The sequence below is a fragment of the Streptomyces sp. NPDC007164 genome (assembly GCF_040634135.1).
GTDB lineage: Bacteria > Actinomycetota > Actinomycetes > Streptomycetales > Streptomycetaceae > Streptomyces > Streptomyces sanglieri.
In genome coordinates this window covers 1-113867 of record NZ_JBEYFB010000007.1, presented here as the reverse complement: position 1 = coordinate 113867, position 113867 = coordinate 1, and the positions used below count along the sequence as shown (strand labels likewise).

At 71.6% G+C, this 113867-nt stretch carries 100 protein-coding genes, 2 tRNA genes and 2 pseudogenes (1 of these 104 running past the window's edge); 40 read left to right on the top strand and 64 right to left on the bottom strand.

Features of this window, described 5'->3' with window-relative positions; translation table 11 throughout:
* From ABZ622_RS13105 to ABZ622_RS13065, 9 genes are all read right to left on the bottom strand, one after another.
* Positions 1-508: the 5' portion of a lantibiotic dehydratase C-terminal domain-containing protein gene (locus tag ABZ622_RS13105; RefSeq protein WP_360542437.1), read on the bottom strand. 566 nt of this gene lie to the left of the window's left edge; only the first 508 of its 1074 coding nucleotides appear in the window; its start codon is at positions 506-508; its stop codon lies beyond the left edge, outside the window.
* Positions 505-3237, bottom strand: coding sequence for a lantibiotic dehydratase (locus ABZ622_RS13100; RefSeq protein WP_360542435.1), 2733 nt, complete (start codon positions 3235-3237; stop codon positions 505-507). Before ABZ622_RS13100 ends, ABZ622_RS13105 begins: the two co-directional genes overlap by 4 nt.
* A gap of 54 nt (positions 3238-3291) precedes the next feature.
* On the bottom strand, positions 3292-4869 hold the full coding sequence (locus ABZ622_RS13095) for a nitroreductase family protein (RefSeq protein ID WP_360542433.1): 1578 nt from the start codon (positions 4867-4869) through the stop codon (positions 3292-3294).
* Positions 4870-4883: 14 nt separating this feature from the next.
* Positions 4884-6857, bottom strand: coding sequence for a TOMM precursor leader peptide-binding protein (locus ABZ622_RS13090; protein ID WP_360542431.1), 1974 nt, complete (start codon positions 6855-6857; stop codon positions 4884-4886).
* A complete protein-coding gene (locus tag ABZ622_RS13085) occupies positions 6847-9336 on the bottom strand; it encodes a TOMM precursor leader peptide-binding protein (protein ID WP_360542429.1) in 2490 nt (829 codons plus the stop codon). Before ABZ622_RS13085 ends, ABZ622_RS13090 begins: the two co-directional genes overlap by 11 nt.
* 5 nt (positions 9337-9341) lie before the next feature.
* Positions 9342-11318 (bottom strand): BTAD domain-containing putative transcriptional regulator, encoded by a 1977-nt coding sequence (locus ABZ622_RS13080; protein WP_360542427.1) that lies wholly within the window; start codon positions 11316-11318, stop codon positions 9342-9344.
* Positions 11319-11330: 12 nt separating this feature from the next.
* Positions 11331-11543, bottom strand: a complete 213-nt coding sequence (locus tag ABZ622_RS13075; RefSeq protein ID WP_360542425.1) for a hypothetical protein — start codon at positions 11541-11543, stop codon at positions 11331-11333.
* Positions 11544-11849: 306 nt separating this feature from the next.
* Entirely contained in the window at positions 11850-14438 is a 2589-nt protein-coding gene (locus ABZ622_RS13070; protein ID WP_360542423.1) for an FtsX-like permease family protein, read from the bottom strand.
* Positions 14435-15223, bottom strand: a complete 789-nt coding sequence (locus ABZ622_RS13065; RefSeq protein WP_360542421.1) for an ABC transporter ATP-binding protein — start codon at positions 15221-15223, stop codon at positions 14435-14437. The genes ABZ622_RS13070 and ABZ622_RS13065 overlap by 4 nt, the downstream gene beginning before the upstream one ends.
* Before the next feature lie 525 nt (positions 15224-15748).
* On the opposite strand from ABZ622_RS13065, the gene ABZ622_RS13060 reads away from it, so the two are divergent.
* Together ABZ622_RS13060 and ABZ622_RS13055 are read left to right on the top strand one after the other, a co-directional pair.
* A complete protein-coding gene (locus tag ABZ622_RS13060) occupies positions 15749-16210 on the top strand; it encodes a DUF485 domain-containing protein (protein ID WP_360542419.1) in 462 nt (153 codons plus the stop codon).
* Positions 16207-17829, top strand: coding sequence for a cation acetate symporter (locus ABZ622_RS13055; protein ID WP_360542417.1), 1623 nt, complete (start codon positions 16207-16209; stop codon positions 17827-17829). Before ABZ622_RS13060 ends, ABZ622_RS13055 begins: the two co-directional genes overlap by 4 nt.
* 95 nt (positions 17830-17924) lie before the next feature.
* Here the strand turns inward: ABZ622_RS13055 and ABZ622_RS13050 are convergent, their stop codons facing one another.
* Positions 17925-18134, bottom strand: coding sequence for a DUF397 domain-containing protein (locus ABZ622_RS13050; RefSeq protein WP_360542415.1), 210 nt, complete (start codon positions 18132-18134; stop codon positions 17925-17927).
* A gap of 80 nt (positions 18135-18214) precedes the next feature.
* Positions 18215-19231 carry a MarR family transcriptional regulator gene (locus ABZ622_RS13045; RefSeq protein ID WP_360542413.1) on the bottom strand — a complete coding sequence of 339 codons (1017 nt, stop codon included), beginning with the start codon at positions 19229-19231 and terminating at the stop codon, positions 18215-18217.
* Between the two features lie 410 nt (positions 19232-19641).
* Here ABZ622_RS13045 and ABZ622_RS13040 point away from each other — a divergent pair, with 410 nt between their 5' ends.
* Positions 19642-20028 carry a hypothetical protein gene (locus ABZ622_RS13040; RefSeq protein WP_360542411.1) on the top strand — a complete coding sequence of 129 codons (387 nt, stop codon included), beginning with the start codon at positions 19642-19644 and terminating at the stop codon, positions 20026-20028.
* A gap of 63 nt (positions 20029-20091) precedes the next feature.
* Here ABZ622_RS13040 and ABZ622_RS13035 read toward each other — a convergent pair whose 3' ends face one another.
* From ABZ622_RS13035 to ABZ622_RS13025, 3 genes are all read right to left on the bottom strand, one after another.
* The gene (locus ABZ622_RS13035) at positions 20092-20985 is read right to left on the bottom strand and encodes a cellulose-binding protein (RefSeq protein ID WP_360542409.1); all 894 of its coding nucleotides are present in this window, start codon (positions 20983-20985) and stop codon (positions 20092-20094) included.
* Positions 20986-21181: 196 nt separating this feature from the next.
* Positions 21182-23950 carry an SUKH-4 family immunity protein gene (locus ABZ622_RS13030; protein ID WP_360542407.1) on the bottom strand — a complete coding sequence of 923 codons (2769 nt, stop codon included), beginning with the start codon at positions 23948-23950 and terminating at the stop codon, positions 21182-21184.
* A 5-nt stretch (positions 23951-23955) separates the two neighbouring features.
* Positions 23956-24933, bottom strand: a complete 978-nt coding sequence (locus tag ABZ622_RS13025; protein ID WP_360542405.1) for an SMI1/KNR4 family protein — start codon at positions 24931-24933, stop codon at positions 23956-23958.
* 318 nt (positions 24934-25251) lie between these two features.
* On the opposite strand from ABZ622_RS13025, the gene ABZ622_RS13020 reads away from it, so the two are divergent.
* Both ABZ622_RS13020 and ABZ622_RS13015 read left to right on the top strand, forming a co-directional pair.
* Positions 25252-25776, top strand: coding sequence for a YwqJ-related putative deaminase (locus tag ABZ622_RS13020; protein WP_360542403.1), 525 nt, complete (start codon positions 25252-25254; stop codon positions 25774-25776).
* 10 nt (positions 25777-25786) lie between these two features.
* The gene (locus tag ABZ622_RS13015) at positions 25787-26320 is read left to right on the top strand and encodes an SUKH-3 domain-containing protein (RefSeq protein ID WP_360542401.1); all 534 of its coding nucleotides are present in this window, start codon (positions 25787-25789) and stop codon (positions 26318-26320) included.
* A 219-nt stretch (positions 26321-26539) separates the two neighbouring features.
* Here the strand turns inward: ABZ622_RS13015 and ABZ622_RS13010 are convergent, their stop codons facing one another.
* The gene (locus tag ABZ622_RS13010) at positions 26540-27856 is read right to left on the bottom strand and encodes a histidine kinase (protein ID WP_360542399.1); all 1317 of its coding nucleotides are present in this window, start codon (positions 27854-27856) and stop codon (positions 26540-26542) included.
* 155 nt (positions 27857-28011) lie between these two features.
* On the opposite strand from ABZ622_RS13010, the gene ABZ622_RS13005 reads away from it, so the two are divergent.
* The 7 genes from ABZ622_RS13005 (at position 28012) to ABZ622_RS12975 (ending at position 33685) form a co-directional block, all read left to right on the top strand.
* Positions 28012-28875: a hypothetical protein gene (locus ABZ622_RS13005; RefSeq protein WP_360542397.1), complete on the top strand. Its 864-nt coding sequence runs from the start codon at positions 28012-28014 to the stop codon at positions 28873-28875.
* Positions 28876-28890: 15 nt separating this feature from the next.
* Positions 28891-28962 (top strand) — tRNA-Gln (locus tag ABZ622_RS13000).
* A 108-nt stretch (positions 28963-29070) separates the two neighbouring features.
* Positions 29071-30519: a bifunctional UDP-N-acetylglucosamine diphosphorylase/glucosamine-1-phosphate N-acetyltransferase GlmU gene (glmU, locus tag ABZ622_RS12995; protein WP_360542395.1), complete on the top strand. Its 1449-nt coding sequence runs from the start codon at positions 29071-29073 to the stop codon at positions 30517-30519.
* 120 nt (positions 30520-30639) lie between these two features.
* Entirely contained in the window at positions 30640-31614 is a 975-nt protein-coding gene (locus tag ABZ622_RS12990; protein ID WP_030926792.1) for a ribose-phosphate diphosphokinase, read from the top strand.
* 191 nt (positions 31615-31805) lie between these two features.
* Entirely contained in the window at positions 31806-32390 is a 585-nt protein-coding gene (locus tag ABZ622_RS12985) for a 50S ribosomal protein L25/general stress protein Ctc (RefSeq protein WP_360542393.1), read from the top strand.
* Positions 32391-32510: 120 nt separating this feature from the next.
* The gene (gene pth, locus ABZ622_RS12980; protein WP_360542391.1) at positions 32511-33104 is read left to right on the top strand and encodes an aminoacyl-tRNA hydrolase; all 594 of its coding nucleotides are present in this window, start codon (positions 32511-32513) and stop codon (positions 33102-33104) included.
* Positions 33105-33214: 110 nt separating this feature from the next.
* Positions 33215-33685: a hypothetical protein gene (locus ABZ622_RS12975; protein WP_360542389.1), complete on the top strand. Its 471-nt coding sequence runs from the start codon at positions 33215-33217 to the stop codon at positions 33683-33685.
* 27 nt (positions 33686-33712) lie between these two features.
* Here the strand turns inward: ABZ622_RS12975 and ppc are convergent, their stop codons facing one another.
* Positions 33713-36442 (bottom strand): phosphoenolpyruvate carboxylase, encoded by a 2730-nt coding sequence (gene ppc / locus ABZ622_RS12970; RefSeq protein WP_360542387.1) that lies wholly within the window; start codon positions 36440-36442, stop codon positions 33713-33715.
* Positions 36443-36766: 324 nt separating this feature from the next.
* Between ppc and ABZ622_RS12965 the strand changes: the two genes are divergently transcribed.
* The 3 genes from ABZ622_RS12965 (at position 36767) to ABZ622_RS12955 (ending at position 39150) form a co-directional block, all read left to right on the top strand.
* Positions 36767-37768, top strand: a complete 1002-nt coding sequence (locus tag ABZ622_RS12965) for a fatty acid desaturase (protein ID WP_360542385.1) — start codon at positions 36767-36769, stop codon at positions 37766-37768.
* Entirely contained in the window at positions 37765-38454 is a 690-nt protein-coding gene (locus ABZ622_RS12960; protein ID WP_266915374.1) for a TetR/AcrR family transcriptional regulator, read from the top strand. The genes ABZ622_RS12965 and ABZ622_RS12960 overlap by 4 nt, the downstream gene beginning before the upstream one ends.
* Before the next feature lie 93 nt (positions 38455-38547).
* A complete protein-coding gene (locus ABZ622_RS12955) occupies positions 38548-39150 on the top strand; it encodes a Uma2 family endonuclease (RefSeq protein ID WP_360542628.1) in 603 nt (200 codons plus the stop codon).
* A gap of 3 nt (positions 39151-39153) precedes the next feature.
* Here the strand turns inward: ABZ622_RS12955 and ABZ622_RS12950 are convergent.
* Positions 39154-39255 (bottom strand): annotated as a pseudogene (locus tag ABZ622_RS12950) (glyoxalase); the annotation flags it as partial.
* Between the two features lie 18 nt (positions 39256-39273).
* Between ABZ622_RS12950 and ABZ622_RS12945 the strand changes: the two are divergent.
* From ABZ622_RS12945 to ABZ622_RS12935, 3 genes are read left to right on the top strand one after another with little or no spacing between them, the layout of a single operon-like run.
* Entirely contained in the window at positions 39274-39783 is a 510-nt protein-coding gene (locus ABZ622_RS12945; RefSeq protein ID WP_360542626.1) for an ATP-binding protein, read from the top strand.
* Positions 39780-40130: a DUF6247 family protein gene (locus tag ABZ622_RS12940; protein WP_360542383.1), complete on the top strand. Its 351-nt coding sequence runs from the start codon at positions 39780-39782 to the stop codon at positions 40128-40130. The genes ABZ622_RS12945 and ABZ622_RS12940 overlap by 4 nt, the downstream gene beginning before the upstream one ends.
* Entirely contained in the window at positions 40127-40387 is a 261-nt protein-coding gene (locus ABZ622_RS12935; protein ID WP_329818400.1) for a hypothetical protein, read from the top strand. Before ABZ622_RS12940 ends, ABZ622_RS12935 begins: the two co-directional genes overlap by 4 nt.
* A gap of 13 nt (positions 40388-40400) precedes the next feature.
* Here ABZ622_RS12935 and ABZ622_RS12930 read toward each other — a convergent pair whose 3' ends face one another.
* Together ABZ622_RS12930 and ABZ622_RS12925 are read right to left on the bottom strand one after the other, a co-directional pair.
* Complete coding sequence (locus ABZ622_RS12930) at positions 40401-40763, bottom strand: VOC family protein (protein ID WP_360542382.1); 363 nt, start codon at positions 40761-40763, stop codon at positions 40401-40403.
* A complete protein-coding gene (locus tag ABZ622_RS12925; protein ID WP_360542381.1) occupies positions 40760-41560 on the bottom strand; it encodes a trans-aconitate 2-methyltransferase in 801 nt (266 codons plus the stop codon). The genes ABZ622_RS12930 and ABZ622_RS12925 overlap by 4 nt, the downstream gene beginning before the upstream one ends.
* A gap of 88 nt (positions 41561-41648) precedes the next feature.
* Here ABZ622_RS12925 and ABZ622_RS12920 point away from each other — a divergent pair, with 88 nt between their 5' ends.
* Positions 41649-42146 (top strand): MarR family transcriptional regulator, encoded by a 498-nt coding sequence (locus tag ABZ622_RS12920; protein ID WP_360542380.1) that lies wholly within the window; start codon positions 41649-41651, stop codon positions 42144-42146.
* Here ABZ622_RS12920 and ABZ622_RS12915 read toward each other — a convergent pair.
* From ABZ622_RS12915 to rsmI, 15 genes are all read right to left on the bottom strand, one after another.
* Complete coding sequence (locus ABZ622_RS12915; protein ID WP_360542379.1) at positions 42105-42911, bottom strand: response regulator transcription factor; 807 nt, start codon at positions 42909-42911, stop codon at positions 42105-42107. The two genes, ABZ622_RS12920 and ABZ622_RS12915, sit on opposite strands and share 42 nt — an antisense overlap.
* Before the next feature lie 373 nt (positions 42912-43284).
* Positions 43285-44472 (bottom strand): galactokinase, encoded by a 1188-nt coding sequence (gene galK, locus ABZ622_RS12910; RefSeq protein WP_360542378.1) that lies wholly within the window; start codon positions 44470-44472, stop codon positions 43285-43287.
* Positions 44469-45449 (bottom strand): UDP-glucose 4-epimerase GalE, encoded by a 981-nt coding sequence (galE, locus tag ABZ622_RS12905; RefSeq protein ID WP_360542377.1) that lies wholly within the window; start codon positions 45447-45449, stop codon positions 44469-44471. Before galE ends, galK begins: the two co-directional genes overlap by 4 nt.
* On the bottom strand, positions 45446-46489 hold the full coding sequence (gene galT, locus ABZ622_RS12900) for a galactose-1-phosphate uridylyltransferase (RefSeq protein WP_360542624.1): 1044 nt from the start codon (positions 46487-46489) through the stop codon (positions 45446-45448). The genes galE and galT overlap by 4 nt, the downstream gene beginning before the upstream one ends.
* 139 nt (positions 46490-46628) lie before the next feature.
* A complete protein-coding gene (locus tag ABZ622_RS12895) occupies positions 46629-47321 on the bottom strand; it encodes a LuxR C-terminal-related transcriptional regulator (RefSeq protein WP_360542376.1) in 693 nt (230 codons plus the stop codon).
* A 296-nt stretch (positions 47322-47617) separates the two neighbouring features.
* Entirely contained in the window at positions 47618-49555 is a 1938-nt protein-coding gene (locus ABZ622_RS12890) for a PQQ-binding-like beta-propeller repeat protein (protein ID WP_360542375.1), read from the bottom strand.
* 136 nt (positions 49556-49691) lie between these two features.
* Entirely contained in the window at positions 49692-51521 is a 1830-nt protein-coding gene (locus ABZ622_RS12885) for a PQQ-binding-like beta-propeller repeat protein (protein ID WP_360542374.1), read from the bottom strand.
* Between the two features lie 246 nt (positions 51522-51767).
* Positions 51768-53606 carry a PQQ-binding-like beta-propeller repeat protein gene (locus tag ABZ622_RS12880; protein ID WP_360542373.1) on the bottom strand — a complete coding sequence of 613 codons (1839 nt, stop codon included), beginning with the start codon at positions 53604-53606 and terminating at the stop codon, positions 51768-51770.
* 183 nt (positions 53607-53789) lie between these two features.
* On the bottom strand, positions 53790-54329 hold the full coding sequence (locus ABZ622_RS12875; protein WP_360542372.1) for a hypothetical protein: 540 nt from the start codon (positions 54327-54329) through the stop codon (positions 53790-53792).
* A 33-nt stretch (positions 54330-54362) separates the two neighbouring features.
* A complete protein-coding gene (locus tag ABZ622_RS12870; protein ID WP_360542371.1) occupies positions 54363-56177 on the bottom strand; it encodes an ABC-F family ATP-binding cassette domain-containing protein in 1815 nt (604 codons plus the stop codon).
* A 119-nt stretch (positions 56178-56296) separates the two neighbouring features.
* Entirely contained in the window at positions 56297-57196 is a 900-nt protein-coding gene (locus tag ABZ622_RS12865) for a 4-(cytidine 5'-diphospho)-2-C-methyl-D-erythritol kinase (protein ID WP_360542370.1), read from the bottom strand.
* Positions 57193-58134 (bottom strand): 16S rRNA (adenine(1518)-N(6)/adenine(1519)-N(6))-dimethyltransferase RsmA, encoded by a 942-nt coding sequence (gene rsmA, locus ABZ622_RS12860; RefSeq protein WP_360542369.1) that lies wholly within the window; start codon positions 58132-58134, stop codon positions 57193-57195. The genes ABZ622_RS12865 and rsmA overlap by 4 nt, the downstream gene beginning before the upstream one ends.
* Positions 58135-58164: 30 nt before the next feature.
* The gene (locus ABZ622_RS12855; protein ID WP_360542368.1) at positions 58165-59031 is read right to left on the bottom strand and encodes a TatD family hydrolase; all 867 of its coding nucleotides are present in this window, start codon (positions 59029-59031) and stop codon (positions 58165-58167) included.
* 55 nt (positions 59032-59086) lie between these two features.
* Entirely contained in the window at positions 59087-59464 is a 378-nt protein-coding gene (locus tag ABZ622_RS12850; protein WP_360542367.1) for a hypothetical protein, read from the bottom strand.
* A gap of 170 nt (positions 59465-59634) precedes the next feature.
* Complete coding sequence (rsmI, locus tag ABZ622_RS12845; protein WP_360542366.1) at positions 59635-60531, bottom strand: 16S rRNA (cytidine(1402)-2'-O)-methyltransferase; 897 nt, start codon at positions 60529-60531, stop codon at positions 59635-59637.
* A 53-nt stretch (positions 60532-60584) separates the two neighbouring features.
* Between rsmI and ABZ622_RS12840 the strand changes: the two genes are divergently transcribed.
* The 4 genes from ABZ622_RS12840 to ABZ622_RS12825 all read left to right on the top strand — a co-directional run bounded on the left by ABZ622_RS12840 (position 60585) and on the right by ABZ622_RS12825 (position 65699).
* Positions 60585-62348, top strand: a complete 1764-nt coding sequence (locus ABZ622_RS12840; protein WP_360542365.1) for a phospholipid carrier-dependent glycosyltransferase — start codon at positions 60585-60587, stop codon at positions 62346-62348.
* A 208-nt stretch (positions 62349-62556) separates the two neighbouring features.
* Positions 62557-64194: a penicillin-binding transpeptidase domain-containing protein gene (locus ABZ622_RS12835; RefSeq protein ID WP_360542364.1), complete on the top strand. Its 1638-nt coding sequence runs from the start codon at positions 62557-62559 to the stop codon at positions 64192-64194.
* Positions 64195-64350: 156 nt separating this feature from the next.
* A complete protein-coding gene (locus ABZ622_RS12830) occupies positions 64351-64851 on the top strand; it encodes a YbaK/EbsC family protein (RefSeq protein WP_360542363.1) in 501 nt (166 codons plus the stop codon).
* The gene (locus ABZ622_RS12825; RefSeq protein WP_360542362.1) at positions 64848-65699 is read left to right on the top strand and encodes a DMT family transporter; all 852 of its coding nucleotides are present in this window, start codon (positions 64848-64850) and stop codon (positions 65697-65699) included. The genes ABZ622_RS12830 and ABZ622_RS12825 overlap by 4 nt, the downstream gene beginning before the upstream one ends.
* Positions 65700-65944: 245 nt before the next feature.
* Here ABZ622_RS12825 and ABZ622_RS12820 read toward each other — a convergent pair whose 3' ends face one another.
* Complete coding sequence (locus ABZ622_RS12820; protein ID WP_360542622.1) at positions 65945-67483, bottom strand: DHA2 family efflux MFS transporter permease subunit; 1539 nt, start codon at positions 67481-67483, stop codon at positions 65945-65947.
* Between the two features lie 291 nt (positions 67484-67774).
* On the opposite strand from ABZ622_RS12820, the gene ABZ622_RS12815 reads away from it, so the two are divergent.
* Positions 67775-68767 (top strand): AsnC family transcriptional regulator, encoded by a 993-nt coding sequence (locus ABZ622_RS12815; protein WP_360542361.1) that lies wholly within the window; start codon positions 67775-67777, stop codon positions 68765-68767.
* 32 nt (positions 68768-68799) lie between these two features.
* Here ABZ622_RS12815 and ABZ622_RS12810 read toward each other — a convergent pair whose 3' ends face one another.
* The 5 genes from ABZ622_RS12810 to ABZ622_RS12790 form a co-directional block, all read right to left on the bottom strand.
* Positions 68800-69600 carry an SDR family NAD(P)-dependent oxidoreductase gene (locus tag ABZ622_RS12810; protein WP_360542360.1) on the bottom strand — a complete coding sequence of 267 codons (801 nt, stop codon included), beginning with the start codon at positions 69598-69600 and terminating at the stop codon, positions 68800-68802.
* Positions 69597-70763: a serine hydrolase domain-containing protein gene (locus tag ABZ622_RS12805; protein ID WP_360542620.1), complete on the bottom strand. Its 1167-nt coding sequence runs from the start codon at positions 70761-70763 to the stop codon at positions 69597-69599. The genes ABZ622_RS12810 and ABZ622_RS12805 overlap by 4 nt, the downstream gene beginning before the upstream one ends.
* A 66-nt stretch (positions 70764-70829) precedes the next feature.
* Positions 70830-71615 (bottom strand): ABC transporter ATP-binding protein, encoded by a 786-nt coding sequence (locus ABZ622_RS12800; RefSeq protein WP_360542359.1) that lies wholly within the window; start codon positions 71613-71615, stop codon positions 70830-70832.
* Positions 71603-72442, bottom strand: a complete 840-nt coding sequence (gene cbiQ, locus ABZ622_RS12795) for a cobalt ECF transporter T component CbiQ (RefSeq protein WP_360542358.1) — start codon at positions 72440-72442, stop codon at positions 71603-71605. Before cbiQ ends, ABZ622_RS12800 begins: the two co-directional genes overlap by 13 nt.
* 1 nt (position 72443) lies before the next feature.
* Positions 72444-73508, bottom strand: coding sequence for an energy-coupling factor ABC transporter permease (locus ABZ622_RS12790; RefSeq protein ID WP_360542357.1), 1065 nt, complete (start codon positions 73506-73508; stop codon positions 72444-72446).
* A gap of 180 nt (positions 73509-73688) precedes the next feature.
* Here ABZ622_RS12790 and ABZ622_RS12785 point away from each other — a divergent pair, with 180 nt between their 5' ends.
* Complete coding sequence (locus ABZ622_RS12785) at positions 73689-74039, top strand: SsgA family sporulation/cell division regulator (RefSeq protein WP_360542356.1); 351 nt, start codon at positions 73689-73691, stop codon at positions 74037-74039.
* A gap of 179 nt (positions 74040-74218) precedes the next feature.
* Here ABZ622_RS12785 and ABZ622_RS12780 read toward each other — a convergent pair whose 3' ends face one another.
* Both ABZ622_RS12780 and ABZ622_RS12775 read right to left on the bottom strand, forming a co-directional pair.
* Positions 74219-76435, bottom strand: a complete 2217-nt coding sequence (locus tag ABZ622_RS12780) for an MMPL family transporter (RefSeq protein WP_360542355.1) — start codon at positions 76433-76435, stop codon at positions 74219-74221.
* A gap of 176 nt (positions 76436-76611) precedes the next feature.
* Positions 76612-77184 carry a TetR/AcrR family transcriptional regulator gene (locus tag ABZ622_RS12775; protein WP_360542354.1) on the bottom strand — a complete coding sequence of 191 codons (573 nt, stop codon included), beginning with the start codon at positions 77182-77184 and terminating at the stop codon, positions 76612-76614.
* Between the two features lie 188 nt (positions 77185-77372).
* Between ABZ622_RS12775 and ABZ622_RS12770 the strand changes: the two genes are divergently transcribed.
* Positions 77373-80663, top strand: a complete 3291-nt coding sequence (locus ABZ622_RS12770; RefSeq protein ID WP_360542353.1) for a S41 family peptidase — start codon at positions 77373-77375, stop codon at positions 80661-80663.
* Between the two features lie 105 nt (positions 80664-80768).
* On the opposite strand, the gene ABZ622_RS12765 is transcribed toward ABZ622_RS12770, so the two are convergent.
* Positions 80769-81173, bottom strand: a complete 405-nt coding sequence (locus ABZ622_RS12765; protein WP_360542352.1) for a hypothetical protein — start codon at positions 81171-81173, stop codon at positions 80769-80771.
* A gap of 241 nt (positions 81174-81414) precedes the next feature.
* On the opposite strand from ABZ622_RS12765, the gene ABZ622_RS12760 reads away from it, so the two are divergent.
* A complete protein-coding gene (locus tag ABZ622_RS12760; protein WP_360542351.1) occupies positions 81415-82572 on the top strand; it encodes an FAD-dependent oxidoreductase in 1158 nt (385 codons plus the stop codon).
* Between the two features lie 41 nt (positions 82573-82613).
* On the top strand, positions 82614-83516 hold the full coding sequence (locus ABZ622_RS12755; RefSeq protein WP_360542350.1) for an RNA polymerase sigma-70 factor: 903 nt from the start codon (positions 82614-82616) through the stop codon (positions 83514-83516).
* Here the strand turns inward: ABZ622_RS12755 and ABZ622_RS12750 are convergent.
* Positions 83453-83929, bottom strand: a complete 477-nt coding sequence (locus ABZ622_RS12750; RefSeq protein ID WP_360542349.1) for an ATP-binding protein — start codon at positions 83927-83929, stop codon at positions 83453-83455. The two genes, ABZ622_RS12755 and ABZ622_RS12750, sit on opposite strands and share 64 nt — an antisense overlap.
* Positions 83926-84147: a hypothetical protein gene (locus ABZ622_RS12745; RefSeq protein WP_360542348.1), complete on the bottom strand. Its 222-nt coding sequence runs from the start codon at positions 84145-84147 to the stop codon at positions 83926-83928. Before ABZ622_RS12745 ends, ABZ622_RS12750 begins: the two co-directional genes overlap by 4 nt.
* 118 nt (positions 84148-84265) lie before the next feature.
* Between ABZ622_RS12745 and ABZ622_RS12740 the strand changes: the two genes are divergently transcribed.
* From ABZ622_RS12740 to ABZ622_RS12730, 3 genes are read left to right on the top strand one after another with little or no spacing between them, the layout of a single operon-like run.
* Positions 84266-85117: a helix-turn-helix transcriptional regulator gene (locus tag ABZ622_RS12740; protein WP_266492938.1), complete on the top strand. Its 852-nt coding sequence runs from the start codon at positions 84266-84268 to the stop codon at positions 85115-85117.
* Positions 85098-85301, top strand: a complete 204-nt coding sequence (locus ABZ622_RS12735; protein WP_266492936.1) for a DUF397 domain-containing protein — start codon at positions 85098-85100, stop codon at positions 85299-85301. Before ABZ622_RS12740 ends, ABZ622_RS12735 begins: the two co-directional genes overlap by 20 nt.
* A 56-nt stretch (positions 85302-85357) precedes the next feature.
* The gene (locus tag ABZ622_RS12730; RefSeq protein WP_360542347.1) at positions 85358-86614 is read left to right on the top strand and encodes an NAD(P)/FAD-dependent oxidoreductase; all 1257 of its coding nucleotides are present in this window, start codon (positions 85358-85360) and stop codon (positions 86612-86614) included.
* A gap of 46 nt (positions 86615-86660) precedes the next feature.
* On the opposite strand, the gene ABZ622_RS12725 is transcribed toward ABZ622_RS12730, so the two are convergent.
* Together ABZ622_RS12725 and ABZ622_RS12720 are read right to left on the bottom strand one after the other, a co-directional pair.
* Complete coding sequence (locus ABZ622_RS12725) at positions 86661-87257, bottom strand: hypothetical protein (RefSeq protein ID WP_360542346.1); 597 nt, start codon at positions 87255-87257, stop codon at positions 86661-86663.
* A gap of 125 nt (positions 87258-87382) precedes the next feature.
* Complete coding sequence (locus ABZ622_RS12720; protein ID WP_360542345.1) at positions 87383-87718, bottom strand: DUF4333 domain-containing protein; 336 nt, start codon at positions 87716-87718, stop codon at positions 87383-87385.
* A 177-nt stretch (positions 87719-87895) separates the two neighbouring features.
* Here ABZ622_RS12720 and ABZ622_RS12715 point away from each other — a divergent pair, with 177 nt between their 5' ends.
* Entirely contained in the window at positions 87896-88723 is an 828-nt protein-coding gene (locus ABZ622_RS12715; protein WP_360542344.1) for a helix-turn-helix domain-containing protein, read from the top strand.
* Entirely contained in the window at positions 88720-89526 is an 807-nt protein-coding gene (locus ABZ622_RS12710) for a helix-turn-helix domain-containing protein (protein ID WP_360542343.1), read from the top strand. The genes ABZ622_RS12715 and ABZ622_RS12710 overlap by 4 nt, the downstream gene beginning before the upstream one ends.
* Positions 89527-89615: 89 nt before the next feature.
* On the opposite strand, the gene ABZ622_RS12705 is transcribed toward ABZ622_RS12710, so the two are convergent.
* Positions 89616-90056 carry a peptidoglycan-binding domain-containing protein gene (locus ABZ622_RS12705; RefSeq protein WP_360542342.1) on the bottom strand — a complete coding sequence of 147 codons (441 nt, stop codon included), beginning with the start codon at positions 90054-90056 and terminating at the stop codon, positions 89616-89618.
* A gap of 268 nt (positions 90057-90324) precedes the next feature.
* Between ABZ622_RS12705 and ABZ622_RS12700 the strand changes: the two genes are divergently transcribed.
* The gene (locus tag ABZ622_RS12700) at positions 90325-91338 is read left to right on the top strand and encodes a threonine/serine dehydratase (protein WP_360542341.1); all 1014 of its coding nucleotides are present in this window, start codon (positions 90325-90327) and stop codon (positions 91336-91338) included.
* A 498-nt stretch (positions 91339-91836) separates the two neighbouring features.
* Here ABZ622_RS12700 and ABZ622_RS12695 read toward each other — a convergent pair whose 3' ends face one another.
* The 4 genes from ABZ622_RS12695 to ABZ622_RS12680 all read right to left on the bottom strand — a co-directional run bounded on the left by ABZ622_RS12695 (position 91837) and on the right by ABZ622_RS12680 (position 95584).
* A complete protein-coding gene (locus ABZ622_RS12695; RefSeq protein WP_360542340.1) occupies positions 91837-92103 on the bottom strand; it encodes a hypothetical protein in 267 nt (88 codons plus the stop codon).
* 84 nt (positions 92104-92187) lie between these two features.
* Complete coding sequence (locus ABZ622_RS12690) at positions 92188-93081, bottom strand: SDR family oxidoreductase (protein ID WP_360542339.1); 894 nt, start codon at positions 93079-93081, stop codon at positions 92188-92190.
* A complete protein-coding gene (locus ABZ622_RS12685; protein WP_360542338.1) occupies positions 93078-94052 on the bottom strand; it encodes an alpha/beta fold hydrolase in 975 nt (324 codons plus the stop codon). Before ABZ622_RS12685 ends, ABZ622_RS12690 begins: the two co-directional genes overlap by 4 nt.
* Positions 94049-95584, bottom strand: coding sequence for an NAD(P)/FAD-dependent oxidoreductase (locus ABZ622_RS12680; RefSeq protein ID WP_360542337.1), 1536 nt, complete (start codon positions 95582-95584; stop codon positions 94049-94051). Before ABZ622_RS12680 ends, ABZ622_RS12685 begins: the two co-directional genes overlap by 4 nt.
* Before the next feature lie 168 nt (positions 95585-95752).
* Here ABZ622_RS12680 and ABZ622_RS12675 point away from each other — a divergent pair, with 168 nt between their 5' ends.
* Positions 95753-96406, top strand: coding sequence for a MerR family transcriptional regulator (locus ABZ622_RS12675; RefSeq protein ID WP_360542618.1), 654 nt, complete (start codon positions 95753-95755; stop codon positions 96404-96406).
* 106 nt (positions 96407-96512) lie between these two features.
* Here the strand turns inward: ABZ622_RS12675 and ABZ622_RS12670 are convergent, their stop codons facing one another.
* Positions 96513-97328 carry an exodeoxyribonuclease III gene (locus ABZ622_RS12670; protein WP_360542336.1) on the bottom strand — a complete coding sequence of 272 codons (816 nt, stop codon included), beginning with the start codon at positions 97326-97328 and terminating at the stop codon, positions 96513-96515.
* Positions 97329-97378: 50 nt separating this feature from the next.
* On the opposite strand from ABZ622_RS12670, the gene ABZ622_RS12665 reads away from it, so the two are divergent.
* A complete protein-coding gene (locus ABZ622_RS12665) occupies positions 97379-97858 on the top strand; it encodes a GNAT family N-acetyltransferase (protein ID WP_360542335.1) in 480 nt (159 codons plus the stop codon).
* Between the two features lie 77 nt (positions 97859-97935).
* Here the strand turns inward: ABZ622_RS12665 and ABZ622_RS12660 are convergent, their stop codons facing one another.
* From ABZ622_RS12660 to ABZ622_RS12650, 3 genes are all read right to left on the bottom strand, one after another.
* Positions 97936-99096, bottom strand: coding sequence for a serine hydrolase domain-containing protein (locus tag ABZ622_RS12660; protein ID WP_360542334.1), 1161 nt, complete (start codon positions 99094-99096; stop codon positions 97936-97938).
* 115 nt (positions 99097-99211) lie between these two features.
* A complete protein-coding gene (locus ABZ622_RS12655) occupies positions 99212-99997 on the bottom strand; it encodes an SAM-dependent methyltransferase (protein WP_360542333.1) in 786 nt (261 codons plus the stop codon).
* Positions 99998-100374: 377 nt separating this feature from the next.
* A complete protein-coding gene (locus tag ABZ622_RS12650; protein WP_360542332.1) occupies positions 100375-101304 on the bottom strand; it encodes an MFS transporter in 930 nt (309 codons plus the stop codon).
* Between the two features lie 331 nt (positions 101305-101635).
* Between ABZ622_RS12650 and ABZ622_RS12645 the strand changes: the two genes are divergently transcribed.
* From ABZ622_RS12645 to ABZ622_RS12635, 3 genes are read left to right on the top strand one after another with little or no spacing between them, the layout of a single operon-like run.
* Positions 101636-102898: a hypothetical protein gene (locus ABZ622_RS12645; RefSeq protein WP_360542331.1), complete on the top strand. Its 1263-nt coding sequence runs from the start codon at positions 101636-101638 to the stop codon at positions 102896-102898.
* Positions 102895-103992 (top strand): hypothetical protein, encoded by a 1098-nt coding sequence (locus tag ABZ622_RS12640; protein WP_360542330.1) that lies wholly within the window; start codon positions 102895-102897, stop codon positions 103990-103992. The genes ABZ622_RS12645 and ABZ622_RS12640 overlap by 4 nt, the downstream gene beginning before the upstream one ends.
* 1 nt (position 103993) lies before the next feature.
* Positions 103994-104395 (top strand): hypothetical protein, encoded by a 402-nt coding sequence (locus tag ABZ622_RS12635; protein ID WP_360542329.1) that lies wholly within the window; start codon positions 103994-103996, stop codon positions 104393-104395.
* Between the two features lie 64 nt (positions 104396-104459).
* Here the strand turns inward: ABZ622_RS12635 and ABZ622_RS12630 are convergent.
* The 7 genes and pseudogenes from ABZ622_RS12630 to galU form a co-directional block, all read right to left on the bottom strand.
* Positions 104460-104533: transfer RNA gene (locus ABZ622_RS12630), tRNA-Ala, on the bottom strand.
* Positions 104534-104630: 97 nt separating this feature from the next.
* Complete coding sequence (gene glpR, locus ABZ622_RS12625; RefSeq protein WP_360542328.1) at positions 104631-105749, bottom strand: gephyrin-like molybdotransferase receptor GlpR; 1119 nt, start codon at positions 105747-105749, stop codon at positions 104631-104633.
* A gap of 158 nt (positions 105750-105907) precedes the next feature.
* Positions 105908-106519 (bottom strand): GNAT family protein, encoded by a 612-nt coding sequence (locus tag ABZ622_RS12620; RefSeq protein ID WP_360542327.1) that lies wholly within the window; start codon positions 106517-106519, stop codon positions 105908-105910.
* 17 nt (positions 106520-106536) lie between these two features.
* Positions 106537-107037, bottom strand: a complete 501-nt coding sequence (locus ABZ622_RS12615) for a MogA/MoaB family molybdenum cofactor biosynthesis protein (protein ID WP_360542616.1) — start codon at positions 107035-107037, stop codon at positions 106537-106539.
* A 176-nt stretch (positions 107038-107213) separates the two neighbouring features.
* Positions 107214-107690 (bottom strand): annotated as a pseudogene (gene moaC, locus ABZ622_RS12610) (cyclic pyranopterin monophosphate synthase MoaC); the annotation flags it as partial.
* Between the two features lie 148 nt (positions 107691-107838).
* A complete protein-coding gene (glp, locus tag ABZ622_RS12605; RefSeq protein WP_360542326.1) occupies positions 107839-109149 on the bottom strand; it encodes a gephyrin-like molybdotransferase Glp in 1311 nt (436 codons plus the stop codon).
* A 4-nt stretch (positions 109150-109153) separates the two neighbouring features.
* Positions 109154-110056 (bottom strand): UTP--glucose-1-phosphate uridylyltransferase GalU, encoded by a 903-nt coding sequence (gene galU, locus ABZ622_RS12600; protein WP_124722841.1) that lies wholly within the window; start codon positions 110054-110056, stop codon positions 109154-109156.
* 106 nt (positions 110057-110162) lie between these two features.
* Here galU and ABZ622_RS12595 point away from each other — a divergent pair, with 106 nt between their 5' ends.
* On the top strand, positions 110163-110744 hold the full coding sequence (locus tag ABZ622_RS12595; protein ID WP_360542325.1) for a 5-formyltetrahydrofolate cyclo-ligase: 582 nt from the start codon (positions 110163-110165) through the stop codon (positions 110742-110744).
* A 43-nt stretch (positions 110745-110787) separates the two neighbouring features.
* Here ABZ622_RS12595 and ABZ622_RS12590 read toward each other — a convergent pair whose 3' ends face one another.
* Positions 110788-113547 (bottom strand): penicillin acylase family protein, encoded by a 2760-nt coding sequence (locus tag ABZ622_RS12590; RefSeq protein WP_360542324.1) that lies wholly within the window; start codon positions 113545-113547, stop codon positions 110788-110790.
* Positions 113548-113867: the final 320 nt, after the last annotated feature.

The window sequence follows — 113867 nt, the reverse complement described above, 5'->3', positions numbered from 1 at the left end:
AGTGCCATTCGGCGAGCTCGATCCCGGCCGGGCCGCCGTACTTGCCGTACTCCGGCTCGTACGGTTCGGCGCTGCGCGAGTTGTTGGGACGCAGCCGCATCCGGCCCTGGTCGTCGGTGTAGTGGCCGCGTTCGGCGCCGGGGAACTCGATGTCGAACAGGGTGTTGTAGAAGTCGTTGAGGAAGCCGGAGTCCACTTCGTACAGGGCGGGGCGTTCGGCCAGGAACGCGTCCACCGCCGCTGCCGTGCGGCGTCCGACCTCGGCCTCGGCGCCGGGGGCCGGTTTGATCCGCAGCCGGACGTGCGGGCCCTCCAGCCAGTAGTTGATGAAGAAGTAGCCGTCGATCAGGCCGTCCGCCTCCAGTTCCTCGACCAGTGGGCGGACGCACTGCGTCAGCATGGGGCGCGGGTTGGCGGCGTAGAAGATGTGCGTGGCCTGCCAGGCCCCCGCCCGGCCGGTGGCGGCAGGGGCGGCGGTGGCGGTCCGCGCGGGTGGCGCCGTGCTCATGATGGGTCGGTCCTTTCGACGGAGGTGGTGGTCTCCACCGCGAGTTCGGCGACGTGGTGGCCCCGGCCGGAGACGGTGTGCAGGCCGTTCTCGTCGGGGAGCATCTCCCGGAACACGACGCGCGCCCCGGCGGTCTTGATCAGGGCCTCGAACGCGCCCAGCGAGAGCGGGCTGTCGAAGTCGACGTAGGTGGGCTTGGCACCGGTCGCGCCACGCGCCCCGTTGTCGGCGATCGTCGCGAAGACCCGGTCCGGCAGCCCGTGGGTCCGGCGGAACGCCTGCCAGCCCAGGAACCAGGCGTCGTCCCCGGCGCCCGGGGCGCGCAGCGGCAGCACGGCGGCGGGCGCGCTCCAGCTGCGGCGGTCCAGCACCACGCTGCCGTGCCGGACCCGGGGCCGTCCGGTGACCCCGTCGGCGGCCGCGCCCTCGGGGACGCCGCCCCACACGTTCAGCGGGGACATCGAGGTCGGCGAGAGCAGGAGCAGGGTGCGGGGCAGTTCGGGCAGGGCGAGCGGGACGAGGTAGCCGAGGTAGACCGGCACGACTTCCTTGCCGAGCCGGGTGGAGCGCAGCACCAGCCGGTCCGCGCCGGGGTCGTGGACGAGGTGGAGGTCGTCCAGGTGGATGCGGTTCGCCTCGGGCAGGGTGCCGCGTTCGCCGGGGCAGACGATCTCGTACTCGGTGAGCCGGCCGTGCAGGTTGAGGTTGCTGGTGACGGGCCCGCCGGTGACCTCGGCGAGGACGGCTCCGGCGGGCAGCAGCTCCGCGGTGGCGGCGAGGAGCTGTTCGTCGAGGCCGTCGAAGAGGTGGGTGAACCTGCTGAACGGGAAGGACACCCCGCCGTAGGAGCGGTTGAGCACGACCAGCGGGTCGCCGGGCCGGTCGGCGATCTGCACATGGTGCGCGAGCGGGGCGAACCCGCCGCGCAGGGTGTCGAGCCGGGCGGCCACCTCGTCCAGCAGCTCGCCGTCGACCCGGATCTCGTCGCCGCTGCCCGGGTCGGCCTCCCAGTCCGCCCACAGGGCGCGCATCCGCTCGACGAAGGTCTGCCGGGCGGTGTCGAGGGCCTTGAGCTGCGGCAGCGCCAGCCAGTTCTCCTCGGGGACGTACGTGCCGTCCGCGTCGAACGTGGTGCGTTTGGCGGTGAACGACATGTACTGGTCGAAGAAGTCCTCGTGGAAGTCGTGGACCAGTTTCAGCAGGTCGTCGCAGCGGCCGCCCTGCCCGTACCGGGCGAGGAAGAAGCCCTTGAACGTGATGCGCTGCGGCAGGGTCAGGTCGAAGGCGGGCAGGACGCGCTCCACCGCCCCGAGCGGTGCGGCGGCCAGCCGTTCCCAGGCGGCGGCGGAGAGTTCGGTGTGCCGCCCGGCCGCCACGTCCTCGTAGAGCAGGGTCTGCGGGACGCGGGCCCCGTCCACACCCAGCTCCTCCTCCTGGAGCAGGCGCAGCGAGGTGCGCAACTCGCCCATGAGCGCCCGGCGTCCGGCCGGGTCCGCGCCGGCGAAGGCCTCGATGCCGGACGCCGGGTCGGCCAGGCGCCCGGCGAGCCGGTCGGCCCAGGGGCGGCCGAGGCCGTGCAGCGAGTCCTGGAGGGCGCTCAGCGGATCGGTGTCATGGACCTCGGTACGCAGGCACGGCACCTGCACCATGCCGATGTCCAGCAGCGCCCGGAGGTACTGGGCGCACTCCTGCGGGTCCGCGCCCCGGTCGTCGGCGAGCCAGTCGGCCAGCTCCCCGTACCGGAGGGTGGTGCGCTCCTCGAACAGGCCGAGGAGGCGTTCCAGGGTGCCACTGCGGCGCAGGAAGAACAGCCGGTCCTTCACCGCGTCGAAGGTGACGGCGGTGTCCTCCTCGCCCTGGGTGATCCAGCGGCGGACGTAGCGGACCCGGTCGTCGTCACGGCCCCAGCCGGAGGCCGGGGCGACCGGCAGGTCGGCCCGGCGCACCGGGTCGGCGACCACGGCCTCGGTGAGCCGCCCGATCGCGGCGACGTTCAGCCGCAGCCGCCCGTCCCAGGTGTCGTCGACCCGGGCCCGCAGGCCCTGGTCACCGTCCGAGAAGGTGCCGAGGGCGACCCCGGTGAAGGTGGAGAACGGGCTGGTCTTGCAGGCCGTGCGGTACAGGTACGAGAGCAGCGAGCGTTCGATCTTGCGCTGCCTCTTGTCCGGCGGGACGGCGGCGTCGGACCGTACGTACGTGTCCAGTCGGGCGTCCAGGTCCGGGGAGGCGAGCGGCAGCGCCCGGCGCAGCCGTTCCTCCCCCGCCAGGGTGCGCAGGTGGGCGCGGGCCCGGACGGTCTCCTCGGCGAGCAGGGCGGCACCCGCCGCACGCCGCTCCTCCAGACGGCGCCGGCCGGCGAGCCAGGAGGTCAGCGCCGCACCGGCCCCGGTACCGGCCGCCGTGCCGAGGCCGCGCACCAGGCTCAGGGCGTGGTCGGCGGCCCCGGGCCGGGGCAGCCGGTTGTTGAAGATGTCGCGGCGCAGCGCGAGCAGGGTGCGGCGCAGCGTCTCGTCCTCGCTGCCGCCGACCAGGTCGTGGAGCAGGTCGGCGAGCCGTTCGCCGTCGGCGCGCACCTGTTCGGTGGCGCGCAGGACGTCGTCGGCCCAGCGGCGGCTCTCCGGGCAGCGCAGGCCCCGCACACTGTCGAGCGGCAGCCCGGCGACCCGCAGCATGAAGCGGGGGCGGGTGACCGCCGCGGGGGCGGCGGTGGCCGGGTGGTCCGGCGTCATGGCGAGGTCTCCCCTTCTCGTTCCGGTCGTCGTGTCGTGGTACTCACCGGGCCCTCAGGCGATCTCGTACCGGAAGTCGGCCGGGGCGGGCCGCTCGTTGCCGATCATCATGATCAGCAGCGGGGCCTCGCCGGTGCCGTCCAGGCCGAGTTCCTCGATGTACGAGATGTTGTCGAAGCCGAGCGCGACGCCGCAGCCGACGCCGAGGGCGGACGCGGTGGTGTACGTGGTCTGGGCGATCGCCCCGACGACGGCGTTGACCAGGCGGTAGCCGCGGTCCCCGACGGCGTCGAGGACCGCTTCGGTGCGGACCGTCGGCACCAGGACGGCCGCCGCCTGCTCCAGGTTGTAGTTCGACAGGAAGTAGTTCTTCTGGAGGAAGCCGCCCGGGGCGCCCGCCTTCACCAGGCACAGGGTGTGCGCCGCGGGGTCGTACTCGTACGCCCCCGGCTCGATCCCGTCGACATGGCCGACGAACGCGTAGAGCTTCGCCAGCCGCTGCCCGCCGGTGTCCCCGCCGATCGTCGAACCGGCCGCCGAGGCCGCCAGGCAGGCCGCCAACTGCCCGGCGGTCATGGGGTGCCGGGCGTCGAAGCGGCCGAAGCTGCTGCGCCGGTCGCGCAGCGCGGTGCGCACGTCGGTGGTGAGCGGCGGGCAGGGCGGCAGCGCCGTCACGGGGCGGTCCGGCACGGCGGGGTGCGCGGCGGCCGGGTCGAGGGCTTCGGGGGCGGGGCGTTCGGTGGCCCCGGCGGCGGTCACGGCCTGCATCCGGCGCAGCGCGTCGAAGGTGAGGACGGTGCGCGAGCGCTCCTGGTCGCGGTGGCGCACGGTCACCGGGGCCGGGGCGGGGGTGCCGGCGGCTGGGGTGCCGGCCCATTTCAGCGGGACGACGGCGAAGACGCCCTCCTGTGCCGTGTCGACGCCGAGCAGCCGCCCGAGCCGTTCCTCGTCGAACCAGAGCGCGGGCTCGACGCGGAGCCCGCGCGCCCCGGCCCACATCCGCCAGGTCTGTACGCAGGCGCCGATGTCCATGGTCACGGCGTGGAAGGAGAAGTTGTTGTACTTGAAGGCGTTCTGCCAGTACTTGACGGACAGGACGAGGTACTGGTCGGTGTCCGGGCCCGGCGCCCCGTCGCCGAGCGCCGCCCGCACCTCGCCGGTCACGTCGCCGGTCAGCAGCCGCCGCATGGCGTGGTGCCGGGTGGAGTAGTAGTGCACCCCGGGCGGTACGGGGGCGCCGGGCCCGGAGACCCAGTGCACGGCGACCGGGTAGAGGCCGCCGCCGGAGGCGGTGCCCCGGGACCAGTTGGCGAGCGGGTAGAACGGCAGGGCGTTCAGGTCGGTGTTGGCCTGGACGCCGAGGCGGCGGCCGGTCAGCCCGTAGGAGTCGCGGAGCATCCCGGACAGCAGCGGCAGGTCGAACGCGCCGTCCCCGTCGGCGGGCCGGGCCAGTCCCCGGTCCAGGCCGGCGTCGGCCGGGTAGCCGCAGTCGGGCAGCGGCAGGCTGTCGGTGCCGGGGTAGAACTTGGTCTTGCGCGGCCCGTCCGACCAGTTCGGTACGAAGTCGGCGGGGTCCATCGGGATGCGGCCGCGATGCAGGATCGCGGTGGCGTATTCATGGGCGTACCCCATGGCGGGCTCCTCGGTCACGGGAAGGGGTGCGGGGCGGGGTTGAGGTCGGCGTCGGTCAGGTCGCGGTCGCGCAGTCCGGCGACGCGCAGCGCGGTGCGCAGCCGGTCCATGCCGAGGGCGCGCTGCCGGCTCCGGCCGAAGTCGATCGGCAGCAGCCCCGGCACCAGGACACTGACCGTGGTCAGGCCCAGTCCGCGCTGTTCCGGCATGGTCTGGTCGACGACGATCACGTCGAAGCCGGCGGCGGTGACGGCGTCCACGCACCGGGTCAGGTCCTCGCGCAGGTCGTCGGAGACCGGGAGCACCGGCCCGTTCCCGTACAGCTCGTCGAAGGAGTGCTTCGGCGGGCGGGGCGCGCCCGGTACGCCGGTCAGGAAGTGGGCGTGGTGGCCCATCTCGGGCAGCCCGTAGACCAGCGGGTGGTCGTGCAGCGCCTCGACCCGGTCGAAGTCGGCGGCCATGGCGCGCAGCCGTTCCCGGTCCCGCTCGGTGCGGTGGGCCAGGTTGACGGCGTCGGTGGCGATCTCGCAGAGCGCCCCGGCCAGCGCCGCCTCCGGGTCGAGCCCGGCCCCGGCGCCGAAGCACATCAGGCCGGTCCCGCCGTCGCGGCGCACCGCCACCCCGGTGACGACCGGGACGGGGAAGGTGATCCGGGTGTCGAAGAAGCGGGCCTCGTAGCCGTACATCTCCAGCCGGTCGATCATCTGCCGGGTGGCGGGACGGCGGCTGGTGGCCGGGTCGATCTCCGGCAGCGCGGCCCGCCCGTACCAGGTGAGCAGGAAGGCGTCGCGCTCGACGACCTCCATCAGCCCGAAGTAGACGGCCTCCTCCAGGCAGCCGCCGGAGGCGCAGCCGTTGGAGCTCTCCTGGACGAAGCGGTTCTCCAGGCCGGGGGCGTGGTAGTACGTGAGGACCTCGGGCACCAGGACCGTGCGCCGGTCGCGCAGCGACCAGCCCTGGACCCAGGGGATGTGCCGGTCCGGGGTGAAGGGGACGACCCGGGGGTTGGCCCGGTGGAAGGCGTCCGAGTACAGCCCGCAGGTCCGGGGGTCGAGGGCGTGCTCGCCGCGGGCCCGCAGGGCGTTCAGGGAGTCCGTCGTCCCGGACCGCTTGGCCCGGGACCGCATGCCCGCGTACCGCTCCAGCCCTTCGAGCACCCCGATCCGCATGCTCTCGGCGTACGTGTCGGCGTGGCCGCCCCAGAACGTCTCGCGCAGGTACTCGCCGGAGCGCATGGAGAAGCAGCCGATGGTCGCGGAGGTGGAGGTGGAGGAGACGTCCTGGACGACGGACGGGCCGAGCGAGCCGCACACCGGGTTGGCGTAGGGCTCGACCGGCAGGTCGTACGCCTCGATGTCCCGGACCCGGAAGCCGCCGGGGCGGCGCTTGGGCGCGGGGCGCAGCACCAGCTCCGCCGCCTCGGCGGTGTCCGGCTCGCTCGTCGCGCAGCGCGGGCACTCGGGGTCGGGGACGAACGGGTAGTGGCGGACCGTCAGCGTCTCCAGGTCCACCAGGTGGACGGCCGGGCGGGTCCCGGTCCGCGGTCCGGTCCCGGCCAGCCGGGCGGCGACGAGCGCGGCCAGGGCGTGCACGGCGAACGGTGTGGGGTACGGGGAATCCCCGGCCGCCCGGGTGCCGGAGCCGAGCTCCAGCGCCTCGCGCAGCGCGACGGAGCGGACCGCCTGCCAGCGGCGCTCCAGGCACCGTACGCAGCCCGGCGCCGTACCCGCGCCGGGCGCGAAGGGGCCGACGACGACGTGCCGCCCGTAGAACCGCACGGGCACGGCGGGCACGGCGGGCACGGCGTCGGGGCCGTACGCGTCCGTCGTCCCCGGTACCTCGGCGAAGGCGTCACGCACCCCGAGCGGGGCCACGTCCAGCGGGGGCGGGGTGCCGTGCCCGGCCAGCGCCTCCCGGAGCGCCGCGGCGAGGGCGTGCGCGGTCCTGGCCGGTGCGGAGGTCTCCCGGGCCGGGGCGTCAACGGGCATCGGAGCCGCCCTCCGCGTCCGCCGCACCGCCGCCCGCCGCACCGCCGTCCGAGGTCAGCAGCACCCGGGCGGTGCTGATGCCGCCCGCGGCGAGGTCGGCCGGGGTGGTCGGCACGTACAGGGCATCCCGGCCGGCCGCCCGCAGCGCGTACAGCACCGCTTCGAAGGTGGTGTCGGGCCCGTCCACCGCGACCGGCTCCCCGGCCACCGCGACGCTCGCCGCGGCCAGGTCCCGGACCAGCGGGTCGCCGGTGTCCACCGGGGTGCCCGGGTCCTCGGCGGCCAGCTGCGCCTGCCCGAGCAGGTCCCGCAGCGCCGCGCAGGCCGCCGCCCGGCGCGAGAGCCCCGCGCCGACCGCCCAGCGGCCCCGGGCGGCGCCGCCTTCGGCCTCGCGGGCCAGCACCACCTGGGCGGTGGTGCGCGCCTGCTCGCCCAGGTCCAGCAGCTCCACGGCGAGGTCCAGGTTGGCGGCGGACTTCAGCAGGAACACCAGCTCCGGGTCGTCGCCGTCGGCCGCGACCGGGCGGACCTCGGTGGTGGAGCGGACCGCCCGCAGCAGGGCGTCGTGCGCCAGCGCCGACATCAGCCCGGTGCCCGCCGCCTCCCGTGCGTCGGCCCCGGCGCCCGATCCGGCCGCCGTCGCGAGATGGACGCGGTCCCGGTTGTACGCGCCGAAGGGCCGCACGGCCGCGGCGGGCACCCGGACCGTCTCCCCGCCGGTCAGCGAGGTGGCGGTGGTCCAGGCGGCCGGGACCGCCCCGGTGCCGCCACCGGTGGTCAGCGCCTCCGGTCCGACCAGCCGGCCCGCTGCCCCGGCCTCCGGCGCCTGGGCGGCTGCTGACGCCTGGGCGACTTCCGGCGCGTGCCCGGCTTCCGGCGCGTGCCCGGCTTCCGGCGCCTGCGCAGCCACCGGCGCGTGCGCAGCCTCCGACACCTCCCCGGCCTCCGGCGCGTGCGCGGCTTCCGACACCTCCCCGGCCTCCGGCGCGTGCGCGGCTTCCGACACCTCCCCGGCCTCCGACACCCGCCCGGCCTCCGGCGCCGACGTGCCGAGCGGCACCACGTGCTCGACGTACGCGGTCGCCGCCGCGTACAGGGCCCGCGTCCGCGCCCCCGCCAGGTGGTGCACGTCGAAGGCGGCGATCCGGCGCCGCTCCCCGGCCCCGAGCGCCACCTCGACCCGGCTGATCTTCAACGGGGTCTGGGTCAGCGCCTCGTCGTCCCAGCTCCGGAAGATCCCGGTGTGCGGGCGGACCATCGCCGCGCCGCGCCGGTTCAGTTCGTCGACCAGTTCCTCGGCGTCGCGGGCGGTCTCCACGGTCGCGGTGACCGGCAGGGCCAGTCCGTCCGGCCGGGCCGCGGCGGACGCGGCGGCACCCGGGTCCGTGCAGCGCGCGCAGCGGGGGTGCGGGGCGACCGGTTCGGCCATGACGTCCAGCGAGGCGAGGTCCTGGATCAGGACCTGGCCGTCGGTCTCGGCGGGCAGGGCGCCCGTGGTGAGGCGGAAGATCTCGTACCCCAGGAGGTTGCCCACCATCGCGGCGACCGGCCCGGTCACGGTGTCCGTGGCGGCGGGCACCGCCCCCGCCGCCGCGCTCCACAGCTCGGCCGCCGCGCCCGCGTCCACGTTGCCGCCCAGCCGCAGCACGGCGCAGGACCAGCAGCCGGTGGAGGTGGCGGTGGACCGCGGGCCCACGACCAGGCGCTCGCCGAACAGCCAGGCGGGGATCAGGGTCCGGCCCTCGGGCACCCCGGCGGCCAGCAGCCGGTGGGTGCGCGCGCCGGCCCCGGCGCCGGTCACCACGACGATGTCGAAGCCGTCCAGCCCGGCCCAGTCCGCCCCGGCCCCGGCGGTGATCCGTTCGGTGTGCGCGGCCGCCCGGCCGGCCTCGGCGGCGACGTCGTCGAACGCCGCACTCGTACCGATGCGCGCGCAGCCGTTGCGCAGCAGGCTCAGCGCGCACCAGCGGGCGGTCTCGTCGTCGCCGAGCACGGCGACCCGGGTGGCGCGGAAGCGGGCGAAGCGTTCCGGTGCCTCGTCGGTGTAGTGGTCGATGTAGGCGATCTGCGCGGCGAAGCGCTCGGCGACGTCGTCGTCCACCGGGGCCGGTCCGGTGGCGGGCGGGGGCACGTCGCGGGCGAAGTCGCGGGCGTAGAGCGTCCTGACGAGCTCCGCGGCCATCGCGCGCTGGGCGGGTCCGAGGCCCGCGCAGAGGTCGGCGAGCCGGTGGTCGCCGGTCAGGTGGGGCACGACGAGCGAGGCGAAGCGGTAGGCGGTGCGGCCGGTCAGGTGGAAGCCGCCGTCGGCGTTGTGGAAGAGCACCCCGCCGCGGGTCTCGGTGAACAGCACGTCGCGGCGGATGCGCGGCCGGGTCCCGGCCAGGGTGTCGAAGGCCGATGCGGCGGGGGCGGGTCGGGCGGGGTCGGCCGTCGGCGCGGCGTCGGGGGCGCGCTCGGTGGTGGCGGCGGTCTCGGCCATGGGGGTCACACCTTCTCTGTGCGGCGGATGCGTTCCTGGTCGGTTCTTCGCGCGTGGGCGCGGAGCAGTTCATGGATCCGGTACGGGCCGGGCGGGCCGTCCTCCAGCAGCCCGGCGTCGGCGAGCCGTTCCAGCACCGCCTCGGTGGTGCCCGGGACGTCGTCGGCGGTGAAGGAGGACCCGGGGCCGGTCGCGGCCCGGCGGAACGCCTCGGACAGCCTCGGGTCGAGCCGGGCCAGCGCCCCGTCGAGGACGGCGGTCACGGACAGGCCCGGGGCGTCGGGGAGGGTGAGCCGGGCCAGCGGGTCGTCGCCGAACCAGTCGACGGCGTCGCCGAGCGACAGCGCGGGCCGGGTGAGCAGCCGGGCCGTCAGGATGCGCAGGGCGAGCGGCAGATGGCCGCACTGCCCGGCCAGCCGGCGGGCCGCCTCCGGGTCCGCCTCGACGCGTTCGGCTCCGAGGACGGAGACCAGCAGGGCGTACGACTCGGCCTCGGTGAACACGGAGAGCCGGTGCACCCAGCCGCCGTGCGTGGCGACGAGTCCGGCGAGACCCATCCGGCTCGTGACGATCACCGCGCCCCGGGCCTGTGCGACGGCGGGCAGCAGCGGGCGTACCTGGTCGGCGTCGACGACGTCGTCGAGGACGAGCAGGACCCGCGCCCCGCCCGTGCTTCCCGCACCGCCCGTACTTCCCGCGCCTCCCGTACCTCCCGCGCCCCCCGCGCCCCCCGCGCCGAGGGCCGCGTACGCCTCGGCGGCGAGTTCGGCGGCGGGGCGGGCCTCGCCGTCCGGACGGGTCGCCCGGACGACCGGCCGCCCGCCCGGGAAGGCGGCCCGCACCAGGTGGGCGACGTGGCGGGCGAGGGCCGACTTGCCGACGCCGGGGGCCCCCGACACCAGGATGGTGGGCGGGTACCGGTCGGCGTCGGCGTCGGGGTCGGCGGCGTACGCGGTGAGCCGGGCGGCCATCGCGGCGGTCTCGGCCGCCCGGCCGGCGAAGTTCGGCACCGGCCGGGCCGCGGCAGCCACGGGCGTACCGGCGGGTGCCACGGACACCACGGACCCCACGGACACATCACCGACCGTCTCCACCAACGGAGTTGGAGCCGAGGCCGGGGCCGGAACCAGAGCCGGAGCCGGTCGCAGCACCGGCACCGGCACCACCACCCCTTCCACCACCCCCGCCCCGGGAAGCGACGGCAGCGGCGCCCGGACGCCACCGCCGCCGCCCCCGGGCCCCAGGTCCTCGCCGCGCAGGATCGTGAGTTCCAGCTGCTGGAGGGCGGGCGACGGGTCGACCCCCAGCTCGTCCAGCAGGAACTCCTTGACCCTCCGGTACTCGGCGAGGGCCTGGGTCTGCCGACCGGTCCGGTAGAGCGCCTCGATCAGCTGCTCGTGGAGCCGCTCGTGCCCCGGGTATACGCGCGTAGCGGTCCAGAGTTCGACGAGCGCCTCACCATGGCGTCCGAGCCTCAGCAGCAGGTCGCAGACCCGTTCCACGCTCCGCAGCCGCTCCTCGGCCAGGCGCGGCACCTCGTCCCGGTGGAGCACGTCGGAGCGCACGTTGGCGAGCAGCGCGCCCTGCCACAGCGACAGCGCGTCCTTCAGTTCGCAGAGCTCCGTCTCCGGGTCGTGGGAGAGCAGTACGGCGCGGCGCACCTGGTCCCGGAAGCCGAGCAGGTCGAGGGTGTGGGGTTCGGCGGTGATCCGGTAGCCGCCGGGGACCGCCTCGATCGACGTCTCGGTCACACCGTGCTTGGTGAAGAGCCTGCGCAGCCGCAGCACACAGGTCTGGAGTGCGGCCTTGGCGGTGGCCGGCTGTTCCTCTCCCCATACGGCCCGCTGGAGGTAGTCGGCGGACACGACGGAGTTGGCGCGCAGGAGGAGCGCCGCCAGCAGGATCGTCGGCTTCGACGGCTGGAGCACCACGGCCTCGGAGCCGTCGGCGAGGGTCAGGGGACCGAGCAGCTGGAACCGCATCGGGGTCGGGCCCTAGTCCCAGCCGTTGACCAGCTTGCACACCGGGACCGGGGCGGACACCGGCAGCTGGGCGAGGATCGCCTCCAGGTCCGCGCAGACACGCGCGGCACCGTGCACGGGACGCGGTCCGTCCGCCGAGGGCCCCGGGGCTGCGGAGGCCGCGGGGGCGCCGAGCACGAGCGAGGCGAGGGCGATACCGGTGACGGCGGCGGCGGTTCGGATCACGATGGCCGGCCGACGTGAAAGCGAAGAACTGAACACGTGTGTCCCCTTCGACAGTGGCGTCCCGCCGGGGGTGTCCCGGCAGGACGACGATGCCAGCGGGGAAGGCGCGGCAGCAGAGGCGTCCGTGTCAGCTTGCTGCACAGGTCACGGCAGCATCGTGCAACCGGACGGCGCCCGTCCGCGCGCGGGCCCGGCGCGGCGTTCCGTACGGCCGGCGGCGTTGTACGGGCATACGAAATCCGGCCCCGGAGTGTTTGGAGGAACACCCCGGGGCCGGATCCGCTCAGTCTACGCGGGCCGCCCGCGTCACCCGTCGGTGGCGATCGCGTTCAGGACGTTCATCCTGCCCGCCCGGAACGCCGGGACCAGCGCGGCGAACAGTCCGACGAAGGCCGAGGCGACGAAGACCGTGAGGATCGTCGGCCACGGGATCTCCAGGACGCCGAGGCCCTCCAGGGCGAGCAGCTTCTGGGCCGCCGTGCCCCAGCCCATGCCGAGGCCGAGACCGAGCAGGGCCCCGAAGACCGCGATGACCACCGACTCCAGGCGGATCATCCGGCGCAGCTGGCGGCGGGAGAGCCCGATGGCCCGCATCAGGCCGATCTCCCGGGTCCGCTCGACCACCGACAGGGCCAGGGTGTTCACCACACCGAGCACGGCGACGATGATCGCGAGCGCCAGCAGGCCGTAGACGATGTTCAGCAGCTGGCCGATCTGGTCCTTGAGCTGCTGCTTGAAGTCGGCCTGATTCTTCACCTCGTACTGCGGGTACTTCGCGAGGGCGTCCTTGAGGGCGGCGTACGCCTCCTTCTCCTTGCCGTCCGCGGCCTTCGCGAACATGATCATGTTCTGCGGCAGGGTGTCGGCGGGGACGTAGCGCGCGGCGGTCGTGATGCTGGTGTACATCGCGCCCTTGTCGATGTTGACGTCGTCCGAGGTGATCGCGGCGACCTTCAGCTTCGCCCTCTCGCCGCCCTTGAACACGACGGTGATCCGGTCACCGACCTTGACGTGGTGCTCGGTGGCGTACGTGTCGCCGACCGACATGGCGTCCTTGCCGTACGCCTCGGAGAGGTCGCCGGAGACCGTCTCGCGGCGGACGTCGTCCTTGTACGTGGGGTCGGCGGCGACCAGGGCGTCGTTCGCGGTGGTGCCGTCGGGGGCGGTGATCGAGGCGCTGACGTACTTGTACGAGGTGACGTGCTCGATGTCCGCCGTCGCCTCGACGGCCTTGGCCGCCTGGTCGACGATCAGTCCGCCGCCGCCACCGGCCGGCTGGACGATGAAGTCCGCGCCGACGGACTTGTCGAGCTCCTCGGTGGCCGAGGCGACCATGGAGGAGCCGACGACCGAGAGGCAGGCGACCAGGGCGAGACCGACCATCAGGGCGGCGCCGGTGGCTCCGGTGCGGCGCGGGTTGCGCAGCGCGTTGCGTTCGGCGAGCCGTCCCACGGGGCCGAACATCCGCAGCATGACCGCGCTCAGCACCCGGACCACGAGGCCGGCCAGCAGCGGGCCGATCACGATGAAGCCGATGAGGGTGAGCAGCACGCCCACGCCGAGGAGCAGCGAGCCCTCGCTCGACTTGTCGGCCCTCGTCGCGGCGAGGAGCGCGGTGCCGCCGCCCAGGGTGAGGACCAGGCCGATCGCGGCCCGGACCCGGCCGGCCCGGCCGTCCGCCGGGGTGCCGGCCTCGCGCAGGGCGGCCATCGGGGAGATCTTCCCGGCGCGGCGGGCCGGGAAGTACGCGGCGACGACGGTGACGACGATGCCGAGCACCAGGCCGACCACCGGGGTCGTCCAGGCGACGGTGAGGTCGCCGGTGGACAGCTCCATGCCCATGGCGCCCATGAGCTTCATCAGGCCGACGGCGAGGCCCACGCCCGCGCCGACGCCCAGGAGCGAGCCGACGACACCGAGGAACAGCGCCTCGATCAGCACGGACCGGTTGACCTGCTTGCGGCTGGAGCCGATGGCCCGCATCAGGCCGATCTCGCGGGTGCGCTGGGCGACCAGCATCGAGAAGGTGTTGACGATCAGGAAGATGCCGACGAGGAGGGCGATCCCGGCGAAGCCGAGCATCGCGTACTTCATGACGTCGAGGAAGGAGCCCATCGAGTCCTTGTTGGCGGCCGCCGCCTGCTTCTGCGTCTGGAGCTTGTACGCGGAGGTGTCGCCGAGCGCGGTGGCGACGTTCTTCTTCAGCTGCTCGTCGGCCACGCCCGCTTCGGCGGTGACGGAGATCAGGCTGAAGACATCGGGCTTCCCGAGCAGCTTCGTCTGGGCGGTGGCGGTGTCGAAGTAGACGACCGCGGCGCCGGGGTTGGTGACCTTGAAGGTGGCGATGCCGCTGATCCGCGCCTTGATGTCGCCGTTGGCGGTGATGGTGCGCAGTTCGTCGCCGAGCTTCAGGTGGTGCTTCTCGGCGGTGTCGGCGTCGACCATCACCTCGGTCGGGCCGCGCGGTCCGTGGCCCGAGGAGATCTCCATCGAACGGAGGTCGTTCCTCGTCCAGTTGCCCGCGATCGTCGGGGCACCGGTGGTGGAGCCCATGTTCTTGTCGTGGCTGTCGACGACGGTGACGGACATGCTGGAGACCGCGCCCTCGGCCGACTTCGCGCCGGTGGCCTTCGCGGCCTTCCCGACGGCGGACGCGGGGATGGTGACGGGCCTGCCGTTCTCCGGGAGCCGGTTGTCGTCCCCGGAGGTCTTCGGGGAGACCGTGACATCGGCCGCGGTCACCGCGAAGAGCTTGTCGAAGGTGGTGTTCATGGTGTCGGTGAAGACGAGCGTGCCGCACACGAACGCCACCGACAGCAGGACGGCGACGGCGGAGAGCGCCATGCGTCCCTTGTGGGCGAAGAAGTTCCGCCTCGATGTCTTCCAGACGGTCATGACGTCCGCCCGCGCGAGTCGAAGTCCTTCATCCGGTCGAGGACCTGGTCGGCCGTCGGGCTGTGCATCTCGTCGACGATGCGCCCGTCGGCGAGGTAGAGGACCCGGTCCGCGTAGGAGGCGGCCACCGGGTCGTGGGTGACCATGACGATGGTCTGGCCCAGCTCGTCGACCGACCTGCGCAGGAAGCTCAGCACCTCGGCGCCGGCCCGGGAGTCCAGGTTCCCGGTGGGCTCGTCGCCGAAGATGATCTCCGGGCGGGCGGCGAGCGCCCTGGCCACCGCGACGCGCTGCTGCTGGCCGCCGGAGAGCTCGGTGGGACGGTGCTTCAGCCGCTCGGCGAGGCCGACGGTCTCCACGACCTGCCGCAGCCAGGCGGCGTCGGGCTTCCGGCCCGCGATGTCCATCGGCAGCGTGATGTTCTCCAGCGCGTTCAGCGTGGGGAGCAGGTTGAACGCCTGGAAGATGAAGCCGATCCGGTCCCGGCGGAGCTGGGTGAGCTTCTTGTCCTTGAGCCCGGTGATCTCGGTCTCGTCGAGGAAGATCTGCCCCGAGCTCACGGTGTCCAGGCCGGCCAGGCAGTGCATCAGGGTCGACTTGCCGGAGCCGGACGGGCCCATGATCGCCGTGAACCGCCCGCGGGCGATGTCCACGTCGACATGATCGAGCGCGACGACCCGGGTCTCCCCCACCCCGTACGCCTTGACGACCTGCCGCGCCCGCGCAGCGACGGCCGCATTCCTTCCAGTGCCCCCGTGCCTGGGAGTTGCTACAGCCGTTGTCACGGTTTATCTCCTATGTCGGTCATCGTGCGGCATGTGTCGGCGCACGTGCAGAGTCTGGTGTCCGATGCGGGTCCGGCGCACTGGTGCCCAGCGCAGTTCCCGGGTGGGGTTTCCCCCACCCCCACCCCCCGGTTCCCGCCCGCTCCGGCGGTCGGATTCAGCCGCTTTCCGCGGTGTAGGAACACGTTAAGGAACGGGCCCCCGCCATCACGTCCTCCGCCGGGAGGAACCACCCCTGCCCAGTTGTAAGGAGCTCCCCCTAAGGGTCTCGACCCGCGGGTGGAGACCGGTGTCAGGGGCTGCGATCAGCGACGCACGGGCGACCGCACCGGAAGGCCGCGTTCACGCCCGGCCGCCATCTCCGGTTCACCCGGCCTCACGCAACTGAGCCATTACCGCTGGTAATTCACGCCAGCCATTCCCCAACTGCCGTACTCACAAGTAATGTTCGCGCATCCGCACGCACCCGCACTCCTGCCTTGCCGCCCGCCCCAGGACCCGAGCCATGCAAGGAGCAGCACCCCGATGTCGCACGGAAACCCGCCCCCGACCCCCCACTCCTCCTGGCCCGGACCGCTGCCCAGTCCCGCCCCGCAGCATCGGCCGCCTCCGCACCACCCCGACTACCTGCTGCCCTGGCAGAGCTCGGAGACCGCACCGGCCCCCGGCTCGCCGAACGGGGCCGACACCGCCGCCTCCGCCCCCGGCAGCCACAGCGACCTGCGCCGGCTGCGCACCGCGTACCGGCTGCTGCGGCGCACCGCGGCACTGACCGCGCTCGGCTACTTCGTGGTCTTCCTGCTGCTCTCCGGGTACGCCAAGGAACTGCTGGACCGCCCCCTGTTCGGCGGCCTCAACCTCGGCCTGGCGCTGGGGCTCTGCCAGCTCCCCGTGACCCTCCTCGCCATCCACCTGTACGAGCGGACCGCCCGGCGCACGGTCGACCCGCTCGCCGCCCGGCTGCGAAGAGCAGGAGCGGCCCGGTGAACGGATTCGACAACTCCGCGCAGTCGATGTCCCTGGTGGCCTTCCTCGCCGTGGGCACCGTGGCGCTGCTGCTCTGCGTGATGACCGGCCCGGACCGCGACGACGTCGACGAGTTCTACACCGGCTCCCGCTCGCTCTCGCCCCTGCAGAGCGGGCTCGCCCTCGCGGGCGACTACCTCTCCGCGGCCACCGTGCTCGGCACCACCGGCATCATCGCCCTCACCGGCTACGACGGGATGATCCTCGCCCTGAGCATCACCCTCTCGCTCGTGCTGCTGATGTTCCTGCTGGCCGAACCGCTGCGCAACGCGGGCGGGTTCACCATGGGCGATGTACTGATCCGCCGCGCCCCCGGCCGTGCCGTCCGCATCACCGCCTGCGCGGCCACCCTCGCCGCGCTCATCCCGATGATGGTCGTCCAGCTCGCCAGCAGCGGCGATCTCCTCGCCTTCATCCTGGGGTTCGACACCTCCGGGTTCCGCACCGGCGCCATCATCGGGCTCGGCACCCTGATGATCGGCTACGCGGCGATCGGCGGCATGAAGGGCACCTCGCTGATCCAGATCGTGAAGACCGTGGTCCTCTTCGTGGCCGCGTTCACCATCGCCGTGATGATCATGAACCGGTTCGACTGGAACACCGACTCACTGATCTCGGCCGCCCGCCAGAGCAGCGGCGCGGGCGCCGACTATCTGCGCTCGGGGCTCCAGTTCGAGGGCAGCGGGCTCGACATGGTCAGCTCCGAGCTGACCGTGGTGCTCGGCGCCGCCTGCCTGCCGCACGTCACCATGCGCATGTCGAGCGCCCGCTCCACACAGGCCGTCCGGCGCTCGATGTCCTGGGCGGTCTCCGTGGTCGCCGCGATCTGCCTGCTGCTCGTCGTGATCGGCTTCGGCGCGGGCGCACTCGTCGGCCACGAGGGCATCACCGCCGCCGGGGCCTCCGGGAACAGCGCGATCCTCCAGATCAGCGGAGAGGTCGCCAACGGCACTCAGCTGGGGGCCCTGATCATCACGACGATGACGACGGCGATCTTCCTGACCCTGCTCGCCTCGGTCGCCGGAATGATCCTCTCCTGCGCCAACTCCCTCGCCCACGACCTGTTCGCGCACGGACTGCACGGGGTGCGCGACCCGGGCCGCAAGCCGCTGGCCGGCCTGTCCGAGATGCGTACGGCACAGGCCTCGGCGATCGTGATCGGACTGCTCGCCACCATTCTCGCGGTCGTGGCCAGGCACTGGAACGTACAGGCACTGGCGACGCTCTCGTTCTGCGTCGGCGCGTCCGCGCTCGCCCCGGCGCTCCTCTACAGCATGTTCTGGCGGCGCTTCACCCGTACCGGGCTGCTCTGCACCCTCATCGTCGGCACCCTCACCACCCTGGTGCTGATCACCGGCACCAACCTGGTCTCCGGCTCACCGAGTTCGGTCTTCCCCGACCACGACTTCAACTGGTTCCCGTACACCACCACCGGGCTCGTCTCCATCCCCGCCGGATTCCTGGCGGGCTGGCTCGGCACGGTGCTCCCCCGCCACACGGCTCCGGCGGCACGCCGCCTCTACCAGAGCGAGGAGCCCCGGATCCTGGCGGGCGTACAACCGACACCACCTCAACGCTGAACCCGGCCGCCGGGCAGCACGACGACAGCCCCGCACACTCCGGGTCGATCGGGGGTGCGGGGCTGTCGTCGTTGCAGTCGTTGCAGCGGGTGCGGTCAGACCGAGCCGAACTCTCCAGCCTTCACACCTGCCACGAAGGTGGCGAATGCGGCGGGGGAGGTGCTCAGAACGGGACCGCTCGCGCTCTTCGAGTCACGGACGGGGACGACACCGAGCGAGCCGACGAGATTGGCGGCGACCTCGACGCAGGCACCACCGTTGTCGCTGTAGGAGGACTTGAACCAGCGGGGGGATTCGGTCGTCACGGAGAACCCTTTCGTAACTGGCTGATCATGGCCACGGAGGCCGCTGGGGACAGAGCCCCGGCCGGGCAGAGGCCGCCGCCTCACGGAGCCGGTCGGACCACCGGCCCGGACTCCCGGCAGGGCCTGCACAGGCCGTCGCGGAACGCCTCGGGCCTCCCGGGTGCACCGCACTCGGTGCACTCCATCATCAGGCGGCGTACGGGAGTTGCCTGCGCGGCCGGGGTCGTGGCGGGCAGGCGGGGCGGGAGCTTGTCGCGGAGGCGGCGGCGGACGAAGCCGAAAGGTGAGTCGACGGACGCGGGGAGCCCGGCGGTGAGGGCGTGCGTCAGGTAGTCGGCGTCCACACCGCGCGCGAACCACTCGGCCGCCGCCTGCTCCAGCGCCGCACAGTCCGCTGCCGAGAGGGCCAGACGGGAGTCCGTACGGCCGAGGCGGGCCAGGGCGGCAAAGGCGGGAGAAGGCCCCGACGGAGACTGCGGATCCGACCGAGGCCCTGCCGTGCGCTGCTGCGGCACCACCGGGGCGGACGGCTGTACCGGTACGTGCATGGGCTCGGGCGCTGGAACAGGCACTGGAACAGCCGCAGGCGCAGGCGCAGGCACCTGGGCCGGGGCGCCCACCTCGGGCGCGGCAGGCACCGGGGGCTCCACCGCCTTCGCGGTCGGCATCGGCACGGACCGGCGCTCCTCGGCGGCGAGGAAGGTGTCCCACCACTCGTTGTCGTGAGCGACCCGCGACCAGAAGGTACGAGTGACCCAGCGGACCTGGTCGCCACTCTCGCCGCTCTCGCCGCCCAGGCACCGGACATGTCGCAGATGACCGGCCACCCCCAGGGCCCGCAGCGCACTGCCGACGGCCATCTGCCCGTACAGGGGCTGACTCTTCGCCAGCGACTTGATGTCCATCGCCGCGCCCTCGGGCAGGGCATCCACGTAACCGGCGATGTGCCGTTCGCGATCGGGCAGCAACGCGAAGTCGGCCTCGCGCGGCGGACGTTGCTCCGGTACGGATCGCTTTCCGTAACCGGGGCGGGCCTTCGGGTGCGGGCGCGAGGATGCGGGCGCGCACAGGGCAGGGCTAAGGTTTGAAACAGCCACGGGATCGCCACTCTCGATCTTGGGGTCAGACCCCGGCCGGTGCTGGTAACACCGCGTCGGGGTCGTTGCATTTGGCACCGTAAGCAGCCGAGACTGCGCGCCGCAAGTCGGTCACGACTAGTCATACTTGCTGGCCGTGACGGGTCGGGGAGGGCGGGGAGGTTTTCCCAACCCCCTTCTTTTCCCTACCGGTTGTACGACATCGCTCGAATCCCGACGTCCGGATCCCGGCCCCCGAAGCCCGAAGCTCAAGACCCGGCCCCTGCCCTCCGCCCCGCAACCCGAAAGAGTGCACAAGCCCATCCGAAGCTCGAAGCTCGAAACCCGGCTCTCGTAGCTCGTATCCCGTATCTCGATGCGAGGCGCGTACGCCCCTGGCACACGCGAACGCGGTCGGCGATTCTGTTCGCATGCTGCTCCCGACCATCCACAAGACGGCCGAACTGATCGAGGTCGTCCGCATCACCGATCCGAACAGGCATTTCGGCGCCGAGGACCTGACCGGCGACGAGGTCGCTCACTGGGAGGCGCCCCAGGTCGATCAGGTCCTGACCCTGGTCGGCGACCTGCCGGACGGCGAGATGCGCCGCTGCTTCATCCCGGGCTGGGGCATCCGGGTCCACGGTGCCACCGGCCTGCTCTTCCAGCTGGCCTTCTGCTTCCAATGCCACGACGTACGGCTGTGGGGACCGGCCGTCCCGGACGGGCAGGCGGGGATCCACAGTTTCGACGCGGACAGCGCGCCCGCCCAAGAACTCCTCGGACGATTCCGTACGGCTGCGGAGAAGCCCGCGTAGTCGGATGGGATCGGATCGCGACCCGCCCCGTACCGCCGGTACCGGGAATGCCGAGCAGCCGGCTCAGTCCTCCGCCGGTGTCACCCGTCCGGTGAGCGCCGCGAGCGAATTCCGTACGTGAGCCATGTGCGCCTGCACCTCGTCGCGGCCCTCCTCGTGCTCCCGCACGATCCGCTCCGTCTCCCGGACCACCCGCTCCTCACGGACCCTGGCCTCCGCGATCAGCTCCGCGGCCCGCGCCTCGGCGTCCTCCTGACCGTGCCGGGCGGCCTCCTCCGTCTCCGCGAGCGCCCGCCGCGCCTCCTCCAGCCGGGCCTCCGCCTGCTCGGTCAGCTCGTCGTGGTGCGCCGACTGCGCGGCCTCGGCCCCGGCCAGTTCGAACTCCGCCGCCTGCCACCGCTCGGAGTGCTCCTGCTCCTGGTGCGCGAGGACGCTCTCGGTGCGGTGGCTCGTCTCCGTCATCATGGCCTCGGACCGCTCCCGCACCTCCGCGGCCTCCGTACGGGCCTCGGCGACCGCCTCGTCGGCGGCGCTCTTCGCCGTGGCCAGCGCCTCGTCGGCGTGGGTCACGGCCGCCGCCCGCATGGCCTCGGCGTCCGCCCGCGCCGAGCCGCGAAGCGCCCGGCCCGCCTCGTCCGCCGCGTCCGTGAGCGCCTGCGCCTCCTCCTGGGCGGTGCCCCGTACGGTCTCCGCCTCGCTCCCGGCGAGGGCCAGGATCTGCTGGGCACGCTCGCCCAGCGACTCGTAGTTCTGCGGGGCGAGCGTGGCGACGACCTCGCTCAGCCGGACCGACTCCGCCGACAGCTCCTCCACCAGCGCCGTCAGCCGGGACACCTCGTCCAGCGCCGCGTCGCGCTCCGCCGACAGCCCGGCCACCATGCGGTCCACCTGCTCCGGACGGTAGCCACGCCCCCGTCCGCCGACGAAGCCATGCGCGGACACCGGTGCAGAACTCATCCTTGAAGCCTCTTTCCGACTCTCCGACCCACCAGCAATACGTCAAGGATGCGGCAATTGGCCAAGAAGTCGGAATCGATTGGCTGTATTCCGGACGGAAGCGACAGGCATCACAAGCAGCACGGACAACACGCGGCACACAGCACGGCGCCCGGCCCCCTCTCGGGAACCGGGCGCCGTCAGCGGGCCTGCCGGGTCAGATCAGCCCGTCCCACATCTGCTCCAGAAGCACCGACCACCAGCTCTCCGGCGACGCCAGCGCCGCCGCGTCCAGCGCCACCAGCTGAGCCTGGAAGTCGACCGTCCAGCGTCCCGCCTGCTCCGGGTCGAGCCCGAAGCGCAGCCGCCACATCCGGCCGAGCAGCGCCATCGAGCGCTGGAACTCCGGCAGCCCGGTGTTCACGAACTGCGGCGGCACCGACTGCCCGCCCGGCCCCGCCTCGACCGGCACGGCCACGATGTTCGCGGTCCCGTACTGGACACAGATCGCCCGCCCGAAGTCCGACCCCATGACGAGGTACGACCCCGCGTCGGGGGCGGGCTGCACCTGGCGCTGCGCGGCCAGCTCGGCCAGCGTCGGCACCACCGGCTGACCCGGCTGCGCCCAGAAGAACGGCCCGAAGTCGGCGGGCAGCCCCGCCCACACCAGCGTCCGCGCCACGGTCTCGGGCACGCCCTGGCGGGACACGGCGCGCTGATCGAAGCGGCAGATGCCCTGCGGCCCGAAGGTCTGCAGCAGCTCCTCCGCGATGACCTCCGGCGGCGCCGCCATCGCGGGCGGCATCTGCGGCAGCGGGGCCCGCATCGGCGCCGGACGGGCCGGCCCGTCCGCCACCTGATGCAGCTCGCCCTGGTGGGTGAGCAGATGCTGCATGCCCTGCTGACGGCTGGCGTGATCGGTGCCGTACGGCGCGACGCTGGTGATCCGCACCTGCGGCCAGGTCTCCCGGATCATCCGCGCGCAGTAGCCACCGGGCAGCTCGCAGGACTCCAGCTCGGTGTGCAGCTCGATGACCTGCTGCGGCGGCACATTCATCGCCCGCAGCTCGTGCAGCATCTGCCACTCGGGGTGCGGGGTGCCGGGCGCCGAACGCCGGATCAGCTGCTGCTCGCTGCCGTCGGGCCCGCGGTAGCGCAGCACGGCCTGGTAGCCGGGCCCGACGGTCGGCTGACCGCTCGGCGCCTGCGGATAGCCGTACGCCGCGGGCGGCGGGGTGTGCGAATTCGGCGGTACGGGGCCGGGGGTGCCGGGCGGACCGGGCGGCTGCGGTGCGCCGAGGCCGCCCATGCCGGGGCCACCCATGCTCGGGTCGGCCAGCATCGTCGCGGCATGATGCACCCCACCACCGGGCGGCGGAGGCGGCACAGGAGCACCGGGAACCCCGGGCGGACCCGGAGGCTGCGGCACACCAGGAGCACCAGGGGCACCAGGAGCACCGGGCGGACCGGGCGGGCCAGGAGGCGCGGGCGGCTGGAGCGGGCCCATGCCACCCATGCTCGGGTCGGCCAGCATCGTCGCGGCATGATGCACCCCACCGCCGGGCGGAGGCGTCGAACCGGGGGGCGGCGGAGGCGGCACAGGAGCACCAGGAACCCCGGGCGGCCCCGGAGGCTGCGGCACACCAGGAGCACCAGGAGCACCAGGGGCACCGGGCGGACCGGGCGGGCCAGGAGGCGCGGGCGGCTGGAGCGGGCCCATGCCACCCATGCTCGGGTCGGCCAGCATCGTCGCGGCATGATGCACCCCGCCACCGGGCGGAGGCGTCGAACCGGGGGGCGGCGGAGGCGGCACAGGAGCACCAGGGGCGCCAGGAGCCCCGGGCGGGCCGGGCGGGCCCGACTGAGGGGCGAGCTGCGTCGGCAGGTACCCGCCCGCCGGGGCGCCGGGCGCACCCGGCCCCGAGGGCGGCGGCACGGGCGCGCCCGGCCTGGCACCCGGGGTGCCCGGAACACCGGGCGGCGGCGGGGCCGACGGGCCTCCGCCACGCGCACCACGCGGCGGCACGACAGCCTTGCTGGTGGCCGCATCAGCTATGTCACCGGCACCACCCGCGCCCGGAGCACCCGGAGCACCCGGAGCACCCGGCGGAAAACCGGGGACGCCGCCCGGCGGAACACCGGGGACACCACCCTGCGGGCCGAGACCCGGCACGATCGCCGTCCGCGGCAACTGGCTCCCGCCCGACATCAGGGCCGTCGGCGCATCGGCCGGCACGACCGGCGGCGGGGTGCCGTCGTCGTCGGCACCCGAGAGCGGCGGCGCGAACACCGTGGCCGGCAGCGGCACCGCCCCGTCGTCGGTGTCCGCGTTCGTGTCCGTACCGGCCCACGGGGTGGCCCCGGCAGGCACGTTCGGCACGGCAGCCGGGACACCGTCGTTGGCGGTGGGCTCGTACGCGACCTGACCGCCGTGCGAACCCGGCCCCGCCTGACCGACCGGGGCGGCCGGAACAGCAGGCGGCGCGGAGAAGGCCGGAGCCGGCGAGACCGGCGCGGCCGGGGACGCCGGGGCGGGCAGGGGCGCCGGGGCGGACGGGGACGCCTGGGCGGCGGGAGGCGCCGCGTCCCCGCCCTGGCCCTCGCGGCGGTCCGGGATGCCCAGCTTGTCGGCCGCTTCCTGGAGCCACTCCGGAGGGCTCAACAGGAACGACGTCTGATTGAGATCGATGCGCTGCGGCGGCTCCGGAGCAGTCGCGGCAGCCGCACCGACGCCGTACTCCTCCTCGTACCGCCGGATCACCTCGCCCACCGGCAGCCCCGGCCACAACGTGGCCTCACCGCTGTCCCTGGCGATCACCAGCCGCTGCCGGCCACCGTCCGAGACCGGGCCCTCGGCACGGTCCTCGCCCCACACCACGAAACCCAGCTCGAACTCCCGCACCCGCACCTCACGGTGCTGGTACGCGGGCACATCGCCGTTGATCCACTCGTCCGCGCGCTCCTGCGCCTGCGCAAAGGTCACCATCGCGCTCACCCCTCCACCGGGACGGCCCGCGCGAAGCCGCCGTCCACCATCAGGTTCGCCACGGTCTCCAGCTCCGGCGGATTGCCCGCCAGACGCTGCAGGAAGGCGTCGAAGTCACTCCCGCACGGCAGCAGCAGCCGGTCCACCCGCTCCTGCACGTTCCAGCCGTCCTGGTCCCGGGCGTCGTCGTACGCACAGAACCAGACCGAGCCGACGCCGTTCCCCTTCACCTTCACCGCGACGATCCCGCCCTGGACGAAACCGACGCCCAGGAAATCCTTGGTGAGGTGGTCGCGCAAGCACTTGTTGACGTACACCAGGTCGTTCACCCCGGCCTGCTCACGCACCGTGAAGAACGGCTGGTCGACCAGCAGCCCCAGCTCCGCGTCGAGCGCCGCACCCACCGGCGCCGAACCGCCCGCCGCCTTGAGGAACGAACGATAGGCACCCGGCAGCCGGTAGCCGAGATCCTCCTCGACCCCCAGGACCTGCGACTCGCTCACCGCCACGGCCCCCTTCGGCAGCCGGAAGTGCGCGGGCCGGGTCTCCTGCAACGGACGGGTGCCCCGCTTGTTGTGGTCGACCGCCGTCGCGGCGAGGCCGCCGTGATGCCTCAGCAGCGCCTTCACCTCGACCGGGACCAGCTCCATGCGCCGGCCCCCGGGCACGTGGTGCCACGTCCAGCCGTGCGGAGTGGCGACCGCCGGAATCGTGTCCCACAGCTCATGACCACTCGCCGCCAGCGCCGCATTGGCCGAGACATAGTCGGTGAGCCGCAGCTCATCGACCCCGAAACCCTGCGGCGGCTCGGCGATCTCGGCGGCGGCACGCGCGTACGGCGCGAAGACCGGGCTCCCGTTCTCATCCATGCGCACACCGCCGGGATGGCGGGACGCCCGGACCGGGTCCGGGAAATGCACGAGCTGCCCGGCGTAGGCCGCGTTCGGTGGCGCGGATTGCTGCCCGAGCCGACCTGTCGTCATGGCGGTTGCCCCCTGCTGCGTCTGGCTGGTGAGGACCGGCCCCGCCCTGGGACAGGCCCGGTCCGGGCACAGCCTATGCGGTGGTGCAAGAGCTGGTCTCGCCCATGTGACCTGTCCTACGCCTCCCCCTCCGCATCCGTCACGAACCGTCACAACGACGTGACTGACGAGCGACGCTCCCACCACGGACGAGCGACACGGACACACGTTTCACCGCCCCAGCTTCCCCACCAGCCGGGACATTTGGCAGGCTGTCACCGCAACTCGGGGGCGTGCACATCGCGCAGCTACCGCTGCCGGCACGGGAGGGAAAGCACCATGCACACCGCACAATCAGTCACATCCGGGGATCCACGCCTCAGCTGGAGCAGCACCGAAACCGGCCGCGCACCACGCCTGCGACACCGCCGCGACGGCATCCTGCCCGCGATCGCCGCGGCACTGTCCGTCCGCGGTGAAACCCTGACCTGCACCGCGGGCAAGGGCGACCAACCCCCCGTACTGCACCCACTCGTCCAGGACTTCCTCGACACCCTCCCCAGCAGCCGGCGGGAACGCTTCACCGGCCGCTGCCCCGAAGCGATACTGCTCTCCCGGCAGCTCACCGCCGCGGAAACAACCCGCTCCAAGCGCGCCCAGCGCAAGCCGCTGACCAACGGCGAAGCCCGGCGCGCCCTGAAGCACTCGCGGCTCACCGCACGGCGCATCCGTGAGGACGGCGACCCGATGCACGGCAGCTACGCACCACCGTGCCGCTCCTGCACAGCGATGCTCGCCCACTTCGGCGTACGTCCCGTCGACCTCACGACCACCGGAGCGGCGACCACCGCCGAGAAGGGCTGACCGCACGCCGATGCACGACCGAACCGACGTACCCGAACAGACGGGCCCAGCGGACCGCGACCGCAACGCCACCACCCGCTTCCCCGTCTCCGTCGACGCCGCGCTGCGCGCCGCAGGCTGGCAACCCGGCCGCTGGGACATCCGGCAGGCCGAGGAGTGGGCCGACGCACTGCGCTCGCACGCCTCACCCGCCGGCCACCAGCACGCGGTCTTCCCCGCGGCCGTGGAGGCATGGGCCGAATTCGGCGGACTCCACATCACCGCCTCCGCACCGGGCCGCCAGATCGCACCCGCCCCGGTCCGCATCGACCCGCTGAGCGGCCTCCATCTCGCCCGCACCCTCGGCGACCTCGGCCGGGCCCTGAAGACCGAGGTCAGCCCGCTGGGCGAGGAAGGGGACGGACAGGCGGTCCTGGCCATCGACACCGAGGGCCGCGTCTACAGCATCGACCACACCGGCGACTGGTACCTCGGCCCGGACATCGACCAGGCACTGGCGACCCTGATCACAGGGATCCAGCCCGACCGCCTCGTCTCGGACTGAACCCGCGCCCCACCCCCGCAGACCCGAGGCCCGGCCCACCCCGTCCCGAACCCACCGCGTCGGCCCGGCCCACCGCTCGGCCCGGCCCACCTCGTCCCGATCCCACCACTCGGCCCGGCCCACAACACCGGCCCGCCGGAGCGGCTCAGGCAACCCCGCGGCGCCGGCCCGTCGGACCGGCTCAGGCAGCCCCACAACACCGGCCCACCGGGCACCGGCTCAGGCAGCCCCCCGGGCCGGCAGCACCGCCGACACCCGGAAACCACCCGCGTCCGTCGGACCCGAGACAAAGACCCCGCCGAGCCCCAGCACCCGCTCCCGCATCCCGACCAGACCGTTGCCCCCGCTCGGCAGCCCCGCGTCCGCCGTGGCCGCGTCCGAGGGACCGTTCTCCACCTGCATCGCGACCTCCGCGCCGCGGTGCGCCAGCCGCACCCAGGTCTTCGCACCCGCCGCGTGCTTGTGCACGTTCGTCAGGGCCTCCTGCACCACCCGGTACGCCGTCTGCTCGACCTCGGGCGGATACCCGCGGGCCTCGCCGTCCACCGACAGCTCCACCGTCATCCCCGCCGCCCTGGACTCCCCCACCAGGGTCTCCACCTCGTGCAGCCGGGGCCCGTCCTCCGTGGCTGCCGCCGCCGCGGCGGCAGCAGCGGCCTGACCGACCGAGGCGAGCGGCACCGAGGCCGCCCGGACCGTCCCCGACTCCCCCGCCCGCAACACCCCGAGCATCTCCCGCAACTCCGTCAACGCCTGCCGGCCCATGTCACCGACCAGCGCCGCGTTCCGCACCGCCTTCGCCGGATCCTTCGGCGCGACGGCCTGGAGCGCGGCAGCGTGCACCACCATCAGGCTGACCCGGTGGGCAACCACGTCATGCATCTCGCGGGCGATCCGGTGGCGCTCCTCCGTACGTGCCCACTCCGCCCGCTCCTCGGCCCGGTCGGCGAGCAGCGACAGTTCCCGCTCCAGCGAGTCCGCCCGCTCCCGCAGGCTCTCCATCAGCCGCCGCCGAGCCCCTATGTAGAGGCCGAACAGCACCGGGGGCGCGGTCAGCCCGAGCGACATGAAGAGGGAGATCAGCGGTACGTACCAGTCGCCGGGCCCGAAATCGGCCTGCTCATCGACGCTCTGCCGCAGCCGTACATAGGTGACGATGAACGTCCCCATGAAGGACATGCCCATGAGCACCGCGGTGATTCTTCGCGGCACTTCGGAGGCAGCCAGCGTGTAGAGGCCGACCAGGCCCATCAGGAAGCCCATCTCGGCGGGCGTCGTCGCGATCGCGACCAGCACCACGGCGATCGGCCACCGCCGCCGTACCACCAGCACGGCCCCCACCAACAGCCCGAACAACACCCCCGCCGGCACCGGCAGCCCGGTGTCGCCCGCGAACTCCACCCCCTCCAGTGCGCATTCCAGCGCCGACAGGAGCGCGAGCCCCACATCCAGGGCGACACTGCGCCGCCGTTCCCACCACCAGTAGCCGCGGGTGGTCGATCCCGCCGCTTCCAGGTCTGCCCCCGTTGCGGTCATGCCGTCCAGCCTACGGGCGGCCGCACCTCAATTTCGGGCGACCTGGACAGCACGTCCGCCCGCAGAGCGGAGACGAAACAGCTACTTATCGCTTGAAATGGCGAATCGAGCAGACTTTCGCACCGGACGTCCGTATTCCGGACGACGATCTTCACATGACGGAAATCACGAGCAAGTACACCAACTTCGAAGACCTGCGCGAGCAGGCGATCGCGTTACGCCGGGAGGGACTCAGCCGCCGCCGGATCCGCGACCGGCTGCTCGTGGACAACAACGACATCCTGAACCGCCTCCTGGAAGGCGAACCGGCCCCGGAATGGACGAAACGCCCGAACGCCAAGGACGACCTTCGCGAAAAGGCCCGCGAACTGCGCCTCCAGGGCATGACGTACGACCAGATCCAGGTCGAGCTGGGGTGCTCGAAAAGCTCCATCTCACTGTGGGTGCGGGATCTGCCGAAGCCTGAGCGAAGCCGCACCGCCGTCGAGCAGGCACGGCTCGCCGGACGGCTTCGCTGGGACCACGAGCTGGCCGTACGGGACGCCGAGCGGCAACGGACGAAGGCCGACGCGAAGAGCGAAGTCGGTGTCATGACAAACCGAGAGCTCTTCGTCACCGGAGTCGCTCTGTACTGGGCAGAGGGAACAAAGGACAAGACCTACGACCGACGAGAAACCGTCACGTTCATCAACAGCGATCCCGACGTGATCCAGGTCTACCTCGCCTGGCTTTCACTTCTCGGCATCGAGCCGGAGCGCCTGCGCTACAGGCTCATGATCCACGAAACGGCGGACGTGGAGGCAGCCAAGCAGTTCTGGGCCGATCTGGTTGGCGTCGATACCTCAGCCTTCCAGAAGACAACGCTCAAGAAGCACAACCCGAAGACCGTCCGCAAGAACGTGGGAGAGGCCTACCAGGGGTGCCTGGTCATCCGGGTCTCGCAAGGAGCTGAGTTGTATCGTCGAATTGAAGGGTGGTGGCGCGGCATCGCGCATCAGGCCCAACTCCGCCTCGGGTAAGGTCTGACCCAGTGATCCGCCGTGGGGTAGCGGCATCCCGCAGGCCTTTGGAGCCTTGAGACGCTGGTTCGAATCCAGCCGGCGGAGCTCACGTGACGGGCCCCGACCAGCAAGGTCGGGGCCCTCACCCATGTCCGCTCACCGGCCCCCCGGTATCCTTCGGATGTCCCCCACCCGAAGCCGAAGGACATACCCGTGAGCGTCAACCGCCCGGCAGCCGTCGTCGTCCTCGCAGCGGGTGAGGGCACCCGCATGAAGTCGAAGACCCCCAAGGTTCTGCACGAGATCTCCGGGCGGTCGCTCGTCGGACATGTCGTCACCGCCTCCCGCGAGCTGGACCCCGAGCACCTCGTCGTGGTCGTCGGCCACGGGAGCGAGCAGGTCACCGCGCATCTCACCGCCGTCGACGACCGGCTGCGCACCGCCCACCAGGCCGAGCAGAAGGGCACCGGCAACGCCGTGCGCGTCGGGCTCGACGAGCTCGGCGGCACCGTCGACGGCACCGTGATCGTCGTCTGCGGCGACACCCCGCTGCTCTCCGGCGAGACGCTCACCGCGCTCGCCGCCACCCACACGGCCGACTCCAACGCCGTCACCGTGCTCACCGCCGAGGTGCCGGACTCCACCGGCTACGGCCGCATCGTCCGCGACCCGGCCGACGGCACTGTCACCGCGATCGTCGAGCACAAGGACGCCACCGACGCCCAGCGCGCGATCCGGGAGATCAACTCCGGGGTCTTCGCCTTCGACGGCCGGCTGCTCGCCGACGCCCTCGGCAAGCTCCGCACCGACAACAGCCAGGGCGAGGAGTACCTCACCGACGTCCTCTCCATCCTGCGCGAGGCCGGGCACCGGGTCGGCGCCTCGGTCGCCCCGGACCACCGCGAGATCCTCGGCATCAACAACCGGGTCCAGCTCGCCGAGGCCCGGCGGCTGCTGAACCAGCGGCTGCTGGAGCGCGCCATGCTGGCCGGGGTGACCGTCGTGGACCCGGCGTCCACGCTGATCGACGCCACCGTCACCTACGAGCACGACGCGATCGTGCACCCGGGCACCCAGCTCCTCGGCACCACCCACCTGGGCGAGGACGCCGAGGTGGGCCCCAACTCCCGGCTCACCGACACCGTCGTCCGCGCGGGCGCCCGGGTGGACAACACGGTCGCGGACCGGGCCGAGGTCGGCGCGGGCGCGACGGTGGGTCCGTACGCCTATCTGCGGCCCGGCACCAGCCTCGGCGCGAAGGCCAAGGCCGGTACGTACGTGGAGATGAAGAACGCCACGATCGGCGAGGGCACCAAGGTCCCGCACCTGAGCTACGTCGGTGACGCGACGATCGGTGACCACACCAACATCGGTGCCGCCAGTGTCTTCGTGAACTACGACGGCGTGGCCAAGCACCACACCACGATCGGCTCCCACTGCCGTACCGGGTCGGACAATATGTTTGTGGCGCCCGTCACGGTCGGGGACGGTGCCTACACCGCGGCCGGCTCGGTCATCACCAAGGACGTGCCGCCCGGTTCGCTGGCCGTCGCCCGCGGCCAGCAAAGGAATATCGAGGGTTGGGTGGCCCGCAAGCGTCCGGGAAGCGGCGCCGCGCAGGCGGCTCAGGCCGCAGTGTCGGAGCACGACAGCGAAAGCTGACCGGAAACAGGTACGCCGTGCACGGCGTACCGTGATAGATGCTCACCCCATTTCGGCTGGCTCGTTGCACATCGGGACACATGCGTGCAGCGCCAGGAACACGTCTGAGGAGACTGTGCTGTGACCGGGATCAAGACGACCGGCGAGAAGAAACTGATGCTCTTCTCCGGCCGCGCCCACCCCGAGCTGGCCGAGGAGGTTGCGCACCAGCTGGGTGTCGGCCTCGTGCCGACGAAGGCCTTCGATTTCGCCAACGGTGAGATCTACGTCCGCTTCCAGGAGTCCGCCCGCGGCGCCGACTGCTTCCTGATCCAGAGCCACACCGCTCCGATCAACAAGTGGATCATGGAGCAGCTCATCATGCTGGACGCGCTCAAGCGCGCGTCGGCCCGTTCCATCACGGTGATCGTGCCGTTCTACGGTTACGCCCGCCAGGACAAGAAGCACCGCGGCCGCGAGCCGATCTCGGCCCGTCTGGTCGCGGATCTGATGAAGACGGCGGGTGCGGACCGCATCCTCACCGTCGACCTGCACACGGACCAGATCCAGGGCTTCTTCGACGGTCCGGTGGACCACCTCTTCGCGCTGCCGATCCTGGCCGACTATGTCGGTGCCAAGGTCGACCGTACGAAGCTGACGATCGTGTCGCCGGACGCCGGCCGGGTGCGGGTCGCCGACCGCTGGTGCGACCGTCTGGACGCCCCGCTGGCGATCGTGCACAAGCGCCGTGACAAGGACGTCGCCAACCAGGTGACCGTCCACGAGGTCGTCGGCAATGTGAAGGGCCGGGTCTGCGTCCTGGTCGACGACATGATCGACACCGGTGGCACGATCTGCGCCGCCGCCGACGCCCTGTTCGCGCACGGTGCCGAGGACGTCATAGTGACGGCGACACACGGTGTGCTCTCGGGTCCGGCCGCGGACCGGCTGAAGAACTCCAAGGTCAGCGAGTTCGTCTTCACGGACACCCTGCCGACCCCGGGCGAGCTGGAGCTGGACAAGATCACGGTGCTCTCGATCGCGCCGACGATCGCGCGTGCGGTGCGTGAGGTCTTCGAGGACGGTTCGGTCACGAGCCTCTTCGAGGAGCAGTAGGAACAGCGGGAACAGCGGTTCCGAAGATCCACTTTGGGGGCGGCCTCCCCGCCGGGTAGACTCAGCGAGTTGCTCGGCGAGGGAGGCCGTACTCATGTGTACGGCGGTCCGTTATCGACGCGCTCTTCGTAGCAGGCCTGTCGTGGGCCGGGTGACCGTCCAAGTTTCGTCACCTTACGAGGAGTGCAGTCATGGCTGAGGTCAAGCTCGCCGCCCAGGTCCGTTCCGAGTTCGGCAAGGGCGCCGCCCGTCGCACCCGCCGCGCCAACCTGGTCCCCGCCGTCATCTACGGTCACGGTGCCGAGCCGGTCCACGTCACCCTGCCGGGTCACGAGCTGATGATGGCGCTCAAGACCGCCAACGTCCTGATCGGTCTGGAGATCGACGGCAAGGACGCGCTGGTCATCCCGAAGGCCGTGCAGCGCAACCCGCTCAAGGGCGACATCGAGCACGTCGACCTGCTGACCGTCAAGCGCGGCGAGAAGGTCAACGTCGAGATCGCCGTGCACGTCGAGGGCGACCTGGCCCCGGGCGGCAACCTGCTGGAGTACGTGCAGAACACCCTGCTCGTCGAGGCCGAGGCCACCCACATCCCCGAGTCCGTCACGGTCTCCATCGCGGGCCTGGACGCCGGTGCGTCCGTTCTCGCCAAGGACATCCCGCTGCCCAAGGGCTCCGTGCTCGCCGGTGACGAGGACGCCGTGGTGCTCCAGGTCGTCGCCGCGCAGGCCGAGGAGCCGACCGCCGACGCCGAGGCCGAGGGCGCCGAGGCCTGAGCCTCGTCCGCACTGCTTGACTGACGGGGCGGCGGTTCCTTGTACGAGGATCCGCCGCCCCGTTTCCCTGTATTCCGACCCCCCTGCAATCAGCCGTCGCACGCGAGGAGACCGAGAGAGATGTCCGACGCCACCGACCCCTGGCTCATCGTGGGCCTCGGCAACCCCGGCCCCGAGTACGCGGCGAACCGGCACAACGTCGGCTTCATGGTGGCCGATCTCCTGGCCGAGCGGATCGGCGGGAAGTTCAAGCGGGCGCAGAAGGCGCAGGCGCAGGTGGTGGAGGGCCGGATGGGTCCTCCCGGGCCGGCGAGCCGGCGGGTGATTCTGGCCAGGCCGATGTCGTACATGAACCTCTCGGGCGGCCCGGTGACGGCGCTGCGCGATTTCTACAAGGTTCCGACGGATCACATCGTGGCGGTCCATGACGAGCTGGACATCGACTACGGGGCGCTGCGGCTGAAGCTGGGTGGTGGCGACAACGGGCACAACGGGCTGAAGTCGATGACCAGGGCGATGGGGGCGGACTATCACCGGGTCCGGTTCGGGATCGGGCGGCCGCCGGGGCGGATGCAGGTCGCGGACTTCGTGCTGAAGGACTTCTCGTCCGCCGAGCGCAAGGAGCTCGGGTATCTGGTGGACCGGGCGGCGGACTCGGTGGAGTGTCTGTTGGCGGAGGGTCTGGAGCGCGCGCAGAGCGCGTACAACTCGTAGACGTCCGGGGCTGGTGGCGGCTCGTACATCTCTGACATTCCCGCCGGTACCCCGGCGATTTTCGGCCATGAGTTGACCGGTGGTGCCGGTCTGCCCAAGGATCGCTCCCCATGAAGCGGAGCTCCTCCAACCGCGCCCTGGTCTACGTCCGCAACGCCGCCATGGGCTGTGTTGTCCTGTTGCTGCTGGTGGCGGGTGCGCTGTCGTCCTGGGACGAGGCTCACCACATTGTTCTGGCCAAGGGCCGTGAGCACGGCACGATGACCGTGACCGGTTGTGGTGCCGATGTCTGTACGGGTCCGTTCGTGCCGTCGGGGCAGGCTGCGGCGCGGAGCAGGGTGACGGTCGGCAAGTCCGTGGCGGCGCGGCGGGGTGACCGGTTCCCCGTGGTGATCAAGCCGGGTACGGATGATGTGGTGCGGACCGGGACGGCGGGGTTTCTGCATGCCTGGGTGCCGTTGGGCGGTGCGTTGTTGCTGGCGGGGCTGGTGATCGGTGGTGGTCTGCGGCTGTCGCGGATCGGCTGGGGTACCGGGATCGCGGGTGCGGCCCTGCTCGTGGCGACGTTCGTCGCGTTGTGAGCGGGGCCGCGCCCGCGTTCCGGTGGGTCAGCCGGTGTTGCGCAGGCCTGCGGCGACACCGTTGACGGTGAGCAGCAGGGCCCTGGCGAGCAGCGGGTCGGGGTCTTCGCCGCGTGCTGCGGCTTCGCGCTGGCGGGCCAGCAGCGAGACCTGGAGGTAGGAGATCGGGTCGAGGTAGGCGTCGCGGATGGCGAAGGTCTGCTGGAGCACGGGGCTGGTGCCGAGCAGTTCGGTGGAGCCGGTGACCTTGAGGACTTCGGACACGGTGAGTGCGTGCTCGGCCTCGATGGCGTCGAAGACGTGCTTGAGCTCGTCGGGGACGAGGGTGTCGACGTAGTGGCGGGCGATGCGCAGGTCGGTCTTGGCGAGGGTCATCTCGACGTTGGAGAGGAAGTTCCGGAAGAAGTGCCAGTGTTCGTGCATTTCGTCCAGGACGGTGTCGAGACCGGCCTCGCGCAGTGCCTTGAGTCCGGAGCCGACGCCGTACCAGCCGGGGACGATCTGGCGGGACTGGGTCCAGCCGAAGACCCACGGGATGGCCCGCAGTCCGTCGAGCGAGACGCCCGAGCCGGGGCGGCGGGAGGGCCGCGAGCCCAGGTGCAGGTCGGCGAGCTGGTCCACCGGTGTGGAGGCGAGGAAGTACGTCGGCAGGTCCGGGTCCTCGACGAGCTTGCGGTACGCGGCGTGGGCGGCGTCGGAGACGGTGTCCATCGCGGCGTCCCAGCGGGCCAGGGCCTCGTCGGACTGGCGGGGTGCGGTGTGCAGCGCGGAGGCCTGGAGGGTGGCCGCGACGGTCAGTTCCAGGTTCTCGCGGGCGAGGGCGGGGATGAGGTACTTGTCGGAGATGACCTCGCCCTGCTCGGTCACCTTGATCTCGCCCTCCAGGGTGCCCCAGGGCTGGGCGAGGATCGCGTCGTGCGAGGGGCCGCCGCCGCGGCCGACGGTGCCGCCGCGGCCGTGGAAGAGGCGCAGTCGTACGCCGTAGCGGTGGGCGACGTCGCGCAGTCGGCGCTGGGCGCGGTGGATCTCCCACTGGGAGGTGGTGATGCCGCCGAACTTGGAGGAGTCGGAGTAGCCGAGCATGACCTCCTGGACGTCGCCGCGCAGGGAGACGAGGCGTCGGTAGGAGGGGTCGGCGAGCATCTCGTCGAGGATGACGTCGGCGGCGCGCAGCTCGTCGGTGGTCTCCAGGAGCGGCACGATGCCGATCTTGGCCCAGCCGCCGTGCAGGTCGATGAGTCCGGCTTCGCGGGCGAGTACGGCGGCGGCGAAGACGTCGTCGGCGCCCTGGCACATCGAGATGATGTAGGACTCGATGACTTCGGGGCCGAAGCGTTCGAAGGCTTCCTTGACGGTGTGGAAGACGCCGAGGGTCTTCTCGCCGGCGGCGTCGAGCGGGGCCGGGGTGGGGGCGAGCGGGCGGCGGGAGCGGAGTTCCTTGGCGAGGAGCTTCTGCCGGTAGTCGCGGGGCATGTCGGCGTAGCGCCAGGATTCCTCGCCGAGCCGGTCGAAGAGCTGGCCCAGCACGTGGTGGTGGGCGTCGGCGTGTTCGCGGACGTCCATGGTGGCGAGCTGGAGGCCGAAGGCGGAGAGGGTGCGGATGGTGCGGTCCATCCGGCCGTCGGCGAAGAGTCCGCCGCGGTGCTCGCGCAGTGAGGTCTGGATGAGTGCCAGGTCGGCGATGAGTTCGGCGGTGCCGAGGTAGTCGCAGCCGGGGCGGTGGGGGGTGCCGGAGGCGAGGCGTTCGCGGGTGTTGACGAGCTTCTGCCGGATGCAGGTGGCCTTGAGCCGGTAGGGCTCCTCGGCGTTCAGCCGCTTGTAGCGCGGGCTGATCTCGGGGAGGCGTTCCAGGTCGGCTTCGAGCGAGGTGAGCAGTTCGTCGGTGGCACCGGTGTAGCGGATGGAGTTGGAGAGCAGTCCGCGCAGGTTGTCGATGAGTTCGAGGGCGTCGGTGATGCCGTGCTCGTGCTGGAGGATCAGTACTTCCCAGGTGACGGCGGGCGTCACGTTGGGGTTGCCGTCGCGGTCGCCGCCGATCCAGGTGCCGAAGGTGAGGGGGCGGGTGCCGGCGGGCAGTTCGACGCCGACGCGTCCGAGTTCGGCGGCGAGGTCTTCGAGTACGTCGCCGACGGCGTTGGCGTGGAGTTCGTCGAGGTAGTAGATGGCGTTGCGGGCCTCGTCGGCCGGCTCGGGGCGGACGACGCGGAGTTCGTCGGTCTGCCAGATGAGGTCGATGTTCTCGGCGAGGCGGAGGTCCTGGCGGCGCCGGTCGGCGTCGACGACGGGGGTCTCCAGGAGTGCGGCGATGCGGCGGAGCTTGTTGAGGACGGAGCGCCGGGCGGCCTCGGTCGGGTGTGCGGTGAAGACGGGCCGGACGTTGAGGTTCTTGACGGTCTCGCGCAGGTGGTCGGGGTCGGCGTCCTTGAGCCGGTCGGCCGTCCGGGCGAGGAGTCCGCCCTCGGCGGCGCGGCGGTCGCGCATCTCGTGGGCGCGGTGGACCTGCTCGGTGACGTTGGCGAGGTGGAAGTAGGTGGAGAAGGCGCGCACGAGCTGCGCGGCGGTCTCCAGGTCCGTGTCGCCGAGGAGCTGGGCCGCGGCCTCTCCGTCGGTGCGGGTCAGGGCGCGGACGCGCTCGACGAGGTCGAGTAGGTCCTGACCCTCCTGGCGTACGAGGGTTTCGCCGAGGAGGTCGCCGAGGCGGCGGATGTCGGCGCGCAGCTCGGGGCTGGCGGCAGGGGTCTGGTCGGCACTGCTCACAGTGTGCGGCTCCTTGCAGTGGTTGTGCACGGGGGTTCTCCCGGGGCCGCGGCAAGCAGCGGCCACAGGGGTCTCCGGGGCCGCGACAGGCAGCGGTGCTGACGCCACCCCGGGAAAGCAGAGTGCGGACCGCGCTGTCCGACCCCACCAGGATAGGTGTCCGCTCCGTCGGCGCCGATCTCGGCCCGATCGGGTTTCTGCTCGATGGGCGGCTCGCCGCGCTCTCGTGCGATGTGTGGTTCCGCTGCCATACTTACGTTGCCGTAGGTTACGGATGCGTAGCCAGAGCTGTCCGTCGCATTCCTCATCCCCAGGGGACCCCCCATGAACACCAGCCCCGCCGTGATCGACGACGCCCAGCCACCGGCGGCCGGCGATCACACTCTTCCCTCCGCCACGCTCGGCGGGGACAACAAACGGTCGATCGAGCAGTTCGCACTGCTGCTGTTCATCGTGGTGCCGTTCGTGGCGCTGGTCGCGGCGGTGCCGTTGGCCTGGGGCCGCGGTGTGAGCTGGCTCGATCTGGGTCTGCTCGTGGCGATGTATTTCATTGGCTGCCACGGCATCACGATCGGTTTCCACCGCTATTTCACGCATGGTTCCTTCAAGGCGAAGCGTCCGCTCCGTATCGCGCTGGCGGTGGCGGGTTCGCTGGCCGTGGAGGGTCCGCTGGTGCGGTGGGTGGCCGACCATCGCAAGCATCACCGTTTCTCGGACGCGGAGGGTGATCCGCATTCGCCGTGGCGTTTCGGTGAGAGCCTGCCTGCGCTGCTGAAGGGCCTGTGGTGGGCCCACATCGGGTGGATGTTCGACGAGGAGCAGACTCCGCAGCAGAAGTACGCCCCCGATCTGATCAAGGACCCGGCGCTGCGCGGCGTCTCCCGCCACTTCATGACGTTCACGGCCGTGTCGCTGGCGCTGCCGCCGCTGGTGGGGGGTCTGGTGACGATGTCGTGGTGGGGTGCGGCGACGGCCTTCTTCTGGGGCTCGCTGGTCCGGGTGGCTCTGCTGCACCACGTCACCTGGTCGATCAACTCGATCTGTCACGCGGTCGGCAAGCGCCCGTTCAAGTCGCGGGACCGGTCCGGCAATGTGTGGTGGCTGGCGGTCCTGTCGTGCGGCGAGTCCTGGCACAACCTGCACCACGCCGATCCGACGAGTGCCCGGCACGGCGTGATGCGCGGACAGATCGATTCGAGTGCCCGGCTGATCCGCTGGTTCGAGAAGCTGGGATGGGCGCACGACGTGCGCTGGCCGGACTCCGCCCGGATCGAGTCCCGGCGTATCGACGCCCGGCGCGACCCCGAGCGTGCCGACGCGGCATGATTGACGACGTGGCGACCGACTCCAGCACCAGCAGCGAGAAAAACCGTCCTTCCTCTTCCACCCGGCGTACCCGCCGGGTGCGGATGACCGGCAAGGAGCGCCGCGAGCAGTTGCTGGACATCGGTCGTACGCTCTTCGCCGACAAGGGCTTCGAGGGCACCTCGGTCGAGGAGATCGCCTCCCGTGCGGGGGTCTCCAAGCCGGTCGTGTACGAGCACTTCGGCGGCAAGGAGGGCCTGTACGCCGTTGTGGTCGACCGTGAGATGCGTCAGCTCCTGGACATGGTCACGAGCGCGCTGACCGCGGGCCACCCGCGCGAGCTCCTGGAGCAGGCGGCGTTCGCCCTGCTGGACTACATCGAGACGTACACGGACGGGTTCCGCATCCTGGTCCGCGACTCCCCGGTGGCGCAGTCGACGGGCACCTTCGCGTCCCTGATCAGCGATATCGCCACCCAGGTGGAGGACATCCTGGGCCTGGAGTTCAAGGCCCGCGGTTTCGACCCGAAGCTGGCCCCGCTGTACGCGCAGGCGCTGGTCGGCATGGTCGCCCTGACCGGCCAGTGGTGGGTGAACGCCCGTAAGCCGAAGAAGTCGGAGGTCGCCGCGCATCTGGTGAATCTGGCCTGGCACGGCCTGGAGAACCTGGAGTCGAAGCCGAGGCTGATAGGGCACCGCAAGAGCTGAGCGTGGGGGTCGGTCACCCGATGTGATGACGGCTCGGGGAATCGGCCCCTACTGTGGTCCGCAGGGCCAAGAATCCCGTCCATGGGAGGAATCATGACCGCCGAGCCGTTCACCGCGCACAGCTCCCGCTGGCCGGTGCCGCCCCAGGACGGATACACGGTGGACGATCTGTTCACCTTGCCCGATCTCCCGCCGCACACGGAGTTGCTCGACGGGAGCCTGGTTTTCGTGAGTCCACAGCGCTTTTTCCACAGCTGCATGATCGACCTGTTGGTAAGCGGCCTGCGGAGCTCCGCACCACGTGAGCTCAAGGCGGTTCGGGAGATGTCGGTCGTCCTGGACCGTCGCAACGTGCCCGAGCCCGACGTCTCCGTCGTCCGCTCCGACGCGGTCACCGGACCCGGCCTGACCCGTTTCCAGGCCTCCGATGTCCTGCTCGCCGTGGAGGTCGTATCGCCCGACTCCGAGGCCCGCGACCGCGACACCAAGCCGGGGAAGTACGCCTCGGCCGGCATCCCGAACTTCTGGCTGGTCGACATGGCCGGCACCGACAACCACCCGGTGGTGCGGGTGTACGAGCTGGACCCGGTGTCCAAGGCGTACGCCCTGACGGGAATCCACCACGACCGTCTCAAGACGGGCGTGCCGTTCCCGATCGACATCGACATCACCCGGGAGGCGCTGGACGAGCTGTGACGGTCAGCCGTCCGTCCGCTCCAGGAACTCCAGCCGGTTGCCCACCGGGTCGTGGCTGAAGAAGCGCCGGTGGCCCGGCAGGTCGTCGTCCCACCGCACCGGTGCGGTGGCCCGCCTTCTGGTGTGCGGAACTGGATCTTCGTCGACCTGTCCCGCCAGGGGACCGCACGTGCTTCCGGCACCAGGCCGGCCGCTGCGGCCCGCTGTTACGTAACGACGACGGCCCGGTCCTGGGGTCTGCCGCCGGACACAGTGGACGCTCTGGAACTGATCACCGGAGAACTCGCCGGCAACGCCCTGGAGCACAGTGCGAGCCGGTCCATCACCGTTGTGCTGTTCCGCGCCGCTCGGGCGGCCGTCGTCGGAGTGCTCGACGAGGGGCAGGGCCGTGCGACCGCGGCGGGCGCGCCATCGCTGGACCGGGAGGACGGACGCGGGCTGCTGATCGTCGACGTCCTGGCCACCGACTGGGCCCAGCGGCGCGTATGCGGCGGTCTGTTCGTCCGGGCCGAGGTCGGCACCGGACACGGACAGGCTCCGCCCGGTCGGCCGCACCAGGCGGACATCCCCTTGGTGCCGCTGCCGGTACCGTACGAACGAAGGCCGAATCACCCGCACCGGAGGTCACCGTGAGCGCACAGAGCGACAGCCCGTACGGACCGCTGATCCCCATGCCTGAGCTCACGCCCGACGCCTTGCGGGCAGCGGTCGCGCGGATCGCCCCCAGCCGCATTCCCGCGCTCACTCAGCATCTTTTCGAGGCCACGACGAACGCGCAGCAGACACAGAGCCTCGCTCCGCTGAGGGCGTTCATCCACTCCTGGGCCGTGTTCGTGGCGATCGAGCGGCATCCCGAGCAAGCCGCCCGGCTGCATGCGCTGGAGCGAATCGTGGACGGGGGCGAAGAAGACCCGGCCGAAGCGATCACCGAGATACGGCGTATCCATGAGGCAGCGGAAGCGGAGGCCGGACTGCGGTGAACGGCTGGACGTGGGACTACAACCCGAGCGCGGAATACATCACCGGTGGATTGCCACCCGGCGTCGTGGCGGAAGTCGAGCGACTCGCCACTGAGCTCGCCGCGCTCGGGCACGATGCGGTGAAGGTCGGCAGGCCGCTCGACAGAGAGGGAGGTCTCAGAGAATTCGACATCATGGGCGGACGCGGGTTCATCAGTTTTCTTGCCGTCCCGCGCCATGAGTGCGTCTATGTTTGCAACGTCACCTGGTACGGCTGAGACCGGCTGCTCGTCAGGTGGCCGGTTCCAGGAACTCCAGCCGGTTGCCCACCGGGTCGTGGCTGTAGAAGCGCCGGTGGCCCGGCAGGTCGTCGTCCCAGCGCACTTCGGCGCCCCGCTCCTCCAGCCGGGCCGCGTACGCCTCGATGTCCGTGACGCGCAGCCCGGGGTGGGCCTTCTTCGCCGGGCGGAAGTCCTGTTCGATGCCCAGGTGGAGCTGGACCGGGCCCGCCCGGAACCAGCAGCCGCCGCGGGCCGCGAGGGCCGGGGGCTTGGGGATCTCGGTCATGCCGAGGGTGTCGGCGTAGTAGGTGCGCAGGGTGTCCTCGGAACCCTCCGGGGCGGCGAGCTGTACGTGGTCGACGGCGGCGATCATCGCTTCTCCTTGTGGGCGACGGCGAAGACGCGGCGGAACGGGAAGACCGTGCCGTGCGGGCCCTGGGGGTAGGCGGTGCGCAGCAGGTCGCGGTATTCGGTGAGGAAGGCGTCGCGGGCCTCGGGGTCGTCGGCGAGGGCGGTCAGGACGGGGCGCAGGCCGGTGCCCTTCACCCAGTCGAGGACCGGGTCCTGACCGTGGAGGAGATGGAGGTACGTGGTCTCCCAGACGTCCGCCGTGATGCCGGGGGCGGTCAGCGTGTCGAGGTAGGCGGTGGGGGTGAGTACGGCGTCGGCGTGGCGCAGTTCGCCGGCGAGGCGGGTGCGCCAGCGTGGGGAGGCGGCGAGTTCGCGCATCAGTACGTGGCTGGGCTGGTCGAAGTTGCCGGGGACCTGGAAGGCGAAGGTGCCGCCGGGGGTGATCGCGTCCAGCCAGGCGGGGAAGCGGGCGGTGTGGCCGGGGACCCACTGGAGGAGGGCGTTGGAGACGATGAGGTCGTGGGGCTGGGCGGGGGTCCAGGTGGTGGCGTCGGCCTCGGCGAAGTCCAGGTGGGGGCCGGCGTGGGCGCGGGCCCGTTCGAGCATCTGCGGGGAGTTGTCGTAGCCGGTGATGCGGGCTGCCGGCCAGCGGTCGGCGAGCAGGACGGTGACGTTGCCGGCGCCGCAGCCGAGGTCGGCGATCCGAGGTGCGGGGGTGACCGGGAGGTCGGGGATGCGGGCGAGGATGTCGAGGAAGGGGCGGGTGCGGTGGTCTGCGTGGCGCAGGTACTGCTGCGGGTCCCAGGTGGGTGCGGTCATGGGTCCAGGATCACGTCGAAAATATCTTGATGTCAAGACACTTGAATTCAAGAGACTTCATGTCGACAGACCATCTACACTGATCCACATGGAGGACGAGGTCGACCGACTGGTCGCTGCATGGCGCCGAGAGCGCCCCGACCTCGACGTGGAACCACTCGAGGTGCTCAGCCGCGTCTCCCGCCTGGCCCGCCATCTGGACCGGGCCCGCCGGATCGCCTTCTCCGAGCACAATCTGGAGCCCTGGGAGTTCGACGTACTGACGTCGCTGCGTCGCGCGGGCGCCCCCTATCAGCTCTCCCCCGGCCAGCTCCTCACCCAGACACTGGTCACCTCCGGCACGATGACCAACCGCATCGACCGGCTGACCAAGAAGAACCTCGTCGAGCGTCTCCCCGACCCCAGCGACCGCCGCGGCGTGCTCGTCCGGCTCACCGCCGAGGGCCGCGACAAGGCCGACCAGTCGCTGGCCGGACTGCTGGCCCAGGAGCGCACCATCCTGAGCGAGCTCTCCACCCAGCAGCGGGGCGAACTGGCCGGACTGCTACGCCAGTTGACCGCCCCGTTCGACAACATCCCCGGTTAGCGCCGGGCTCGCCGGGCCCGGCTCGGCCGGCCCGACGCCCGCGCGCCGGGCCAGGGCGACCGCGGCCAGGGTGGAGTGCACACCCAGCTTCCCCAGCACGTTCTGCATATGGGTACGGACCGTGTGCGGGGAGAGGAAGAGCCGCTCGGCCACCGCCTTGCGGCCCAGACCCGCCACCATGCAGCGCAGCACCTCGCGTTCGCGCGGGGTCAGCGACTCGACCAGCTGCTCACTCTCGGTGCGGTGCTTGCGCGCCGCCGTCAGCTCCCGCAGCACTCCGGTGAGCAGCGCCGGGGGCAGATGCGTCTCGTCCCGCAGCACGCCCCGGATGACGGTGAGCAGCCGTTGCAGCGAGCAGTCCTTGGCGACCCAGCCCGACGCCCCGGCCTGAAGCGCCTGCGCGGCCCGGACCGGATCGTCCTTCTCGGCCAGCACCACCGTGCGCACGGCCGGCCGGCCCGAACGGACCCCGGCCACCAGGGAGATGCCGTCCACCTGGGCGCTCTCCCCGTCGGCGGGAACCGGTACGGGTGCCCGCCGGCCCCCCGCCGCGCCCAGGATGCCCAGCTCGGCGTCGATCAGCATCACGTCGTAGCCGCGCCCCTCGGCGGCGGCCCGCTCCAGGCACCGTAACGCGGCGGGGCCGCTGCCCGCCGCCGCCACATCCACGTCCGGCTCGGCCGCGAGCGCCGCTGCGAGCGACTCGGCGAAAATACGGTGGTCGTCCACCACGAGAACCCGGATACGAACCACAGGCACCCCCATGCCGCGTCTGTTCCTGGGCCACCCCCGGGCCCACCGAAGGGACCGGCCAGCGCGGGGACGGCACCCGGATCGGTGAATGGACCGCAGTCCCACGGCCGCCGCCGTGTGTCGACTGCTGCCCGCCCCAGGTGCCGTACCCGGCTGTCTCGTACCCCTGAATCAGCACCGGCCCCCACCGGTGCTGTGCATCAGGGTACGACCGGCGGGCCCCGGCGCAAGGTGATTCACAGAACTGACCGGTGTCGGGCGGGTGTTCGGGTGTGACTCGTGTGGTGTGCCGGGGTGGGAGGGGCTCAGCCGGGCGCCCTCGGACAAGGCTGCGGACGCCCTCGGACAGGGCGGCGGACGTCCTCGGACAAGGCGGCGGACGTCCTCAGACGATCCGGCGGGCGCCCGCCGAGGGTACCGCCGGGAAGATCCGCGGGGCCGTGTGGCCCGCCGCGGCGAACGCCTCCAGCACCGACTTGGCGACCGTGTCCGCCTGTTCCTCCGCCACCAGCACGATCGCCGAGCCGCCGAAGCCGCCACCGGTCATCCGCGCGCCGAGCGCCCCGGCCTCGTTCGCCGCCGACACCACCAGGTCCAGCTCCGGGCAGGAGACCCGCAGATCGTCGCGGAGCGAGACGTGCCCGGCGTTCAGGACCGGGCCCGCGGCCCGCACATCGCCCGCGTCGAGCAGCGCGATGACCTGCTCCACCCGCGCGTTGTCGCTGACCACATGGCGTACGTAGCGCACCACGGACTCGTCGACGCCGGCCCCGGTCAGGGTGTCCAGGGCCGCGCCGAGGCCGTCGTAGGGCACCTCGCGCAGCGTCCGTACGCCGAGCGCCGCCGCGCCCGCCTCGCAGCCGGCCCGCCGTTCGGCGTAGGCGCCGTCGCCGAGCGCGTGCTTGACCTGGGTGTCGACCACGAGCAGCCGCAGTCCGTGGGCGGCCAGGTCGAAGGGGATCTGGCGCCGGGTGAGATCGCGGGTGTCGAGGTGGAGGGCGTTGCCCTCGGTGCAGCAGGCGGACGCCATCTGGTCCATGACCCCGCAGGGCACGCCCACGAAGTCGTTCTCGGCGCGCTGGCCGAGAACCGCCAACTCGGGGGCGGAGAGCCCGAGTTCGAAGAGGTCGTTCAGGGCGAGCGCGGTGACGACCTCCAGCGCGGCGGAGGAGGACAGGCCGGCGCCGGTGGGGACCGTGGAGGTGAGCTGGATGTCCGCCCCGGTGACCGGGTGGCCGGCCTCGCGCAGCGCCCAGACGACTCCGGCGGGGTACGCGGCCCAGCCGTGCCCCTGGCGCGGGGCCAGTTCGTCGAGCCGGAGCTGGACGACGCCGCCGGGTACGTCGGTGGAGTGCAGCCGCAGTTCGCCGTCGGTGCGGCGGGCGACGGCCGCGAGTGCGGTGTGCGGCAGCGCGAGCGGCATCACGAAGCCGTCGTTGAAGTCGGTGTACTCGCCGATCAGGTTGACCCGGCCGGGGGCCGCCCAGATCCCTTCGGGCGCGCGGCCGTACAGCTCGGCGAAGGAGGCGGTCAGCTCGGTGCGGGCGGCGGTCGGCCCGGTGTTCTCGGTCATGGGGCGGTGGGCTCCTCTCGGCGGGCGAACGTCCAGGCGTCGGTGACGATTCCGGTCAGGTCGGCGCGGGACGGCGTCCAGCCGAGCCGCTCCCTGGCGGTGGCGGCGGAGGCGACCAGCACGGCGGGGTCACCGGCGCGGCGGGGGGCCGCGGTCTCCGGGACGGGGTGGCCGGTGACCTCGCGGACGGTCTCGATGACCTCGCGCACCGAGAAGCCGTTGCCGTTGCCGAGGTTGCAGATGAGATGCTCGCCCGCGGTGGCCGCGTCCAGCGCCAGCAGGTGGGCCTCGGCCAGGTCGGCGACATGGATGTAGTCGCGGACGCAGGTGCCGTCGGGGGTCGGGTAGTCGTCGCCGTACACGGAGATCGACTCGCGCCGGCCGAGCGCGACCTGGAGGACCAGCGGGATGAGGTGCGACTCGGGGTCGTGCCGCTCCCCGCAACTGCCGTACGCCCCGGCCACGTTGAAGTAGCGCAGCGAGACCGCGGCCAGGCCGTGCGCGGCCGCCTCGCCGGTGATCATGTGGTCGACGGCGAGTTTGGTGGCGCCGTAGGGGTTGGTGGGCGCGGTCGCGTCGGACTCGGTGATGGGGGTGGTGGCCGGTTCGCCGTAGGTGGCGGCGGTGGAGGAGAAGACCAGGGTGCGCACCCCGGCGTCGCGCATCGCGGCGAGCAGTGCGAGGGAGCCGCCGACGTTGTTCACCCAGTACTTCTCCGGGTCCACGACGGACTCGCCGACCTGGGAGTACGCGGCGAAGTGCAGCACCCCGTCGTAGGAGGCGTCCAGCCACTTCGCGGCGTCCTGGATGCGGCCCTCGATGAACTCGGCACCGGCCGGGACGCCCTCCCGGAACCCGGTCGACAGGTCGTCGAGAACGGTGACCGCGTGCCCGGCCTCCAGCAGATGCTGGGCGACCACGCTGCCGACGTATCCCGCGCCGCCCGTGACCAGGTACTTCTTCTGGGGCTTGCTCACTCGCTCGCTACCTCTCGCAGTCGCTGGGCCGCGGCCTCCGGCGGCACATCGTTGATGAACACGTTCATGCCGGATTCGGAACCCGCGAGGAACTTCAGCTTGCCGGAGGTACGTCGAATGGTGAAAAGCTCCAGATGGAGCCCGAAGTCCTCCCGTCCGGGGACCCCGAACGGGGCCTGGTGCCAGGCCGAGATGTACGGGGTCGGCGGCTCGCCGGGGCCGAAGATCCGGTCGAATCGCCTCAAGAGTTCCAGATAGATCTGTGGGAACTCCGTGCGCGCGGCCTCGTCGAGCTCTCGCAGGTCGGGGACGCGGCGGCGGGGGTGGAGATGGACCTCGTACGGCCAGTGCGCGGCGTACGGCACGAAGGCGACCCAGTGCTCGCCGTCGATGACGATCCGGGAGCCGTCCTTCTCCTCGCGGGCCACCACGTCGTCGAAGAGGTTGCCGCCGGTCTCGGCGCGGTGGGCCGCCATCGAGCGGAACATCAGCTCGGTGCGCGGGGTGACGAAGGGGTACGCGTAGATCTGCCCGTGCGGGTGGCCGAGCGTGACGCCGATCTCGGCGCCCCGGTTCTCGAAGCAGAACACCTGCTTGACCTGCGGGAGTCCGGCCAGTTCGGCGGTGCGGTCGGTCCAGGCCGACAGGACCAGGGCGGCCTGCTCCTCGGTGAGGTCGGCGAACGACGCGTCGTGGTCGGAGGTGAAGCAGACGACCTCGCAGCGGCCGGAGTCACCGGCGAGCGAGGGGAAGCGGTTCTCGAAGACGGCGACGTCGTAGTCGGCCTCGGGAATCTCGCTCCGCCGGCCGTCCCGCGAGGGGCAGAGCGGGCACTCGTCGGCCGGCGGGTGGTAGATGCGGCCCTGGCGGTGCGAGGCGATGGCGACGCTGTCGCCGAGGAACGGGTCCCGACGGATCTCGGACGAGGTCGAGACCGGGTCGAGGGGGCGTCGGTCGACGGCGTCGCGGACGATGTCGTCGCGGCTGTCGTAGTAGAGCAGCTCCCGGCCGTCGGCGAGCGTCGTAACCGTCTTCTTCACCAGGTTCCTCTTCACCAGGTTCCTCCAAACATAAACAAACACAATGAACCACAACTCAACAATGACGTCAATGAGTGGCCCACGCAGAGCGCGTGGCCCGTGCGTGGTGTTCGTTATGTCCGGGGGAACGAGCGGCGGCTCAGCTCTTCGGCTGCCCCGGCGGCTCGGTCGGTGCCGCGCGGTCCAGCAGCCCGGTACGGGCCGCGAGCGCCGCGGCCTCCAGCCGGGAGCCGACGCCCAGCTTCATCAGCACCCGCTGCACATGCGTGCGCGCGGTGCTGGGCGCGATCAGCATCCCGGCCGCGATCAGCCGGGTGTCCTCGCCCTCGGCGACCCGCACCAGGACCTCGACCTCGCGCGGGGTGAGCATCTGGAGCAGCCGCTGCCCCTCGTCGTCCGGCGCGGCGGCGGGATTGAGCAGTTCGGCGAAGGCGCCCTGAAGGAGCTGCGGCGCCACCGCCGTCTCTCCGGCGCGCGCCTTGACCATCGCCCGCTCGACGCCTTCCATGCGCTCGTCGTGGCGGACGTATCCCGCGGCCCCCGCCGCGAAGGCGGCCGCGATCCCGCGCGGGCTGGGCACCGGTCCGAGCACCACGACGGCCACCTGCGGGCGCTCGCGCCGGATCCGTACGATCGGGTCGAAGGCGCCGGGTTCGGCCGGCGCCGCGGTGCCGAACAGGCAGACGTCCGGGGCCCTGCTGACCACCAGATCCGCCGCCCCCGACGTCGGTGCGGCGGCCGCGAGGACCCGGTGGCCCCGCAGTTTCAGCGCCGAGGCGAGTGCCTCGGCGAGCAGTCTGTGATCATCGACCACCATGAGCCGCACGCCCATCGAGCACACCCCCGTTGCACCGGCACACCGGGCCCCCCGGCCTTCCTGACCCGGCAAGCTACACGCTTGTTCGACGCCGCGGGCGTCTTACCGGCCAAAAGGAGCCGCAACGACGGATCGGCGCGTGTTCGGGACCGGTTGATGGTGCGCCGTGTCCGACTGGTCGCCGTTGTGATCGGCCTGCCGACCGTTACGGATCACTTCCGGAGGGCCCGTGCGGCCGGCCCGGAACGTGCGCGGGGGTGGTGCCCGTCGCCGGACACCACCCCCGCATGCGTGCGGCCTGCTGTTACGGCTTACGGCCTGCTGAAGCTGACCGCCAGTCGGCGGCTCGCGTCCAGCGAACCGCTCGGCTTGCTGACCATCATGCTGGACAGGAACAGGTGCCCGTCGCTGTAGCGGAACTCGGTGTAGTCCGGCGTGAAGCTGGTCTCCGCGTCCCGGATCGACTCGTCGCTCGGGTTCTCCATCAGCACCGTCTGCTTGAACGTGGCGCCGTCGATGGAGACGACCTGGCCGCCCTTGTCGTACGGGGGAACCCGGTAGGCGATGATGTTGCCGCCGTCCATGCGGATCGGGAACATCGTGTAGCGGTCGCCCGCGTCGGCCCTGTCACTGGTCGGCTTGCCGGTGGTGAGGTCGAAGGAGACGATCTCGTTGGTGTCGCCGTACTCGCCGGTGCCCTCGTGGTCCTCGGTCGGCACGTAGATGCGGTTGTTGCCGACGGCCAGCTGGCTGCAGCTCTCGACCTCGGTGGAGGCGCAGCGCGCGGCGTACTTCTCGCCGTCCGCCGCGATCCGGGTGAGCAGCTTGCCGGTGGAGGAGTCGATCGAGAAGAAGTCCGAGATGCCGCTGCCGTCACCGGCGGTGTCGCCGACATCGGCCGCGACGACCAGCGGCTTGGTGGAGACGATGCTCGCGTACTCGACACCGGGCGGCATCTTGAACGAGGAGATCGGGGACCCGGTGGTGGGGTCCAGTGCCTGGATGACGAGCTGCGGGTCGTCGTACGTACCGCACTTGCGGACCACCGCGAGCGCTTCGCCGCCGCCGTACCCCTTGTCGTAGCAGCCGTCGGTGGTGGCCTTGGGCTTCCAGCGCTCGGCGCCGGTGTTGAGGTCGAAGGCGGCGCCGCCCTCGGTTCCGCCCGCGGCGACCGTGGTGCCGCTGAGCGTGACCTCGTCGAACCTGACCTCCGCGTCACCGCTGGTGGCGGCGGTCACCGACTTGCTCCACAGCAGTTTGCCGGTGGCGAGGTCGAGCCCGCCGACCTGGTTGCACGGCTGGTACTTGGTCGCCTTGGTCGGCTTGCTCTGCTCGAAGGCGATCGCGGTCTTGAAGTCCTTGGACATGTGCCGGGACGCGGCGCAGACCTGGCCCGCCAGCGGGATCGACCAGAGCTTGGTGCCCTTGGCCGGGTCGTAGGCGACGATCTCGTTCAGACCGGTCTTCACGTACGCCTTGTCGGTCAGCCAGGAGCCGTCGACCTTGGTGACGTCGGTGACCTTGGGCAGCGGCAGCTGGAAGGCGACCTTGGACTTGGGGTCCGCGGGGGCCTTCTCCTTGCCGGCGCCGTCGACGGCGTTGCCGCCGCCCTGGCCGCCCTTGCCCTCGGTGGTGGTGCCGCCGGACCGGGACGCCTCGTCCTTCTTGCCGTCGTCACCGCCGGAGGAGTACCAGATGCCGCCGGCCACGATCAGCACCACGGCCACCGAGGCGGCGACGATGATCTGCATCTGGGTGCTGAACTTCTTGCCGCCGTTCCCGTCCTGCTGGGGCAGCTGCGGCTGCTGCATCGGGGTGGTCTGGTAGCCGTACCCCTGCTGCGGCGGCTGGCCGGGCGGCATGCCCTGCGGGAATCCGTAGCCCTGCTGCGGCTGTCCGGGCACCGGCGCCTGCGGGTAGCCGTAGCCGGGCTGCGGCGGCTGGCCCTGCGGGTAGCCGTAACCGGGCTGCGGCGGCTGGGCCTGCGGGTAGCCGTAGCCGGGGCCCGGCTGCTGCGGAGCGCCGGTGGGCGGCTGGCTGTCCGCGGGCGGCGGGGTCGGGGCGCCGAACCCGCCCGCGGGCGGGGTGGCCGGCTGCTTGCCGAACGGGTCGGCGGGCGGCGGCGTCGGGGCACCGAACCCACCGGGCTGGGGGTCCTGCGGAGCGCCGAACCCGCCCTGTGGGGGGTCCTGCGGGGCACCGAATCCGCCCTGGGGCGGATCGTTGGGCGGCTGGGGCGGCTGCGTCATGGCGTACGTACCTCTGGGGAAAGGGAGTCGGTGGGACGGGTCCGGCAGCGGTCGGTCGTGCGCCGACCGCTGCCGGTCATGAGCCGTGGGGCTCCGGCGACGGCCGGTTTCTGCCGTCGAGGGGCCTCGTGAGCCGTCAGTTGCCGAAGGCCATCATGGTCTTCGTCTCCAGCTCTTCCTTGTCGTTCCTGGCGCTGACCCGGCCGCTCGCGATGAACGAACGGCCGCCCGCGTAGAGGACCTTCGAGTTGTAGAAGCCGCGCTCGATCTCGGACGTCGACGCGGGGTGCTGCAGCAGCATCCGCGGGGTGCCGCCGGTCGGTGCGAGGGTGGCGATGCCGCCGCCCTTCTCGTAGGCGGTCTCCACGTAGAGCAGCACATTGCCGCCCTCCATGCGCAGCGGCTTGACCGTGCGGTCGGCCGGGGCGGCGGCCTTCCACCTGGTCTTCCCGGTGTTCAGGCTGAACGCCACGACCTTGTTCGTACGGGCGGTGCCGCTGGAGTCCGGCGCGGTCGCCATGTAGAAGGTGTTGGCGTCGGCGGCGACTCCGGTGCAGCCGTCGAGGGACTTGCCGAAGATGGCGAAGGCGCTGCCGCAGTCCGGTGCGAACTTGTCGCCCTTGTCGCTGGTGATGCCGGTGCGGAGCGTGCCGTTGTTCTTCAGCGCGAGGATGCTCCACTCCTTGTCCTTCTTCAGGGAGACCACCAGCGGGCTGACCGAATAGACCTTGTCGATCTCCCAGCCACGCTTGGGCCGGTACGTCCACCTGGCCCTCCCCGTGTCCGGGTCGAGCTCCTGGATCTGGTGCTGCGGGTTCTTGACGTCGTCGGTGCGGCAGCTGGAGGCGGCGATCAGCTTGGCCCCGCCGGCGAAGGCGAACGGCTGGCAGGTGCCCGACGGCTTGCCGAACAGCTCCTTGCCGTCACTGACCCGGTAGGCGTTGGAGTTTCCGGTACGCCCGACCGTCACGGTGTCGCCGCTGATGGCCAGCGAGATGTCCGACAGAAAGTCCCAGGTGCCGTTCTTCTTGACCGACTTCTTCCACCCGGCCTTGCCGGTGGCGAGGTCGATCATCTGGAGGTCGGCACAGTTCGCCTTGTCGGTGGTGCCGTCCTTGACCCCGATGACGATCTTGCCGTTGGCCGTGGGCTGCGAGGGCGCCGCGCACAGGTCGGCGGGCAGGTCGAGCGTCCACTTCTGCTTGCCGTCGGCCACCGAGTAGCCGGAGACCGAGCGGTACATGCCCCTGACGATGGTGTCGCCGGACACCCAGGGGCCGTACACGTCGGAGCCGTTGCGCGGCAGGTCGATGTCGTTCTTCTGGAGCCAGAGGACCTTCGCCTCGCCGGACTTGCGTCCGGCGTTGAGGTCGTCGTCGCCCTCGCGGCCGTCGCCGTCGCCGTTCCCGTTGCCCTCGTTGATGGAGGGCGAACTGCTCGGCTTCGCGTCCCCGCTCTCCTTCGCGACGGGCTTCTTGTCGTCGTCGCCCCCGCTCGTGGCGACGAAGATGCCGCCGCCGATCACCAGGAGCGCGGCAGCCGCGGCACCGATGATGATCGCGGGCTTGCGCTTGGAGGGGCCGCCGCCGGGACCGCTCGGGGCGGGTGCGCCGGGGTACTGCTGCTGCGGGTAGCCGTAGCCGGGCTGCTGCTGCCCGTACGGCCCCGGCTGCTGGGTGTAGGGGCCCGGCTGCTGGGTGTACGGGCCGGGCTGCTGGGCGTACGGACCCGGCTGCTGGGCGTAGGGGCCCGGCTGCTGGCCCGGCTGCTGGCCCGGCTGCTGCGGGTAGCCGTAGCCGGGGGCCTGGCCCGGCGGCTGGCCGGGGGCCTGCGGATAGCCGTAGCCCGGCTGGGCGGGCGGCGGGGTCTGCGGCGGGCCCTGGGGCGGCTGAGGACTTCCCGGCGGCGGCTCCTGCGGCGCGCCGAAGCCTCCCTGCGGCGGTTGCTGGCTGGGCGGCTGGGTCATCAGCACGTCCCCCTTCGTGCGGTCCGGTGCCCGGTCCGTTCTCCCCCGCGATTCCGTGGAACGCCACGGGGTCGAAACCCCCCGAACTTCCCGGAAAGGAGCGAATCAGGCATGGATCCCGCAGTGTTACGTCAGTCGAGCGGGGCTTCTTTGTACCACCCGCGAGACCCCGGGCACCGGGGCGGTCCACCCCCTGTTCCCAAGGGAGAACCGCCCCGTGATGCCTCCGTTACGCCTGGGTGTCCGTCAGTTGCCGAACATCTCCATCGACTTGGCCCGCTGCTCGTCCCCGTCCTCGACCCCGCTGATGCTCGTACTCATCAGGAGAGAACGGCCGTTTACGTAGGTGACCCGGGGCTCGAAGAGAGAGCGCTCGGTCCGTGCGCCCGCGTCCGGGTGCCGGAGCAGCATCCGCGGGGTGCCACCGGCCGGCGGCAGCGACGCGATGGCGCCGGCCCTGCTCGTCGACGACTCCACGAACACCAGCAGCCGGCCGTCCTCCACCCGCATCGGCATCATGGTCTGCCCGGCCGGGGCGTCGGCCTTCCATTTGACCTGACCGGTGCTCACGTCGAAGGCGACGACCTTGTTGGGGGTGGTGGTGTCGGACTCGCCGAGCTTGGTCGCCAGGTAGACCGTCCGGTCGTCGGTCGCCACTCCGAGGCAGTTGTCGAGGTTCCCGCCGCCGGTGATGAGATCGGTGTCGCACTCCACCCGGTAGTTCTCGGTGCCGCCGACCAGCTGGGAGCGGTAGGTGCCGTCCGCGTTGAGCATGACGATGGCCCAGTCCTGTCCCTTCTTCAGGGAGACGACCAGCGGGCTGACCGAGTAGAACTGCGAGACCTCCCAGCCCTTCTTGACCTTGTACGTCCACCGGACCTTCCCGGTGGCCGGGTCGATCCGCTCCACCAGCTGTTCCTTGTGGTCGTCGGCCGCCGTCTGGCAGCTGGCCGCGGCGATCCCCAGCGGTCCGCTCGCGAAGCCGAACGGCTGGCAGTTTCCCGGCAGTTTCCCGAAGAGCACCTTGCCGTCGCTGACCCGGAAGGCGTCCGTCCTGGTCTTGCGCCCGACGGTCACGGTGTCGCCGTTGATCGCCATCGCGGTGTCGGAGAGCAGGTCCCAGGCGCCCTGCCGCTCGAAGGTCTTGTACCAGCCGGCCTTACCGGTCGTGAGGTCGGCCATCTGGAGTCCGTTGCACTCCGCCTGGCTGCCGCTGCCGCTCTGTACCCCGAAGACGATCTTGCCGTCGGCGGTGGTCTGCGAGGGGGCCCCGCACAGCTTGCCCGGCAGTCGCAGACTCCACTTCTCGGTGCCGTCGGCGACCGAATAGCCGGACACGGTGTGGAACATCGCCTTGACGACGGTGTCGCCGACGAACCAGGGGCCGTACACGCTCTCGCCGTTGCGGGGCAGGTCGACGCCGCCCTCCTGGAGCCATTGGACCTTCGCCTCGCCGGCCTTGCGCTTGGCGTTGATCCCGTCGGCCTCCGCGCGCAGGTCGCCCGGCCCCGGGTCCTTCTCCTTGCCCTTGCCCTTGGACCCTTCGCCGGTGGAGGGACCCGGTGCGGGGTCGGCGCTCGTCTTCGCCGTGGGCTTCTTCCCGTCGCTGCCGCTCGTCGCCAGCCAGACGCCACCGCCCGCCAGCAGCACGACGGCGAGCACAGCACCGATGACCGCTCCCCGCCTGCCCCGGAAGAACCCGCCACCGCCGCTGCCGGCCGCGGGGCCACCGGACTGCGGTGACGACGGCACGCCGTACGGGCCGGGCTGCGTCGGTGCGTTGTACGGACCGGGCTGCGTGGGTGTGTTGTACGGACCGGGCTGGGCGGGCGGCGGCCCGTACGGACCCGGCTGCTGGGCGGGCGGCGGCCCGTACGGACCGGGCGGCTGCGTGCCGTACGGGCCGGCGGCCTGACCCGACGGCTGGGTCGGCGGCTGGGCGGATGGCTGGGCCGGCGGCTGGGCGGATGGCTGGGCGGATGGCTGGGCCGGCGGCTGGACCGGCGGCCCGTACAAGCCGGGCTGTGGTTCGTACGGAGCCCCGAAGCCTCCCTGCGGCGGTTGCTGGCCGGGCGGCTGGGTCATCAGCACGTCCCCCTTCGTGCGGTCCGGTGCCCGGTCCGTTCTCCCCCGCGATTCCGTGGAACGCCACGGGGCCGAAACCCCCGAGCTTCCCGGAAAGGAGCGAATCAGGCATGGATCCCGCGGTGTTACGGCTGTCGAGCGGGGCTTCTTTGTACCACCCGCGTCTTTTCGGCCACCGGTCGGTCAGTCGCCGAAAGAGATCATGGTCTTCATCGCGATCTCCTCCTCGTCGGTGACTCCGCTGACGAAGCCGTGCATGAGCAGGGAGCGCCCGTTCACGTACGCGACCCGGGGAGTGGAGAAGCCACGCTCCACCTCGGCCGCCGACGCCGGATGCCGCAGGACCGGCCGGAGGGTGCCGCCCGTCGGGGCGAGCGACATGATGCCGCCCCCCTTGCCCTTGGTCGCGTCCATGTAGACCAGCACCTTGCCGCCCTCGACCCGCATCGGCATCAGGGGCTGCCCGGCGGGCGCCGGGACCTTCCACTTGGACTTGCCGGTGTCCAGATCGAAGGCAACGACCGCGTTGGTCATGTCGGAGTCGACGTACTTGGGCTTCGTAGCCATGTAGAAGGTGTCCGCGTCGGCCGCGCCCCCGCCCCCCCCCAGGCAGTTGTCGACGTTCTTGCCCCGGGTGAGCACGTCGCCGCCGCACTGCACCGCGTAGTCGTCGGTGCCACCGATCAGCTGGGACCGGTACGTGCCATCGGCGTTGAGCACCATAATGCAACGGTCACACCTGACGCACCGCAGCGATCAGGCGTCCTCGGCCAGTTCCAGCCAGCGCATCTCCAACTCGTCGCGTTCGGCGACCAGTTCGCGGAGCTCGGCGTCGAGCTTCGCCACCTTCTCGAAGTCCGTGGCGTGCTCCGCGATCTGCGCGTGCAGCGTGGTCTCCCGCGTCGACATCTTGTCGAGTTGCCGCTCGACCTTCTGGAGCTCCTTCTTCGCCGCACGGGCGGCCTGCGGGGAGACCGTCGCGGCCGGGGCGGTCTCCTTGGCCGGCGCGGGTGCGGCGGAGGGCGTGGCCGCCTCCTCCATCCGCTGCCTGCGCTCCAGGTACTCGTCGATCCCGCGCGGCAGCATCCGGAGCGTGCGGTCGCCGAGCAGCGCCATCACCCGGTCCGTGGTCCGCTCGATGAAGAACCGGTCGTGGGAGATCACGATCATCGATCCGGGCCAGCCGTCGAGGAGGTCCTCCAGCTGGGTCAGGGTCTCGATGTCGAGGTCGTTGGTGGGCTCGTCGAGGAAGAGGACGTTCGGCTCGTCCATCAGCAGGCGCAGGATCTGGAGCCGGCGCCGCTCACCGCCGGAGAGGTCACCGACCGGAGTCCACTGCTTCTCCTTCGAGAAGCCGAACTGCTCGCAGAGCTGGCCCGCGGTCATCTCACGGCCCTTGCCGAGGTCGACCCGGTCCCGTACCTGCTGGACGGCCTCCAGGACCCGCAGGTTCGGGTTGAGCTCGGCGACCTCCTGGGAGAGGTAGGCCAGCTTGACGGTCTTGCCGACGACGACCTTCCCGGCTGCGGGCTGCGCCTCGCCCTGGGTACGGGCCGCCTCGGCCAGCGCCCGCAGCAGCGAGGTCTTGCCCGCGCCGTTGACCCCGACCAGGCCGATCCGGTCACCGGGGCCGAGCTGCCAGGTGAGGTGGGTGAGCAGCGTCTTGGGGCCCGCCTGGACGGTCACGTCCTCCAGGTCGAAGACGGTCTTGCCGAGCCGGGCGTTGGCGAACTTCATCAGCTCGCTGGTGTCGCGCGGCGGCGGCACATCGGCGATCAGTTCGTTGGCCGCCTCGATGCGGTAGCGGGGCTTGGAGGTGCGGGCGGGGGCGCCGCGGCGCAGCCAGGCCAGCTCCTTGCGCATCAGGTTCTGCCGCTTGGACTCCTCGGTCGCGGCGATCCGCTCCCGCTCGGCCCGCGCGAAGACGTAGTCGCTGTAGCCGCCCTCGTACTCGTGGACGGTGCCCCGCTGGACGTCCCACATGCGGGTGCAGACCTGGTCGAGGAACCAGCGGTCGTGGGTCACGCAGACGAGCGCGGAGCGGCGGGCCCGCAGATGGCCGGCCAGCCAGGAGATGCCCTCGACGTCGAGGTGGTTGGTCGGCTCGTCGAGGACGATCAGGTCCTGTTCGGCGATGAGCAGCTTGGCCAGCGCGATCCGGCGCCGCTCGCCACCGGAGAGCGGGGCGATGACGGTGTCCAGGCCGTGTTCGAAGCCGGGCAGGGCGAGGCCGCCGAAGAGTCCGGTGAGTACGTCGCGGATCTTGGCGCTGCCCGCCCACTCGTGGTCGGCGAGGTCGCCGATCACCTCGTGGCGGATGGTCGCCTGCGGGTCGAGCGAATCGTGCTGGGTGAGGACGCCGAGCCGCAGCCCGCCGTTGTGGGTGACGCGTCCGCTGTCCGCCTCCTCCAGCTTGGCGAGCATCCGGATGAGCGTCGTCTTGCCGTCGCCGTTGCGGCCCACGACCCCGATCCGGTCCCCCTCGGACACCCCGAGGGACACGCCGTCGAGCAGGGCACGGGTGCCGTACACCTTGCTGACCTGCTCGACATTGACCAGATTGACGGCCATTTCACTCCTGCCCCGGGGGATCGATCGGTTTCCCAGGGTACGGGGCCCGAGGGCGGGTTTCCCCGGGCGGCCTTGCCTTGACGCGCTCCGGCCAAACGCGTCGTCCCGTGCCGCTGCCACTACGGCCGCTGAACCGTGGCCCCCGGCGCCGGGGACACCGCGGTCCGCGCGTTGCGGCAGGTGCCGGAGGTGAGCAGTGCCTCGGCGACCTTGTGGGCCGACTCCTCGTCCGCCGCCAGGAACGCGGTGGTCGGTCCGGAGCCCGAGACCAGGGCGGCCAGGGCACCGGCCGCGGTGCCCGCGGCGAGGGTGTCGGCGAGCGAGGGGCGCAGGGAGAGCGCGGCGGGCTGGAGGCCGTTGGAGAGCGCCTCGGCGAGCGCGGTGGCGTCGCCGGTGCGCAGGGCGTCGAGGAGCGCCGGGGAGGCTTCCGGTACGGGGACGTCGGTGCCCGCCGTCAGCCGGTCGAACTCGTCGTAGACGGCCGGGGTGGAGAGCCCGCCGTCGGCGACCGCGAAGACCCAGTGGAAGGCGCCGCCGACCTCGATCGGGGTGAGCCGCTCGCCGCGTCCGGTGCCGAGGGCGGCGCCGCCGACCAGGCTGAACGGGACGTCGCTGCCCAGCTCGGCGCAGATCGCGAGGAGCTCGTCCCGGGTGGCTCCGGTGGACCACAGGGCGTCGCAGGCCAGCAGCGCGGCCGCGCCATCGGCGCTGCCGCCCGCCATGCCTCCGGCGACGGGGATGTCCTTGGCGATGTGGATGTGCACATCGGGTGCGATGCCGTGCCGCTCGGCCAGCGCGATCGCGGCGCGGGCGGCGAGGTTGGTCGCGTCCAGCGGGACCTGGGCGGCGTCCGGGCCGGAGCAGGTGATGCGCAGCCCGTCGGCGGGGGTGACGGTGACCTCGTCGTACAGGCCGACGGCGAGGAAGACATTGGCCAGGTCGTGGAAACCGTCGGGGCGCGGGGCGCCGACCGCGAGCTGGACGTTGACCTTGGCGGGTACGCGGACGGTGATGCTCACTCGCCACTCCCGGCGGGCTCGTTCCCGGCGGCCCCGGAGGGCCGGTTCACGGCGGCCCCGGTGGTCTCCGTGGTCCCGGTGGGCTTGTTCTCGGCGATGGCGGCGAACTCCTCGACGGTCAGCGACTCGCCGCGGGCCTGCGGGGAGATCCCGGCCGCGACCAGGGCCGCCTCGGCGGCGGGTGCGGAGCCGGCCCAGCCGGCCAGGGCGGCCCGCAGGGTCTTGCGGCGCTGGGCGAAGGCCGCGTCGACGACCGCGAAGACCTCGGTCCGGCTCGCGCTCGTCGCGATCGGCTCGGTGCGCCGGACCAGGGAGACCAGGCCGGAGTCGACGTTCGGGGCGGGCCAGAAGACGTTGCGGCCGATGGAGCCGGCCCGCTTGACGTCCGCGTACCAGTTGGCCTTCACCGACGGCACGCCGTAGACCTTGTTGCCCGGCCGTGCGGCCAGCCGGTCGGCGACCTCGGCCTGGACCATGACGAGGGTGCGCTCGATGGACGGGAAGCGCTCCAGCATCGTCAGCAGGACCGGCACGGCGACGTTGTACGGAAGGTTCGCGACCAGCGCGGTCGGCGCCGGTCCGGGCAGCTCCCGGACCAGCATCGCGTCGGAGTGCACCAGGGCGAACCGGTCGGCCCGCCCCGGCATCCGGGCGGCGACGGTGGCCGGCAGCGCGCCCGCCAGCACGTCGTCGATCTCGACGGCGACGACCCGGTCCGCCGCCTCCAGCAGCGCCAGGGTCAGCGAGCCGAGCCCCGGGCCGACCTCGACGACGACGTCGTCCGGCCGGACCTCCGCCGTCCGTACGATCCGGCGGACCGTATTGGCGTCGATGACGAAGTTCTGGCCGCGCTGCTTGGTCGGGCGTACGCCCAGCTCGGCGGCCAGCTCGCGGATGTCTGCGGGGCCCAGGAGGGCGTCGGGCTCAGTGGTGCTCACCCGGTAAGCCTACGGCGGCGGCCGCCGCGGTCAGTAGTCGAAGGCCCTGGCGGTGTTGTCGAAGACGGCCGAGGCCAGGGTGTCCTCGTCCAGGCCCTTCACCGCCGCCATGGCCCGCAGGGTGACCGGGACGAGGTAGGGCGCGTTGGGCCGCCCCCGGTACGGGGCGGGGGTCAGGAACGGGGCGTCCGTCTCGACCAGCACCAGTTCCGTCGGGGCCACGGCCAGGGCGTCCCGCAGCGGCTGGGCGTTCTTGAAGGTGACGTTGCCCGCGAAGGACATGAAGTACCCGGCGTCCGCGCAGATCCGGGCCATGTCGGCGTCGCCGGAGTAGCAGTGGAACACGGTCCGTTCCGGGGCGCCCGCGTCGGCGAGGATCCGCAGCACGTCCGTGTGCGCCTCGCGGTCGTGGATGACCAGCGCCTTGCCGTGCCGTTTGGCGATCTCGATGTGGGCCCGGAAGGACTCCTCCTGGGCGGCCATGCCCTCGGGGCCGGTACGGAAGTGGTCCAGTCCGGTCTCGCCGACACCGCGTACGTGGTCGAGTGCGGCCAGCGCGTCGATCTCCGCGAGGGCCTCGTGCAGCGCCGCCTGCCCGCCGCCCTCCCGCGCGCCCTGGCGCGACCAGCCGTCGGGGTCGCCGTGCACGATGCGCGGCGCCTCGTTGGGGTGCAGGGCGACCGCCGCGTGCACGTTCGGGTGCGCGGCGGCCGTCTCGGCGGCCCACCGGGAACCGGCCACGTCGCATCCCACCTGGACCACGGTGGTCACATTGACCGCGGCGGCCCTGGCCAGGCCCTCCTCGACGGTCGCGTCCTGCATGTCCAGGTGGGTGTGCGAATCGGCGACCGGTACCCGGAGGGGTTCGGGCAGCGGCGGGGCTTCGGTACGGCTCATGACGACGATCGTACGAGGACCCACCGGGGTGCCCGGCCCGTGGGGAGCCGGGGTGCTACCTCCGGTGGAAGGGGTGCAGCAGGTCGGACAGGTGCCAGTGGTGTCCCGCCCCCGAGGCGGTCACCGCCTCGCCCTCCCGGGCGCCGTTCCCGTCGATCGCCGGCCGCGCGGACTTGGGGTTGTGGAGCAGCTGCTGGACGGTCGAGACCCGGCCGGCCCGCATGATCCGGACCACATGTCCGCCGCAGTTCGTGCAAGTGGGCCGGGAAAGGGGTGAGGGCACCCGCTCCCCGTCCGCCTTGTAGATGACGAATGCGTTGTTGGAGCCGTCGACGTGGTGCTCTATTTCGAAGGCCTGTTCCCAGCCGTGTCCACACCTCATGCAGGCGAATGCGTACGCCTCGTGCGCGGTGGTTTCTGCGATCTCGCTCATGCCCGCTCCTTTGTCCGCCGGACAGGCACTCCGGACAAACGTTCCGGAGAATGCGTCCCTGACCAGTGGACGCCCTTACCGGCAGGAGCGCATCGGACCCTGTCGACTGTTGGAGCGCTTTTGGCCATCTCGTGGCAGAAAAGCCCGGTGCGCGGCTCTCGCTTTGCTTTTCACGATGGTTCTTTGCCCTTCGCGGGGGCGGTCCGCTCCGCGTTCTTTGCCGCGACGACCGCGTCGAACACTTCGCGCTTGGGCAGCCCCGCGTCCGCGGCGACCGCGGCGATGGCCTCCTTGCGCCGCTCCCCCGCCTCCTCGCGCACCCGCACCCTGCGTACCAGCTCCTCCGCGTCCAGTTCCTCGGGTCCGGAGTCGGCCGCGCCCTCGACGACGACGGTGATCTCGCCGCGTACGCCCTCGGCCGCCCAGGCCGCCAGTTCGCCCAGCGGGCCGCGCTTCACTTCCTCGTACGTCTTGGTCAGCTCCCGGCACACGGCCGCCCGGCGGTCGGCGCCGAACGCCTCGGCCATCGCGGCGAGGGTGTCGTCGAGGCGGTGCGGGGCCTCGAAGAAGACCATGGTGCGACGCTCGTCGGCGACCTCGCGGAGCCGGCCGAGCCGTTCGCCCGCCTTGCGCGGCAGGAAGCCCTCGAAGCAGAAGCGGTCGACGGGCAGCGCGGACAGGGCGAGCGCGGTGAGCACGGCGGACGGGCCGGGCACCGCGGTGACCTTGATGCCCTTCTCCACGGCGGCGGCCACCAGCCGGTAGCCGGGGTCCGAGACGGACGGCATCCCGGCGTCCGTGACCAGCAGCACGCGGGCGCCGCCGGTCAGTGCCTCGACGAGTTCGGGCGTACGGGCCGACTCGTTGCCCTCGAAGTAGGAGACGACCCGCCCCGTGGTGTGGATGCCGAGCGCCTGGGTGAGGCGGCGCAGCCTGCGGGTGTCCTCGGCGGCGACGACGTCCGCCGTCTCCAGCTCGGCGGCGAGCCGCGGCGGGGCGTCCGCCACATCGCCGATGGGGGTTCCTGCGAGTACCAGCGTTCCAGTCGTTCCAGTCACAGGAGCCATCCTCCCAGCACGGGCGACAGCGCTCGCACAGATGCGTTCCCTACGATGGCGCGGTGACGAGTACTGCGCCCGAAGCCCGACAGGGCCAAGACGCCGGGGAACCGCACGGCGAAGATCCGGCCTCCTGGCAGCAGCGGCTGCGCCGCTTCGGCCATTCGCCCCGGCCCGGGATCGGGCTGCGCGAGCGGCTTGTCCCGCCGTACGCCAGGCCCGGTGTCCAGTTGTGGGCGGTGCTCGGGATCTCCCCGCCGATGGCCGAGCGCCTGGTGCGATGGTCGGCGTGGGGCGGCCCGCTGCTGGTGGCGCTGGTCGCGGGGGTGCTGCGGTTCTGGAATCTGGGCAGCCCGCACGCGCTGATATTCGACGAGACGTACTACGCCAAGGACTCCTGGGCCCTGATCAACCAGGGGTACGAGGGCGACTGGCCCAAGGACATCGACAAGCTGATCCTCGCGGACCCGTCGAAGGTGGACGTCCCGGTGGACCCGGGCTACGTGGTGCACCCGCCGGTCGGCAAATGGGTCATCGGGCTCGGTGAGCATCTCTTCGGGTTCACGCCGTTCGGCTGGCGGTTCATGGTGGCGGTGCTCGGCACGCTGTCGGTGCTGATGCTGTGCCGGATCGGCCGCCGGCTGTTCCGCTCGACGTTCCTGGGCTGTCTGGCGGGCACCCTGCTCGCGGTGGACGGTCTGCATTTCGTGATGAGCCGCACCGCGCTGCTCGACCTGGTACTGATGTTCTTTGTGCTGGCGGCGTTCGGTGCGCTGCTGATCGACCGTGACTGGGCCCGGCGCAGGCTCGCCGCGGCGCTGCCGGTCGACGAGGGAGGGGTGCTGCGCCCCGACGCGGGGGTCGCGGAGACTCTGCGGCTCGGCTGGCGGCCCTGGCGGATCACCGCGGGCCTGATGCTCGGGCTGGCCTTCGCCACGAAGTGGAACGGCCTGTACATCATGGTCGGCTTCGGCCTGATGACGGTGCTGTGGGACGTCGGCGCGCGCCGGACCGCGGGGGCGGTCCGCCCGTACCTGGCGGTGCTGAAGCGGGATCTGGTGCCGGCGTTCGTCTCGACGGTCCCGGTCGCGATCCTCACGTACCTCGCCTCCTGGACCGGCTGGATCGTCACCGGCAAGGGCTACTACCGGAACTGGGCGCAGACCGACGGCCGGGGCGGCGACTGGACCTGGCTGCCGGACTGGCTGCGCAGCCTGTGGCACTACGAGTACCAGGTCTACGAATTCCACGTGAACCTGACGTCCGGCCACACCTACCAGTCCAATCCGTGGAGCTGGATCGTGCTGGGCCGGCCGGTCTCGTACTTCTGGGAGGAGGAGGGCTGCGCGGCGTCGGCGACCGGCAAGTGCTCGCGCGAGGTGCTGGCCATCGGAACACCGCTGCTGTGGTGGGCGGCGTGCTTCGCCCTGGTGTACGTGCTGTGGCGGTGGTTCTTCCGGCGCGACTGGCGGGCGGGTGCGATCGTCTGCGGCGTGGCGGCGGGCTGGCTGCCCTGGTTCTTCTACCAGGAGCGGACGATCTTCCTCTTCTACGCGGTCGTGTTCGTGCCGTTCCTGTGTCTGGCGGTGACGATGATGATCGGCGCGATGCTGGGCCCGGCGGCCGGGACGGGAACCAGGCAGGAACTGGGCCTGAGTCCCGGCGATCCGACGGGCGAGCGGCGGCGGACACTGGGCGCGATCGGGGCGGGCGTCCTGGTCCTGCTGATCATCTGGAACTTCATCTACTTCTGGCCGATCTACACGGGCACGCCGATTCCGGACGGGTCGTGGCGCGAGCGGATGTGGCTGGACACCTGGATCTAGCCGGGCAGGAACGCCGAGGGGCCGCGGTCGACCGCGGCCCCTCGGCGGTTCACCGGACACCCGTCCTCGGGTACGACCGGCACGCCCGGACCGCACGTATCGCGTTCCGATAACAACCGTCCCCGCCTTCACCACCGTCCCGTAGGGTGCCGAGCAGCATCCCCTTGAACACGTTCAAGGGGGACTCCTGGGGAGGGGGACTGCAGCAATGCGCAGTGGAGCGAAGGTTGCGATAGTCGGCGGAGTGTTCGCGGTCGTGGTCGGCGGCGTCGGATACGGGGCGTACAACGTCCTGGACGGGCTGAACGGCGGGGGCGGCGGCGGTACGGACAGCAAGTCGGCGTCCGCCGAGGTGAAGACGGGCCCGGTCACCAAGGCGGAGATCGACGACGCGTCGAAGAAGTTCCTCGAGGCCTGGGCGGACGGCGACGCGGACACCGCGTCCCAGCTCACCAACAACGCGGCCGAGGCCGGACCGGCCCTCACCGGCTACCGCGAGACCGCCCATGTCAGCGAGGCGGTGATCACTCCGGGCCCGGCGGTCGGCGCGAAGGTGCCGTACACGGTGAAGGCGACCGTCTCCTTCGGGGGGAAGTCCAAGCCCTGGTCGTACTCCTCGGAGCTGACCGTGGTGCGCGGACTGACCACCGGCAGGCCGCTGGTGGACTGGGCCCCCGCCGTGATCCACCCGGACCTGACGGACGGCGCGTCGCTCCGGACGGGTGCGGCGTCCACCCCGTCGATCGACGCCGTCGACCACAACGGCAGGCCGCTCACCAAGGAGAAGTACCCCTCGCTGGGCACGATCCTGGACGCACTGCGCGCGAAGTACGGCGAGAAGGCCGGCGGCATCGCGGGCATCGAGACCGTGATCGAGAACGCGGACTCGAAGAGCCCCGACAAGACCTTGCTGACCCTCACCAAGGGCAGGCCGGGCAAGCTGCGGACCACCCTGGACGCCAACGCCCAGGCGGCGGCCGAGACGGCCGTCAAGAAGTTCAGCCAGGCCTCCGTCGTCGCGGTCCAGCCGTCCACGGGCGCGATCCGCGCGGTCGCCAACAACCCGGCCACCGGGTTCAACGCGGCGATGCAGGGCAAGCAGGCGCCCGGCTCGACGATGAAGATCGTGACCGCCGCGATGCTCATCGAGAAGGGCCTCGCCTCCGCCGACCAGAAGATCGAGTGCCCGCCGACCGCGACGTACTACGGCCGCACCTTCAAGAACCTGGACGACTTCTCGATCCCCAGCGGCACCCTGACGACCAGTTTCGCCCGGTCCTGCAACACGGCCTTCATCAAGCTGATCGACGACACGAAGGACGACGCGGCGCTGGCCAAGGAAGCCCGTGATGTCTTCGGGATCGGCCTGAACTGGCAGACCGGCGTCGTGTCCTACGACGGCAGCGTGCCCGAGGAGACCCAGGGCGAGGCGGCCGCCCAGTACATCGGCCAGGGCACGGTCCAGATGAACGCCCTCAACATGGCGTCCATCACCGCCACCGCGCGCACCGGCACCTTCCGCCAGCCGGTCGTCGTGGTCCGCGAACTGGACAACCGGCCGATCGCCACCGCCGCCCGCTCGCTGCCCCCGTACGTCTCCCAGCAGGTCACCAACATGATGCGCCAGACCGCGAGTTGGGGCACCGGCAAGGCCGCGATGGCCTCGGTCGGCGGCGACAAGGGCGCCAAGACGGGCTCGGCGGAGGTGGACGGCCAGGCCACCTCCAACAGCTGGTTCGCCGGCTTCAGCAACGACCTGGCCGCGGCCGCGGTCGTCCAGTCCGGCGGCCACGGCGGCGACGCGGCGGGCCCGGTGGTCGCGGCGGTGCTGCGCGCGGGATCCTGACGCGGACGGGCCGCCCCGCGGGCAGGCGGTCCTGACACGGACGGGCCGCCCCGCGGGCGGGATCCCGACGCGGGCGGGCGGTCCTGCCCTCGGGGGCGGGTCCGACGCGTGGAACACCGTCGTGTGCTCCGGCCCGACTTCGCTAGCGTGCGGGGCATGAGTACTTCCGATGCCACCGCCGCCGCCGAAGCCCATCCCCGATTCGCCGAGGCCCTGCGGGAGCTGGGGCTCGATGTCGAGGTCCGGCGGTTCCCCGAGGCCACCCGCACCGCCGCCGAGGCCGCCGCCGCGATCGGCTGCGAGCTCAGCGAGATCGTCAAGTCACTGATCTTCGAGGCCGACGGTGTCCCGGTGCTGGTCCTGATGGACGGTTCCTCGCGCGTCGACGTGGAGCGGGTGCGTGCGGAGCTGGACGCCGGGAAGGTCAAGCGGGCCGGGGCCGAACTGGTGCGGGAGACGACCGGTTACGCGATCGGCGGCGTGCCGCCCTTCGGGCACCGTACGAAGACCCGGGTGCTGGCCGACCGGGGGCTGCTGGACCACGACGTGGTGTGGGCGGCGGCGGGCACCCCGCACACCGTCTTCCCGCTCGACCCCAAGTCGTTGATCGGGCACGCCGGCGGAACCGTGGTGGATGTGCGCGAGCAGTCGAAGTGACACCGCTGGTCGCCCTCGCGGTCCTGATCGCGGCCGTCACGCACGCCAGTTGGAACGCGATCGCGCACGCGATCAGGGACCAGCTCGTCTCCTTCACCCTGATCTCCGGCGGCGGTCTGCTGATCGGCGCGGCGACCGCCTGCTTCGCCCCGCTCCCGGCCGCCGGGGCCTGGCCGTACCTTCTGGTCTCGGCGGGGCTCCATGTGGCGTACATGCTGCTGCTGATGCGTTCGTTCACTCTGGGCGACTTCGGGCAGATGTATCCGATCGCCCGGGGCACGGCGCCGCTGGTGGTGACGGTCCTCGCCGCGGTCTTCGTCGGCGAGCACCCGGACGGCTGGGCCACGGCCGGGGTCGCGGTGGCCTCGGCGGGGCTGGTCGGGCTCGCCCTCTGGGGCATCCGGGGCTCCGGCCGGCGCCCGGACCGGCCGGCGCTGCTGGCCGCCCTCGCGACCGGGCTGGCCATCGCCGGGTACACCACGGTGGACGGTGTCGGTGTGCGCGCCTCCGGCACCCCGCTCGGCTACATCGCCTGGCTGATGATCCTGGAGGGCCTGGCCATCCCGGCCTACGCGCTGTACCGGCGCCGCGCCGGACTCCTGCCCGCCCTGCGCCCGTTCGCCGTACGCGGACTGCTGGGCGCGGCCCTGTCGGTGACGGCGTACGGCCTCGTCCTGTGGGCCCAGACCCGGGCGGCGCTGGCCCCGATCGCGGCCCTGCGCGAGTCGTCCATCATCGTCGGCGCGGCCATCGGAACGGTCCTCTTCAAGGAACGCTTCGGTGCGCCGCGCATCGCGGCGGCGGGGCTGATGGTCGTCGGCATCGGGCTGATGCTGCACACGGGGTAGAGGAACGTGACACATCGCGGGTCGATCGTCACGTTTCAATCGGGGTGTACGGAGAGGACGTACGTGCAGTCGGTGTCGGGGACGACGACGAGCTGCGGGTTGCCGCTCCTGATGTGGGCCCGGGCCCCGCGCCGGCCCTGCCGGTCCTCGTAACGGGCACGGGGCTCGGCGGAGGCGGTCCGACCTGGACCGCCCCCGCACCGCCCCGCCGTGCCACGCCGTGCGACGCATGGCGGGGCGGGAGCTCAGCCCACCGGGACCGACGCCGGGCGGGCCGCCGGTTCCTCGGCGGCCGGAGCCGCCGGGGCCACCGGCCTGGCCGCCGGGCGCAGGAGCACGGCGCAGGCGACGGCGGCCAGCAGGGCGAGTGAGGCCGAGACGGTGAGGCACAGCCGCATGCCGTCGAGGAAGGAGTCGCCCAGGGCGGTCAGGGCCGGTCCGGTGGCGGCGTCCAGGTCGAGCCCGGCCACGGCGCCGAGTCCCTGCTCGCGGGCGGTGTCGAGGACGCGGGCACTCGCCTCGGCGGGCACCCCCGCGTCGGTGAGGCGGCCGGGCAGCGCGTCCAGGGCCCGGGTGGTCAGCAGGGCGCCGAGCACGGCGGGGCCGAGGGCACCACCGACCTGGCGGAAGGCGTTGTTCCCGGCGGCGGCCATCCCGGCCAGGTGGTGCGGGACGGAGGACACCGCGGAGGCGGTCATCGGGGTGAGTACGGCGCCCATGCCGACGCCCAGCAGGGCCAGCCGCCAGACGATCGAGCCGTAGGAGGTGTGGGCGTCGACGCCGGTCAGCGAGAGCATCGCGCCCGCCGCGAGGACCAGGCCCGTGGTGATCAGGACCCGGGCGGAGACCCGGTGCATCAGGCGTCCGATGGGCGCGCCGACGACAAGGGCCACCCCGGACACCATCACCATCCGCAGCGCCGCCTCGATCGTGGTCAGGTGCTGGACCATGCCGAAGTAGAGGCTCAGCACGAAGAAGAAGCCGATCAGCCCGAGGAAGCTGATCATGGCGACCAGGGCGGTGGCGGTGAAGGCCGGGCTGCGGAACAGCGCCAGGTCGAGCATCGGGCTCGCGCTGCGGCGCTCCACGACGACGAACGCCGCGGCGGCGACCGCGCCGAGCACCAGGGCCGTCACCACGGCGGGCTCGCCGAAGCCGTCCGCGCCGCCCTCGATGACGCCGTAGACGGCCGCGGTGACCGCGACGGCCGCGGTGATCTGTCCGGGCCAGTCGAGCCGGCGGCCGTGCGGGGCACGCGAGTCGGGCAGCAGGAACGCCGCGACGACCAGCACGATCAGGGAGACCGGCACGGGCAGGAGGAAGATCCAGCGCCACGCGACGTGCTCCAGCAGCACGCCCGCTATCAGCGGGCCCACCGCGAGCGAGGCCATCAGGGACATCGCCCACAGGCCGATGAACCTGCCGCGCTCCCGGTGGTCGGGGACCGCGTGGCTGATCAGGGCCAGCGTCGTCGGCAGCAGCGCCGCCGCCCCCAGCCCGGAGGCGGCCTGCCCGGCCCACAGGGCGTGCACCGAGTCCGAGAACAGCGAGATCGCCGCGCCCAGCGCGCAGAGGGCCATGCCCGCCTGGAAGACCCGCTTGCGGCCGTGGACGTCGCCCCACACCCCGGTGGTCAGGATCAGCGCGGCCATCGGCAGCACGAAGGCGTCCGAGACCCAGGACAGCTGGGACGTGGAGGCGCCCAGGGCCCGCTGGATGGCCGGCAGGCTCACCGACACGGTGGTCACGGGGAGGTAGGCGACGAAGACGCCCAGGCAGGCCATGACGAGCGTGACGCCCCGCCCTGATCTGTCCTGTGTCGTTGCGGAATTCACGAAGAGGTTTCCTTCTGCTGCGGGGTGGGTGCCACGTGGGCACCGGCTGCGATGTGAGCACCGCCGTCCGGCGGGCGCCCGCTCACGGGAGCACCGGCGTACCGCCGCGTTCCGCGCGGTCCGCCGATCAACCGCAGAGCCGCCGTCCAGCTTCGCCCCGACCGTCGAATAATCCCCAAGCGATCCCGGCGAACGTCACAGAACCTCCGATTACGGAGCTACTCATGTGACCATTCATCCATGCCTGACGACCTGGACCGCAAAATCATCCATGGACTGAACTGCTCGCCGCGGGTCTCCTTCCGCCGCCTCAGCCAGGTCGTCGGGGTGTCCGAGCAGACCGTGGCCCGCCGCTACGACGCCCTGCGCCGCAGCGGCGTGGTCCGCGTCGTCGGGCTGAGCAGCCCGGCCGCCCACGGCCGGTCCGAGTGGATCGCGCGGCTGCGCTGCCGCCCGGACGCCGTGGGGCCCCTCGCGGAATCCCTGGCCCGCAGGCCGGAGGTCGCGTACACCAGCATCGCGTCCGGCGGTTCGGAGATCATCTGCATCATCCGTTCGCCCGCCGGGACCGCCCGCGACGACGTGCTGCTGCGGCAGCTTCCCCGGGCCGCGTCGGTCCTGGACCTGAACGTCGACCTGCTCGTGCACGGCTTCGGCTCCCCGGACACGGCCGGCTGGACCGGGCGGGAGGGCTCGCTCACCGACGAGCAGGTGCGGATGCTGACCGCGGAGCTCCCCACCCCGGCCGGGCCCCCGCTCACCCCGACCGAGGAGGACCGCCCGCTCCTCGAAGCGCTGGCGGAGGACGGCCGCGCCTCCCACACCCGCCTCGCGGAAGCCACCGGCTGGTCCAAGCCGCGTGTGGCCCGCCGGCTGGAGGCCCTGGAGGGCAGCGGCTCGCTGGTCTTCGACATCGACGCCGTGCCCGAACGCCTCGGCTACGAGCTCAACGCCACCCTCTGGCTCCAGGTCGACCTGCCCCGGCTCCAGGAGATCGGCGAGGAGATCAGCAGGCACGACGAGTGCGCCTTCGCCGCGGCCATCAGCGGCAAGCACAACATCATGGCCGTGGTCATCTGCAAGGACACCCCGGACTTCTACCGCTACCTCAGCGGCCGCTTCGCCCGTACCGAAGGCATCAGGGGTTACGAGATCAGTGTGCGGGTGCGTCGCCTCAAGCAGGCCGCCTCCCTCATCCTCAACGGGCGGCTCATCCACCCCGCGCTAGCCTGACCCGGGCGCGGGGCGGGCCGTGTCCGCCTCGGTCAGGGCCCCGCGACCGTCTGCTTGAACCCGTAGTTGGTCGCCGTCAGCCCGCCGTCCACGCGCAGTGTCGTCCCCGTGATCCACGCCGCGTCGCGGGAGGCGAGGAAGGCGACGGCGGAGGCGATGTCCTCCGGCTCGCCGACCCTGCCGAGCGGGTAGAGGCCGCTCACCCGGGCCAGTTCGGCGTCGCGGCCCGCCCAGGCGGCGGTGCGGATCGTGCCGGGGGCGACCAGGTTGACGCGCACGCCGCGCGGTCCGGCGTGGCCCGCGAGGGTACGGGTCAGGCTTGCCAGGCCCGCCTTGGCCGCGCTGTAGCCGTGGTTGCCGAAGTCCTGCTCGCCGTTGACCGAGCCGATGTTGACGATCGCGCCCCGGCCGGAGGCCACCAGGTGCGGGAGGGCCGCCCGCGCGCAGCGGTAGGGGCCGGTGAGGGTGATGTCCAGGTCGCGCTGCCAGGCCTCGTCGGGCTCGTCCTCGAAGAGCGGGACGTCCCTGGTGCAGGAGTACGCGTTGTTGACCAGCACGTCCAGGGAGCCGAAGGCGGCGACCGCGTGGGCCACCGCCGCCTCGACGGCCGCCCGGTCGGCCACGTCGCAGGGCAGCGACTCGGCGGTGCCGCCCGTCTCGCGTATCGCGGCGGCGGTGCGTTCCGCGCGGTCGCCGTCCAGGTCGGTGACCAGGACCCGGGCGCCCTCCGAGGCCAGTCGGCGGGCCGTGGCCGCGCCGATTCCCTGGCCCGCTCCGGTGATGAGTACGCCGTGGCCGTCGAATCGCCGGCCGGTGGAGTGTGGAGTAGTCATGGCGCCGACCGTACTGCCCTGATCAGGGCCTGGGCACGGGGATCGGCGGTTACTCCCTTCTGCAGACCGTTCGTCACATATCCGAAGGCGATGCCGGATTCGGGGTCGGCGAACCCGAGGGAGCCGCCCCGGCCGGGGTGGCCGAACGAGCCGGGGGCGAGCAGCGGGGCCGCCGGGCCGTGGAGCATGTGGCCGAGGCCGAAGCGGGTGTTGACGACCAGGACCCGGTCGGGGCCCGCCGACTCCTCGGTGCGGGCCAGGGTGAGGGTGGCCGGGGCGAACAGGCGGTGGCCGTCGACCGGGCCGATCATCGCGGCGTAGCAGCGGGCCAGCGCGCGGGCGGTGGCGATGCCGTTGGAGGCGGGGAGTTCGGCCGCCCGGTAGCCGGGGTCGTTCTCGTCGGGGAGCGGGTCGATGGCGCCGAAGGCGCGGCGGGTGAGGGACTGCGGGTCGCGGTAGGCCTCGCTGACGGAGCGTTTGGGGCGCAGCCGCAGGACGCCGCCGTTGCCGCCGCCCGCGGCGGGCGGTTCGACCGGGCCGATCCGGCCCACCCGGTGCGCCTCGTCCGCCGGGAGGCCGAACCAGAAGTCCAGGCCGAGCGGGCGGGCGATCTCCTCGGCGATCCAGCGGCCGACGGTGCGGCCGGTGACCCGGCGCACCAGTTCGCCGATGAGCCAGCTGTAGGTCTGGGCGTGGTAGCCGTGGTCGGTGCCGGGTTCCCACTGGGGGCGCTGGGCGGCGACGGCCTGCGGGCCGGAGATCCCGTCGGCCGCCTCCGAGGGGGTCAGCGGGCAGTCGAGCGCGGGGATGCCGGCCCGGTGGGAGAGGAGGTGGCGGACGAGTACGCGTTCCTTGCCGGCCGCCTTGAACTCCGGCCAGTACGTGCCGACCGGGGCGTCCAGGTCGAGCTGGCCGCGCTGGTGCAGCAGCAGCGGTACGGCGGCGGCGATGCCCTTGCCCGCCGAGCGGACGATCTGCACGGTGTCCACGGCCCAGGGTTCGACGCCGTCGACGTCTCTCGTACCGGCCCAGAGGTCGACGACCTTGTGTCCGTCCCGGTAGACCGTGACGGCCGCGCCGCGTTCGCCGCGCTGCTCGAAGTTACGGATGAAAGCATCCCTGACCGGTTCGAATCCGGCCGCCACCGTGCCGCGTACGTCCACGTCTGCTGCTGCGCTCCCGCTCATCCCCCCATGGTGCATCCCGGCGCGGGCGGCAGGCGTGGCAGGTCACCTCATGTTCACAGTCACGGAACGCGGGTCGAAGCCGAAGGGCAGCTCCAGGCGGTGTTCCCGCATCAGCTTCTCGTCGCAGAGCAGGTCCTGGGTGCGGTCGTCGGCGGCGATGACGCCCTCGCTGAGGATCACCGCGCGGGGGCAGAGCTCCAGTGCGTACGGCAGGTCGTGCGTGACCATGAGCACGGTGACGTCCAGGGACCGCAGGATGTCGGCGAGTTCGCGCCGCGAGGCCGGGTCCAGGTTGGAGGAGGGCTCGTCCAGGACGAGGATCTCCGGCCGCATGGCCAGGACGGTGGCGACGGCGACGCGGCGGCGCTGGCCGAAGGAGAGGTGGTGCGGCGGGCGGTTCGCGTACTCCGCCATGCCGACCTGTTCCAGCGCCTCGGTGACGCGTGCCTCCAGCTCGGCGCCGCGCAGCCCGGAGGCCGCCGGGCCGAAGGCGACGTCCTCACGGACGGTGGGCATGAAGAGCTGGTCGTCGGGGTCCTGGAAGACGATGCCGACGCGGCGGCGGATCTCGGCGAGGTTGCGCTTGTCGACCGGGAGGCCGGCGACCCGGACGGTGCCCGCCCCGGCGTCGAGGATGCCGTTGAGGTGCAGGACGAGGGTGGTCTTGCCGGCGCCGTTGGGGCCGAGCAGGGCGACGCGTTCGCCCCGGGCGACCATGAGGTCCACCCCGAAGAGCGCCTGGTGGCCGTCGGGGTAGGCGTAGGCGAGGCCGCTGACTTCCAGGGACGGGGGCGAGGCGGGGGCGGTGGGCAGGCTCATAGGGTCCATCCCAGCAGACAGACGGCGAGGGCGAGGACGGGGAGTGCCGCAGCGTACGCCCACTGGGTCCGGGAGGCGGTCACCTCGTCGATGACCGGCATGGATCCGGCGTAGCCGCGGCTGACCATGGCGAGGTGGACGCGTTCGCCGCGCTCGTAGGACCGGATGAACAGGGCACCCGCCGATTTGGCCAGGACACCCCACTGCCGTACGCCGCGCGCCTCGAAGCCCCGGGAGCGGCGGGCGATCGACATCCGGCGCATCTCGTCGGTGATCACGTCGCCGTACCGGATCATGAAGGAGGCGATCTGGACGAGCAGCGGCGGCAGCTTGAGCCGCTGGAGGCCGAGCAGCAGCGAGCGCAGTTCGGTGGTGGAGGCCAGGAGCACGGACGCGGCGACGCCGAGGGTGCCCTTGGCGAGGACGTTCCAGGCGCCCCAGAGGCCGGGGACGCTGACGGAGAGGCCGAGTACGTGGGTCTGCTCGCCGGGCACCACGAACGGCATGAGCAGCGCGAACGCGACGAACGGCACCTCGATGAGCAGCCGCTTGAGCAGGAAGCCCGCCGGGACGCGGGCCAGCGCGGTGACCGCGCCGAGCAGCGCCGCGTACAGCGCGAACGCCCACATCGACTCGCGGGGCGTCGAGACGACGACCACGACGAAGCAGAAGGCGGCGGCGATCTTGCAGTGCGGCGGCAGGTCGTGGATCGGCGAGTGGCCGTGCCGGTAGAGCCTGTGCGCGTGCCCGGCGGCACCCGGGTACGGGGCCTGCCGGGGCCGGGGGCGTGGGTGGTTGCTGCGCGTGGTGGGTTTCCACGGGGTGCCGGCGCCCATGTCAGACGGATTCCGTGTCGCGCGCGGTGTCCGCGGGGGCGTCGGGCGTACGGCGGCGGCGGACCACGTAGAAGACTCCGCTGCCGACGACGACGGTGGCGGCGACGCCGATGACTCCGGCGAGGCCGCCGGAGATCCGGGCGTCGGACACGTCCTTGACGCCGTAGTCGGCGAGCGGGGAGTCCTTGGCCGCGTGTTCCTCGGTCTTCCTGTCGATGCCCTGGTCGGCGGCGACCTTCTCCAGGCCGTCGGGGTTGGAGGAGGCGTAGTACGAGACGAAGCCCGCCAGGACGAGGGCGGTGACCAGGCCGGCGGCCCAGATCCTGCGGTGCGAGCGGGCGGCGACGGGGGCGGCCGGGGCGGGGGCCGGGGCCGGGGCGTCGACCAGTTCGCCGTCGATCCGGAGCTTGAGCGAGGAGGTGAGTCCGCGGGCGCCGTGCACCAGGTCGGGGCGTACGGCGATGACGGCGCCGACGGTCAGCGCGGTGATCACGGCCTCACCGATACCGATCAGGACGTGGACCCCGGCCATCGCGGTGAAGACCTTGCCGATCGGGATGTCGGTGGTGCCGCCGATCCAGTAGATCAGTGTGAAGACGCAGGCCGCGGCCGGTACGGAGACCAGTGCGGCGACGAAGGACGCGGCCGTCACGGAGCGGCGGGTCTTCGGCAGCACGCCGAGCAGCCCGCGGAAGAGGGCGTACGCGACGACGGTGGTCGTGATGCCCATGTCGAGGACGTTCACGCCGAGCGCGGTGAGGCCGCCGTCGGCGAAGAGGATGCCCTGCATGAGCAGGACGACGGTTACGCAGAGCACGCCGGTGTACGGCCCGACCAGGATCGCGGCCAGCGCCCCGCCCAGCAGATGTCCGCTGGTGCCGGCCGCGACCGGGAAGTTCAGCATCTGCACGGCGAAGATGAACGCGGCGACGAGACCGGCGAGCGGGGCGGTGCGCTCGTCCAGTTCCCGCCGGGCGCCCCGCAGGCTGACGGCGACCGCACCCGCGGCGACGACTCCCGCGGCGGCGGAGACGGGCGCGTTGATGAATCCGTCGGGAACATGCATGGGGGCTCCGCTTCCTGCGGTCGGTCGCGCGTTGCTGCGGACATGTCGTGAACCGCTCAATGATAGGGCCTTGTTGCAAACTCTTCGCAAGAGCGGCTCCGTCACAACTGTTCCCCGCGCCCACCACCGGAAATATGCGACATTGGATTGCGAAGCAGTACACACAGGAGGAGTCGTTCCATGCCCCCCGTGATCCAGGAGCAGGCGGACGCCTGGCTCGTCAACGACACCCCCGACCTCCCGGCGGTACCGGTCGACCTGCTGTACGACGCCGACAAGGACCCGCGCACCGTCCACGTCGCCTTCCCCGGCGGCGCCGACTGGGCATTCGGCCGCGATCTGCTGGAGGGCGGACTGCGCGCCCCCACCGAGCGCGGCGGCATCCGCGTGTGGCCCTGCGGACGGACCCAGCTGGTCGTGGAGAATCACTCGGCCGACGGCGTCGAGGTGGTGCAGTTCGACAGCGCGCCGCTGATCCGCTTCCTGCACCGTACGCACACCGAGAGCGCCAAGCCGTCCACGCACGCGTAGGGCCTCTCGTCCGGACATGCCGGCCTGGCGCAAACGGCATGGGAGAAGCCCCCGTGCCGCTCGCACAGGGGCTTCTCCCATCGCCCCGGTCCCCCGTCCCCACAGGTAACCGGCGCTTCCGGGGCCGCGCTCCGCTCAGACGCGGCCCCGGAGACTCGTTGCTGCTCTCGCCTCGCGGCTCAGACCCGGGTCAGCTCGCGCTCGCCCCCGGTGTCACCGCCGGGCGTCTCGTCGAGCTGCTCGCGCAGCCCCTCGCCCTCCACGTCCACGTTCGGCAGGATCCGGTCCAGCCAGCGCGGCAGCGACCAGGCGCGGTGGCCGAGCAGGGCGAGGACCGCGGGCACGATCGCCATCCGGACCACGAACGCGTCGAAGAAGACGGCGATGGCGAGCGAGAAGCCGATCATCTTGACCATCTGCTCGCTGGAGCCGATGAAGCCGGCAAAGACGGCCATCATGATCACGGCCGCGGCCGTGACGACCCGGGCGCCGTGCCGGAAGCCGGTGACGATCGCCTGGCCGGGCTTCTCGCCGTGTACGTACGCCTCGCGCATCCGGGTCACGAGGAAGACCTCGTAGTCCATCGCGAGGCCGAAGACCACGCCCACCATGAAGATCGGCATCATCGACATGATCGGACCGGGCTGATCCACCCCGAAGAGCGAGCCGAGCCAGCCCCACTGGAAGACCGCGACGACCGCGCCCAGGGCCGCGACGACCGAGAGCAGGAAGCCGAGGGCCGCCTTCAGCGGCACCAGCACCGACCGGAAGACCACCATCAGGAGCAGGAAGGCCAGGCCGACGACGAGCGCCAGGTACGGCAGCAGCGCGTCGTTCATCTTCTGCGAGAAGTCGATGTTCATCGCGGTGGAGCCGGTGACCAGGACCTCGGCGCCGGTGCCGGACTTGATGTCCTTGCCCGCGTCCCGGATCGCGTGGACCACGTTCTCCGTGTCGACGGAGCTCGGCCGGTCCTTCGGGACCACGGTGATCATCGCGGTGTCGCCGGCCTTGTTGAACTGGGCCGGGGTGACGGCGACGACGCCCTTGATGCCGGAGATCTCGTCGGTGACCTGCTTGGCGGCGGTCTTGCCGTCCGAGCTGTCCGCGGTGTCGACGACGACCATCAGCGGCCCGTTGAAACCGGGGCCGAAGCCGTCGGAGAGCAGGTCGTAGGCGCGCCGCTGGGTGGTGCTGGTGGGCTGGGAGCCCTCGTCGGGCAGGCCCATCTCCAGGGAGGCGACCGGTACGGCCACCGTGCCGAGGCCGATGACGCCGACCAGCAGCACCCACACCGGCTTGCGCAGCACGAACCGCGCCCAGCGGGTGCCCATGTTCGGCTTGTCCTCGGTACCGGCCGGGGTCCCGGCGGCCTTGCGCGCCTTGCGTCCCAGGACCCGCTTTCCGGCGAAGCCCAGCAGGGCCGGGACCAGGGTGAGCGCGATGAGTACGGCGATGGCGACGGTGCCGGCCGCGGCGAAGCCCATCTTCGACAGCATCGGGATGTTCACGACGGCGAGGCCGACCAGTGCGATGACGACGGTGAGACCGGCGAAGACGACCGCGGAGCCCGCCGTGCCGACGGCCCGTCCGGCCGCCTCCTCGCGCTCCCGGCCCTCGGCCAGCTCGGCACGGTAGCGGGAGACGATGAAGAGCGCGTAGTCGATGCCGACCGCGAGGCCGATCATCATCGCGAGGGTGGAGGTGGTGGAGCCCAGGTCCAGCACGTTCGCCAGCGCGGTGATCGTCGAGACGCCGATGCCGACGCCGATCAGCGCGGTGAGCAGCGGCAGCCCGGCGGCGATCAGCGAGCCGAAGGTGATGACCAGCACGATCGCGGCGAGGGCGACACCGACGATCTCGGTGGCCCCGGTCTCCGGCATCACCATGAGCGCGTCACCGCCGATCTCCACGGTCATCCCGCTCTTCTGCGCCGCGTGGCCCGCGTCCTCCAGTGCCTCACGGGTCTCGTCGGTCAGCTCCATCGAGTTGACCTTGTAGGAGACCGAGACGTACGCCGTGGAACCGTTCTTGCTGACGGCACCGGCGGTGTACGGGTCTGAGACCGAGGCGATCTGGTCCGAGCCCGACTTCAGCTCGCCGATGACCTTGTTGACCTCGGCCTTGTTCGCCGGGTCGGACATCTTCTCGTTGTCGGGCGCCTTGAAGACGACCCGGGCGGTCGCGCCGTCGGCGCTGGCCCCCGGGAAGCGCTGTTCCAGCAGGTCGAAGGCGCGCTGCGCCTCCGTGCCCGGGATCGAGAAGGAGCTGGAGGTGGCGGTGGACGCGGAGGCCGCGCCGAATCCGGCGAGCGCCAGCAGTGCCACCCAGATCAGGGCGACATAGCGGCGGCGCCGGAAGGCGAGCCGTCCGAGCTTGTAGAGGAATGTGGCCACGGGGGCGTACTCCCGGTCAGGTCGTGTGAGTGGAAAAGGGCGTGAGGAACCAGCCCGACGACGAGAGCGGCGTGTCAGGTGGAGCTTGGGGAGGGACCGTACGAAGGGGACGTACGAAGGGGACGTACGAAGGGGACCGTACGAGGGGACCGGCCGCCCGGGGGCGGCCCGGGGACTCAGACTCCGAGCGCGGGGAGAACCACGGAGTCCACGTAGTCGATGAGGAACGCCTGGTCGACGGCGCGGTCCTCGACCAGCTGCCGAGCGGCGAAGGCGCCGATCAGCATGTGCGGTACATATTTCAGCGCCGGATTGTCCGGACGCACCTCGCCCCGGTCCACGGCTCGGCGCAGCAGTTGGTCGAGGCCGGTGATCTCCGGCTCGACGAGCAGTTCGCGCAGGGCCTCGTGCAGATCGGGATTCTCGTGGACGGCATGGCTCAGACCCCGCATCAGCGCGGAGTCCTTCTCCATCTGACAGTCGTCGGTGCGGCTCAGCACGGCGTGGAAGTCGCCGCGCAGCGACCCGGTGTCGATCTCGCCGAGGGACACCGGCTTGTTGTGTCGCAGAGCCTTGACGACCAGCTCCGGCTTGCTCCCCCACTGGCGGTAGAGGGTGGCCTTGCTGGAACGGGTGCGGGCGGCGACGGCGTCCATGGTCAGGGCGTCGTAACCGACCTCGCGGAGCAGGTCGAGCACGGCGGCGTACAGCTCGCCCTCACGCTCGGGCGTGAGCCGGGTGCGTGCCACGTGTCGACCTCCTGTTCGGGTGTTCGTGCCAATGATTCGCACATCAGTCAATCGAACGAAACTGTTTCGTACACATCGACGGTACCCCGCCCTCCCAGCGAAACGAGATCGTTTCGCTTGTGTTCCGCGCCACAATTGGTCCCGCACCACGAGTTGCCGGGGCTCTCCCGCGCGGAAAGCATTGGAGGGTGAGTGACGACGCCGCGTATCTCCGTTTCCCGCACCTCCACGACGATCTGCTCTGCTTCGCGGCCGAGGACGACCTCTGGGTCGCCCCCCTCGCGCCCGAGGGGCAGCCGCCCGGCCGCGCGTGGCGGCTGACCATCGACCGGACCAGGGTCAGCCACCCCCGCTTCTCCCCCGACGGGAGCCGCATCGCGTACACGACCTGGCGCACCCTCGATCCCGAGATCCATCTCGTCCCGGTGGACGGCGGCCCGGCCCGCCGGCTCACCTACTGGGGGTCGACGGACACCCGGGTCTGCGGCTGGACCCCCGATCCCGGGGACGCCGCCCAGATCCTCGCCGTGTCCTCGCACAACCAGCCGTTCTCGCACGTCTCCTGGGCCTACAGCGTCCCCACCGACGGCAGCCCCGGCGGCAAGCTGCCCTGGGGCCCGGTCTCCGGCATCGACGTCGCCGACATCGACGACGAGCGGCGCACCCTGCTGCTCACCGGCACCCCGCCGCACGAACCCGCCGCCTGGAAGCGGTACCGGGGCGGCGCGACCGGCCGGCTGTGGCTGCACGGCAAGCGGCTGCTCCCCGACATCGGCGGCCATCTCGACTCACCGATGTTCGTCGGCGGCCGGATCGCCTTCCTCTCCGACCACGAGGGCGTCGGCAATCTCTACTCCTGCCGCCCCGACGGCGGCGACCTGCGCCGCCACACGGACCACGACGCCTTCTACGCCCGGCACGCCTCCAGCGACGGGCACCGGGTCGTCTACCAGTGCGCGGGCGATCTGTGGCTGGTGGACGACCTGGTCTCACCGGACGCGGTGCCACGCAAACTGCCGGTCCGGCTCGGCGGGCCGCGCACCGGCCGGCGCGTCCACCAGGTCCCGGCCGCCAGCAACGTCGACTCGCTGTCCGTGGACGAGACGGGCCGGGCCAGCGCCGTCACCGTACGCGGCAGCCTGTACTGGCTCACCCACCGCGACGGCCCCGCCCGCACCATCGCCGACACCCCGGGCGTCCGGGTCCGGCTGCCCGAGATGCTCGGCAGCGGCGGCCAGGTCGCCTACGTCACCGACGCCGACGGCGAGGACGCCGTCGAGATCGCGTACCTGCCGCGCGCCAGCGGCGACCGCGAGCCGCGCCGGCTGGCCTCCGGGCAGCTCGGCAGGGTGCAGGAGCTGATCGCCGACCCGGACGGCGAACGCCTGGCCATCGCGACGAACGACGGGCGGCTGCTGCTCCTGGACACCGACGAGGAGACCTCCACCGGCGAACCCACCGAGCTGATCCGCTCCATCAACGGCCCGGTCCGCGACCTGGCGTTCTCCCCGGACGGCGCCTGGCTGACCTGGTCGCACCCCGGCATCGGCCGCTCGCTGCGCCAGATCAAGCTGGCCCGCATCCTGGGCACCGGGGCGCCCGTGATCGTCGATGTCACCAACGGCCGCTTCGAGGACGAGAACCCGGTCTTCACGGGCGACGGCCGCTATCTCGCCTTCCTCTCCTGGCGCGGCTTCGACCCGGTGTACGACGTCCACACCGGCGACCTCTCCTTCCCGCTGGGCTGCCGCCCGTACCTGGTACCGCTCTCCTCCGCCACCCCCTCCCCGTTCGCCCTCTCCCCCGAGGGCCGCCCGGCGGCGGGCGGTCTCGACCCGGCCGACGACACCCCGGACATCGGCACGGGCGAGGGGCCGTCCACGGTCACCGTCGAGTTCGAGGGCCTGGAGAACCGGGTGACGCCCTTCCCGGTCTCCGCGTCCAAGTACTCCGCCCTGCACCCGGTGAGCGGCGGCGGGCTGGTCTGGCTGCGCTGGCCGATCTCCGGCGCGCTCGGCGAGACCTTCGCCAACCCGTCGGACATGTCGGGCCGCCCCACCCTCGAACACTTCAACATCACCAGGGCCAGGAAGACCGAACTGGTCTCCCATCTCGACTGGTTCGCGGTCAGCGGCGACGCGACCCGGCTGGTCGTCATGGACGAGGGCGAACTGCGCGCCGTCCCCGCCACCGAGACCGGCGACAGCGACACCACCGTCTACCTGGACCTGCGCCGCATCCTGCACGAGGTCGACCCGGCGGCGGAGTGGCGGCAGGCGTACGAGGAGGGCGGCCGCATCATCCGCTCCTACTTCTGGGATCCGGACATGTGCGGCATCGACTGGACGGCGGTGCTCGACCAGTACCGCCCGCTGGTCGAACGGGTCGCCTCCCCCGACGAGTTCGCCGATCTGATGCGCGAGGTCCTGGGCGAACTGGGCACCTCGCACGCGTACGTGACCCCGGCCCGCCGCAACGAGGGCCCGCCGCACTACCAGCGGGCGATCGGCCTGCTCGGCGCGAACCTGGTGTGCCGGGACGGCGAGTGGATGATCCGGCGCATCCTGCCGGGCGACTCCTCCGACTCCAAGGCCCGTTCCCCGCTGGCCGGTACGGGCATCCGGGAGGGCGCGGTCCTCACCCATGTCGACGGCCGCCCGGTCGATCCGGTGGCCGGCCCGTACCCGCTCCTCACGGCGGCGGGCGGCACCACCGTCGAGCTGACCTTCCGCCCGGCCGGGAACGAGGGCCGCGCCCGCCGCGTCGCCGTCGTACCGCTGGTCGACGAACGGCCGCTGCGCTACCAGGACTGGGTGGCCAAACGCCGGGAAGTCGTACGGGAGTTGAGCGGCGGCAAGTGCGGCTATCTGCACATCCCCGACATGGGCGGCTCGGGCTGGGCGCAGTTCAACCGGGACCTGCGCATGGAGGTGTCCCGCCCGGCCCTGATCGTCGACGTGCGCGGCAACGCGGGCGGCCACATCAGCGAGCTGGTCGTCGAGAAGCTGACCCGCCGGATCCTCGGCTGGGACCTGACCCGCAACGCCCAGCCCGTCAGTTACGCCTCCAACGCCCCGCGCGGCCCCGTGGTCGCCCTGGCCGACGAGGCGACCTCCTCCGACGGCGACATGATCACCGCCGCGTTCCACCTGCTGAAGCTCGGCCCGGTGGTGGGCCAGCGGACCTGGGGCGGCGTGGTCGGCATGACCGGCCGGACCCGGCTGGGCGACGGCACGGTGATCACGGTGCCGATGAACGCGGCCTGGTTCGACACCTACGGCTGGTCGGTCGAGAACCACGGCGTCGAACCGGACCTGGAGGCGCTGCGCACCCCCCTCGACTGGGCGGAGGGCCGGTACGCGGTACTCGACGACGCGGTACGGGTCGCCCTGGACCTGCTGGCCGCCCAGCCGGCGGCGACCCCGCCGACGTACGACGACGTCCCGGACCGCAGGCGTCCGCCGTTGCCGCCGCGGTAGTCGCGGCCCCGGGTGGCACGACGCGATGTGCCGCACACGAACAAGACGCCCGCCGGCCAGAAGCGGGCCGGCGGGCGTCGGAGGTCAGCGATCAGCGATCGCTGATCAGTGGATGACGATGGAGAACCAGGCGTCAGAAACGTTGCCATTGGTGTCTGTGGCCCAGACCTTGGCCTGCCGCTTGGTCATGTCACAGCTGGTACCGGCAGACCCCCACGAATAGGCCACGACCTTGCCGCGACTGAGCGACGTGACGCTGGGAAGGACCTTGTTCGGGGCGAAGTCGGGGTCGCTGAACGTCACGCAGTATTCGCCGGCGCCCAGACGCTTGACGTCCGCGACCCCCTTGGCGAGCCTCACCGTGCCGTTGCCCTCGACCGTCGCGCCGGCCTGCGCGTACGGGGCCTTGACGTTGTCGGCCACGGCAACGGCCACCCCGGCGGTGACCGCCAGGACGGACACACCCACAGCACCGAGAACGAGAGAGCGGGCACTCCTGCTCTTGAACATGCAAGTTCTCCTTGAGGAAAGGTCCAAAGGCTCGTAGGCAAGCCTTCGCAACCTTCCGAAGTCAAACAGACACACACGGTGATTCACCGTGCGCGAAGGGGCACATCACCCGGACGCCTGACGCCGGTCAACCAGGCGTTACGGGGGCGGCCCAGGTGATCTGGCTCACGCCCTGTCACAGCTCCTCTCCGTCCGGTGTCTTGATGCCGAAAGCAGGCAACGGAGCGGACGGAGACACACCATGAACAAGAACACCGGCGTGGTCGTGATCGGCGGAGGTTACGCGGGCGTCACCGCGGCCAACCGGCTGGCCCAGGAAGCCGGCCTGACCGTGACACTGATCAACCCGCGCCCCGACTTCGTCGAGCGCATCCGCCTCCACCAGCTGGTCGGCGGAAGCAATGACGCCGTCGTCGACTACGCGGAGGTCCTGGCCGGGAACATCCGGCTGGTGGTCGACAGCGTGGCGACGATCGACGCGGCCGGGCGCGGCGTGGAGCTGACGGGCGGCTCCACGGTCGGCTACGACTACCTGATCTACGCGGTGGGCAGCGGCAGCGCCGCACCGGACGTGCCCGGCGCGGCGGAGTTCGCCCACCCGATCGCCACCCTGGAAGAGGCGCGGCGGCTGCGGCCGCTCGTCGACGCCGCCCCCGCGACGGCCCCGGTGACCGTGGTCGGCTCCGGCCCGACCGGCATCGAGACCGCCGCCGAACTGGCGGAGGAGGGCCGGGCCGTGACGCTGGTCTGCGGCGAGGAGCTCGGCCCGTATCTGCACCCCCGGGGCCGCCGCGCGGTCGCCCGGACCCTCGCCGAACTCGGTGTGACCGTGATCGAGGGCCCCGGCGCGCGGGTGGCCGCCGTGACCGGCGACGCCGTACGGCTCGACGACGGCCGCGAACTCCCCAGCCGGGTCACCGTCTGGGCCGCCGGATTCAGCGTGCCGGACCTGGCCGCCCGCAGCGGGCTGACCACCGACGCCGAGGGCCGCCTGCGCACCGACGAGACCCTGACCAGCGTGGACGACCCGCGCATCGTCGCGGCCGGGGACGCGGCGGCACCGGTGGACGCGCCGTTCCGGATGAGCTGTCAGGCCGCGGGCCAGCTGGGCTCGCGCGCCGCCCGCACGGTGCTCAGCCGGATCGCGGGCGAGCAACCCGCGCCCCTGAAGGTGCGGTTCGCCGGCCAGTGCATGAGCCTGGGCCGCCGCACCGGGATCTTCCAGTTCGCCTCCGTGAACGACCACGCGATCCCGCTGCTCCTGGGTGGCCGCCCGGGTGCGAAGCTCAAGGAGATCGTCTGTAGGGCCACCGTCAAGCAGCTGGTGAACGAGGCCCGCAAGAGCGGCCCGCGCGCCGAACGCGACAAGGCACCGGCCACCGCCGGACAAACGGTCTGAGCCCCGCGAGCCGAGCGCTGATCGCCGAGGAGAGGCAAGAAGTGAACGACGACCACGCCACCACCGACCCGGCGACCGGGGCCTTCGTCGCCCATCGCAACCTGCTCTTCACCGTCGCCTACGAAATGCTCGGCTCGGCGGCCGACGCGGAGGACGTCCTCCAGGAGACCTGGCTGCGATGGGTCGAGGTCGACCTGGAAAAGGTGCAGGACCAGCGCGCCTACCTGGTCCGGATCACCACCCGGCAGTCCCTCAACCGGCTGCGCACGCTGTCGCGCCGCAAGGAGGCGTACGTCGGCCCCTGGCTTCCCGAACCGGTGCTCACCGCGCCGGACGTGGCCGAGGACGTCGAACTCGCCGAGAGCGTGTCGATGGCCCTGATGCTCGTCCTGGAAACCCTGTCCCCGACGGAACGCGCCGTCTTCGTCCTGCGCGAGGTCTTCGCCCTCGATTACGACGAGATCGCCGCCGCCGTCGAGAAGACCCCCGCGGCCGTCCGCCAGATCGCGCACCGCGCCCGCAAGCACGTCGACGCCCGCCGCCCGCGCGCGGCGGTCTCGGCGAGCGTGTCCCGGGCGGCGGTGGATTCGTTCCGGCGCGCCCTGGAGACCGGGGACCTCCAGGGCCTCCTCGACGTGCTCGCCCCCGACGTGGTCCTCCTCGGCGACGGCGGCGGCATCAAGCAGGCGGCGCGGCGGCCGATCATCGGCGCCGACAAGGTGGCCCGTTACCTCGTCGGCGGCGCCGGCAAGAGCACCGCCACGATCACCATCAGCCCCACCCTGGCCAACGGCAACCCGGCGTTCCTGCTGCGCCTGGACGGCGTGATCGACGGCGTCGTGGCGTTCCGGATCGAGGACGCCCACATCACCGGCCTCTACTACGTCCGCAACCCGGAGAAGCTGACCCGCGTCGACTCCGAGACCCCGCTCACCCTGCGCTGACCTCCTTCACCGGCCCGCCCCTCGTCGAGGAGCGGGCCGGGGGCCCGCAACTCGCACCAGACCGTCTTCCCGTACGGCCCCTGCTCGATCCCCCACCGCAGCGCCAACGCGTCCACGAGCGCCAGTCCCCGCCCCGACTCGTCACCACCGGCCGCGTTGCGCAGCGCCGGCCAGGCGCACGGCTCGGGGTCGCTCAGCTCGACCCGGACCCGGCCGGTCCCCGTACCGCTGACCCGGAGCGTGACCGGCGTCCCCTCCCCGAGGTGCACGATCACATTGGTCAGCAACTCGCTGACGCAGAGCAGCAGATCGGGCGAGTCCACACCCCCGCACCGCTCCCGCAGGGTGCGCCGCACTTCCGGTACGGCCTTCGGCACGGCGAGCAGGTCCACCGCGATCGGCAACGGGCTCATCCGTCGGCCGCCGAACGCAACACCTCGGCCATCCGGCGCGCGGTCGCCACATTGCAGTTCCCGAGCGAGACCAGCGGCGGCCGGGTCGACCTCGCGGCGAAGGTCAGCGGATCGACACCGAGCGTCGGCAGGGTGATGCCGTGCGCGGCGAGCGCGGCTCGGAGCTCGTCGATGTCCGGGCCGATGTCGTGGCCGGTGAAGTCGTACGTGTCGTCCATGGGGGGGAAGTCCACCTTTCGTTGCTGACTGTGACGAACGCCTCACACGCTGCCGCATCGGCCTCTACCGTGGAAGGACTTCCCGGTCCACAACGCACAGCGCGAAAGGCGGTCAACAGTGGCCACACGCAAGGAGATCGACGGCTCGGCGGGCGTCCCGCAGTTCTACGGCAAGGAACTCCGCTTCAAGCGGGAGGAAGCGGGCCTGACGCTGGAGAAGCTGGTGGACGGCAGCTTCTACGGCATCACGTACCTGAGCGAGATCGAGCACGGCCACCGCCGGATGCCCGAGGATCTGGCCCAGCACGTGGACCGGGTGCTGAGCACGGACGGGTTCTTCGGTCGGCGGTGCGGGGACGTACGGAAGGCCAAGCGCGGTGCGCACGCCCCGTCCTTCGCCCCGGTAGTGGAAGCGGAGACGCGGGCCCGCACCATCAACCACTGGTCCAACACCCTGTTTCCAGGACTGCTCCAGACCAGGCCGTACGCACACGCCGTCATCCGCTCCACACACCCGCTGGACACGCCGGAGGACGTCGAAGCCAAGATCGAAGCCCGGATGCAACGGGCCCGGCTCTTCGACAACCCCAAGAAGCCCGAGTACTGGGCCGTCCTGCATGAGGCTCTGGTGCGCCACCCCATCGTTTCGCCCGAGGAGATGGCCGACCAACTGGAGCACATCGCCGCCCTGGTGCGGCGCAGCCGCATCGTTACGCAGATCCTGCCGTGGAATGGCCCGACCCGACCCTTCACCGAGCTACCGCTCTTCCTGATGGACTTCGACGACGAGCCGCCTCTGCTCTACACCGAAGGCCCGTACCACGGCCAGACCATCGACGATCCGTCCCTCGTGATGCAGTACCGCAAGGCATACGATCGGCTCAGGGCCGCCGCCTTGCCGCCGGAGGCGTCCCTCCACCTGATCGAGAAGGCGGCTGAGGAGTACCGGAATGGCCAGCATCGGTCTTGATCTCCACCTGGCTACGTGGCGCAAGAGCAGCTACAGCAACGGCAGTGGAGGCGAGTGCCTGGAAGTCGCGGACGGCCACCAAGGCCTCGTCCCTGTCCGCGACTCCAAGCGCCCCGAAGGACCCGTACTCGTCATCCCCGCGTCCGCATGGACGCCGTTCGTCGAGGCCGTCAAGGCCGTTTGACGCGTCCCCTGGCCCAGAGGCTGGGGAACGAGCCGGAATCAAGGCATGATCGGCGCATGACAAAGCCTGGGAGTCCGGGACAGGACTACGACGTCGTCATCAGCGGATCCGGCCTCGCCGGCAGCGCCGCCGCGATCCTGCTCGCTCGGCGCGGCGTCCGCGTCGCACTGCTGGAACGCCGCTCGGACCCCGAGGCGTACAAGGTGCTCTGCACCCACTCCATCACCGCCAACGCGTACCCGGTGCTGGACGCACTCGGCCTCGTCCCCGCCCTCGAAGAGGCGGGGGCGGTCCGCAACGACGCTCGCTGGCACACCCGTTGGGGATGGATCGAGCCGAATGGCCCGTCGGAGGGCCCCGAGCTGCCGCACGGGTACAACGTGCGGCGCAGCACCCTCGACCCGTTGATCAGGTCCCGTGCGGTGGAGACGCCCGGCGTCGATCTGCTGCTCGGCCACCGCGTGACCGGGCTGGTCCGGGAAGCCGGGCGAACCGTGGGCGTGCGGGCGTCGACGCCGCAGGGCGAGTGCGAGATCCGGGCCCGGCTGGTGGTCGGCGCCGATGGCAAGGACTCCGCCGTGGCGAAGTTCGCCGAGGTGCCCACCAAGAGTTACGAGAACGGGCGGTTCGGCTATCTCGCGCACTTCCGCGAACTTCCGCTGCCCGGCGGGATCGGCCAGGCCTGGTTCCTCGAACCCGACATGGCATACGCGTTCCCCAATGACGACGGAGTGACGGTCCTCGCGGTGCTCCCGGACAAGAAGCGGCTGCCTGCCTTCAAGGAGGACCTGGAGGGCAGCTTCCTGGAATTCGTCCGCGCCCTGCCCGAGGCGCCGCCCATCGACTCCGCCGAGCGCGTATCGAAGTTCATCGGCACGGTCGACTACCCGCTCCACACCCGCAGGCCGACCGCACCCGGCGTCGCGCTCATCGGCGACGCCGCCCTCACCAGCGACCCGCTGTGGGGCGTGGGATGCGGGTGGGCCCTACAGACCGCGCAATGGCTGACCGAGGCGGTCGCCCCGGTCGCGACCGGGCTGCGGGAAGACCTCGACGCATCCCTCACGGCGTACGCGCGCACGCACCGGCGCCGGCTGACCGGTCACCAGCAACTGGCCGTCGACTACGCCAAGTCCCGTCCGTTCAAGGCCATGGAGCGGCTGATGTTCGCGGCGGCGGCGCGCGACACATCGATGGCGCGGCACATGTACATGTTCGCGGCCCGCCTGATCGGTCCGCTGGGTTTCCTGAAGCCCACGGCACTGGCGAAGGCTTTGGTCGTCAACGTCAGGCATCGCGGAGCGAATTCCTGACCCGTCGGGTCACGCCGGAACCATCAAGGCTTCCGTGCAGGTGGTATCAGGCCTCGAAGTCGGTGAACCCGTACGGGATAAAGCCCCGATCGATCAGCTCGTCCTCCAGCTCGTCCTCGTCGAGTTCGTCATCCTCGCAGTCTTCCCAGCCGTCGTCCTCGAAAGGGACGCCATCGGGATCTTCAGCGAGCCTCACGTAGTCGTCGTCCGTTGCGACTTCGCCGGTCAGTCCTGGTACTTCGATGGAGTTCCAGTCGACAGAGACCTTGATCGCGCCGTCGAGTTCCCCTGAGAACATTCCTTCTTCGAGCGCCTGCCGCACTTTGCCCGGGTCATCCGTGCCGACGTCGTAGCCGGTCGGCTTGCCGGAGTCGAGGAAAGTGATGGCCGGATAGCCGTCGACCGTGACCGTGACAAGCGGACGGAGATCGATCGAGTGCACCCGTTCGCCCTGCTGGTACACATGCAGCGCCAGTTCCGCAGAGCCGTACCAGCACAGCAGGTACACGTCGGTGCTCTCGGACAGCTCGGCTGCCAGATCGTCCTTGATCTCGTCGAGGCTGCCCCTGATGTAGTGAACGTCCTTGCGGGCCGCTCCTGGGGACACCCCGAAGGCCAGGTCGTAGAAGCTCTTCGGCGACATGCCGGCCAGCTTACGGCCGTACATCAACTCCGTTCGCGCAGACCCGAGTTGGCGCCGATGCGGGCGGTCGGCTACCGAACCGCGAGGGCCTGGGCGGGGTCCGGGCCACGCCCGGCGGGACGGGTTCAGGACGCTTCCATACTGAGTGAGCCCTGGTCGTCGACGACCTCGACCGTGACGGTCTTGTCGTTGTAACCGACCAGGACCTTGCAGTCGAACTTGTTGCCCTCCTTGGCCTCCATGGCCGTCGGGCACTCCACCCCGTCCCTGGACGGGTTCTTCGGCCCTCGCGCGGTCCGGGCGGCCTGCAGTTCCACCGCTTCCTGGTCCAGCAGCCGCGGCGGGTACAGCGCTTCGGTATCGGTGTTCATCACCTTGATCGTCACGGTGAGGGCGCACCCGGCGACGACGACGGACGAGAGGGCTATGACAGCGCGTGCGAACTTCCCTTGATCAGTCACGCATGGTTCCTACCGGTTCCAGGGCCGCAGAGACAAGTGCTCCGCACATCAGGTTCCGCGCGGACCCCTCGGCCGTCCCCCGGCACGGCGACAGCCCCGAGGCCGTCAACTCCTCGCCTGTGGCGCCTGGATACCCCACTATTTGTGGCAACGGCCGGAACAACCGGGGGAATCCGCATGCCGCGATGGAAAGAGTTACCGGCGGAGCTGCCCAGCAGCGAACGTCAACTTCGCGTCCAGTTACGCAGGTTGAAGGACCACAGCGGCCTGAGCCTGGCCGCGCTCGCGAGCCGGACCAGCTATAGCCGTTCCTCATGGGAACGGTATCTGAACGGCAAGAAGCCCGTACCGCGCAAGGCGGTCGAGGAACTGGCGCAGGTCTGCGGTACGGAGCCGACGCGGCTCGTCGTGCTGTACGAGGTCGCCGAACGGGCCCGTACCAAGGAGGCTGCCGGACGGCCTGACCAGCCGACGCGGGAGCAGGACCGGGGCGGGGAGCAGGACCAGGCCCGGGACGGGCAGGAGCAGGAGCGGGAACCGGAGCGGGAACCGGCGCAGTCGCAGGCGGCGCGGCGGGCGGGGCGCACCGTGCCCCTGAAGTGGATGCTCGGGGCGGTGGCGCTGGCCGTCGCCGTTTCCTTCGGGGGCGGGCTGCTGGTCGCGGGGGCGTGGGACGACGGCGCCCCGGCGAAGAAGGGCGATGCCGTGGCGGCCGGGACCGGGTATCTGCGCGGGCAGACCTACGCCTGCGACGTACGGCGCAAGGGCGGCGAGCTGCGGGCGGGGCACAGCGACACCAACGAGATGCTGCTCGACATCAACGGCACCGGGTTCGACGTGGTGGAGGCCCAGTGCCTGCTGCGCGAGAAGGGCTTCAGCCCCGGCGTCTTCGACGGACTGTACGACGAGCGCACCAAGGGCGCCGCGAAGAGGTTCCAGGGCGCCCGCCACCTGGTCGTGGACGGCATCATCGGCCCGGACACCTGGCGGGAGCTGCGCAGGTGACGGCCTCCGGCGCGAGCGGCCAACTGGCGGAGCGACTACGGGAGATCAAGGATGGGGCCGGGCTGAGCCTGGCCGCCCTGGCGGCCCGTACCCCGTACAGCAAATCGTCGTGGGAGCGCTATCTCAACGGCAAGAAGCCCGCACCGCGCCAGGCGGTCGAGGCGCTGTGCGCGCTCACCGGGACGCCGCCCGGACGGCTGCTGGCGCTCTGGGAACTGGCGGACGCCGAGTGGAGCGGCCGGGCCCGGCCCGTACTCGTACCCGTGCCCGTACCGGAGGAGGCTGACCGGCCCGCCACCGAGCGGCCCGCCCCCGCTTCCCGCGCGGGCGTGCGGTGGTGGGCGGTCGCCGGGGCCGTGGCCGGGGTGGCGGCGGCCTGCCTGGCCGTGGTCGCGTTCCTGGGCGGAAGGCCCGACGGGCGGTCCCGCGCCACCACGGAACCGCTCGTGCGCAACCCGGGGTGCCAGGCCGTCAGTTGCGAGGGCCGGAGCCCCGTGGCGATGGGCTGCGGCGGGGCCGGGATGATCACCACTCTCGCCACCCACACCGCGTCCGGCGGGCGGCGCCTGGAACTGCGCCATGCCCGGCTCTGCCACACCGTATGGGTGCGGACCACCGGGCTGCTGCCGGGCGACCGGGTCGAACTGTCACTGCCGACCGGGCACACCCAGCAGGTCACGGCCGAAGGGGGCCGCGACGCCGGGCAGTATCTGGCGACCCCGATGGCCGCCGGTGACAGCGGGGCGGGTGCCAGGATCTGCCTGGAGGTACCGGGCAGCCGCCCCGAGTGCTTCACCGGCTGACCCGGCCCGGACGAGCCGATCGGCCCCCGGATGAACGGACCGTACGCACCGGAGGGGGCGCGACCCGCCCTCCGGCGCGTACGACGGGCTCAGGAGTTGCAGTACCGCTTCAGCGCGGCCTTGGTCCCCGCCCCGGCGACGCCGTCGATCCCGCCCTTGTAACCCCAGTTGGCCTTCAGCCAGCGCTGGATCGCCTTCACCGTGTTGGGGCCGACGATCCCGTCGATGCCGTCGTTGTAACCCCACTGCTTCAGGAAGCGCTGCATCGCCTTCCAGCTGTCCGGGCCGAGCTGCCCGTCGATGGCGCCCTTGTAGCCCCAGTTGGCCTTCAGGTCGCGCTGGAGCTTCTTGGCCTGCGTGGCGTTGAGGCCGAGGTTGACGATCGCCTGCGGGGTGACGGCCGTGGCGCTCGCCGCCACGTTCGTCGCCTGCCCGGTCGCCGCGAAGCTGGTGCCTGCGGCCGCCACTCCCCCACCGGCGATCGCGATGGCGGTGGTGACGCCGACGAACGCCCTCGTCATGGTTCGCATTCTGTTCCCTCCCCGAAGTCGAACCGGCCCCGTCGGCCGGCTCCGCAACCACATTGCGGGGCGGGGAGGAGGGGCTGCCAGGGCCGCCGTGGAAGTGACGCGCTCGGGGGACGTTCCACTCTGTGACCTGCGAAGACGCCGCCCGTGGTGAGGGTGTGGCGGGACGGTGGGACGGTGGGACGCGGGCGGCGTCGGGAAGGGCCCGCACCGCATCGGAGCCGGCCGCTGCATAAGCTGGTCGATTCGACGACTGCGGGAGTGGGAAGACATGGGCGACCGGGACACGGACCTGTTCGGCAACAACCTCACCTACGACGACATCAAGGCCGCCACCGAACGGACCGCCGGACACATCCGCCCGGTCACCGTCGCCCCCGTCGCGCCGGACACGGTCCGCGCGGGGTCCGAGGAGCCCTGCGAACTCTGGTACGCGCTGGAGTTCATGCAGCACACCGGCTCCTTCAAGGCGCGCGGCGCGCAGAACTTCATCCAGGCCCACCGCGAGGCGGGCACCCTGCCGGACGCGGGGGTGACCATCGCCTCCGGCGGCAACGCCGGGCTGGCCTGTGCGTGGGCCGCCCAGCAGCAGGGCGTACGGGCCACGGTGTTCCTGCCGAGCGTCGCCCCGGCGGTGAAGATCGCCAAGCTGCGCGGCTACGGGGCGGACGTGCGGGTCGTCGGCGCGGAGTACGCCGAGGCCCTGGAAGCGTGCGAGGAGTTCGCCGCCTCGTCCGGCGCGCTCGCCGGGCACGCCTACGACCACCCGCTGATCGCCGCCGGGGCCGGCACCCTGCTGGAGGAGATCCACACCCGGATCCCCGGCCTGGACACCGTGGTGGTCTCGGTCGGTGGCGGCGGTCTGTTCGCCGGCGTCGCCACCGCCGCCCGGCACCACGGCATCCGCACGGTCGCCGTCGAGCCGGAGAACTGCCGGGCGCTGAACGCCGCCCTGGAGGCCGGTGGCCCGGTCGACGTCCCCGTCGACTCGGTCGCCATCGACTCCCTCGGCGCCCGACGGGCCACCGCCCTGGCCCTGCGCGCCGCACACGAGAACGACATCCACTCGGTCCTGGTGCCGGACGACGAAATCGTCCGCGCCCGCCAGGCGCTGTGGGACCACCGCCGCATCGCCGTCGAGCACGCCGCCGCCACCGCACTGGCCGCACTCACCGCACCGCGCGGCGGCTACCGGCCGCGCGGAGGCGAGCGGATCGCCGTGGTGCTGTGCGGGGCGAACACCGACCCGAGCGACCTGGTGCACCCGGCCGAGAACCAGGACTGAGACCGGGCCGGAGTCGGGGCCGGGGTCGGGGTCGGGATCTGCGTCGGGATCTGCGTCGGGATCTGGGTCGGGACCGAGGGCCTGACCAGGACCGGTGCCCTGACCGGGATCGGTGCCAGGGCCGGGGCCGGGGCCGGGGCCGGGGCCGGGACCGGGGCCGGGACCGGGATCGGGGCCGGGATCGGGGCCGGGATCGGGGCCGGGATCTGCGTCGGGACCGAGGGCCTGACCGGGACCGGTGCCCTGACCGGGATCGGTGCCAGGGCCGGGACCGGGACCGGCGGCAGGACCGGTGCCGGGACCGAGGCCGGTGCCGGTGCCTAGCCCGGGGCCGGGACTGAGGCCGGGACCAGGACCGAGGCCGGTGCCGGTACCAGGACCGGTGCCTGTACCGGGACCGGGCCCGCCGGGCCCCTGTCCGCGGCGCCACGCGAAAGGGGCGCACCCGGAGATCCGGGCGCGCCCCTCACGGACAACGCGCAGTGTCGCGGAGGCCCGTCAGCGCTCGCGACGCTCGCGGAGCTCGTCCGCAGCGCCCCGGGCCTTGTCACGGCCCTGCTGCGACGTCTTCGAGGCCCGCTCGGACACGTTCTGCGTCCGCTCCCGGCCTTCGGTGCGCATCCGCTCCTGGCCCTCGGGGCGCGTACGCTCCCGGCTCTCGGGACGCGTACGCTCCCGGCCCTCGTCGCGGCCCTCGCCGGCCTTCCTCTTCGCCTGGTCGGCGAGCTCCTGCGCCTTGTCCTTGAACTGGTCTGCGATACCCATGCTGTTCACTCCTAGTGGATGCTTGGGGGCGGTCCGTGAGGACCTCGTTCAGCGTCCCAGGGCCCGGCATCCACCGCATGTCGATCACTTACGCTGCGTAGCCGCCGCCCTCGCGTCCCGGTCGGCGGCGCCCCCGGCGCCCACGAGCCCCTTGCCCACGCTGTCCAGCCGCGACCCGAACCTGCGGACCTCCCGCTGGCCGACGACTCCTATCAGCGAGGGCAGGTAACCCCGCACCGACTGCATCCCGCGCAGCCACCACTGCGCGTACACGTGCGAGGAGCGGCGCTCGATCCCGGCGACGATCCGGTCGACGGCCGGGCTCAGCGGGTACGTGCGGTTCGCCGGCCAGGGCAGCCGCTGCCGCAGCTCCCGCATCACATCGTCCTGGTCGGCGCCCCGCACCATGTCCGTGTCGGTCCAGGAGAGGTAGCCGACCCCGACCTTCACGCCCCGGTAGCCGACCTCGGCCCGCAGGCTGTGCGCGAACGCCTCCACTCCCGACTTGGACGCGCAGTACGCGGTCATCATCGGTGCCGGTGTCATCGCCGCGAGCGAGGCGATCTGGAGGAAGTAGCCGCGGCTCTCCATCAGCACCGGCAGGAACGCCCGCCCGGTCACCGCGCCACCTATCAGGTTGACCTCGATGACCCGCCGCCACGCCTCGGGGTCCGAGTCGACGAAGGGCCCGCCCGCGGCGACCCCGGCGTTGGCGACGACGACGTCGACCTTCCCGAACCGCTCCTTGACCTCCTGGGCGACCCGCGCCATCGCCTCGTGGTCGGTGACGTCCGCGAACCAGTGGTCGCTGTCCGAGTGCAGCCGCTCGGAGACCTTCTTCAGCTCGTCCGGCTCCAGGCCGACCAGGGCGAGCTTCGCGCCGCGCGCCGAGAGCTTGCGGGCCAGCAGCTCACCCACGCCGCGCGCCGCGCCCGTGACGACGACGACCTGTCCTTCGAGACTCCGCCTGTCGCTCATGCGACCTCCTCCTTCTCGGCCGTGGCCGTGCCGTCCGCACCCGTACCCGCACCCGCGTCCGCACCCGCACCCGCCGGGAGGTACGCGGCGACCAGCTCCCGGAGCTTCGCCGTGACCGCTTCCGGCGCCTCCACCGGCGTCATGTGGCCCAGGCCCGTCAGTTCGGTGAGCCCCAGGCCGTCGGGGAGCGCGGCCGCGATCGCGCGTGCGTGCCCGATCGGGGTGAGCCGGTCCGCCGTACCCGCGATCACCGCCGTGGGCACCCGCAACTCCCGTACGCCCGCGTCGAGATCGAGGTCCGCGAGGACCCGCCCCCAGGCGGCCCTGGCCTTCCTCGGGCAGGCGTGCACGATCCGGGCGCAGGTCTCGACCCGCTCCGGGGCCGACCCCGCTCCCATCGTGGCGTACTTGAGCACCCGCCGGGTAATCGGCGTGACCGGTCCCAGCGGGGCCGACGCCACGAGGATCGCCCGGGTCGCCCGGGTCCGCACCGCCCCGGCCCGCATCGGCACCACCACCGACTCGGCGGGCAGCCGCGAACTCCCGGTGCTGCACAGCAGTACGGCGGCCGCGTGCTCGCGCAGCCCGTCCCGCCGGGCGGCGGCCATGATCGTCATGCCGCCCATGGAGTGCCCGCCGAGCACGGCCTTCTCACCCGGTTCCAGGGTGGCGGCGAGCACCGCTTCGAGGTCGTCGGCGAGGGCGTCGGTGCTGCATCCCGCGCGGTCGGCCGCGGGCGATGCGCCGTGGCCCCGCTGGTCGTAGACGACGACCCGGTGGTCCGCCGCGAGGCCCCTGATCTGCGCGTCCCAGAAGCGGGTGCTGCACGTCCAGCCGTGCGCGAGGACCACGGCGGGGGCGCCGTCGCGCCCGTACACCTCGACGTGGATGCGGGCGCCGTCGGCGGAGCGCACGGTGAGTTCGCGCGCGGGGACCGGTGGGGCGCCGTCGCGCCGCAGCAGCCGGCTCATCCCACGACCTCCTCGGCAACGGCCTTCCCGGCCGCGGCCTTCCCGGCGGCGGGCCGCTTCGGTATCCGTACGACCTCGTACTCCGAGAGGTCGACCGCCCGTGTCGCCCTGCGGAACTCGGCGGTGGTGCCCGGCCAGACCGTGGTGTTGCGCCCGTTGGCGTCCAGGTACCAGCTGTTGCAGCCGCCGGTGTTCCACACGGTGCGCTTCATCCGCTCCTGGACGCGGCGGTTCCAGGACCCGACCGCCGAGGTCCGCGCGTCGAGCGCGACCCGCCCGCCCAGCACGTTCAGCTGGCGCAGGTAGTCGGCCATGTAGTTCAGCTGGGACTCGATCATCAGGATCATCGAGGAGTTCCCGAGCCCGGTGTTGGGGCCGATGATCGTCATCCAGTTGGGGAAGCCGGCGGCGCTGGCGCCGCGCAGCGCCTGCATGCCGTCCTTCCAGGACTCGGTGAGCGTGATGCCGTCCGCGCCCACCACGCGCTCGGCGACCGGCATGTCGGTGACGTGGAAGCCGGTGCCGAAGATGATCGCGTCGACCTCGGTCTCCGTGCCGTCGGAGGCGACCAGCGTGGAGCCGCGCACCTCGGCCAGACCGGAGGCGACCACGTCCACGTTGGGCTGCGCGAGCGCCGGATAGTAGGCGCTGGAGAGCAGGATGCGCTTGCAGCCGATGCGGTACGAGGGGGTCAGCTTGGCCCGCAGCGCGGGATCCTTGATGGCCCGCGCCATGTTGGCCTTGGCTATCCTCTCGACCAGGCCCAGTTCGTTCGGGTGCTTGGTGAAGGCGCTGACCTGCAACTCCCGTATGCCCCAGAGCAGTCCGCGGCGGGCCGTGCCGGTGACCGGCACGGCGCGGTGCAGCCAGCGCTCGGCGCCGCTGATCTTCCGGTCCATGCGCGGCATGACCCAGGGCGGGGTGCGCTGGAAGAGCGTCAGCCGGCCGGCCTTCGGCTGGATCGCGGGCACGATCTGGATGGCGGAGGCGCCGGTGCCGATCACGGCGACGCGCTTGCCGGTCAGATCGGCGTCGTGGTCCCAGCGGGCGGAGTGGAAGACCTTGCCGGGGAAGTCGGCGAGACCGGGTACGTCCGGTGTCTTCGGGTCGGAGAGCGGACCGGTCGCGGAGACCACGACATCGGCGGTGAAACTGGCCCCGTTCGCCGTCTCGATGTCCCAGTGCAGCTCCTCGCGGTCCCAGCGCATGATCGTCACTTCATGGCCGAGCCGGAGGTGCGGGCGCAGCCCGAAGGTGTCCGCGACATGCTCCAGGTAGGCGCGGATGTGCTCCTGCCCGGAGAAGGTGCGCGGCCACTCGGGGTTGGGCGCGAACGAGAACGAGTAGAGGTGGGACGGTACGTCGCAGGCGCAGCCCGGATAGCTGTTGTCGCGCCAGGTGCCACCGACGGAATCGGCCCGCTCCAGGACGACGAAGTCCGTGATGCCTTCGCGGCGCAGCCGGACCGCGGCCCCGAGGCCCCCGAATCCGGATCCGATCACCGCCACTCGTACGTGCTCGTGCTGGGCCATGCTGCCGCCTCTCGCGGTACGTCACACGACTCTGCCAGCAATCACTGGCATTGTTGGGAGAGTAGAGCAGCTCCGTACCGATGGGTAGGGGTACGGCAAGGGAAAGTTACCGGCGGTACAACATAGGGTGCGGGTGTGGCTGAAGGACGCGAGCACCGCGAATACCGCATGGAGGAGCTGGCCAAGGAGGCCGGCATCCCGGTGCGGACCGTGCGCTTCTACCGGGAGCGCGGACTGATCTCGCCGCCCCGCCGCGAGGGGCGCATCGCCTGGTACGACGACCACCACCTGGCCCGGCTGCGCACCATCACCGGCCTGCTGGAACGCGGCCACACCCTCACCGGCATCGCCGATCTCGCCCGCACCTTCGAGAGCGGCCGCGATGTCGCCGAGGTGCTGGGCCTGGGCGAGCCGACCGAGGAGACCCCGGTGCGCCTCACCCCCGAGCAGCTCGCGGACTACTTCGAGGGCGAGACCACCGCGGAGAACCTGGCCACCGCCCTCGAACTGGGCTATCTCGCCACCGACGGCGACGAGATCGTCCACATCAGCCGCCGCCTGCTGGAGGTGTCGTCCCAGCTGGTGCGGGAGGGAGTGCCGCTCGCGACCGTGCTCGCCGCCGGCCACCGCGTCCGCGAGCACGCCGACGCGCTCGCCGAACTCTTCGTGGGCGTCCTGGAGGGCCGGGGCGGCGACGAGACCGAACCGCCGCAGCTGCGGCCGCTGGCCCGCGCGGTGGTGGACGCCGAGCTGTCCATGGCGCTGGACCGGCGACTGCGCCGCGAAAGCGCCGACGAACCGCCGCGGAATCCCGCCCCCTGACGGGCGGTCACACGAAGACTGCTGCCGGGCGGACTCTCTCGATCTCGATCGCACGCCGGGATACTTCCCGGCCCGGACCGCCCGGCACTCTCCCCGTTCGCACGCTCTACTGTTCGAAGACCACCGTCACCGGCGCGTGGTCGCTCCACCGCTCACCGTGCGTCGCGGCCCGCTCGACCCAGCCCTTCACCGCGCGCCCGGCCAGTCCCGGCGTCGCCACCTGGTAGTCGATCCGCCAGCCGGTGTCGTTGTCGAAGGCCCGCCCCCGGTAGGACCACCACGAGTACGGCCCCTCCTCGTCGGGGTGCAGCGACCGCACGACATCGACGTACTCGGCCTCGTCGAAGACCCGGGTCAGCCACTCCCGCTCCTCGGGGAGGAAGCCGGAGTTCTTCTTGTTGCCCTTCCAGTTCTTGAGGTCCGCCTCCTGGTGTGCGATGTTCCAGTCGCCGCAGACCACCACCTCGCGGCCGTCGGCCGCGGCCCGCTTCTTCAGGCCCTTCAGATACGGGAGGAACGCGGCCATGAACCGCTCCTTCTCGTCCTGCTTCTCGGTCCCGACCTCACCGGAGGGCAGGTACAGGCTCGCGACCGTGACGCCCGGCAGGTCGATCTCCACGTACCGCCCGCTCGCGTCGAACTCCTCGCTCCCGGCGTCCCCGAACCCGCCGAACCCGATCTGCACGCGCTCCGGCGCACGCCGCGTGTAGAGGGAGACCCCGGCCCGACCCTTGGCGGCGGCCGGTGCGTGCACGGTGTGCCAGCCGGCCGGCTCACGTACCTCCTCGGGCAGCTGCTGCGGCTCGGCCCGCACCTCCTGGAGGCAGATCACATCGGCTTCGGTCAGGGCCAGCCACTCGACGAAGCCCTTCTTGGCGGCGGCACGGAGCCCGTTGACATTGACGGAGGTGACAGTCAGCATCCAGGCACGATACCGACATTCACCTCACGCATACATGTACGATAATCCGCATGAATATCCACCCTCGGCCTTTCGACCACCCCGACGCCGTCAAACTCAACGACCAGGTACAGCTCGAATACGCCGAGCGGTACGGGGACGAGGGCGATGTCACACCACTCGACCCCACGATGTTCGAGCCGCCGAACGGTCTGTACCTCCTCGCCTACGACGAGCGGGACCGCCCCGTGGCCACCGGCGGCTGGCGCACCCAGGACCACAACGACGAGGGCTACTCGGACGGCGACGCCGAGCTCAAGCGGATGTTCGTGATACCCGAGGGCCGGGGCAGTGGACTGGCCCGCCGCGTCCTGGCCGCCCTGGAGGACGACGCACGGGCGGCGGGCCGGGTCCGCATGGTGCTGGAGACCGGGGACCGGCAGCCCGAGGCGATCGCGCTGTACCTGTCCAGCGGCTACGTCCCCTGCGAGAAGTTCGGCCACTACCGCATGTACGAGAGCAGCCGCTGCTTCGCGAAACCGCTGCGGTAGCGGCCGTACCCCCGGACGTCAGGCATCGGCCCGGACGTCAGGCGTCGGCCGCGTACCGCCAGGCATCGGCCCGGACGTCAGGCATCGGCCGCGTACCGCCAGAACTCCCGCATCAGGGTGGGCGGGGTCGGTCCGGCCATCTCCAGCTGGGTCAGCAGGACGGTGACCAGGCCGGTGGCGGGCGTGAGGTGCCCCGCCGTGCCCGTGCCGCCCACCCAGCCGTAGCGCCCGGGAACGTTCCAGGGCTCGACGGCCTCGACGTCCACCGACCCTCCGAAGCCCCAGCCCTGCCCCTCCAGGAACAGCGTGCTGCTGTCGCGCTGCGCCCGCGTCAGATGGTCGGTGGTCATCAGCCGCACCGATTCCTCCGACAGCACCCGACGCCCGTCGCCGCTCCCCCCGTCTCCCCCGGCGAGCAGCATCCGGGCGAAGGCGTACCAGTCGTCGGCGGTCGAGACCAGCCCACCGGCGCCGGACGGGAACGCGGGCATACGGCTCCACTGCCCGTCCGGACCGTCGACCAGCTGGAGCCCACCACCCTCCGGACCGGCCCGGTAGTAACCGGCGAACCGGTCGGCCTTCTCCGCCGGCACCACGAATCCGGTGTCGGCCATCCCCAGCGGCTCGAACAGCCGCTCCGCCAGGAACTCGGCCAGCGACCGGTCCGCGACCCGGGCGATCAGCACCCCGAGGATGTCGGAGCAGGTGTTGTACAGCCAGACCTCGCCCGGCTGGTGGAGCAGCGGGATACGGGACAGCGCGGCCATCCAGGCGTCCGGCTCCGGAACGGTCTGCGGCTGCGGCGGCCCCTGCTTCAGCTCGCTGAACAGCAGCCCGACCGCGGGCAGCGAGAAGTCCGACGGGAAGCCGTACCCGGCCCGGAAGGTGAGCAGGTCCTCCACCGTGATGACCCGGTCGGCCGGAACCACGTCGTCGACCGGGGCGGACGGCGTACGGACCACCATGGGTGCCGCCAGCTCCGGCAGCCACTGCCGGACCGGCTCGTTCAGCGCGATCCGGCCCTCCTCGACCAGCATCATGACCGCGGCGGCGGTGATGGGCTTGGTCATCGACGCGATGCGGAAGATCGAGTCCCGGCCCATCGGGACCGTGCCCTGCGCATCGGCCGATCCGACGGCCACCACCTCGACCCGGTCCCCCCGGGCCACCAGCCCCACCGCGCCGGGTGCCGCCCCGTCGCCGACGTACTCGTTCAGGACATCGTTCAGATTGGTCATCGGTCCACCTTCCCGCTCATGCTCCCGGAAAGCAGGACCGCCGCACCGCCCGGAACTCATCGGCCCGGAACTCGTCGTCCCAGAACTCATCGGCCCGGAACTCGTCGGCCCGGGTTCAGCGCACCCGGCCGACACCCACGTAGAAACCGCTGCGCTCCTGCACGGGCGCGGGCTCGTCGCGGTACCACTCAGTGGCGAAGACCAGTCCGGGCCCGACGAGCTCCAGCCCCTCGAAGAAGGGCTCCACCTCGCTCCGGGTACGCATCCGCAGCGGGATCGCCCCCTTCTTGTACGTGGCCTCGGTCTCGGCCTTCAGCTCCGGGTGCTGGTCGGCCGTGCCGTGCGAGAGCACCAGGAAGCTGCCCGCCGGCAACGCGTCGACCAGGGTGCGGGTGATGGCGTACGGGTCCTCGTCGTCCGGCAGGAAGTGCAGCAGCGCGATCAGGGACAGGGCGACCGGCCGGTCGAAGTCCAGCAGCCCGCGGGCGTGCTCGACGATCGCCTCCGGATTGCGCACATCCGCGTGGATGTAGTCGGTGGCCCCCTCCGGCCTGCTGATCAGCAGCGCCTCCGCGTGCCGCAGGACGATCGGGTCGTTGTCCGCGTAGACGATCCGGGCGGACGGGGTGATGTCCTGGACCACCTGGTGCAGATTGGGCTCGGTGGGGATGCCGGTGCCGATGTCGAGGAACTGATCGACCCCGTTGCGCGCCAGCCAGGCGGCGGCCCGGTGCATGAAGGCCCGGTTCCGCGCCGCGTTGCCCCGCGCCTCCGCGGGCAGCTTCTCCGCCACCTGCTGATCGACCGGATAGTTGTCCTTGCCGCCCAGGAGCCAGTCGTAGACGCGGGCGGGGTGGGGCCTGCTGGTGTCGATCCGGAGCCCGGGCTTGTCGACCGTCACTGGGCGCTCCTCTCGGTGCGGAGAATTCGGAAGAATTCGCGAGCGGGTAACGCGTTCAGCGTAGGCGACGCGCACCACGGAACGTCGACCGGAACCCCCTTGCCTCGAAGCGCACTTCAACATCCACGCTCCATCTCCGGATCCGGCCGCGGAACGACAGCGGCCGGATCCGGAGAGGACAGCCATGAAGCACCGCACCACCCGTCAGAGCGGCGGCGCAGCCGCGGTACGGAATGCGAACCGCTGCGGCTTGCTCCGCACTGCCTCAAGGCTCGTACCGAGCAAGCCGACTCTGCCGGCCAGCCCGCCGGCCAGTCCGCCGGCCAGGCAGGGCTTCCCCACGCCGGGAACAGGCCGAACCGCGACGGTCGTCGGTGTCACCGGCCGGCGGAGGCCGCTTCGCGCCCGGCGACCGGGGGCCGGTGCGCAGGGGCGAGGGCGGGAGGCTTGCGGGGCAGCAGAAGGACCGGGACCAGAGTCACCGCGGTGAAGGCGACCGCCCACCAGAAGGACTGGCGAAAGGCGTCATTGACCGAAGCACCGTGCGGTCGCCCGCCCGTGAGGCCCTGCTGCAGTACGGTCGCGACGACAGCGGTGCCGATCGAGCCACCGAGACGCTGGAAGATGTTCATCGCGCTCGAAGCACGCGGCATCGCCGCCGGAGGCAGTGAACGGTAGGCGGCGGCCAGGCTGGGCAGGGTGACCACCCCCACCCCGATGCCACGCACCGTCATCGCGGCGGCCGGCAGCAGCCAGCCGGAACCGCTGTCCAGCATCACGAACGGGACGGTGCCGATCAGTGTGAGGACCACGCCCACCAGTGCGAGCGACCCGGGACTCAGCCGGTCGGTCGCCCGGCCCGCGACGACCACCGCGATGACGTAGCCGACACCCTGCGGGGCCAGCATCAGGCCGGCCTTCAGGACGCTGTCGCCAAACCGGGCCCGACAAAGGCGATCGGCGAGGCCCAACTGGCCTCGATGCTGGGCCGGGTGGACCTGGACGATCCCGCGATCGACGCGATCGTCGAGCGTGGCATCAGCATGTTCATCCGGGCCTACGGAAGGACGTGACCGGGCAGCGGGACCGCGGCGGGACATCACCCAGTCCCGTGAGGAGTCGAGGCTCCTCGGCGAACCGTTGAACCGGGGGGCCACGAAGCGCGCGAGCAGTTCGAAGCTGCGCTCGGTGTTCTCCCGGGACGCCCGGTCCGCGCTGGTACCGAGCAGCTTGCCGAAGCCGCCACTGGACCCGTAGAGCCGCTCGATGCCCTCCGACCGACGGCCGAGCAGCGGCAGCAGTGCCACAGCCGATCGGAACGCCCTTCCAGGAACGCCCTCCAGTGGCATCACTCCCGGAACGACGAAGATCGCCTCCCGGCCGCCGCCGGAACGAGCTGGATCTCCCACTTCACCGCGAGACTGCTGTAAGGCGCGCCGTCCCGACTCCTGGCGGCGGGCGATGAAGTCTCCTTCCGCACAGTCGAGGACCTTGCACCGCAGCCGAAGAGGACTGTGCACGGCCGTCCTCCAGGGCCCTGGAAGCACCCGGCCGTTGGGGCCGCGGGCTCTGATAAGTTCCATTGTTCGATCCACCGGCGACGATCTGAATCCGCCAGTGGTATGGGGAGGGGGCTCCGTGGACCGAGTGCCGTCAAGACTGCGCAAGCCGTTGTTCATAGGGCTGCCGCTCGTGCTGCTCGTCACCGGGGTGGTGCTCTTCTCGGGGGGTGACGACCGGCCGGACGAGCATGGTCATGCGGCGGCGAACCGGGCGCAGTTGAAGCATGCCTGTGCTGGGCTGCTGCCGTACGAGGAGCTTCGGGGCCTCGTACCCGATGACGTCGCGGGCGAGGTGAGTCAGTACGGCACCGTGCTCGATCCCGGTGAGGACAGCCACTCCCTGGTGAACTGCTCCGTCGCCTGGCCGGGGCACGGATCGGTGCGGGTGCAGGCCGTCGCGCTCATCTCCGAGATGCCGATGACGTTGCGGGCCGAGGACATCCTGCCCGGCGCCGACAACGACGGGTACGAGGCGCCCGGAGTCACCGGCCGGGTGGACGATCGCGGGCGGCCATGGGTCGTCGCCGAGTGCCCCGGCGGGCTGACGGGGCGGGCCCGCGAGGCGTCGGGAATGTACGTCACGGCCGATGTCGATCTGCCCGTTCCCGGCAAGGGGAAGCCGGCCGGGTATCTCCACGACTTCCGTACCGCGGTCCACGTCGCCAACGGGATCACCGCCGCGCAGAAGTGCGGCGGCTCCCCGCTGAAGCCGCCCACCCGGGTCCTCGACACCTACGAGGCCCATGTCACCCAGGACGCGGACGGCGGCAACATCGAGGTCGTGGGGATCCACGAGCCGGGTCTGGGTGTCAAGAAGTGCCGTGGGGTCGGCAGGCGAGCGGGATTCCCCGGCAGGTGGACCGCCGGCGGTGATCTGCAGGACTCGCGGCTGGTGAGCGTCTGCACGGCCACGGTCCTGAACCGCGAGGACCCGTTGGACACCGATCCGACACCACCCGACGGTGCGGTCGTCGAGGTCTCTGCGGCGAGCTGGTCCGGGCCGCTCAGGGAGTCGGCCGACGCCCAGTACGAACGCTCCGGTGACAGCTTCGGCTTCCGCCACGGGAAACGGACCAGGGACATCCCGGACTCGGGCCTGCGCGAACTCGCCCTGTGGGCAGGGTCGGAATGCGCCGCGGGCAGCACGTACCACCGGGTCACCGTCCGCATGGAGACCAACGACCTCGGTGCGGACACGCTCACCGAGGCGGAGCGGACCAAGTACTCCAAGGACGCCCGCAAACTGATGGACAGCTATCTCGCCGACCCCGACGGCTGGCCCCGGCAGCAGGGGTGTCATGAATCCAAGGTCCTGGGAGAGGTGGAGGGATGGCGGTGAGACGGACCGTCGTGCGGTCGGTCGTGGCCCTGTTCGCAGCAGCCATCGCCGTCGCCGGGTATCTCCAGGTGCACGGCGACTTCCAGCGCTGGAGCGACGAATCGGCGCTCGACGGAGCCTGCGACGGCCTGCTCGACCGGAACGTGGTGCGCGGCGCCCTCGGAACGGGAGCCGTCGAGATCGAGAACGAAAGACGCGGCGCGGGTCTGGTGGGCTGTGAGGTGCACGTCTACGACGGCGGCGCCGTCGAGATCCGCATCCTCGACACCCCACAGACCGGAAGGCGTCCGGAATCCCTCTTCACGGACTCTCCGAGAGCGTTCGCCGTGCCGGTCGGCCACGGGTGGACAGGGCTCTTCGGAGCCAGAGCGAAAGGCAATGCAACAGCGGATCTCTTCAGCGCCGCCGAGTACGAGGACGCGACCACGAGTCTGGTCCTGAAGTGCACCGGGACAAGCAGTGCCAAGGGCTTGTACATATCCGTCACGACAGATGGCGGCGCGTCACTGGACGACCCGGCCGAAAGGCCGCAGTTCACCAGGATCGCCACCTCCATCGCGTCCAGGGCCTCGAAGGCCCGGCACTGCGGAGCCGAACTCGGGAAGCCCGTCAGCAGCCTCGACCTGCCGGTGACCGAGGACGATTACGAGCCGCTCGGCACGGCGGAGGGAACCTGCTCCGGCATTCCCGCCGCACACGGCATGGCGATCGGCACCGAGACGGCCCGCGGGGGCGCCCCGCACGAGACGTGCCTGCTCGCCGACGCCGACCACAGGACGCGCTACGAACTCGAAGCGGACTTCGGCCCCTACGCGCAACAGCAGTTGTTCCTCGCCTCGGAGAATTCCTTCGAGGGCACACCGGACTCCGACACACCCGCGCATCAGCGCGACCGCGGTGGCCGGATGAGCTGGACATCGGCCACGTGCCCCGACGGCCAGGCCCTGTTCACCCTGCGGCCGTCGGCCGATGGGGGCGAGCGTCGCAAGTACCCCGTAAGCGACGCGGACCTCGCTTACGAACGTGCGGCACTGCGGGCCTTCGCCGAGCGCTCGGCGAAGGGCCACGGGTGTTCCGCCCCGGTCACGCCGTGACATGACGAGCAACCGCCCACCGGCCACCGGGCCCCGAGCCCGGCGGCCGGCCCGTCACTTCAAGGGCGTCGGCATGGACATCGGCAACCCGACGCGCCGCCGAGCACCCGGCCAGGTGGCCCGGACGATCCTGATTGCGATCACGGTGACCATCGGAAGCCAGGACATCCTGGAGACCTGGCTCTACGAGCGCAGCGGCAGTCGCCTCGCCGACGCCGACTTCGAGTGCCGGCTTCGGGTGCCGGCTTCGGGTGCCGGCTTCGGGTACCGGCTTCGAGCCCATTCCGGCTCCCCCCGGATCGCGACCGGTCCCACGCCCCCGCACCACTCGACATGGGGCGGCATCCGCCGGCCAACCCGCGGACCCCATACGCCGCAGTCCACCACCCCGAACAGACATTGAACGACCCCTGACACGACGAAGATCCCGCCCGATCTTTCGATCGGACGGGATCTCGTGTGTGCGGTGGACCTGTGGGGATTTGAACCCCAGACCCCCTCGATGCGAACGAGGTGCGCTACCAGACTGCGCCACAGGCCCTTGCAACGAGTGAAACTCTAGCACCCCCGACGGGGTGCTCGGAAATCCGGTCCGTGCTGGTCAGCCGTGGCGGCGGTGCAGCGGGTCCGGAGCGGGCTCACTCATTGGCGGCCCGGGGGCGGTCCCCGTCCTCGTACTGGTCGAAGAGCGGGGTCCGGCCCCGGTCTCGGGTGCGGCGGGAATGGTTGGTGCGCTGGCGCGGCGCCGGGTCGACCGGGGGTGCCGCGGGGTGCGAGGTGCCCGTCTGGGTGGGCTCGGCGGCGCTGGAGCGGGCCGCGCTCCAGGTCTCCGGGTTGCCGACCTCGACGCCGCCGGTGGCGCGCGGGGCGACCGGGGCGGTGACGTAGGTCGGCAGCGGGACCGGGACCGGCTCCCAGCTGTCGCCCTGGGTCCGGCCGCGTTCGCGCTGCTGGTCGACCCATTCCGCGTGGTCCGTCTGCTCGACCAGGGCGCGGCGGCCGGCCTCCTGCGGGGAGACTGCGGGCGTGGGCTCCGGCTCGGGGCGGCGCGCTTCGGGCTCCTCGTCGGGCTCGGCGGCGGCCGCCGCGTCCGGCTGGTGCCTGCGGGGGCGGTTCTCGCGCAGGTGCTGCGCCGCCACCTCGGCCCGGCGGCGGTCCATGGTGAAGGCGAACCGGCGCCGCTCCTGGGCCCGCAGATGCACGATGTACGTGCTCAGCAGAACGGCCGGAACCGCGGGTGCCCAGAGGAAGTGCAGGCCACCGACCGCCGCGACGACCGCGCCGAGGGTGAAGGCCAGGAAGAGGATCACGGTGGTGCGCCGTCGGCGCGCGAGGACTTGGAGGCGCTGCGCGCGCCGGACGCGCTCGGCGTCCGTTCCGCTGGGGCGCGGACGGGCTCGTCGGGCGGGGGCCGGTGCCGGTTCGAGGCGCTCCTCGGCGGCGCGCGCCGGGTCGTGCGCCCGGGCTTCAGTCTGCACCTCGGGCGCGGCGAAGGCCCGGACGTCCACGGAGACCATTCGGTCCGTGGCGACGTCCGGGTCGGCGTCGGGCTCCGCCTCCTCGGCGGTGCGCTCCCGCAGCTCCTTGGCGTACCGGCGCTCCATCGCCGCCCGTCCGGACAGCAGCCGGATGGCGGTGCTGAAGCGTTCCGTCGGACGGGCTTCGTTGAGCTCGTCCTGCCTGCGGAGCCACATCGGCACCAAGTAGGCGGCCCAGGCCCCGACGATGACTGCGTAGATGAGGCCGCTGCTGCTCACGTCTCACACCGTAGAGGGGTTTGCGCGGGGGCATCCGCCAATTGGCCCGGTGTGTCGCACGTTCCGGCTGATATCACGGACTTTTTTTGCGATTGTTCGGATCAACCATGGGTGTTTGTGCGTTCGCCATCGGTCAACCGCCGATCAATATCGAACACTTATTTTATTTCCCGTGGCGTTCCAGGTCGCGTCCGGTGCCAGCGCCGTAGCATCCCGTCGGGCACTTCCTCCGCGGTGAGCGCGTAGATGAGGTGATCCCGCCAGGCACCGTCGATGTGGAGATAGCGCGGGCGCAGGCCCTCCTCGCGGAATCCCAGTTTCTCCACGACCCTTCTGCTGGGCCCGTTCTCCGGCCGAATGCACACCTCGATCCGGTGCAGTCCGACCGTGCGGAAGCAGTGGTCGACGGCGAGGGCGACCGCGGTCGGCATCACGCCCCGGCCGGCCACCGCCTGGTCGACCCAGTAGCCGACATGGCCCGAGCACATCGAGCCCCAGGTGATCCCGGCGACCGTCAGCTGACCGACCAGCCGGCCCTCGTACTCGATGGCGAACGGCAGCATCCGGCCCGCGTTGGCCTCGGCGCGCAGGTGGCGGATCATCTGACGGTACGTGGGGCGCTGGGCCACCGGTCCGCCCGGGGCGGGCGGCGGCACCGTCGCCTCCCAGGGGCGCAGCCAGTCACGGTTGCGCCGGTTGACCTCGCGCCACATGCGCTGGTCGCGCAGTTTGATCGGGCGGAGCACGATCGCGCCGTCGCTGAGGACCACCGGCCAGGTCGGGACGTTCAGCTCGGGCTCCCCGGTCGGGGGTGATCGCCGCCGCGCAACTGGTCGACGGCGTGCACCAGGAGACGGGTGAGGACGGCGAGTCCGTCGCGCACCCCGCCGGTGGAGCCCGGCAGGTTCACGATGAGGGTGCCGCCCGCGACGCCCGCCAGGCCCCTGGAGAGCGCGGCGGTGGGGACCTTCTCGCGGCCCTCGGCACGGATCGCCTCGGGAATTCCGGGGATCTCGTGGTCCAGGACGCGGCGGGTGGCCTCGGGGGTTCGGTCGGTGGGCGAGATGCCCGTACCGCCGGTCGTGACGATGACGCCGTACCCCGCGGCCACTCCTGCCCGCAGGGCCTGTTCGACCGGGTCGCCGTCGGGCACGACCTGCGGTCCGTCGACGGCGAAACCGAGCTGCGTGAGCGCCTCGGAGATCAGGGGGCCGCCCCTGTCGGCGTAGACGCCGGCCGAGGCGCGGTTGGAGGCGGTGACGACGAGGGCGGCGTAGGGGGCGGTCAACGCGCCGCCGGGCGGGGGCTCGGACGGCCGGGCATCGCCCGGCTGCCCCGTCCCGGGCGCCGTCACGCGCCCGCTCCGTCCGCCTCGGCGCGCCGGAAGTCCTCGGTGCGCCGAAGGTCCTCGGTACGCCGGTAGTCCTCAGTGCGCCGGGGATCCTCGGTACGCCGGAGGTCCTCGGTACGCCGGTAGTCGCCGGACTTGCCGCCGGACTTCGACTCGACCCGTACGTCTGTGATGACCGCCGACTTGTCGACCGCCTTGATCATGTCGATCACGGTGAGCGCGGCGACGGATACGGCGGTCAGGGCCTCCATCTCGACGCCGGTGCGGTCCGTGGTCTTCACGGTGGCCGTGATCTCCACCGCGTCGTCGGCGACACCCAGGTCGACCGTGACACCGGAGACGGCCAGCGGGTGGCAGAGCGGGATCAGGTCGGGGGTGCGCTTGGCTCCCATGATCCCGGCGATCCGGGCGGTCGCGAGGGCGTCGCCCTTGGGGACGCCCTCGCCGCGCAGCAGCTCGACGACGCGCGGCGAGACGAGGACCCGGCCGCTCGCGCGGGCCACCCGCGCGGTGACGTCCTTCTCCGAGACGTCGACCATGCGGGCCGCGCCCGCCTCGTCGATGTGCGTCAGCCTGTTCTGCGTACTCAACTAACTCCGCCTCGCGGTAGGGCGCCGGTTGCCCGCCAGGGCCTGTCCGCCGGACAGGCCCTGGGCCCGCACCGGGGTGCGGGCCGGGGGCCCGGGGATGTCCCCGGGAAGGCACAGCGCCAGACACCGTACCGCCACCGCCCCGGGATCAGCGGAGCAGGATCACCTCGGTGTCCGTGCCGGGCTCGGCGGAGGTGACGTCCTCGGGCAGCACGATGAGCGCGTCCGACTGGGCGAGGGCCGCGATCAGATGCGAACCGGAACCGCCGACCGGGGTGACCGTGCCGGCCTCCGCGTCGTACGTACCGCGCAGGAACTGGCGCCTGCCGGACGGCGACGAGAGTGCCTTGTCCGCTTCGAGCGTGGCCCGGACGGTGGGGCGGTTCACGTCCTTGAGGCCCATCAGGGCACGGATCGCGGGCCGTACGAACAGCTCGAAGGAGATGTACGACGAAACGGGGTTGCCCGGCAGCGCCAGCAGCGGGGTGTGGTCCGGGCCGATCGAGCCGAAGCCCTGCGGCTTGCCCGGCTGCATGGCGAGCTTGCGGAAGTCGATGCCGCTGCCCGGCTCGTCCTCGTCGCCCACCGAGGACAGGGCCTCCTTGACGACGTCGTACGCGCCGACGCTGACGCCTCCGGTGGTGACGACGATGTCGGCCCGGATCAGCTGGTCCTCGATGGTGGCGCGGAGCGTGTCGGCGTCGTCGGTGACGGCGCCGACCCGGTAGGCGATCGCTCCGGCGTCCTTGGCCGCGGCCGTGAGCGCGAAGCTGTTCGAGTCGTAGATCCGGCCGCCGGTCAGCTCCTCGCCGGGCTGGACCAGCTCGCTGCCGGTGGAGATGACGACGACGCGCGGCCGGGGCCGCACCTTCACCGTCGAGCGGCCGATCGCGGCGAGCAGGCCGATCTGCGGCGGGCCGATCACCGATCCGGCGCTCAGCGCCAGATCGCCCGGCCTCACGTCGCTGCCGCGGGCCCTGACATGGGCGCGGGCCTCGACCGGGCGGTGCACCCGGACCTCGCCGCCCGCCCCTTCCGGGTCCTCCCGCAGGGAGCGCATGGTGTCGGCGGGGCCGCCGCCCGTACCGCCGTCGGTCCACTCGACCGGGACCACGGCCTCGGCACCGGCCGGCAGCGGGGCACCGGTCATGATCCGGGCGGCCTCGCCGGGGCCGAGGCTCCGGTCGCCGGCCAGTCCGTCGCTGCCCGCCGCGACGTCACCGACGACGGTGAGCACCGCGGGGAACTCCTCGTCGGCGCCCTCGACATCGGCGACCCGGACCGCGTAGCCGTCCATCGAGCTGTTGTCGAAGGGCGGCAGGGCGATCTCCACCATGACGTCCTCGACCAGGACGCAGCCCTGGGCGTCGTGCAGTTGCAGCTCGATGGGTTCGAGCGGTCGCACCGCGCCGAGAATGTCGTCCAGGTGCTCATCCACCGACCAGATCGTGCTGCTCAAGGTGCTACATCTCCTCAGTGACGTAACTGCGGAGCCAGGTCTTGAAGTCCGGGCCCAGGTCTTCACGTTCGCACGCGAGTCTGACAATGGCACGGAGGTAATCGCTACGGTCACCGGTGTCATAGCGGCGGCCCTTGAAGACGACGCCGTGCACCGGGCCGCCCGCCTTCTCGTCCTCGGCGAGGAGCTGGAGGGCGTCGGTGAGCTGGATCTCGCCGCCGCGGCCGGGCTCGGTCCTGCGCAGTATCCCGAAGACGGCGGGGTCCAGGACGTAACGGCCGATGATGGCGAGGTTGCTGGGCGCCTCGGCCGCGTCGGGCTTCTCGACGAGGCCGGTGATGCGCACCACGTCGCCCTCGGCGGTGGGCTCGACGGCGGCGCAGCCGTACTGGTGGATCTGCTCCGGCGCGACCTCCATCAGCGCGATGACGCTGCCGCCCTCGCGCTCCTGGATCTCGACCATGCGGGCCAGCAGCGGGTCGCGCGGATCGATCAGGTCGTCGCCGAGGAGCACCGCGAACGGCTGGTCCCCCACGTGCGGTGCGGCGCACAGCACGGCGTGGCCGAGGCCGCGCGGGTCGCCCTGGCGGACGTAGTGCATGGTGGCCAGGTCGCTCGACTCCTGGACCTTCTTGAGCCGTTCGGCGTCTCCCTTGCGGGTGAGCGCGGACTCCAGCTCGTAATTGCGGTCGAAGTGGTCCTCCAGCGGACGCTTGTTGCGTCCCGTGATCATCAGCACGTCGGAGAGACCGGCGGTCACCGCTTCCTCGACGACGTACTGGATCGCGGGCTTGTCGACCACAGGCAGCATCTCCTTGGGAGTGGCTTTGGTGGCCGGCAGGAAGCGGGTACCGAGTCCCGCGGCCGGAATGACAGCCTTGCTGATCCTGGGGTGCGACTGAGTCATGCGCAGAACCATAACCGGTGCGTATGTGAGGAAGATGAGGCTCCGGTTAACTTTGTAGGCCTATACGCACATATGAGAGATCCGGGGGTGCCCCTTGAGCACGGAGATGTCCCGAAAGGCGCTGCTCAGACGTGAACTGCTGGCCGCACGGCGCCTTCTGACCAGGGAAGACGTAGAAAACGCCGCAGTGGTTCTGTCCCGGCGCGCATCGGATCTCCCGGAACTGTCCGGGGCCCGTACCGTCGCCGCGTACGTCTCGGTGGGCACCGAGCCCGGTACCCGCGCGCTGCTCGACGCGCTGCGCGCCCGGGGGGTGCGGGTGCTGCTGCCGGTGCTCCTCGCGGACAACGATCTGGACTGGGCTCCGTACGAAGGGGCCGGGCACCTCGTCCGGGCCGGCCGGGGACTGCTGGAGCCGGACGCGGAGCCGCTGGGCCGCGAAGCCGTGCTGGAGGCCGACGCGGTCCTGCTGCCGGGGCTCGCGGTGGACGCGCGGGGCATGCGGCTCGGCCGCGGCGGCGGCAGCTACGACCGGGTGCTGGCACGGCTCGCGGCGGCGGGCGCGCATCCGGCGCTGATCGTCCTGCTGTACGACGACGAGGTGGTCGCGCAGGTCCCGGAGGAACCGCACGACCACCCCGTCGATGTGGTGGTGACACCGGCGGCGAGCCGCCGGACGAGCCGCTAGGGTCTGCCCGACAGACCCTAGGGCCGTCCGGCGGCTCTCGCCCTCAGGGCTTGAGGGTCAGGGTGTCGGTGGTCGACTTGCCGACGGCGTTGGTGCCGAAGGACCAGTCGAGCAGTTCACCGTTGACCCACTTGTCGGTCTGGTCGGTGTAGTGCGCGCTGAACGCGTGCCCGGAGGCGCCGGTGAGGTTGATCCAGCGGGACTTGTCCCAGTCCCCCACGTTGACCACCATCCGCATCGACGGAACCCAGACGACCTCGTAGCCGCCCGCCGCGTTCCAGCCGGTGGCGTTCACCGCGGCCTCGCCGCCGCCCAGGTTCCACGGGCCCCGGTTGAGCGCCCGCTGGAGCAGGCCGGGACCTTCGGTGCCCAGGGTCTGGTTCTTCAGGGTCAGCTGGTGCAGCCGGCCCCAGCTCCAGGTGCTGATGTCCTTGCCGAGCTTGGCGGTCAGCTCCCAGCGGGCGTCCTCCATGGCGCGGGCGAAGAGCTGGTCGCGGTTGTCCGTCGCGTCGTCCCGGCCGCTCTTCGGCGCCTTCCACCAGTCGCTGTTCTGGTCGTCCATCAGATCGGCGACCACCTGGTACCAGCGGTCACCGCCGTCGGGCTGGGCGGAGTCCGCGGCGCGCTGGCCGCACTCGCGCACCAGCCTGTGCTGCTCGTCCACCGGACCCGAACCGCCGGCCCTGGGCACGTTGAGGCACTCGCCCTCGACCCGCAGCTCCTTGGGCAGCTTGTTACCGAAGGCCAGCTTGAGGATGTTGCGCCAGACCGCGTTGAAGTACGCGGCCGCGGCCGAGTCGGACTCCTGGGTGTAGTCCCAGCCCTCCAGGAGCTTCTGCGCCTCGCGGACGCTCTTGTCCGAGATGTTGATCTTCATCAGCTCGGGCACCAGCAGCGCGGCGATCTCGCTGGTGTTGTCCATCTGCATCTTCTGCATGTCTTCGGTCGAGATCTTCCCGCCGCCCTTGATCTTCGACTGGATGAGGTCGTCGATCCGCTGGCTGCGGCTGCCGTAGCCCCAGTCCTTGGTCAGCAGGTGCGGGTACTTCTTCTCGTCGATGACGGCCTGGTTGGCGGTGACGATGTAGCCGCGCTTCGGGTCGTACTCGTAGGGCAGCTCGTCGAACGGGATCGGGTCCTTCTCCCAGCCGTACTTCGAGGACCAGCCGGGGCTGGGCATCGTGCCGTCGCCCTTGAGGCGGACCGGGATCTTCCCGGGCGCCTGGTAGCCGATGTGTCCCTCGGTGTCGGCGTAGATCAGGTTCTGCGAGGGGACCTCGAAGTGCTCGGCCGCCGCCCGGAAGGTCTTGAAGTCCTTGGCCCGGTTCAGCTCGAAGACGGCGTCCATGGACTTGCCCGGCTCCAGCGCGGTCCACTTCAGGGCGACCGCGTAGCCGTCGGCCCGGTCCGGGGCCGCGTTGGTGACGGGGGCCTTCTGGCCGACCTTCTCCATCTCGCTGCTGCGGTCGGAGACCAGCGGGCCGTTGTTGGTCTCGCGGACGGTGATCGTCCGGTCCTTGCCGCCCGCCACCTTGATGACCTCGTCGCGGACGGTGAAGGGCTTGACCTTGCCGTCGTACAGGTAGCCGTCGCCGGAGACCTTCTCCAGGAAGAGGTCGGTGACGTCGGCGCCGAGGTTGGTGAAGCCCCAGGCGATGTCCTGGTTGTGACCGATGATCACGCCGGGCATGCCGGAGAAGGTGTAGCCCGCGGTGTCGTACTGGCACTTAGCGCTGATCTCGCGGCAGTGCAGGCCCATCTGGTACCAGAGCGAGGGCAGCTGCGGCGCCAGGTGCGGGTCGTTGGCGAGCAGCGGCTTGCCGGTCGTCGTGTAGTCGCCGGAGACCACCCAGGAGTTGGACCCGATGCCGTTGCCGTTCGGGCCGAGCAGCGCCGGGATCTGGTCGAGGGTGTCGGAGAGCGAGGAGAGCTGGGTGTTCAGGCCCTCGGTGGCGCCCTGCGCGGTGTCCGAGCCGATGTTGTCGGACGGGGTCGCGTCCGGGTCGTACTTCCCGGTGACCGGGGAGACCGCGCCCTGGTCGACGATCGGGCGGTGCTTCTCGTACGGGTACGGCGGGTAGAGGTCCTCGATCTGCTTCGCGTCGAGCCTGCTGGCCATCAGCGAACGGTCGATCTCGTCCTGCATGTTGCCGCGCAGGTCCCAGGCCATGGCCTTGAGCCAGGCGACCGAGTCGACCGGGGTCCACTCGGTCGGCCGGTAGTCGTTGGTGAAGCCGAGGGCCGCGTACTCGACGGAGATGTCCTTGCCGTCACGCCCCTTGAGGTAGGCGTTCACGCCGTCCGCGTACGCCTGGAGGTTCTTCTTGGTCTCCTCGGACAGGACGTTGTCGTACTCCTCCTGCGCGACCTTGCGCCAGCCCAGCGTGCGCAGGAAGGAATCCGTCTCGACCTGCCCGGAGCCGAACATCTCGGAGAGCCGGCCGGCCGTCATGTGGCGGCGGACGTCCATCTCCCAGAAGCGGTCCTGCGCCTGGACGAAGCCCTGGGCGCGGAAGAGGTCGGCGTCCGTGTCGGCGTACAGCTGCGGGATTCCGTAACTGTCGCGTTTGACGTCCACGTTCCCGTCGAGGCCGTCGAGCTTCGTCGACCCCGTCGTCTGCGGGTACGAGGCCCGCACGGTGGATACGGACCAGAACGCCCCGTAACCGATACCCGCGACGAGCGCCAGCACCAGAACGATCACGATCAGGCGGGCACGTCGCCCCTTCTTCCTGCCGGTCTTCGCACCGGCGGAACCGGTGGTGCCGGTGGAACCGGAAGAGGCGGTTGTGTTGGCGGGCATCGCTGTCCTTCGAGGGGCAGGTGGTCCTGGGAGTGCAGGAGCAACCATAGGCGCAGCGCCGGGACGGCTCTGACGCGGTATCGGGATGATTCGAATTGCGTAGCGATCGTACGAATGCTCGAAGGCATCAAGAAAACGTTAAAGATTAGGTAAGGTAACGAAGTACCGGCCGCCAACGGCCGATGCCGAGGGTCGATCTGATCGGACGGTGCGATCAGATCGGGCCGCCCGATCGGATCGCACCGGGCGAGACGATAGCGACATTATATACGTGATTGGGATGGAGTGGATTTAATGGCAAAGGAATTTAAAACACAAAA

Coding starts and splice junctions, on each gene's coding strand:
- ABZ622_RS12690 (WP_360542339.1), bottom strand. CDS start 93,081: ATGAGCGACAGGCGGAGTCTCGAAGGACAGGTCGTCGTCGTCACGGGC.
- ABZ622_RS12985 (WP_360542393.1), top strand. CDS start 31,806: ATGGCTGAGGTCAAGCTCGCCGCCCAGGTCCGTTCCGAGTTCGGCAAG.
- ABZ622_RS13100 (WP_360542435.1), bottom strand. CDS start 3,237: ATGACGCCGGACCACCCGGCCACCGCCGCCCCCGCGGCGGTCACCCGC.
- ABZ622_RS12850 (WP_360542367.1), bottom strand. CDS start 59,464: ATGAGCGAGATCGCAGAAACCACCGCGCACGAGGCGTACGCATTCGCC.
- ABZ622_RS12975 (WP_360542389.1), top strand. CDS start 33,215: ATGAAGCGGAGCTCCTCCAACCGCGCCCTGGTCTACGTCCGCAACGCC.
- ABZ622_RS13070 (WP_360542423.1), bottom strand. CDS start 14,438: ATGACCGTCTGGAAGACATCGAGGCGGAACTTCTTCGCCCACAAGGGA.
- ABZ622_RS12730 (WP_360542347.1), top strand. CDS start 85,358: ATGACAAAGCCTGGGAGTCCGGGACAGGACTACGACGTCGTCATCAGC.
- ABZ622_RS13020 (WP_360542403.1), top strand. CDS start 25,252: ATGCACACCGCACAATCAGTCACATCCGGGGATCCACGCCTCAGCTGG.
- galU (WP_124722841.1), bottom strand. CDS start 110,056: ATGACTCAGTCGCACCCCAGGATCAGCAAGGCTGTCATTCCGGCCGCG.
- ABZ622_RS13015 (WP_360542401.1), top strand. CDS start 25,787: ATGCACGACCGAACCGACGTACCCGAACAGACGGGCCCAGCGGACCGC.
- ABZ622_RS12785 (WP_360542356.1), top strand. CDS start 73,689: ATGCCCCCCGTGATCCAGGAGCAGGCGGACGCCTGGCTCGTCAACGAC.
- ABZ622_RS12835 (WP_360542364.1), top strand. CDS start 62,557: ATGCGCAGTGGAGCGAAGGTTGCGATAGTCGGCGGAGTGTTCGCGGTC.
- ABZ622_RS12735 (WP_266492936.1), top strand. CDS start 85,098: ATGGCCAGCATCGGTCTTGATCTCCACCTGGCTACGTGGCGCAAGAGC.
- ABZ622_RS13040 (WP_360542411.1), top strand. CDS start 19,642: ATGCTGCTCCCGACCATCCACAAGACGGCCGAACTGATCGAGGTCGTC.
- ABZ622_RS12705 (WP_360542342.1), bottom strand. CDS start 90,056: ATGCGAACCATGACGAGGGCGTTCGTCGGCGTCACCACCGCCATCGCG.
- ABZ622_RS12830 (WP_360542363.1), top strand. CDS start 64,351: ATGAGTACTTCCGATGCCACCGCCGCCGCCGAAGCCCATCCCCGATTC.
- ABZ622_RS13080 (WP_360542427.1), bottom strand. CDS start 11,318: ATGCGGTTCCAGCTGCTCGGTCCCCTGACCCTCGCCGACGGCTCCGAG.
- ABZ622_RS13025 (WP_360542405.1), bottom strand. CDS start 24,933: ATGACGACAGGTCGGCTCGGGCAGCAATCCGCGCCACCGAACGCGGCC.
- ABZ622_RS12700 (WP_360542341.1), top strand. CDS start 90,325: ATGGGCGACCGGGACACGGACCTGTTCGGCAACAACCTCACCTACGAC.
- ABZ622_RS12800 (WP_360542359.1), bottom strand. CDS start 71,615: ATGGACCCTATGAGCCTGCCCACCGCCCCCGCCTCGCCCCCGTCCCTG.
- ABZ622_RS12880 (WP_360542373.1), bottom strand. CDS start 53,606: ATGACCCAGCCGCCCGGCCAGCAACCGCCGCAGGGAGGCTTCGGGGCT.
- ABZ622_RS12635 (WP_360542329.1), top strand. CDS start 103,994: ATGACGAGCAACCGCCCACCGGCCACCGGGCCCCGAGCCCGGCGGCCG.
- ABZ622_RS12670 (WP_360542336.1), bottom strand. CDS start 97,328: ATGCTGACTGTCACCTCCGTCAATGTCAACGGGCTCCGTGCCGCCGCC.
- ABZ622_RS12920 (WP_360542380.1), top strand. CDS start 41,649: ATGGAGGACGAGGTCGACCGACTGGTCGCTGCATGGCGCCGAGAGCGC.
- ABZ622_RS12665 (WP_360542335.1), top strand. CDS start 97,379: ATGAATATCCACCCTCGGCCTTTCGACCACCCCGACGCCGTCAAACTC.
- ABZ622_RS13095 (WP_360542433.1), bottom strand. CDS start 4,869: ATGGGGTACGCCCATGAATACGCCACCGCGATCCTGCATCGCGGCCGC.
- cbiQ (WP_360542358.1), bottom strand. CDS start 72,442: ATGGGCGCCGGCACCCCGTGGAAACCCACCACGCGCAGCAACCACCCA.
- ABZ622_RS12820 (WP_360542622.1), bottom strand. CDS start 67,483: ATGGCCTGCCTGGGCGTCTTCGTCGCCTACCTCCCCGTGACCACCGTG.
- ABZ622_RS12895 (WP_360542376.1), bottom strand. CDS start 47,321: ATGGGCGTGCGGCTCATGGTGGTCGATGATCACAGACTGCTCGCCGAG.
- ABZ622_RS12960 (WP_266915374.1), top strand. CDS start 37,765: ATGATTGACGACGTGGCGACCGACTCCAGCACCAGCAGCGAGAAAAAC.
- galK (WP_360542378.1), bottom strand. CDS start 44,472: ATGACCGAGAACACCGGGCCGACCGCCGCCCGCACCGAGCTGACCGCC.
- ABZ622_RS12745 (WP_360542348.1), bottom strand. CDS start 84,147: ATGGACGACACGTACGACTTCACCGGCCACGACATCGGCCCGGACATC.
- ABZ622_RS12955 (WP_360542628.1), top strand. CDS start 38,548: ATGACCGCCGAGCCGTTCACCGCGCACAGCTCCCGCTGGCCGGTGCCG.
- ABZ622_RS12870 (WP_360542371.1), bottom strand. CDS start 56,177: ATGGCCGTCAATCTGGTCAATGTCGAGCAGGTCAGCAAGGTGTACGGC.
- ABZ622_RS12750 (WP_360542349.1), bottom strand. CDS start 83,929: ATGAGCCCGTTGCCGATCGCGGTGGACCTGCTCGCCGTGCCGAAGGCC.
- ABZ622_RS12885 (WP_360542374.1), bottom strand. CDS start 51,521: ATGACCCAGCCGCCCAGCCAGCAACCGCCGCAGGGAGGCTTCGGCGCG.
- ABZ622_RS12855 (WP_360542368.1), bottom strand. CDS start 59,031: ATGAGCCGTACCGAAGCCCCGCCGCTGCCCGAACCCCTCCGGGTACCG.
- ABZ622_RS13090 (WP_360542431.1), bottom strand. CDS start 6,857: ATGCCCGTTGACGCCCCGGCCCGGGAGACCTCCGCACCGGCCAGGACC.
- ABZ622_RS12715 (WP_360542344.1), top strand. CDS start 87,896: ATGCCGCGATGGAAAGAGTTACCGGCGGAGCTGCCCAGCAGCGAACGT.
- ABZ622_RS12680 (WP_360542337.1), bottom strand. CDS start 95,584: ATGGCCCAGCACGAGCACGTACGAGTGGCGGTGATCGGATCCGGATTC.
- ABZ622_RS13010 (WP_360542399.1), bottom strand. CDS start 27,856: ATGACCGCAACGGGGGCAGACCTGGAAGCGGCGGGATCGACCACCCGC.
- ABZ622_RS12875 (WP_360542372.1), bottom strand. CDS start 54,329: ATGGTGCTCAACGCCGATGGCACGTACCGGTCCCAGCTGATCGGTGGC.
- ABZ622_RS12790 (WP_360542357.1), bottom strand. CDS start 73,508: ATGCATGTTCCCGACGGATTCATCAACGCGCCCGTCTCCGCCGCCGCG.
- ABZ622_RS12765 (WP_360542352.1), bottom strand. CDS start 81,173: ATGTTCAAGAGCAGGAGTGCCCGCTCTCTCGTTCTCGGTGCTGTGGGT.
- ABZ622_RS12675 (WP_360542618.1), top strand. CDS start 95,753: ATGGAGGAGCTGGCCAAGGAGGCCGGCATCCCGGTGCGGACCGTGCGC.
- ABZ622_RS12810 (WP_360542360.1), bottom strand. CDS start 69,600: ATGACTACTCCACACTCCACCGGCCGGCGATTCGACGGCCACGGCGTA.
- ABZ622_RS12815 (WP_360542361.1), top strand. CDS start 67,775: ATGCCTGACGACCTGGACCGCAAAATCATCCATGGACTGAACTGCTCG.
- ABZ622_RS12725 (WP_360542346.1), bottom strand. CDS start 87,257: ATGTCGCCGAAGAGCTTCTACGACCTGGCCTTCGGGGTGTCCCCAGGA.
- ABZ622_RS12965 (WP_360542385.1), top strand. CDS start 36,767: ATGAACACCAGCCCCGCCGTGATCGACGACGCCCAGCCACCGGCGGCC.
- ABZ622_RS13005 (WP_360542397.1), top strand. CDS start 28,012: ATGACGGAAATCACGAGCAAGTACACCAACTTCGAAGACCTGCGCGAG.
- ABZ622_RS13035 (WP_360542409.1), bottom strand. CDS start 20,985: ATGAGTTCTGCACCGGTGTCCGCGCATGGCTTCGTCGGCGGACGGGGG.
- ABZ622_RS13060 (WP_360542419.1), top strand. CDS start 15,749: ATGTCGCACGGAAACCCGCCCCCGACCCCCCACTCCTCCTGGCCCGGA.
- ABZ622_RS12890 (WP_360542375.1), bottom strand. CDS start 49,555: ATGACGCAGCCGCCCCAGCCGCCCAACGATCCGCCCCAGGGCGGATTC.
- ABZ622_RS13085 (WP_360542429.1), bottom strand. CDS start 9,336: ATGGCCGAGACCGCCGCCACCACCGAGCGCGCCCCCGACGCCGCGCCG.
- ABZ622_RS12695 (WP_360542340.1), bottom strand. CDS start 92,103: ATGGGTATCGCAGACCAGTTCAAGGACAAGGCGCAGGAGCTCGCCGAC.
- ABZ622_RS12595 (WP_360542325.1), top strand. CDS start 110,163: ATGTCCCGAAAGGCGCTGCTCAGACGTGAACTGCTGGCCGCACGGCGC.
- ABZ622_RS12760 (WP_360542351.1), top strand. CDS start 81,415: ATGAACAAGAACACCGGCGTGGTCGTGATCGGCGGAGGTTACGCGGGC.
- ABZ622_RS12930 (WP_360542382.1), bottom strand. CDS start 40,763: ATGATCGCCGCCGTCGACCACGTACAGCTCGCCGCCCCGGAGGGTTCC.
- ABZ622_RS12590 (WP_360542324.1), bottom strand. CDS start 113,547: ATGCCCGCCAACACAACCGCCTCTTCCGGTTCCACCGGCACCACCGGT.
- ABZ622_RS12660 (WP_360542334.1), bottom strand. CDS start 99,096: ATGACCAATCTGAACGATGTCCTGAACGAGTACGTCGGCGACGGGGCG.
- ABZ622_RS13030 (WP_360542407.1), bottom strand. CDS start 23,950: ATGGTGACCTTTGCGCAGGCGCAGGAGCGCGCGGACGAGTGGATCAAC.
- ABZ622_RS12685 (WP_360542338.1), bottom strand. CDS start 94,052: ATGAGCCGGCTGCTGCGGCGCGACGGCGCCCCACCGGTCCCCGCGCGC.
- ABZ622_RS12915 (WP_360542379.1), bottom strand. CDS start 42,911: ATGGGGGTGCCTGTGGTTCGTATCCGGGTTCTCGTGGTGGACGACCAC.
- pth (WP_360542391.1), top strand. CDS start 32,511: ATGTCCGACGCCACCGACCCCTGGCTCATCGTGGGCCTCGGCAACCCC.
- rsmI (WP_360542366.1), bottom strand. CDS start 60,531: ATGGCTCCTGTGACTGGAACGACTGGAACGCTGGTACTCGCAGGAACC.
- ABZ622_RS12925 (WP_360542381.1), bottom strand. CDS start 41,560: ATGACCGCACCCACCTGGGACCCGCAGCAGTACCTGCGCCACGCAGAC.